The sequence below is a fragment of the Aureimonas altamirensis genome (assembly GCF_001463885.1).
Taxonomy (GTDB): Bacteria; Pseudomonadota; Alphaproteobacteria; order Rhizobiales; family Rhizobiaceae; genus Aureimonas; species Aureimonas altamirensis.
Genome location: NZ_BBWQ01000021.1, coordinates 1 through 98311 on the forward strand (window position 1 = coordinate 1; position 98311 = coordinate 98311).

100 protein-coding genes, 2 tRNA genes and 1 pseudogene are annotated in these 98311 nt (G+C 63.6%); 52 read left to right on the forward strand and 51 right to left on the reverse strand.

All coding sequences use genetic code 11. The annotated features are described in order from the left end of the window. Positions 1-1425, reverse strand: a 1425-nt coding sequence (locus tag AUL31_RS16040) for a DNA translocase FtsK 4TM domain-containing protein (protein WP_192842532.1), incomplete at its 3' end; no start/stop codon positions are given. Between the two features lie 247 nt (positions 1426-1672). On the opposite strand from AUL31_RS16040, the gene AUL31_RS16045 reads away from it, so the two are divergent. Next, a complete protein-coding gene (locus AUL31_RS16045) occupies positions 1673-1984 on the forward strand; it encodes a GNAT family N-acetyltransferase (RefSeq protein WP_060609057.1) in 312 nt (103 codons plus the stop codon). Between the two features lie 71 nt (positions 1985-2055). Here the strand turns inward: AUL31_RS16045 and AUL31_RS16050 are convergent, their stop codons facing one another. The 5 genes from AUL31_RS16050 to tesB all read right to left on the reverse strand — a co-directional run bounded on the left by AUL31_RS16050 (position 2056) and on the right by tesB (position 6773). Next, complete coding sequence (locus AUL31_RS16050) at positions 2056-3366, reverse strand: ammonium transporter (RefSeq protein ID WP_060609271.1); 1311 nt, start codon at positions 3364-3366, stop codon at positions 2056-2058. Between the two features lie 73 nt (positions 3367-3439). Next, positions 3440-3778: a P-II family nitrogen regulator gene (locus tag AUL31_RS16055; protein WP_060609061.1), complete on the reverse strand. Its 339-nt coding sequence runs from the start codon at positions 3776-3778 to the stop codon at positions 3440-3442. 162 nt (positions 3779-3940) lie between these two features. Continuing rightward, complete coding sequence (locus AUL31_RS16060) at positions 3941-5260, reverse strand: ammonium transporter family protein (protein WP_060609064.1); 1320 nt, start codon at positions 5258-5260, stop codon at positions 3941-3943. Between the two features lie 61 nt (positions 5261-5321). Beyond that, complete coding sequence (locus AUL31_RS16065; RefSeq protein ID WP_060609067.1) at positions 5322-5660, reverse strand: P-II family nitrogen regulator; 339 nt, start codon at positions 5658-5660, stop codon at positions 5322-5324. A gap of 243 nt (positions 5661-5903) precedes the next feature. Beyond that, complete coding sequence (gene tesB / locus AUL31_RS16070) at positions 5904-6773, reverse strand: acyl-CoA thioesterase II (protein WP_060609070.1); 870 nt, start codon at positions 6771-6773, stop codon at positions 5904-5906. A 61-nt stretch (positions 6774-6834) separates the two neighbouring features. Between tesB and AUL31_RS16075 the strand changes: the two genes are divergently transcribed. From AUL31_RS16075 to cysN, 7 genes are all read left to right on the forward strand, one after another. Then, positions 6835-8064: a ubiquinone biosynthesis hydroxylase gene (locus AUL31_RS16075; RefSeq protein WP_060609075.1), complete on the forward strand. Its 1230-nt coding sequence runs from the start codon at positions 6835-6837 to the stop codon at positions 8062-8064. A gap of 145 nt (positions 8065-8209) precedes the next feature. Continuing rightward, positions 8210-8563: a DUF2849 domain-containing protein gene (locus AUL31_RS16080; RefSeq protein WP_060609079.1), complete on the forward strand. Its 354-nt coding sequence runs from the start codon at positions 8210-8212 to the stop codon at positions 8561-8563. A gap of 6 nt (positions 8564-8569) precedes the next feature. Further along, complete coding sequence (locus AUL31_RS16085; RefSeq protein WP_060609083.1) at positions 8570-10258, forward strand: nitrite/sulfite reductase; 1689 nt, start codon at positions 8570-8572, stop codon at positions 10256-10258. Next, positions 10255-10767, forward strand: coding sequence for a DUF934 domain-containing protein (locus tag AUL31_RS16090; RefSeq protein ID WP_060609085.1), 513 nt, complete (start codon positions 10255-10257; stop codon positions 10765-10767). Before AUL31_RS16085 ends, AUL31_RS16090 begins: the two co-directional genes overlap by 4 nt. A gap of 3 nt (positions 10768-10770) precedes the next feature. Further along, a complete protein-coding gene (locus AUL31_RS16095; protein ID WP_409359977.1) occupies positions 10771-11544 on the forward strand; it encodes a phosphoadenylyl-sulfate reductase in 774 nt (257 codons plus the stop codon). 18 nt (positions 11545-11562) lie between these two features. Continuing rightward, on the forward strand, positions 11563-12468 hold the full coding sequence (gene cysD / locus AUL31_RS16100) for a sulfate adenylyltransferase subunit CysD (protein ID WP_060609088.1): 906 nt from the start codon (positions 11563-11565) through the stop codon (positions 12466-12468). Beyond that, complete coding sequence (cysN, locus tag AUL31_RS16105) at positions 12468-14063, forward strand: sulfate adenylyltransferase subunit CysN (protein ID WP_060609091.1); 1596 nt, start codon at positions 12468-12470, stop codon at positions 14061-14063. The genes cysD and cysN overlap by 1 nt, the downstream gene beginning before the upstream one ends. Positions 14064-14081: 18 nt before the next feature. On the opposite strand, the gene AUL31_RS16110 is transcribed toward cysN, so the two are convergent. From AUL31_RS16110 to AUL31_RS16125, 4 genes are all read right to left on the reverse strand, one after another. Further along, positions 14082-14273: a Trm112 family protein gene (locus AUL31_RS16110; protein WP_060609096.1), complete on the reverse strand. Its 192-nt coding sequence runs from the start codon at positions 14271-14273 to the stop codon at positions 14082-14084. Then, positions 14270-14908 carry an LON peptidase substrate-binding domain-containing protein gene (locus AUL31_RS16115; RefSeq protein ID WP_060609277.1) on the reverse strand — a complete coding sequence of 213 codons (639 nt, stop codon included), beginning with the start codon at positions 14906-14908 and terminating at the stop codon, positions 14270-14272. Before AUL31_RS16115 ends, AUL31_RS16110 begins: the two co-directional genes overlap by 4 nt. Before the next feature lie 107 nt (positions 14909-15015). Next, positions 15016-15990, reverse strand: a complete 975-nt coding sequence (trxA, locus tag AUL31_RS16120; protein WP_060609099.1) for a thioredoxin — start codon at positions 15988-15990, stop codon at positions 15016-15018. Then, positions 15987-16562, reverse strand: a complete 576-nt coding sequence (locus AUL31_RS16125; protein WP_073469390.1) for a prolyl-tRNA synthetase associated domain-containing protein — start codon at positions 16560-16562, stop codon at positions 15987-15989. Before AUL31_RS16125 ends, trxA begins: the two co-directional genes overlap by 4 nt. A 201-nt stretch (positions 16563-16763) precedes the next feature. On the opposite strand from AUL31_RS16125, the gene AUL31_RS16130 reads away from it, so the two are divergent. Further along, positions 16764-16838: transfer RNA gene (locus tag AUL31_RS16130), tRNA-Gly, on the forward strand. Positions 16839-17245: 407 nt separating this feature from the next. On the opposite strand, the gene AUL31_RS16135 is transcribed toward AUL31_RS16130, so the two are convergent. The 6 genes from AUL31_RS16135 to AUL31_RS20725 all read right to left on the reverse strand — a co-directional run bounded on the left by AUL31_RS16135 (position 17246) and on the right by AUL31_RS20725 (position 23398). Continuing rightward, positions 17246-17959, reverse strand: a complete 714-nt coding sequence (locus tag AUL31_RS16135; protein ID WP_244489438.1) for a hypothetical protein — start codon at positions 17957-17959, stop codon at positions 17246-17248. Between the two features lie 28 nt (positions 17960-17987). Further along, positions 17988-19616 (reverse strand): RNA-directed DNA polymerase, encoded by a 1629-nt coding sequence (locus AUL31_RS16140; protein WP_060609282.1) that lies wholly within the window; start codon positions 19614-19616, stop codon positions 17988-17990. A gap of 125 nt (positions 19617-19741) precedes the next feature. Next, on the reverse strand, positions 19742-21700 hold the full coding sequence (locus AUL31_RS16145) for a DUF3732 domain-containing protein (protein WP_060609104.1): 1959 nt from the start codon (positions 21698-21700) through the stop codon (positions 19742-19744). Next, positions 21697-22182, reverse strand: coding sequence for a three component ABC system middle component (locus AUL31_RS16150; protein WP_060609107.1), 486 nt, complete (start codon positions 22180-22182; stop codon positions 21697-21699). The genes AUL31_RS16145 and AUL31_RS16150 overlap by 4 nt, the downstream gene beginning before the upstream one ends. Then, positions 22179-23132, reverse strand: a complete 954-nt coding sequence (locus AUL31_RS16155) for an ABC-three component system protein (RefSeq protein ID WP_244489440.1) — start codon at positions 23130-23132, stop codon at positions 22179-22181. Before AUL31_RS16155 ends, AUL31_RS16150 begins: the two co-directional genes overlap by 4 nt. A gap of 83 nt (positions 23133-23215) precedes the next feature. After that, complete coding sequence (locus AUL31_RS20725) at positions 23216-23398, reverse strand: hypothetical protein (RefSeq protein WP_244489441.1); 183 nt, start codon at positions 23396-23398, stop codon at positions 23216-23218. Positions 23399-23872: 474 nt separating this feature from the next. Here AUL31_RS20725 and AUL31_RS20820 point away from each other — a divergent pair, with 474 nt between their 5' ends. Beyond that, positions 23873-24001 carry a hypothetical protein gene (locus tag AUL31_RS20820; RefSeq protein ID WP_280137917.1) on the forward strand — a complete coding sequence of 43 codons (129 nt, stop codon included), beginning with the start codon at positions 23873-23875 and terminating at the stop codon, positions 23999-24001. 322 nt (positions 24002-24323) lie between these two features. Next, positions 24324-25574 carry a hypothetical protein gene (locus AUL31_RS16160; RefSeq protein WP_060609110.1) on the forward strand — a complete coding sequence of 417 codons (1251 nt, stop codon included), beginning with the start codon at positions 24324-24326 and terminating at the stop codon, positions 25572-25574. A 10-nt stretch (positions 25575-25584) separates the two neighbouring features. On the opposite strand, the gene AUL31_RS16165 is transcribed toward AUL31_RS16160, so the two are convergent. From AUL31_RS16165 to AUL31_RS16175, 3 genes are all read right to left on the reverse strand, one after another. Further along, entirely contained in the window at positions 25585-26130 is a 546-nt protein-coding gene (locus tag AUL31_RS16165) for an ImmA/IrrE family metallo-endopeptidase (protein WP_060609113.1), read from the reverse strand. Beyond that, a complete protein-coding gene (locus AUL31_RS16170) occupies positions 26130-26483 on the reverse strand; it encodes a hypothetical protein (RefSeq protein WP_143190274.1) in 354 nt (117 codons plus the stop codon). Before AUL31_RS16170 ends, AUL31_RS16165 begins: the two co-directional genes overlap by 1 nt. 730 nt (positions 26484-27213) lie before the next feature. Further along, entirely contained in the window at positions 27214-28224 is a 1011-nt protein-coding gene (locus tag AUL31_RS16175) for a nucleotidyltransferase family protein (protein WP_200801689.1), read from the reverse strand. 167 nt (positions 28225-28391) lie between these two features. Here AUL31_RS16175 and AUL31_RS16180 point away from each other — a divergent pair, with 167 nt between their 5' ends. Further along, complete coding sequence (locus AUL31_RS16180) at positions 28392-29348, forward strand: alpha/beta hydrolase (RefSeq protein ID WP_244489442.1); 957 nt, start codon at positions 28392-28394, stop codon at positions 29346-29348. Between the two features lie 20 nt (positions 29349-29368). On the opposite strand, the gene AUL31_RS16185 is transcribed toward AUL31_RS16180, so the two are convergent. Beyond that, on the reverse strand, positions 29369-30283 hold the full coding sequence (locus AUL31_RS16185) for an NmrA/HSCARG family protein (protein WP_244489443.1): 915 nt from the start codon (positions 30281-30283) through the stop codon (positions 29369-29371). Positions 30284-30364: 81 nt separating this feature from the next. Here AUL31_RS16185 and AUL31_RS16190 point away from each other — a divergent pair, with 81 nt between their 5' ends. Beyond that, entirely contained in the window at positions 30365-30760 is a 396-nt protein-coding gene (locus tag AUL31_RS16190) for a winged helix-turn-helix transcriptional regulator (protein ID WP_060609123.1), read from the forward strand. Positions 30761-30764: 4 nt separating this feature from the next. Here AUL31_RS16190 and AUL31_RS16195 read toward each other — a convergent pair whose 3' ends face one another. Together AUL31_RS16195 and AUL31_RS16200 are read right to left on the reverse strand one after the other, a co-directional pair. Beyond that, the gene (locus tag AUL31_RS16195; RefSeq protein WP_060609126.1) at positions 30765-31547 is read right to left on the reverse strand and encodes an MBL fold metallo-hydrolase; all 783 of its coding nucleotides are present in this window, start codon (positions 31545-31547) and stop codon (positions 30765-30767) included. Positions 31548-31626: 79 nt separating this feature from the next. Beyond that, positions 31627-32562, reverse strand: coding sequence for an AraC family transcriptional regulator (locus tag AUL31_RS16200; RefSeq protein ID WP_060609129.1), 936 nt, complete (start codon positions 32560-32562; stop codon positions 31627-31629). A gap of 353 nt (positions 32563-32915) precedes the next feature. Here AUL31_RS16200 and AUL31_RS16205 point away from each other — a divergent pair, with 353 nt between their 5' ends. Then, positions 32916-33932, forward strand: a complete 1017-nt coding sequence (locus AUL31_RS16205) for an aldo/keto reductase (protein WP_060609132.1) — start codon at positions 32916-32918, stop codon at positions 33930-33932. A gap of 28 nt (positions 33933-33960) precedes the next feature. Here AUL31_RS16205 and AUL31_RS16210 read toward each other — a convergent pair whose 3' ends face one another. The 5 genes from AUL31_RS16210 to AUL31_RS16235 form a co-directional block, all read right to left on the reverse strand. Then, positions 33961-36162, reverse strand: a complete 2202-nt coding sequence (locus AUL31_RS16210; RefSeq protein ID WP_060609135.1) for a xanthine dehydrogenase family protein molybdopterin-binding subunit — start codon at positions 36160-36162, stop codon at positions 33961-33963. Beyond that, on the reverse strand, positions 36159-37178 hold the full coding sequence (locus tag AUL31_RS16215; RefSeq protein WP_060609138.1) for an FAD binding domain-containing protein: 1020 nt from the start codon (positions 37176-37178) through the stop codon (positions 36159-36161). Before AUL31_RS16215 ends, AUL31_RS16210 begins: the two co-directional genes overlap by 4 nt. Positions 37179-37180: 2 nt before the next feature. Further along, entirely contained in the window at positions 37181-37798 is a 618-nt protein-coding gene (locus AUL31_RS16220) for a (2Fe-2S)-binding protein (RefSeq protein WP_060609141.1), read from the reverse strand. Between the two features lie 359 nt (positions 37799-38157). Next, a complete protein-coding gene (locus AUL31_RS16230) occupies positions 38158-39261 on the reverse strand; it encodes a Gfo/Idh/MocA family protein (RefSeq protein ID WP_060609148.1) in 1104 nt (367 codons plus the stop codon). Positions 39262-39448: 187 nt separating this feature from the next. Then, the gene (locus AUL31_RS16235) at positions 39449-40351 is read right to left on the reverse strand and encodes a LysR family transcriptional regulator (protein WP_060609151.1); all 903 of its coding nucleotides are present in this window, start codon (positions 40349-40351) and stop codon (positions 39449-39451) included. A 347-nt stretch (positions 40352-40698) separates the two neighbouring features. On the opposite strand from AUL31_RS16235, the gene AUL31_RS16240 reads away from it, so the two are divergent. Continuing rightward, positions 40699-41325: a L,D-transpeptidase gene (locus tag AUL31_RS16240; RefSeq protein WP_409359980.1), complete on the forward strand. Its 627-nt coding sequence runs from the start codon at positions 40699-40701 to the stop codon at positions 41323-41325. Positions 41326-41418: 93 nt separating this feature from the next. Here the strand turns inward: AUL31_RS16240 and AUL31_RS16245 are convergent, their stop codons facing one another. Beyond that, positions 41419-42480, reverse strand: a complete 1062-nt coding sequence (locus AUL31_RS16245) for an AbrB family transcriptional regulator (RefSeq protein WP_060609155.1) — start codon at positions 42478-42480, stop codon at positions 41419-41421. A gap of 154 nt (positions 42481-42634) precedes the next feature. Here AUL31_RS16245 and AUL31_RS16250 point away from each other — a divergent pair, with 154 nt between their 5' ends. Next, complete coding sequence (locus AUL31_RS16250; RefSeq protein WP_060609158.1) at positions 42635-43555, forward strand: LysR family transcriptional regulator; 921 nt, start codon at positions 42635-42637, stop codon at positions 43553-43555. A 10-nt stretch (positions 43556-43565) separates the two neighbouring features. On the opposite strand, the gene AUL31_RS16255 is transcribed toward AUL31_RS16250, so the two are convergent. After that, complete coding sequence (locus tag AUL31_RS16255) at positions 43566-44396, reverse strand: aldo/keto reductase (protein WP_060609160.1); 831 nt, start codon at positions 44394-44396, stop codon at positions 43566-43568. Between the two features lie 147 nt (positions 44397-44543). Here AUL31_RS16255 and ku (AUL31_RS16260) point away from each other — a divergent pair, with 147 nt between their 5' ends. Continuing rightward, positions 44544-45365, forward strand: coding sequence for a non-homologous end joining protein Ku (gene ku / locus AUL31_RS16260; protein WP_060609162.1), 822 nt, complete (start codon positions 44544-44546; stop codon positions 45363-45365). A 4-nt stretch (positions 45366-45369) separates the two neighbouring features. Here the strand turns inward: ku (AUL31_RS16260) and ku (AUL31_RS16265) are convergent, their stop codons facing one another. Then, positions 45370-46182, reverse strand: a complete 813-nt coding sequence (gene ku / locus AUL31_RS16265) for a non-homologous end joining protein Ku (RefSeq protein ID WP_060609165.1) — start codon at positions 46180-46182, stop codon at positions 45370-45372. Between the two features lie 67 nt (positions 46183-46249). Then, positions 46250-46681, reverse strand: coding sequence for a YqaA family protein (locus tag AUL31_RS16270; protein ID WP_244489444.1), 432 nt, complete (start codon positions 46679-46681; stop codon positions 46250-46252). Between the two features lie 206 nt (positions 46682-46887). Between AUL31_RS16270 and AUL31_RS16275 the strand changes: the two genes are divergently transcribed. Next, positions 46888-47160, forward strand: coding sequence for a hypothetical protein (locus AUL31_RS16275; RefSeq protein ID WP_060609171.1), 273 nt, complete (start codon positions 46888-46890; stop codon positions 47158-47160). Positions 47161-47206: 46 nt separating this feature from the next. On the opposite strand, the gene AUL31_RS16280 is transcribed toward AUL31_RS16275, so the two are convergent. From AUL31_RS16280 to AUL31_RS16295, 4 genes are read right to left on the reverse strand one after another with little or no spacing between them, the layout of a single operon-like run. Next, complete coding sequence (locus tag AUL31_RS16280) at positions 47207-48022, reverse strand: beta-keto acid cleavage family enzyme (RefSeq protein ID WP_143190278.1); 816 nt, start codon at positions 48020-48022, stop codon at positions 47207-47209. Continuing rightward, positions 48019-48969, reverse strand: a complete 951-nt coding sequence (locus AUL31_RS16285) for a 3-hydroxyacyl-CoA dehydrogenase NAD-binding domain-containing protein (protein ID WP_060609176.1) — start codon at positions 48967-48969, stop codon at positions 48019-48021. The genes AUL31_RS16280 and AUL31_RS16285 overlap by 4 nt, the downstream gene beginning before the upstream one ends. A 6-nt stretch (positions 48970-48975) precedes the next feature. Next, positions 48976-49938 (reverse strand): Bug family tripartite tricarboxylate transporter substrate binding protein, encoded by a 963-nt coding sequence (locus AUL31_RS16290; protein WP_060609179.1) that lies wholly within the window; start codon positions 49936-49938, stop codon positions 48976-48978. Between the two features lie 49 nt (positions 49939-49987). Next, positions 49988-51712, reverse strand: coding sequence for a dihydroxy-acid dehydratase (locus tag AUL31_RS16295; RefSeq protein WP_060609182.1), 1725 nt, complete (start codon positions 51710-51712; stop codon positions 49988-49990). 88 nt (positions 51713-51800) lie between these two features. Here AUL31_RS16295 and AUL31_RS16300 point away from each other — a divergent pair, with 88 nt between their 5' ends. The 12 genes from AUL31_RS16300 to AUL31_RS16355 all read left to right on the forward strand — a co-directional run bounded on the left by AUL31_RS16300 (position 51801) and on the right by AUL31_RS16355 (position 63577). Then, the gene (locus AUL31_RS16300; RefSeq protein ID WP_060609185.1) at positions 51801-52724 is read left to right on the forward strand and encodes a LysR family transcriptional regulator; all 924 of its coding nucleotides are present in this window, start codon (positions 51801-51803) and stop codon (positions 52722-52724) included. 76 nt (positions 52725-52800) lie between these two features. Beyond that, positions 52801-53550, forward strand: a complete 750-nt coding sequence (locus AUL31_RS16305) for an IclR family transcriptional regulator (protein WP_060609190.1) — start codon at positions 52801-52803, stop codon at positions 53548-53550. A gap of 2 nt (positions 53551-53552) precedes the next feature. After that, a complete protein-coding gene (locus tag AUL31_RS16310; RefSeq protein ID WP_060609195.1) occupies positions 53553-54653 on the forward strand; it encodes an ABC transporter substrate-binding protein in 1101 nt (366 codons plus the stop codon). A gap of 79 nt (positions 54654-54732) precedes the next feature. Continuing rightward, entirely contained in the window at positions 54733-56451 is a 1719-nt protein-coding gene (locus AUL31_RS16315) for an ABC transporter permease (RefSeq protein WP_060609198.1), read from the forward strand. Further along, positions 56444-57520: an ABC transporter ATP-binding protein gene (locus AUL31_RS16320; RefSeq protein WP_060609201.1), complete on the forward strand. Its 1077-nt coding sequence runs from the start codon at positions 56444-56446 to the stop codon at positions 57518-57520. The genes AUL31_RS16315 and AUL31_RS16320 overlap by 8 nt, the downstream gene beginning before the upstream one ends. Before the next feature lies 1 nt (position 57521). After that, complete coding sequence (locus tag AUL31_RS16325; RefSeq protein ID WP_060609204.1) at positions 57522-58748, forward strand: CaiB/BaiF CoA transferase family protein; 1227 nt, start codon at positions 57522-57524, stop codon at positions 58746-58748. Further along, a complete protein-coding gene (locus tag AUL31_RS16330) occupies positions 58745-59605 on the forward strand; it encodes an HpcH/HpaI aldolase/citrate lyase family protein (RefSeq protein WP_060609207.1) in 861 nt (286 codons plus the stop codon). The genes AUL31_RS16325 and AUL31_RS16330 overlap by 4 nt, the downstream gene beginning before the upstream one ends. Next, positions 59602-60597, forward strand: coding sequence for a hydroxyacid dehydrogenase (locus tag AUL31_RS16335; protein ID WP_060609211.1), 996 nt, complete (start codon positions 59602-59604; stop codon positions 60595-60597). Before AUL31_RS16330 ends, AUL31_RS16335 begins: the two co-directional genes overlap by 4 nt. 27 nt (positions 60598-60624) lie before the next feature. Beyond that, positions 60625-61302, forward strand: coding sequence for an RraA family protein (locus AUL31_RS16340; protein WP_060609214.1), 678 nt, complete (start codon positions 60625-60627; stop codon positions 61300-61302). Between the two features lie 72 nt (positions 61303-61374). Then, entirely contained in the window at positions 61375-62322 is a 948-nt protein-coding gene (locus tag AUL31_RS16345) for a dihydrodipicolinate synthase family protein (RefSeq protein ID WP_060609293.1), read from the forward strand. Positions 62323-62396: 74 nt separating this feature from the next. Further along, positions 62397-62732, forward strand: coding sequence for a hypothetical protein (locus AUL31_RS16350; RefSeq protein WP_060609217.1), 336 nt, complete (start codon positions 62397-62399; stop codon positions 62730-62732). Positions 62733-62797: 65 nt separating this feature from the next. After that, complete coding sequence (locus AUL31_RS16355) at positions 62798-63577, forward strand: L,D-transpeptidase (protein ID WP_060609222.1); 780 nt, start codon at positions 62798-62800, stop codon at positions 63575-63577. Between the two features lie 8 nt (positions 63578-63585). Here AUL31_RS16355 and AUL31_RS16360 read toward each other — a convergent pair whose 3' ends face one another. The 3 genes from AUL31_RS16360 to AUL31_RS16370 all read right to left on the reverse strand — a co-directional run bounded on the left by AUL31_RS16360 (position 63586) and on the right by AUL31_RS16370 (position 65713). Further along, positions 63586-64077, reverse strand: a complete 492-nt coding sequence (locus AUL31_RS16360; protein ID WP_060609225.1) for an invasion associated locus B family protein — start codon at positions 64075-64077, stop codon at positions 63586-63588. Positions 64078-64198: 121 nt separating this feature from the next. Continuing rightward, positions 64199-64981, reverse strand: coding sequence for a SapC family protein (locus tag AUL31_RS16365; protein ID WP_060609228.1), 783 nt, complete (start codon positions 64979-64981; stop codon positions 64199-64201). A gap of 360 nt (positions 64982-65341) precedes the next feature. Next, the gene (locus AUL31_RS16370) at positions 65342-65713 is read right to left on the reverse strand and encodes a winged helix-turn-helix transcriptional regulator (protein ID WP_060609231.1); all 372 of its coding nucleotides are present in this window, start codon (positions 65711-65713) and stop codon (positions 65342-65344) included. 113 nt (positions 65714-65826) lie between these two features. On the opposite strand from AUL31_RS16370, the gene AUL31_RS16375 reads away from it, so the two are divergent. The 9 genes from AUL31_RS16375 (at position 65827) to AUL31_RS16410 (ending at position 75111) form a co-directional block, all read left to right on the forward strand. Next, the gene (locus AUL31_RS16375) at positions 65827-66849 is read left to right on the forward strand and encodes a zinc-binding alcohol dehydrogenase family protein (RefSeq protein WP_060609234.1); all 1023 of its coding nucleotides are present in this window, start codon (positions 65827-65829) and stop codon (positions 66847-66849) included. A 27-nt stretch (positions 66850-66876) separates the two neighbouring features. Then, entirely contained in the window at positions 66877-67113 is a 237-nt protein-coding gene (locus AUL31_RS20880) for an AAA family ATPase (RefSeq protein ID WP_082646991.1), read from the forward strand. 352 nt (positions 67114-67465) lie between these two features. Further along, positions 67466-67930, forward strand: coding sequence for a tripartite tricarboxylate transporter TctB family protein (locus tag AUL31_RS16380; protein WP_060609238.1), 465 nt, complete (start codon positions 67466-67468; stop codon positions 67928-67930). Positions 67931-67939: 9 nt separating this feature from the next. Then, positions 67940-69472 carry a tripartite tricarboxylate transporter permease gene (locus tag AUL31_RS16385; RefSeq protein ID WP_060609241.1) on the forward strand — a complete coding sequence of 511 codons (1533 nt, stop codon included), beginning with the start codon at positions 67940-67942 and terminating at the stop codon, positions 69470-69472. Positions 69473-69495: 23 nt separating this feature from the next. After that, positions 69496-70503: a tripartite tricarboxylate transporter substrate binding protein gene (locus AUL31_RS16390; protein ID WP_082646992.1), complete on the forward strand. Its 1008-nt coding sequence runs from the start codon at positions 69496-69498 to the stop codon at positions 70501-70503. A gap of 32 nt (positions 70504-70535) precedes the next feature. After that, the gene (locus AUL31_RS16395) at positions 70536-71537 is read left to right on the forward strand and encodes a Bug family tripartite tricarboxylate transporter substrate binding protein (protein ID WP_060609248.1); all 1002 of its coding nucleotides are present in this window, start codon (positions 70536-70538) and stop codon (positions 71535-71537) included. Between the two features lie 88 nt (positions 71538-71625). Next, positions 71626-72957 carry an MmgE/PrpD family protein gene (locus AUL31_RS16400; RefSeq protein ID WP_060609251.1) on the forward strand — a complete coding sequence of 444 codons (1332 nt, stop codon included), beginning with the start codon at positions 71626-71628 and terminating at the stop codon, positions 72955-72957. 8 nt (positions 72958-72965) lie between these two features. Continuing rightward, positions 72966-73721, forward strand: a complete 756-nt coding sequence (locus tag AUL31_RS16405) for a sulfite exporter TauE/SafE family protein (RefSeq protein ID WP_060609254.1) — start codon at positions 72966-72968, stop codon at positions 73719-73721. Positions 73722-73755: 34 nt separating this feature from the next. Continuing rightward, entirely contained in the window at positions 73756-75111 is a 1356-nt protein-coding gene (locus tag AUL31_RS16410) for an MmgE/PrpD family protein (protein ID WP_060609257.1), read from the forward strand. Between the two features lie 740 nt (positions 75112-75851). Here AUL31_RS16410 and AUL31_RS16415 read toward each other — a convergent pair. Then, a complete protein-coding gene (locus AUL31_RS16415; protein ID WP_052194948.1) occupies positions 75852-76172 on the reverse strand; it encodes an AzlC family ABC transporter permease in 321 nt (106 codons plus the stop codon). A 109-nt stretch (positions 76173-76281) separates the two neighbouring features. Here AUL31_RS16415 and AUL31_RS16420 point away from each other — a divergent pair, with 109 nt between their 5' ends. Next, complete coding sequence (locus AUL31_RS16420; protein ID WP_060609261.1) at positions 76282-76911, forward strand: CGNR zinc finger domain-containing protein; 630 nt, start codon at positions 76282-76284, stop codon at positions 76909-76911. A 61-nt stretch (positions 76912-76972) separates the two neighbouring features. On the opposite strand, the gene AUL31_RS20885 is transcribed toward AUL31_RS16420, so the two are convergent. Next, positions 76973-77215 carry a DUF6958 family protein gene (locus AUL31_RS20885; protein WP_409359978.1) on the reverse strand — a complete coding sequence of 81 codons (243 nt, stop codon included), beginning with the start codon at positions 77213-77215 and terminating at the stop codon, positions 76973-76975. Positions 77216-77529: 314 nt separating this feature from the next. On the opposite strand from AUL31_RS20885, the gene AUL31_RS16430 reads away from it, so the two are divergent. Further along, positions 77530-78168 (forward strand): LysE family translocator, encoded by a 639-nt coding sequence (locus AUL31_RS16430; RefSeq protein WP_039194794.1) that lies wholly within the window; start codon positions 77530-77532, stop codon positions 78166-78168. On the opposite strand, the gene AUL31_RS20890 is transcribed toward AUL31_RS16430, so the two are convergent. Next, the gene (locus AUL31_RS20890) at positions 78095-78271 is read right to left on the reverse strand and encodes a MerR family DNA-binding transcriptional regulator (protein ID WP_082016224.1); all 177 of its coding nucleotides are present in this window, start codon (positions 78269-78271) and stop codon (positions 78095-78097) included. The genes AUL31_RS16430 and AUL31_RS20890 overlap by 74 nt on opposite strands. Positions 78272-78394: 123 nt before the next feature. Beyond that, the gene (locus AUL31_RS16435; RefSeq protein ID WP_039194793.1) at positions 78395-79294 is read right to left on the reverse strand and encodes a LysR family transcriptional regulator; all 900 of its coding nucleotides are present in this window, start codon (positions 79292-79294) and stop codon (positions 78395-78397) included. Between the two features lie 111 nt (positions 79295-79405). Between AUL31_RS16435 and AUL31_RS16440 the strand changes: the two genes are divergently transcribed. Continuing rightward, positions 79406-80044, forward strand: a complete 639-nt coding sequence (locus AUL31_RS16440; RefSeq protein ID WP_052194947.1) for a short chain dehydrogenase — start codon at positions 79406-79408, stop codon at positions 80042-80044. Here AUL31_RS16440 and AUL31_RS20735 read toward each other — a convergent pair. The 5 genes and pseudogenes from AUL31_RS20735 to AUL31_RS16465 all read right to left on the reverse strand — a co-directional run. Further along, a pseudogene (locus AUL31_RS20735) lies at positions 80041-80433 on the reverse strand (DDE-type integrase/transposase/recombinase); the annotation flags it as partial. The gene AUL31_RS16440 and the pseudogene AUL31_RS20735 sit on opposite strands and share 4 nt — an antisense overlap. 580 nt (positions 80434-81013) lie before the next feature. Next, entirely contained in the window at positions 81014-82984 is a 1971-nt protein-coding gene (locus tag AUL31_RS16450) for an oleate hydratase (protein ID WP_039194791.1), read from the reverse strand. A 313-nt stretch (positions 82985-83297) separates the two neighbouring features. Next, the gene (locus AUL31_RS16455; RefSeq protein WP_039194790.1) at positions 83298-84161 is read right to left on the reverse strand and encodes a 3-hydroxyacyl-CoA dehydrogenase; all 864 of its coding nucleotides are present in this window, start codon (positions 84159-84161) and stop codon (positions 83298-83300) included. Continuing rightward, complete coding sequence (locus tag AUL31_RS16460; protein ID WP_197057542.1) at positions 84161-84928, reverse strand: TetR/AcrR family transcriptional regulator; 768 nt, start codon at positions 84926-84928, stop codon at positions 84161-84163. Before AUL31_RS16460 ends, AUL31_RS16455 begins: the two co-directional genes overlap by 1 nt. A 122-nt stretch (positions 84929-85050) precedes the next feature. After that, positions 85051-85659, reverse strand: coding sequence for a TetR/AcrR family transcriptional regulator (locus AUL31_RS16465; protein WP_039194913.1), 609 nt, complete (start codon positions 85657-85659; stop codon positions 85051-85053). Between the two features lie 232 nt (positions 85660-85891). On the opposite strand from AUL31_RS16465, the gene AUL31_RS16470 reads away from it, so the two are divergent. The 3 genes from AUL31_RS16470 to AUL31_RS16480 are packed head-to-tail and all read left to right on the forward strand — an operon-like array spanning position 85892 to position 89076. Next, the gene (locus tag AUL31_RS16470; protein ID WP_192388684.1) at positions 85892-86968 is read left to right on the forward strand and encodes a catalase family protein; all 1077 of its coding nucleotides are present in this window, start codon (positions 85892-85894) and stop codon (positions 86966-86968) included. A gap of 33 nt (positions 86969-87001) precedes the next feature. Next, positions 87002-87700: a hypothetical protein gene (locus AUL31_RS16475; RefSeq protein ID WP_039194789.1), complete on the forward strand. Its 699-nt coding sequence runs from the start codon at positions 87002-87004 to the stop codon at positions 87698-87700. After that, positions 87700-89076 carry a Dyp-type peroxidase gene (locus tag AUL31_RS16480; protein WP_039194788.1) on the forward strand — a complete coding sequence of 459 codons (1377 nt, stop codon included), beginning with the start codon at positions 87700-87702 and terminating at the stop codon, positions 89074-89076. The genes AUL31_RS16475 and AUL31_RS16480 overlap by 1 nt, the downstream gene beginning before the upstream one ends. Before the next feature lie 10 nt (positions 89077-89086). Here the strand turns inward: AUL31_RS16480 and AUL31_RS16485 are convergent, their stop codons facing one another. From AUL31_RS16485 to AUL31_RS16495, 3 genes are read right to left on the reverse strand one after another with little or no spacing between them, the layout of a single operon-like run. Continuing rightward, positions 89087-90247, reverse strand: coding sequence for an ABC transporter permease (locus AUL31_RS16485; RefSeq protein WP_060609265.1), 1161 nt, complete (start codon positions 90245-90247; stop codon positions 89087-89089). Continuing rightward, positions 90244-91446, reverse strand: coding sequence for an ABC transporter permease (locus AUL31_RS16490; RefSeq protein ID WP_039194787.1), 1203 nt, complete (start codon positions 91444-91446; stop codon positions 90244-90246). The genes AUL31_RS16485 and AUL31_RS16490 overlap by 4 nt, the downstream gene beginning before the upstream one ends. After that, complete coding sequence (locus AUL31_RS16495; RefSeq protein WP_039194785.1) at positions 91433-92422, reverse strand: HlyD family secretion protein; 990 nt, start codon at positions 92420-92422, stop codon at positions 91433-91435. Before AUL31_RS16495 ends, AUL31_RS16490 begins: the two co-directional genes overlap by 14 nt. 96 nt (positions 92423-92518) lie before the next feature. Between AUL31_RS16495 and AUL31_RS16500 the strand changes: the two genes are divergently transcribed. The 5 genes from AUL31_RS16500 to AUL31_RS16515 all read left to right on the forward strand — a co-directional run bounded on the left by AUL31_RS16500 (position 92519) and on the right by AUL31_RS16515 (position 96054). Then, positions 92519-93094, forward strand: coding sequence for a TetR/AcrR family transcriptional regulator (locus AUL31_RS16500; protein WP_039194784.1), 576 nt, complete (start codon positions 92519-92521; stop codon positions 93092-93094). 83 nt (positions 93095-93177) lie between these two features. Continuing rightward, on the forward strand, positions 93178-93330 hold the full coding sequence (locus AUL31_RS20385; protein ID WP_156122388.1) for a hypothetical protein: 153 nt from the start codon (positions 93178-93180) through the stop codon (positions 93328-93330). An 85-nt stretch (positions 93331-93415) separates the two neighbouring features. Next, positions 93416-93506 (forward strand) — tRNA-OTHER (locus tag AUL31_RS20390). 545 nt (positions 93507-94051) lie between these two features. After that, positions 94052-94714 (forward strand): response regulator, encoded by a 663-nt coding sequence (locus tag AUL31_RS16510; RefSeq protein WP_012092695.1) that lies wholly within the window; start codon positions 94052-94054, stop codon positions 94712-94714. Beyond that, positions 94714-96054 (forward strand): ATP-binding protein, encoded by a 1341-nt coding sequence (locus AUL31_RS16515; RefSeq protein ID WP_012092694.1) that lies wholly within the window; start codon positions 94714-94716, stop codon positions 96052-96054. The genes AUL31_RS16510 and AUL31_RS16515 overlap by 1 nt, the downstream gene beginning before the upstream one ends. Positions 96055-96161: 107 nt before the next feature. On the opposite strand, the gene AUL31_RS16520 is transcribed toward AUL31_RS16515, so the two are convergent. Continuing rightward, a complete protein-coding gene (locus AUL31_RS16520) occupies positions 96162-96818 on the reverse strand; it encodes a L,D-transpeptidase (RefSeq protein WP_109707754.1) in 657 nt (218 codons plus the stop codon). A 335-nt stretch (positions 96819-97153) separates the two neighbouring features. Between AUL31_RS16520 and AUL31_RS16525 the strand changes: the two genes are divergently transcribed. Continuing rightward, positions 97154-97693 carry a thioredoxin family protein gene (locus AUL31_RS16525; protein WP_012092692.1) on the forward strand — a complete coding sequence of 180 codons (540 nt, stop codon included), beginning with the start codon at positions 97154-97156 and terminating at the stop codon, positions 97691-97693. 201 nt (positions 97694-97894) lie between these two features. Further along, positions 97895-98311 (forward strand): thioredoxin domain-containing protein (locus AUL31_RS16530; RefSeq protein WP_244489445.1); only part of this gene is annotated, 417 nt, incomplete at its 3' end.

Sequence of the window (98311 nt, forward strand, 5' to 3'; positions counted from 1 at the left end):
GGGGATGAAGTCGCGCCAGCCGCCACTCTTTTCGCGCTGGGGGCGCTCGTCGGCGCGCAGGGGCTGGGTCTCGTCGTCCATATCGAAAGGTGGCGCATCGCCGTAATTGGCCGGCGCGTCGGACATCAGTTCCTCGACCGTCGGCTCGTCGGGTGCGAGGTCCTCGTAACCGTCGAACGCGTCCTCTGCCCGGTCGTCGTGCCCGTCCGCCGCCGCGTAGCCGAGTTCGCCCGTTTCGGGATCGAACGGTTCGTCGTCGCGCTCCCAGCGCTTCTTGCCGAGGCGCGAAGCGGCATAGGAGCCGTTCCAGTCGCTGCGGCCATGGCGCACCGTGGCGCGGCTGGTATCCACGGGCCGCCGCGCGGCTGCGTCCTGATCGGTGGCCGGCTCGGCGAAGACGTCGACATCGTAGGCCTCGTCGAAGGGGGCGGCCTGGGGCGGCTGGGGCCGCTCGGCCGGGTGTGCCCGTGGCTGCGGCGCGGCTGCGACCGTCTGATAGCCATAATCGTCGAAACCATCCATATCGACGGCATCGAACTGCGGCTGCTGCGGCCGCGTGTCCACCACCCGGATCTCGCGCTGGGGGCGGCCCGAAACGGCAGCGGCCGATACCGCCGCCTGCGTCGCTGCCGCCATGGACGGCTCTTCACGCCAGGCCGGGCCGGAACCTGGCTCGCGGCGCTGGATGGGGCGTTGATCGGCCTTCGGCCGGCGGATGCCGGACCATACCGAATAGGCCAGATGGGCGGTTGCGCCCGCCAGAAGCTGCCAGCGGCTTTCGCCGGTATCCTCGTCTTCGATCTCGTCGGCCGTCCTGGGCGCGCGCGGCGCGGCGGCGGCAACAGCCGCCTTGGGGACTGCGCGGCGCGTACGCCCGATGAATCCCAGGCCGGTCAGGTACAGCCAGGCCGCCGGCACCGCCAGGACGATGCCGAGGATGCTTCCGGCAAGGCCCGAAGGGTAGGCCCCGGTCACGAGAGCCGGAAACTTCAGGACGATGTCGCCGGCAATGCCGCCAAGGCCGATCGGCAGCGGCCAGCCGGCGGGTGCGCCGATGCAGCCCAGCGCCGTCGCGGCAAGCAGGGTGCCACCGAGGGCAAACCAGCCGCGCCGTCCGGCACCGTCGATCCTGCGTCCGCCGAGCAGCTTGAGCCCCCAGACGAAGGGCAGGACGATCGTCAGCACAGAGGCAAGGCCGAAGACCTGCATCGCAAGGTCGGCGATGATGGCCCCGGAAGCGCCGGCAAGGTTGCCCACCGGGTTCGAATTGGACTGGCTCAGCGACGGATCGCCCACGTTCCAGGTGGCGAGCGCGGCAGCAAGATAGATCGAAAGGCCGATGAGGGCGACGCCGCCCACGATCAGCAATCCGCTCCGCTGCCTGCCTTCGAATTCGTCTTCTGCGTCGATCGTAGCCATGGTCATTCGCGCTTTGTCCTGTTGCCCGCCGACGACCAGCCGGCATGCGTTCAACGAGACCCGAGCCGCTTGTGGGCAGGTCGGTGTGGTGGGCACGGCCGCGAAACGGCAGCCGGAGGCCCGTCATACCCGACTTTAGGCAAACGAGGTTAAAGGCCCTTTAACCCTGTTCGTAAAGTCGTGATCAGGTTCTGCGGAACGGCGATCCGGCCGTAAATGTTGGACAGGATTATCGCAACCGGGAAGAACGGGCATGGATATCAGGCATGAGGACATGGGCCGAGGCGGCCTTTTCGTAACGGGAGACGGCGAGGACAGGGCCGAGTTGACCTATTCGCCCGCGGGCATCCAGGACGCCTGGGTGTTTGACCACACCTACGTTCCCGAAAAGCTGCGCGGACAGGGCATCGCCGCGAAACTTCTGGATTTCGCCGTCGGCTTCGCGCGGGACAAGGGCATGAAGGTGGTTCCCGCCTGCTCCTATGTGCGTGCCGAGTTCGAGCGGCATCCCGAGCGTTACGCCGATCTTGCGACCGAAGAGAAAAAGCCTTTCGGCCGCGTTTGAAAACATCGACAAAAAAGGGGCGGGCGCCCGGCGCCCGCCCCTTTTCTCATGCGTGTGACAGCGGCGTGCGCCTAGCTGTGGTAGGCGGACTCGCCGTGCGAGGTGAGGTCCAGCCCTTCGCGCTCGGATTCCAGCGTCGGGCGAAGGCCGATCACCAGATCGACGATCTTGTACAGGATCGCCGAGACGATGCCGCAATAGACGATGGTGATGACCACGGCGACGATCTGCGAATAGACCTGGCCGCCCATGCTGACGCCGTCGGCATAGCCGATGCCGCCCAGCGACGACGAGACGAAGATGCCGGTGCCGATGGCGCCGACGATGCCGCCGATGCCGTGGATGCCGAAGACGTCCAGGCTGTCGTCATAGCCGGCAGCCGGCTTCACCACCGCCACGAAGAAGTAGCAGGCGGCGGAAGCGATCGCACCCAGCACGATGGCGCCGATGGGGCCGATCAGGCCGGCGGCGGGCGTGACGGCGACGAGGCCGGCGATGATGCCGGAGACGGCACCCAGCATGGATGCCTTGCCGCGCGCGAGGGCCTCGATCAGTATCCACGCCACGGTGGCGCCGGCCGTGGCCGTGAAGGTGTTGATCATGGCGAGGGCCGCGCCGCTGGTGGCCTCGAGGTTGGAGCCGGCGTTGAAGCCGAACCAGCCCACCCACAGGATGGAGGCGCCAACCATGGTGAGCGTCATCGAGTGCGGAGCCATCATGTCCTTGCCGAGGCCGGTGCGCTTGCCAACCAGCAAGGCGCCGACGAGGCCCGCGATACCGGCGTTGATGTGCACCACCGTGCCGCCCGCGAAGTCGAGCGCCGCGACGCCGCCTGCATGCAGGCCGTTGAAGATGAGGCCGTTGGCGTCCCAGACCATATGGGCGATCGGGAAGTAGACGAGCGTCACCCACAGGATGGTGAACAGAACCACCGCACCGAACTTGATGCGTTCGGCGAAGGCGCCGACGATCAGTGCCGGCGTTATGCAGGCGAACGTCATCTGGAAGGCGATGAACACGTATTCCGGCAGTTCCACGCCATCGGTGAAGGTGGCGACGGTGCTGTCGACGGTCACGCCGGCCAGGAACAGCTTGCCGAAGCCGCCCCAGTACGGGCTGGTCGACCCGCCGAAGGCGAGCGAGTATCCGTAGACGACATAGATGATCATCACGACGGCGCAGATCGTCACGCACTGCATGAGGACCGACAGCATGTTCTTGGCGCGCACCAGGCCGCCATAGAACAGGCTGAGGCCGGGCAGCACCATGAACAGCACCAGCACGGTCGATATGAGCATCCAGGCGACGTCGCCCTTGTCGATGACGGCCACCGCCGTCTCCACAGGGGCCGGCCCGACGCCGGTATCCTGCGCGAGCGCCATGCCGGCGGTGGCGAGAACGCCCCCGAGCCCGCCGGCGACAACTGACTTCAAGTATCTCATTTGAACTGTCCCCTTACAGCGCGTTGGCGTCAGTTTCGCCCGTGCGGATCCGCAGGGCGCTATCGATGCCATAGACAAAAATCTTCCCGTCACCGATCTGGCCGGTCTTGGCTGATGCCGCTATGGCATCGACGGCCGCTGCCACCGCGTCGGACGGCAGGACCACCTCGATCTTCAGTTTCGGCAGGAAGCTCACGGCATACTCGTTGCCGCGATAGATTTCGGTATGGCCTTTCTGCCGGCCATAGCCTTTCACCTCGGTGACGGTGAGCCCTTCGATGCCGAGGGCGATGAGCGACTCCCGCACCTCGTCGAGCTTGAATGGTTTGATGATCGCCACGACGATCTTCATCTGTCTTGACCTTGAGCGGGGAAACGCGGCTCCCCGAAACGCCGACGCCGCTGCAGCGGACCTTTAGCCTGGTTTCGGGGCAGGCCGCGCCGGTAGCCGGCACGGCCTGCCCCTCGTTTCATGGCCGGAGCGCCGACGCGCCCCGACAGCCCCGGACGCGCGTCAGACGCGCGCGGCCGAGAATTCCGGATAGGCCTCCACGCCGACTTCGGCGCGGTCCAGACCCAGGGCCTCTTCCTCTTCGCTCGGGCGCACGCCGATGGTGGCCTTGATGGCGAACCAGACGATGCCGGTGGCGACGAGGGTGAAGGCGCCAACGGCCAGAATGCCGATGATCTGCGCCGAAAAGCTCGTGTCCGGGTTGGTGAAGGGGACGGCAAGCGTGCCCCAGATGCCGGCCACGAGATGCACCGGGATGGCGCCGACGACGTCATCGATCTTCAGTTTGTCGAGCAGCGGCACGGTGACGACCACGAGCGCCGCGCCGATGCCGCCGATGATGGCAGCCGACAGGAACGTCGGGGTCAGCGGCTCGGCCGTGATGGCCACAAGCCCGCCCAGCGCGCCGTTGAGCGCCATGGTGACATCGACCTTCTTGTACAGGATCTGCATGATGACCATCGACACGATCACGCCGGCCGCGGCCGCCGTATTGGTGTTGACGACAACCCGGCCCACCGAGGCGGCATCCTCGAGCGTGCCCAGCGCAAGCTGCGAGGCACCATTGAAGCCGAACCAGCCGAACCACAGGATGAAGGCGCCCAGCGTCGCCAGCGGGATTGACGATCCCGGCATGGCCACGACCCGGCCGTCGGCACCGTAGCGGCCCTTGCGCGCACCGATGATGAGCGCACCGGTCAATGCGGCCCAGCCGCCGACCGAATGGACCAGGGTGGAACCGGCGAAGTCCGAGAAACCGATCTCCGACAGCCAGCCGCCACCCCACTGCCAGGCGCCCGTAACCGGGTAGATCGCGCCGCAGAGGATGACGACGAACAGCAGGAAGGGCCACAGGCGGATGCGCTCCGCTACCGTGCCCGAGACGATCGAGGCGGCGGTGGCGCAGAACATCGACTGATAGAAGAAATCCGTGGCCAGCGAATAGTCGCCCGTATCGGCGGACGGGGCGGGGAAGGTCATCGGTGCGATCTGGCCGAACCAGCCGCCATCGACGCCGGAGTACATGAGATTGTAGCCGACCAGCCAGTAGACGAGCACGCCCGTCGAGTAGAGCGAGATATTCTTGAGGCACTGCATGGACACGTTCTTCGACCGGACTAGGCCGGCCTCGAGCATGCAGAAACCCGCTGCCATCCACATGACGAGGATGCCGCCGAGAAAGAACAGAAGCGTGTTGAAGACGTAGAAATAGGGGTCTGCCGCGGCGGCCGCGGCGTCGGGTGCGGCATCCTGCGCATAGGCTGCACCGGTGGACAGGGCGCCGATGACGGCGGCGGACATGGCTATCTTTGGTATCTGCATCGTTTGGACGTTCCTTGAAGCGTTCCGAAGATCAGGCGCCGACCGGCGGCGCCCGCCGGCTTTAAAGGGCGTTGACGTCGGTTTCGCCCGTGCGGATGCGCACGGCCTGCTCGATGCCGAAGACGAAGATCTTTCCATCGCCGATCTGGCCGGTCTTGGCGGCGGCGGCGATGGCATCGACCGCAGCCGGCACCATGTCGCTTGCCACGGCGATCTCGACCTTCAATTTCGGCAGGAAGCTGACGGCATATTCGGTGCCGCGATAGATTTCCGTATGGCCCTTCTGGCGCCCGTAGCCCTTGACCTCGGTTACGGTCAGGCCCTGGATGCCCACCGCGGTCAAAGCTTCGCGGACTTCGTCCAGCTTGAATGGCTTGATGATCGCCATCACGATTTTCATGTTCACCTCGACGTATCTGGCGAAAGCCCCGCATTAAGGCGACGCCCGCGCTTTGCGTTCAGTCCCCCGACACTCGCCGGTTCATGACGCTAAGAGGTGAAACAAGACTCGTGCCAACTGCCTTAGGCTTGTGCGAAACAGCGCTTTTACCGCGATTTCGCCTTATTCAGGCCACTTGAAGCCTGATTTGGCGGCAGCAAGGCACTGGTGGCCTGCCGCCGACTTGGCCAGATTGTGCAAAGATTATGCAGGTTGCTGCTTTCTTGGCCGGATAAGGCCTTCCTGCGCCACGGATGCCACCAGCACCCCATCCGGCGTGAACAGCGAGCCGCGCGTCAGGCCGCGCCCGCCGGACGACGACGGGGAATCCTGTGTGTACAGCATCCACTCCGACACACGGACCGGCCGGTGAAACCACATGGCATGGTCCAGGCTGGCAGCCTGTATGCGCCGGTCGAACACGGAAAGCCCATGGGCGAACAGCGAGGTATCGAGAAGGGTCATGTCCGACAGGTAGGCCAGGACGGCAGCGTTGAGATGAGGGTCGTCGCCGATGTCGTCCACCAGCCGCACCCAGATATTCTGGTGCGGCGGCAGCTTGTTGTCGGTCAGATAGTGATCGAGCGAGACGGGCCGGAATTCCACCGGGCGCGGGCGCTGCCAGTACCGCTTCACCGATTCCGGCGCATCCGAGAGGATAAGCCGGTTCAGTTCCTTGTAAGGCACGTCTTCCGGCCCCGGCACGGCCGGCATCGGAACCTGGTGCGACAGCCCCTCCTCTGCCCGCTGGAAGGACGCCGACAGGGTAAAGATCGCTTCGCCATGCTGGACGGCGGTCACCACGCGGGTCGAGAAGGAGCCGCCATCCCGCAGCCGCGACACCTCGTAGACGATGGGGCGCTTCGGATCGCCCGGGCGGATGAAGTACCCATGCAGCGAGTGGACCGGACGCCCGGCTTCGACGCTGCGCTGTGCCGCCACCAGCGCCTGCGCAACGACCTGGCCGCCGAATACCCTCTGCCAGCCGATATCGGGACTGCGGCCCCTGAACAGGTTTTCCTCGAGCGGCTCGAGGTCGAGCGTCGAAAGCAGGGTCGCTACCGAATCGTGCATCATTCCATCCCGTACCGCGATGCTCTACATGGACTTGTCCGGAAGGTAAGGTGAATCGCCCATGCAGGATACGCAAGCTTTCGACATCGTCGTGGCCGGAGGCAACTATGTCGGCCTCACCACCGCGCTCGCCATCCGCACCTATGCGCCCGGTCTGTCGATCCTTCTGGTGGATGCCGCGCCGGAGTCCGCTGGCCTTGGCAACGGGCGTGCCTCGGCCGTGGCGGCCTCTGCCTCACGGATGCTGGAGCGCCTGGGTGTATGGCAGGAAATGGCGCCGGCAGCGCAGCCGATCAACGACATGATCGTCACCGATTCCCGCCTGTCCGATCCCGTGCGACCTGTATTCCTGACATTCGACGGGGCTATCGGCGATGGCGAGCCCTTCGCCCATATGGTGCCCAATCCGGCCATGACCGGGCCGCTACGCGCCCGGGCGGCGGCACTGGGCGTGGACCTTCGCTACGGTGTCGGCGTTACCGGCATCGGCGAGGCCGCCGGGTTGCGCCGCGTCGAGTTGTCGGACGGCGCGCTCGTCACGGCGCGGCTTGTCATCGCCGCCGACGGCGTCAATTCGCGGCTGCGCGACATGGCCGGCATCCGCACGATCTTCCACGATTATCGCCAGACCGGCATCGTCGCGACCATCCACCACGAAAGGCCCCACAACGGCCGCGCGGAAGAGCATTTCCTGCCGTCCGGGCCGTTTGCCATCCTGCCTTTGCCGGACAACCGGTCGTCGCTGGTATGGACCGAACCCACGCGTGAGGCGGAGCGCCTCCTTGCCGCCAACCCGCTCGTCTTCGAAGCGGAACTGGAGCGCCGCTTCGGCCTGAAGCTGGGCGCGCTGACGGTCGAGGGAAAGCCCCGCGCCTTCCCGCTGGGCCTGCGCCTGGCGCGCGATTACGTCAGGCCGCGCTTCGCCCTTGTCGGCGACTCGGCCCATGGCCTGCACCCCATTGCGGGCCAGGGCCTCAATTACGGCTACAAGGATGCCGCCGCCCTGGCCGAGACGGTGGTGGACGCATCGCGCCTCGGCCTCGACATCGGCAGCCTGGACGTGCTCGAGCGCTATCAGGTCTGGCGGCGCTTCGACACGCTGCGGATGGGTGTGACCACCGACATCCTCAACCGCCTGTTCTCGAACGACAATAAGCTGCTGCGCCCGATCCGCGATTTGGGGCTATCGCTTGTCGACCGGGCCCCGGCATTGAAGCGCTATTTCATCGGGCAGGCCGCCGGCATCGGCGAGCCGGAGGGCCCGAAGCTTCTGCGCGGTGAGGCGTTGTAAGCGGGCTTATCCGAACCAGATTGCGGGGCAGCGCCGATCGGCGACAAATTCATTCTCCACGGCGGTGGTGATTGGAACACCCATCGGCGAAGCCTTGCGCCGCATGGCTTAATTAGAACGGAACCAGAAGACGAGGTTCCGCACAATGGCCGACAAGAAGACAGACGAAAAGTTCAACGGCGTGAAGCTGCCGGTCGTCCTGTCCGCCAACGATCTGCTCGATGGCGAAGTCGTCTTCCTGACGGACACGGGATGGACCTTCGATCCGGCAAAGGCGCTGGTGGCCGACGAAGCGCAGGCCGCCGAGGCCCTTGTGCTGCGCGGCGCCGAGGCGGCCAAGGCCAATCTGGTTGTCGATCCCTATCTCGTCGCCATCCAGCGCGACGCGGACGGGTTTCCTGCCGCCAGCCACTTCCGCGAGGCGATCCGCCAGAAGGGGCCGTCCATCCACCCTGAAATCGGCAAGCAGGCCGATTTTCCTTCAGCGCAGCAGAGGTAGGACACGATGTACCGCTACGACGAATTCGATGCCGAGTTTGTACGCCAGCGCGTTGCGGAGTTTTCCGAACAGGTCGGTCGTCGCCTCGACGGCTCGCTGACGGAAGACGAGTTCAAGCCGCTGCGCCTGAAGAACGGCCTTTATCTGCAGTTGCATGCCTACATGCTGCGCGTCGCGGTGCCCTACGGCACGCTGAACGGAAGGCAGCTCCGGCAGCTTGCCCTGATCGCGGAGCGGTTCGACAAGGGCTATGCGCATTTCACCACGCGGCAGAACCTTCAGTTCAACTGGCCCAAGCTGAAGGATGTGCCCGAGATACTCGGCCTCCTGGCCGATGTGGAGATGCATTGCATCCAGACCAGCGGCAACTGCATCCGCAACGTCACCTCCGACCAGTTCGCCGGCGTCGCCGCCGACGAGGTGGAAGACCCCCGCATTACCGCCGAGCTGATCCGCCAATGGTCGAGCCTGCACCCGGAGTTCTCCTGGCTGCCGCGCAAGTTCAAGGTGGCCGTCACCGGGGCCGAGCATGACCGCGCCGCCATCAAGGTGCACGATCTCGGCATCCGCATCCTGCGCCATCCGCAGACGGGCGAGACGGGCTACGAGATCGTCGTGGGCGGCGGGCTTGGCCGCACGCCGATGATCGGCAAGGTGATCCGCGAGTTTCTGCCCAAGGACGAGCTGCTGGCCTATCTGGAAGCGGTCATGCGCGTCTACAATGCCGAAGGCCGGCGCGACAACAAGTACAAGGCGCGCGTCAAGATCCTGGTGCACGAGATCGGCACGGACGAGTTCCGCGCCCGCGTCGAGGCCGAGTACGCCGAACTCGACGGCCCCACGGTGAACGCCCCGCGGGAAGAGCTGGAGCGGATTGGCGCCTATTTCGCGCCCCCCGCCTATGAGGTGCTACCCGAACGCTCCGAGCGGCTCGAGGCGGCGCGCCGCACGGATGCGGGGCTGGACCTTTTCGTGCGGCAGAACAGCTTTCCGCATCGCCAGCCGGGCTACATCGTCCTGACCGTATCGCTGAAGCCCATCGCCGGCGTGCCGGGCGACATGAGCGACGCGCAGATGCGGACCTTCGCCGACATCGCCGAGCGCTACTCCTTCGATGAACTGCGCGTCAGCCATGCGCAGAACCTCGTGCTGCCGCATGTGCGCCAGGACGATGTGCCGGAAGTGTATGCCGCATTGGAAAAGGCCGGCCTTGCCACGGCCAATGCCGGGCTGGTGACCGACATCATCGCCTGCCCCGGCCTCGATTACTGCGCGCTGGCAACGGCGCGCTCCATTCCCATTGCCCAGGAAATCTCGAAGACGTTTGCCGCACCCGAGCGCCAGCAGGCGATCGGCCCGCTGCAGATCAAGATTTCGGGCTGCATCAATGCCTGCGGCCACCACCATGTCGGCCATATCGGCATTCTCGGTCTGGAGAAGTCGGGCAAGGAAAACTACCAGATCACGCTGGGTGGCGACGCCACGGAGAACGCCGCGCTGGGCGAGCGGCTCGGCCCCGGCATCGACGCCGACCAGGTGCCGGGCGCCATCGAGGCCATCGTGGACGCCTATTTCAATGAGCGCCACGAGGGCGAGGAATTCATCGCCACCGTGAAGCGGACGGGGCTGGACCCGTTCAAGCGCCGCTTCCAGGCCTATGTGGCCGGCGAAGCGGGCGTGGGAGAAGCGGCATGAGCGTCCTGATCGATGCGGATGGGCGGCGCGACGATCGTTTCGCCCCTGTCGAGACCGTCGAGGCGCTGTCGCTGGCCGACGGTCCCGTTCTCGTGCCCCTGACGGTGATCGACGCGGCGCTGGCCGATGGCCGCAATGCCGAAATCGGCCTTCTGGTGGAAAACCACATCGGCATCCAGGCGATCCGTCCGTATCTGGACCGTGTCGCGCTGGTTGCCGTTGCCTTCCCGAGCTTCTCCGACGGGCGCGGCCTGTCCATTGCCATGCGCCTGCGCCGGGCCGGTTTCACCGGCACGTTGCGGGCCCGTGGCCCGGTGATCGCCGACCAGTTCCGGGACGTTCTCGCCTGCGGGTTCGACGAGGTGGAGCTGCCGGATGAGCTGGCCGCGCGCCAGCCGCTGGAGCAGTGGCAGGAGGCGCGCGACATCGTGACCCTGCATTACCAGCAGAGCTATGGCCACGACACCAGCATCCTGCAAAGGCGGCTTGCCGCGAAGGCGCGGGGTTGAGTTATGGCCATGGCAGCCAATCAGCTGGCGGCGGACCTCGACACCGGCTTTGCCGGGAAGACGCCGCTCGAGCGCCTTGCGCTTCTGGCCGGGTCGGTCGACGGTCGACGTGTGTTCACAACCAGCCTCGGCCTGGAAGACCAGATGCTGACGCATCTGATTTTCGAGAACGCCCTCCCCTTCGAGGTGGTGACGCTGGATACGGGGCGGCTGTTTCCTGAAACCTATGCGCTCTGGCAGAAGACGGAAGAGCGGTATGGTCGCCGCATCAAGGCGAAATATCCGCAGGCCGACGCGCTGGAGGCGCTGGTCGACGACCAGGGGATCGACGGGTTCTATTTCGGCACCGACATGCGCAAGGCGTGCTGCGGCGTCCGCAAGGTAGAGCCCTTGGGCCGCGCGCTGAACGGGGCGAGCGCCTGGGTCACGGGCCTGAGGCGCGACCAGTCTCCTAACAGGGAGCGGCTGGACTTCGTGTCCTTCGACGCGGCACGCGGGCTCGTCAAGGCCAATCCGCTCTTCGACTGGACGCGCGAGGATATCCGCCTGTTCACCGAGCAGCACGATGTGCCCGTCAATGCGCTGCACGCGCAGGGTTTCCTGTCCATCGGCTGCGCGCCCTGCACCCGCGCATTGCGGCCGGGCGAGCCGGAGCGTGCCGGCCGTTGGTGGTGGGAAGACGAGACCCGCAAGGAATGCGGCCTGCATGTCGACGATGCCGGCACCCCGCAGCGGCGGCCCGGCACCGTGGGCGACGCGGCCTTCGAACGCGCCTGAGAAGGGCAAGAGATACAGATGACGGCACCCCTGACCCATTTGCAGAAGCTGGAAGCGGAATCGATCTTCATCATCCGCGAGACGGTCGCCACGACCGAGAATCCGGTGATGCTCTATTCCATCGGCAAGGATTCGGCGGTGATGCTGCATCTTGCGCTGAAGGCTTTCGCCCCCGGCAAGCTGCCCTTCCCGCTGCTGCATGTCGACACCACCTGGAAGTTCCGGGAGATGATCGAGTTCCGCGACCGGCGTGCGGCGGAACTGGGCGTGGACCTGATCGTCCACATCAACCAGGACGGCGTGGCGGCGGGCGTCAATCCGTTCGACAGCGGCTCGCGCGTGCATACCGACGTGATGAAGACGGAGGGCCTCAAGCAGGCCCTGGCGAAGCACCGTTTCGACGCGGCCTTCGGCGGCGCACGCCGCGACGAAGAGAAGAGCCGCGCCAAGGAACGCGTCTTCTCGCTGCGCTCCGCCGAGCATCGCTGGGACGCCAAGAACCAGCGCCCGGAGCCCTGGCGGCTCTACAACACCCGCAAGAGGCAGGGCGAAAGCTTCCGCGTCTTCCCGCTGTCCAACTGGACCGAGAGCGACGTGTGGGACTACATCGCGCTCGAGAACATTCCCGTGGTTCCGCTCTATTTCGCGGCGAAGCGGCCCATCGTGCGGCGCGACGGCGCGCTCATCATGCGTGACGACGACCGCATGGCCCTGCAGCCCGGCGAAAGCGTCGAAGAACTGTCCGTCCGCTTCCGCACGCTCGGCTGCTACCCGCTGACCGGGGCGGTGGAATCGGAGGCCGGGTCGCTGGACGCCATCATCGCCGAGATGCGCGGCTCCCGCGCATCGGAGCGGCAGGGCCGCATCATCGATCGCGATGGCGGAGCCTCGATGGAGGAAAAGAAGCAGGAAGGTTATTTTTGATGAGTGCCGTGCGTAGCCTTCCCCTGGCCGACATCGATACCGACGACTCCGCATCCGCCCCGACGCCGGCGGTCGCGCCGGCCGCCTCGCTGCTGCGCTTCATCACCTGCGGCTCGGTCGACGATGGCAAGTCGACGCTGATCGGCCGCCTGCTCTACGACACCAAATCGGTCTTCGACGACCAGTTGGAGGCGCTGGAGCGCGATTCGCGCAAATTCGGCACGACCGGCGAGACGCTGGATTTCGCGCTTCTCGTGGACGGCCTTTCCGCCGAGCGCGAGCAGGGCATAACCATCGACGTGGCCTACCGCTACTTCTCGACCGCCCGGCGCGCCTTCATCATCGCCGATACGCCGGGCCACGAGCAGTACACCCGCAACATGGCGACGGGCGCCAGCCAGGCCGACCTTGCCGTGATCCTGGTGGACGCGCGCAAGGGCATCCTGCCGCAGACGCGGCGGCATTCCTTCATCACCTCCATGGTGGGCATCCGATCCGTCATCGTCGCCGTCAACAAGATGGATCTCGTCGATTTCGACGAGGCGACGTTCCGGCGTATCGAGGCGGATTACCGGGCGCTGCTGCCGGCGTTCGATTTCGTCGATATCAGCTTCATCCCCCTGTCGGCCAAGAACGGCGACAACATTATCGCGCCGTCGGCCAACACGCCCTGGTATCAGGGCCCGACGCTTCTGGAACGTCTTGAAACGGTCGAGGCCGAGCGGTTGGCCGAGGGCGATGCGTTTCGCCTGCCCGTCCAGTACGTCAACCGCCCCAACCTCGACTTTCGCGGCTTCTGCGGCCAGATCACCAGCGGCGGCGTGCGGCCCGGTGAGCGTGTCCTGGCCCTTCCCAGCGGGCGCGAGGCAACTGTCGACACGGTCTACGGCGCAAACGGACCTGTCGAGCGCGCCTCGGCCGGCGAGGCTGTAACGCTGACGCTGGATCGCGAGATCGACATATCGCGTGGCGACGTCCTCGTACGACCCGGCGACAGGATCGCCGCCCGCAGCGAATTCTCGGCGCAGATCCTGTCCCTGACCGACAGGCCCCTGGTCAGCGGCACCCGGCTGGTGGCGCGGCTCGGCACCGCGCAGTCGCCGGCGGCCATACGCCGCCTGGAAGCGGCCGTCGACATCCACACCTTCCAGACACGGCCGGCCAATGCCCTGTCGATGAACGAAATCGGCAAGGTGGTCATCGGGCTGGACAAGGCGTTGGTGGCGACGCTGTACAGTGAAAGCCGCGATCTCGGCTCCTTCATCCTGATCGATCCCTTGACCAACGAGACGGTGGCGCTGGGCATCGTCACCGCCCTGCCGACCGAGCATGCTGCGATGGCCTCGCCCGGCACGACTGGATCGCAGGCCGCGCGTACCTCCTGGTGGAGCGACAAGGTCACGATCTATCGCGCGGTTGCGGCGGTGCTGATCGGCATCGCGGCCCTTCTTCTCGGTCTGCCGCTCTGGGCGGCGATCGTGCTGGGTGTGGTGGACTTCCTGATCCGTCCGCTGCTGCGGCATGTGATGGCGCCGGAAATCCGGCCCGAAAAGCCGGTAGACCCATCGGATGTCGGTGACGGCGCCGGCATCTAGCCGGCGCGCCATGATGCATCAGCGATCCAGGATGCGGGCTTCGGACGGCAGCATGATGGGGATGCCGTCCCGAATGGGATAGGCGAGCCCAGCTTTGCGGGAGACAAGCTCGTTGCGCTCGCCGTCGTAGATCAACTGCCCCTTCGTCAATGGACAGACGAGCAGCTCCAGAAGCTTGGGATCGGGGCGCATCGCGGCGTCGTCGTTCATTGGAGGATGCCCCCGCCATCTTCGCCGCCGCCACGCGCCAGTGCGATTTCCGTGATGGCGATCAGCGTCTCAGCGCGCGTCCGAAGATCGGGCGCCTCCAGCAGCGCCTGTTTTTCGGCGGGTCCGTAGGGCGACATCATGGACAGCGCGTTGACGAGGGTTTCGTTGGAGGCCCGAGTGACGCTTTCCCAATCCGCCTCGAGCTGGTTGGCTTCCAGATAATCGCGGAACGATTTCAGCAGCCCGTCGCGGTTCACCTCGTCGGCCCCGGCGCTGAGATCGAGATCGGCCACGAAAATCGACACATCGCAGACGCGGTAGGGCTTGGGGGTCCGCTTCTCATGCACGATCCTGAAGCGGCAGATGCCCTGCAGGGTGATGAGATAGCGCCCGTCGCCCGTCTCCGTCAAAGAAGTGAGGCGCCCGAGACATCCGATGGCCGACAGCTCCGAATCGCCATTCGGGTTGCGGCTGCCGTCGAGCCGGGGCTGGATCATGCCGATCACGCGGTCGGCGGCCATCACGTCGTCGATCATGGCAAGGTAACGCGGCTCGAAAATGTTCAGCGGCATCTGGCCGCCGGGAAGCAGCAATGCTCCTTCCAGCGGAAACACGGGGACCGTTTCCGGCACCATGTCGCCGTTCGTGTAGTTCACGTTGCCTGCCTGTCCCAAGCCCTTGCCTTTCGCTTTCCCTGCAGTGAGGCCGCCGGACCACGGATATGGCGCGGGCGGCCCGCCGCTCAAGAGAACAGGAGCGACGATAGCCGGCGGCGCGCATCGCGTGTCGCCGGATCCTTGCCGCCCCATACATCGAAGAATTCGAGCAGCTTGCGACGCGCGCCATCATCGTCGAAGGCGCGGTCGCGCTTGATGATATCCAGCAGCAGCGTTGCCGCGGTCTGACGGTCGCCCTTGGCATTGGCGATCAGCGCGAGGTCGAAACGCGCCTGATGATCGTTCGGATCGGCGTCCAGCCGCGCCTGCAGCGCCGCATCATCGCCGAGCTGCGCGATCTCGTCGGCCAGTTTCAGCCGCGTCCGCACCGTTGCGAAGGCAGGATCGTCCAGCGCCTCCGGGGGAAGCTGGTCGAGGATGGCGCGGGCATGCTCGATATCGTCCGCGGCAAGGTAGCATTCGGCCAGGCCGGCAGCCGCCTTGAGGTTATCGGGGTCGTGCTGCAGCACCGCACCGAAAAGCTGGGCGGCGGCCGAAGCATCGCCGGAGGCCAGAAGCTCGCCGGCTTTGGCGAGCGCATCGGCAACGGGGTCCTGCGGCTCGCCGCCGAGCTTGTCGATGAAGGCTTTGATCTCCCCTTCCGGCAGGGCGCCCATGAAGCCGTCGACCGGCTGCCCGTTGACGAAGGCGAAGACGGCGGGAATCGACTGGATGCCGAGCTGGCCGGCAATGGAGGGATGCTCGTCGATATTCATCTTCACCAGCTTGACCCGCCCGCCGGCGGCTTTGACCGCGCGCTCCAGGATCGGCGTCAGCTGCTTGCAGGGCCCGCACCAGGGCGCCCAGAAATCCACCAGGACGGGCTGGTTGCGCGATTCGCGCACGACATCGGCCGCGAAGGACGCCGTGGTCGTGTCCTTGATCAGGTCGCCGCCTGTGGCGCCTGCCGCGGAGCTGCCGGCCGAAAGCGAGGGCGATGCTGCCGGCGTCGTCGTCTGCGCGCCATAGCCGAAGGACGTCTCGTACGGATTGTTGCTCATGGGTTGGACCCTTCCTCGCTGTCGCCTGTATCGTCCGCGGTGAGATCGACGATCAGGGGATCGTGGCCCGTCGCGGCAAAGAAGCGCATCAAATCGCCTCGGGAAATGCTGGTCGTTCCGGTATTCGTCAAGGGATGTGCGTTGATGATTTCATGATCTTGCAGGGCGGCATCGACCACCAGCCGCACTTCGCCGCCGGTGTCGTTCATCACGCCGAAAGCGGTGACTGCGCCCGGATAGACGCCGAGCAACCGTTCCATCCGCGCCGCATCGGCAAAGGACAGACGGCCCTGCCCGCCGATTCGCTGATGCAGGCTTTTCAGTGCAACCTCGGTTTCCTGCAGCGCGACGACCAGGAAGATGCGCCCCTTCTTGTCCTTCAGGAAGAGGTTCTTGGTGTGCGCTCCGGGGATGGAGCCGGTGACGCCGCTGCTGGCCTCGACGGTGAAGACTGCCGGATGCCAGGTCGTGCGCGTTTGGATGCCCAGCGAATCGAGGTAGCTGAACAGCGCAGCGGCACGGTTCCGCTCAGCCGCTTCATCCGAGGGATTCGGGGTGTGCGCGTCGTCCACCTTGGCTTCCTTTCGCGGCAGGACCAGTCGTCGCCATGACTTAGAACCTTTGCCACCGCTCCGAAAGGGCCGCAGCGGCCGGGGATGCGGAAAGCCTTCCGGCCTTTCGCGCAACGCCCGAAATTTCCCTGTTGCAATCGCATGAAGCTTCGGCCATATAGCGCCCATCCGAGGCGCCGCTGGCGCCGCACGGAGGAGCGGGCGGGTGTAGCTCAGGGGTAGAGCACAACCTTGCCAAGGTTGGGGTCGAGGGTTCGAATCCCTTCGCCCGCTCCAGTTTTTCCCTATGTGACCGATGATCAGAAACCTGACGGCGAAAGGGTTTTCGGGCTATATGCGCGGTGAAGTCGCGCAAATTCTCGAATATTATTCTGCCGCTCAGACGCACGCGGTTGCCGCGCGGTCACACGCGTGGTGGCGGTAGGCGTTTTGAAGTCGCGGCGTCGAAGGAGTGTGAGCCGTAGCTGCAACGATGCCTTGAAGGTCGCTATCGGGCCGAAAGCCGTCTGACCGCTCCCAATCGCCAAAAGGTATAAAGCAGTCGAAACGCGGAAGACCCACATCCAGCCAACTGAGATGGAACGAGCGCTCCCGGAAACCGGCCGATCGTTCCGGCGCGACTATCAGGCTCGTATAGGCCGCGAGCCCTCCATAGTCGATTATAGGTTTGAGCTTGCAACGCTTTATCGCCGATCGAGATCTTGGCCGACTGCAGATCGCAACAGTTCTACGAGTTCAACGCGGTTTGAAGACGCGGACGCTGACCGAAGCAGATTGTTGTAATTTACCAAAAGCGCCGCATTGCGGCGTGGGTTCAGCAGGAGCACGTCTGACCAGACCTGACCGTTATCCTCCATGGTCCGGGCGTACTGCAGCAGCCAATACATGAGCACCTGCCGAAAATCTGCCGCGCCAAAGTTTCGCCCGGTATGTTTAACCTCAATGAGGGTAGAACCGAGAGAGAAGTCACCATTGCCGGAAGCTACCCATCCGAGACCAGGTATCAGGGGCGCGCGTTCAAGAATCGCTGAAGGCCTCTGAGCCCGCACGCTGTCCAGCATTGCAACCAAATTTCGTGCGGCATGGTCGGCGAGCGAGATGTCTGTTAGCTCAAGCTTCTCCGGAATCCGAGCGTCGAAATGGCGACACTGTCGTAGTGACGCAACCTTTAGGCATTCGTCCCACGACGCCGCGAAGCCGCCGCGCAGTTCGCTCTCTGCTCGGGCCATCGAGATTTCGAAAAGCATCGCCTTCTGCAGGCTACTCGCTTGAATCGCTTCGACCGGAATTGCTTGGATGTTGGGGAAGGCGAACATATCGCTATTCAAGGCATTGACGAGTCCGCCGGTTAGGCGTGGAAATAGGATGTCGAGAACACCAGGAATGTCACGCGCCACTGTCCTCGGGTCGCGCGCCGGGAGGCGACTAGTCGGCATTGTGCACCCAATCCTCGTAGAATGATGCGAACTCGCCCTTGGTGATGGTCTCGATCCCAAGTCGCCAGACCTGTGATAGGGTGCCGCGCAACTGCTTTCGCGATTTCTCGCCTTCGTCTCCGAATGCGCCTGCCGCTAGCCAAAGCATACGCTGCTCGTCGGCGCCGAGATTCTGCCACTGGTTGCGAAGTCGCGTAAAGCTGGGCCGGTCGCGCCAATGCCGCCAGCAGTCGATGCAGGCCCGACGGACCGATGTGGATTTCGTTGCATCATAGGTCCGACGGACAAAAGCGCCGCGGTTATTAGTGCGAACGAACCGGATCGCTCGGAGATAATGAAGCAAGTTGGCTTCAGGAACGAGAAGATGAGGAGTAGCACCAGGAATATGATCGAGTAAGTTATCGATAGCGTCAAAGATCGACGCGAACTCGCCGTTAGCTCGAACTGAATAGACGCCACGCATGATCTTCGACCATGATGCACGAAAGGAATCAAGATTGGTCGGGTCAAGGAGAGTAGCGCAGAGCTGGACCGCCACTCCGGGTTCTTGGAATTTGAGGGCGCGTCCAATCTGGGCGAGCACGAAGGCGTCCGGCTGTGATTTCTCCTGCTCGAGGTCGAGAAGAAAAGATATGTCGATCTTCTTAAAGGATTGTTTAAGTTTCTCGTACTCCGCTGTAGCGCTGTCTGAGTAGGGGTCGAAATGGAGGTCCAGTTCCCTCAGTGCGAGACTTGCATCCTCGCCATCCCCCAATTGTGCCAAGATGAAGTCGCGATAATGTTTCGCGCTTAGAATTGTTGTTTTACTTCGGTTGAGAGAAAGACCATAATCGGCGAGCGTATGCGACAAATTCGAGAGCGCTTTGTAGGCCTCCTGGCGGGAAGGACATATCAAAGTATAGTCATCGACATAGCGATGCCAGACGAGGCCGCCATCGGTTAGCGATTGATCGATCGGTGTCATCATCACCTCGGCCAATATCCGCGCGCACTGACCGCCGACCGGCAGACCGAAGGAACGGCCGGCTGCGAGTTGACTCAGGATGCGATCAATTTGCGTTGCCACAGTCGACGCCGGCGCCAGATCTTTGACGACGTTTTCCAATCGATGGTGATAAATGTGCTCGTAGAAGCTCGAAATATCGGTCTGGATGACGACGGAGCCCTCTTGATCCAAACCGAGCTCGTCTAGAGTTGCAAGCTTGTAGGTACGCCATGAGCTGCTGCGATCGAAAAAGCCCGGACCTTCGGACGCAAGCCGATAGGAGTGAGCCCGACAGCTTCGTTGGCTTTCATTCGCTTCGGCAATCGCCAGACCAAGTCCGTTGAGATAGAGATTCCAAAACGGATGAATTTTCGTCGTGATGCGGAAACCGTGTGGCCCAGAGGGCACTAGCAGGCGTTCCGATGCTATCGCTAGCCCGTTCATAAAGTTAACGGCCTTCCCGACCTTGCCAGTCTCGATGCTCTGGAACAGGTCGAAGCAAAGCGTCGCGAGATTTTCGGCCTTCTCCTTCACAAACCCGGCATCCAGATCGTAGGGCAGAGTGTCGTTATCACCGCTGTGACCGATTTCGAGCGCAGCCCGCACGAAATGATTTATGTCGATCTTGATCATTTCGGAATTACTTTTCGCATGGCCCCTCGAAAGGACAACTTCCTTATGCTCCATCCTGCAGAGTGCGAATCACGTATCCAGGCTGAAGTGATTGGGAGAGGAAACTCTTTTCAGAGTGACAGTACTCATTGGTCGTCCCGTGTCGGCCAATCTAGTGGTATCAGCGCGCGTCCGGACGCTCGGGTCCAACGCTCCCGCGTCGCCGCCACGTAGCGCAGGTCGTCCGCGAAATAGGAATGCTCAATCAGGACCACCTGTAGGCCTTTGCGGCGCGCAGTCTCGGCGAAAAGGAAGTCGATATGCCGACGCATCGCCTGCACGTCTTCGTCCTCCGCACCGCCGGAAATTTCCGCCTCATCCTCATCCTCGCCACTCTGCGGGAAGTAGGGTCGGCTGATCTGGTCGAGGACGAGCAGACCCGGCACTGGCGCGGCCACGGCTTCGAAATAATGTTGGAGAGCGAACGACAGAGCTATGTGGATCGCCAGGTAGTTCTGGTCGGAGCCGACGTCAGGTAAGCGCAGTACAGCGCCGCTGTCCGCCTCAATCACCGTGACCTCTGGCTGTCGGGATGAGAAGTCGAGCTCCGACCCTATGCAGGGCGCTACCGTCGGCAAAGCGTCGAAAGCCTCTGAAGCGAACTGTGAGATCTTGGCCTCAGCTCGACGCAGCTTGACCTCCTTAGCCTCTCGATCGACGCGCGCCTCGAGCTCGGCGATTTCGGAGTTTAGCACGCCAAGGTCCCGCATCGTTTGGCGGGGCTCATCGACGCTGGCCTCTAGGAAAAAGGAGATTCTACCAAGGAGATGCGCCCGGAGCTGCCCAAGGTCGGCGAGCCTGCGAGTCTCGTCGCTCTGACGTAGCCAGGTTTGGATCTGGTCATCGATGCGGCGAAGCTCCGCGTTCAAGCCGCCGATCTGCCCCTCAAGGACTCGATCGTGCTCAACCAAGCGGGGCTTAACCCGCTCGACGGCTACGCTCTCGGCTCTCACCTTGGTGAGGATTTCTAAAAGGTCGGCCACCATCTCGCGGCCGCGTTCGGAGGGCGCCTCGCACACAGGACAAATTGCGGAGCCCTCCTCTAGGTTCAGGTGCTCCGTGAGCGCTAGTTTGTCTCGCTGTCGCCCGACCGCACTCTGAAAGCCGGTCGCTTCGCTAAGCGCGGTCCGGGTCGCTTGTGACTGACGGCGTCGCGCGCCGAGTTCGGTTAGGATCTCCCTTCGCCGCCGATTGAGCGCTCCGAGCTCGCCCTCGTTCGGGTAGGCGCTGGCCTGCAGCCCCGTCTCGGAGACGGCCTTCAGGTCGACTAGCAACGCGGCCTCTGTCGATCCGGTGGAGGGAGGCGCCGCCAGACCAAGACGGCGCGCCTCTTCCAGGAGGCTCGCCGCCCGCTCCTTGAGCTGGGTCTCGGCGGCGGCTCGGGAACGCGCTTTCGCTTCCTCTTTCTCAAGCACGCGCTGCAGCTGTCGCAGCTTACGTTCATCGCTTGCGCTAGCCTCGTCTGTAGCGCGCAGAAAGTACGGCATGGCGGCGACGATGTCCCTCGCCTTGTCCACCTTCTCCAAACCGTGAAGGAGCGTCGACTCGCTGTAAATTACTTCCTTGGTGACGAACATATAAGGCGTGACTTGCCGCACGGTGGCCCGTCCCCGCGCGACGGCCGCGCCCGGTTCGCCGCCGAGATCTCCAATTCCGAACGCTCGCTCAATGAACGCCTTGGCCGCGTCCAGGGTCGTTGTGCCGTCGAAGGCGTCGACGGTCGCGGGCAGCACGAGATTCCGACCGGATGTCGCGAACATGTGCGTGCTAGTCGCCTGTCCGACCGGCGGGATGATCCGCCCGACGATCATCTCGGTGTCGCCGGACACCCATTTCACACCGACCGCGACGCTGCGACGGCGTACATGGGCCGGGAGCTCGCATTTGCTGGACCCTAGGCAGTAGTCAATTGCCTTGATGAGCGTTGACTTGCCTGTGCCAGACGCCCCCGTAATGATATTGAGGGCATCCGGCTTGAACTCGATGTCGCGCCGCTGACCGGACACGCTCATGAAGAAGATCGTCTCGATGTTCCAGCGCGTCATACGGTCAGTCCCATGGTGTCGAACACCGACCGGGTCGAGCCCGCAGCGGCGAACCAGTGCCCAAGCCGCCCGGCTCGCTTGATTGCTTGTCCCGGTTCTTCTCCGATCGCGCTAATCGCACTCGGTTTGAGTTTTTGATCGCCCAATTTCAAGCGAGCGCCATCCCCGATCGCGATCAAGCGCGTGAAGCAGCCGAAGCGGATCGCGTCACTCACGATGTCGAGCGAGGCGTTGACGCGCTCGGAGAGCCCGAGCTGCACCTGCGGACTGCGCTCTAGCCACTCCAGCAGGCCGGTCTTCTTGTTGGACTTCTCGAAAGCGGTAGCGAGCTCGCCCGAAAGCGCCACGGGGAGGGCGAGATACGCGAGCGGCGTCACCGGCCCATCCGGACGCTCCGACATGTAGGCCTTCGTGAACGCCACAAGCGCCGCAGCGCAAAAGGCCGGGTTGGTCTCAGCGTAGAGGTCATGAGCATCCCTCACTCGCCCGCCCCGAGCATCGTCCGGTAATTTGGGTGCCAGCCGACCTTAAGGTTAATCGCGAGGACCTGGTAGCTTCCGCGAACGTAGTAGGGCGCGCCCCACCCCACCGCGATCGGCTGCACGGTCTTCGGCGCCTCGTTATGCGTCCAGCGCAGCAGGTCGAGCCCAAATGCGCGTTTTCCATCAGTGTCGAGTTCAACACACGCCTCGACCATCTCATCGTGGCGGTCCAACCAGTGCTCGTGGAGCACATGGTCGTAGGCGGTGATCTTCGCTTTCATCGCTGGGTTGCCCGCGGTCCAGCGCCCCCGCTGCTCGCGCGCCTTCCACTCCTCCCGGATCGCGCGCTTCAGGTCGAATGATTTGCCCTTCACTAGCTCAATCTGGCGGGCAAGCATTCCATCAGGCTGGTAGTCGTCGGGCGGACCGAGCGTCTCGAACTCGGGCACGAGCTTGTCCTGCTCCAAATCGGCGACGATCGCCATGATCTGGCTCTGCAGTTCGGTCCGCGTGATAACCCGGTCGCGCTCGTCGCAAAGCGAGTAGACGACCTGCCGGTCCCACCATTCAACCAGCCGCTTCGCCACCACTGCTCGGTACTCAGGAAGGACGATTTGGAAGTGCCCGGCGATCTCCGCCTCGATCTCGGCGACGGTCGGACTGTCCGGCTGAATCACCGTGCGGCGAAGGAGGTTGAGACGATCTGTCTCGGGCAGCGCCAGAAAAGCCCCGCACCCGTCGACCCGGTCCCCGTAGGGCAGCGGCTTTTTTCCCGCCTTCGCCGCAGCGCGGCGCTCTTCAAGCACGCGTTCCGCCTCGTCGGTCATCGCGGCGACCAAGTCGGCGCGATCGGCCTCGTCGTCGGTCAGCGCCATAAGCGGGCTGTCGGCGGGGATGGGACCGACCACAACGAGGTGCAGCTTCGTCTCCGCCAAGGTCAGCGCCGGCAAGGCGTCAATCCAAACCTTCATCGTGCGCCACAAGGGCCGCGACTTGAGCGTAATTGCGGGCGGCTTCGCGCTAATCGAATGCTTCAACTGAAAGAGCAAGGTTTGCCCATCGGCCTTAGTTCAATGTCGTCTAGCCGCTCGACACCTACCGCTGCATCGTCCGTGGTAAGCAGGACGAGCGTCCGCAGCGCGTAGAAGGACTGATACAGGAAGCCAAGCGCCGATCCTTCAGCGGTGTGCGTTCTGTTTGGCAGGTTCTCGTTCATGTTGTTATAACACCGGTCCTAGGGCGACCGAACCCTGGTGGGCATGCCCTTAGGTTGCCAGCAAACACCCGTGGCAGATTTAGGCAAGACTAGATAACGTGATTTCCCGTCCTTTTCCCAGAGAATAAGTCCTTGCGTTGCTAAAGTGACGTTAGGCCGACTCGATTCGGCTCAATTGAAACGTTGAAGTTTGCCTTAAGCTGATTTCCTGAACTACCATTCGGTCGTCACTGCACCGCGTTCGAGCCGACGATTCCGATCTGTGAACTAGGTTTCGCAACTGGCGCAATTACGACCGCCAGCGTAACCGCTTGGAAGGTCTGCCTCCCAAGGAGCTCTGAAGCAATCTCCATGATCGACTGGGCAGTTAGTTGCCCTCGACCTCGTTAACGAGCTTAACGGGGTCGATCGGGATCACGCGGCAAATGCGGTTTGGGCCTTCGCTGCTTTATCACCGCGGCAGGAGGCGAGGCAGTGACCGTGGCAGCCACCAACACCGAATCGAAGACGTCGATCGTCGCAACTTCCGTGCTCCGTTCGACCACGCCAGCCGTGCGCTTCTTTCTAGGCGCGATCAAAATAGTCGCCTCGTCGAAGTTCTGAGAGGCAGGGAGAGGCTTGAGGGCGACAGTCCGAGAGACTTGCGCGTCCAGCACCCGGAACCTGGGTAGGGAATATCCGCTTCCGACAAATGGTGGCGAGGTCGGTACCTGAAATGTCAAATCGCGGCGCGATCTTGCTCAGCGGTTCGGCGCAAACGAGCACGTAGAGCTCTTCACGCGTGATTTGCATGTCGGTTTTGGTTCCTCCTTACGTTTACGAGCCACTTGCGTCGCCTGCCGACGATCGCCCAGACTGAGCTTAAGCCCTGATTCCCGTCTCACGGAAAGCGGAGGTTGTGTCGTTCAATTGGGTATGCCTAAAGATGCCGCTTCTATCGTTCTGGGGCTCGAATCCAGAGGCCGTCGGCCAATTGAGCGTCGAGCAGATCGTGTCCAGTGCTGGAGACGGCGTTCTAAAAGACGGCTCGGCCTGTTCCTTGGAGTTGCGGGAGTACCTTGGACAAATTCCGACAGCCAAAATCGCCACCTATATCGAGCACTGCCTGGAGACGTCCTTCGCTAAGAGTGGTCTGGTGCTTCAGGATCTTATCAACGAACTCGGTCGACGGTTGGAATACCGGGTCGAGAATGGGCGATATCAGGGCGCCGTAAACTCGGTTGGCTACGATGGCCTTTGGTCGTCTCCCGAACGGCATACGCTCATCACCGAGGTGAAAACGACCGACGCTTTTCGATTGTCGCTCGGTACGTTGGCTGGGTACCGCACAAAGCTCCTGGCAAGCGGTCAGATCGACGAGAGTTCGTCAATCCTCATCGTTGTCGGGAGACAGGACACCGGCGAACTCGAAGCGCAGATTAGAGGGTCGCGGCATGCATGGGATGTTCGCCTTATCAGCGCCGAAGCCCTCATCAAGCTCGTGCTGCTCAAAGAGGAATCCGAAGCCTACGAGACGGGCTTGAAAATACGCAGCTTGTTCATGCCTGTCGAGTACACCCGCCTCGATCGCATGGTGGACGTGATGTTCACCACGGTACGGGACGTCGAGGAACCGACTACTGAGATCGCCCCGGAGACCGAGAACTATATTCCGGAAGCCGGCACAAATCCCGAGCGCTCGGAGAGCAAGGACAATTGGGAATTCACGGATCGAGAGCTCCTCCAAGCCAAGCGAGATACCGTCATCACAGCGCTCGGCCAGCGCGAAGGCGCTTCGCTGGTGCGCAAAAGTCGCGCTTTATATTGGAACGCAGCACACAGTATTCGCGCCGCCTGCGCCATGTCCAAGCGTTACACCGGGCGCAATCAGGCTCCGTACTGGTACGCCTTCCATCCGCAGTGGGACGAATTTCTCGAAAAGGTCGAACGTGCCTACTTCGTCTTGGGGTGCATGGACTTGGATTGTGCTTTTGCGATTCCGCATGCGGAACTGAAGACGCTGCTTCCCTCTCTCCATACAACGAAGCGCGAGAACGGTACGCATTACTGGCATATTCATTTGATAGGAGAGGGTGATGACCTCACTATGGTGGTGCCGAAGCGGGAGGGCAACCTCGACCTCTCGCCGTTTCGCGTATCTCTCAACCGTCTCGTTCGAAGCAGCGAACGGACTTAGCAATTGCTGATCACGCAACGCGTCGATGGGCGCCGAGAACGTTTAAACGCATCCGAACGACATCAAGGCTCGCTCCATAAATTTCCGAAGCTTGCTCGTTGGTCATCGTTGCGGCGATATGGAGCGCGGCTTCCTCAGAGATCAGTAAGGCAGGACCCAGCCAACCCGCCTCTTCCTCCAGCATTCTGTCGTAAATCCTCTGACCATGCGCGTTCAGCATTGCGTGGGCAGGGTGCTGTAAGAGCGCGTGGGCGATCTCATGTGCGAGGTTTGATGCCTGCCTTTTCCGATTGTGCGTGTCGTTGTGGATAATGAAGCGGTGACCGCAGTCCACGCCTGTAACGGCCGAAAACTCCTTCCGGCCTTTAGGCGTGCCAAGATACGCCACGGCTTCCGACGCATGCTGGCCGAATTCGCTTAAAGCTTGAACCGGAATGCCTAGATGTTCGCAGAGAGCCCATGGACATATGGGGTCAATAGGCTGCAGCTCCAGTTCTCGGCGCATTTCCCGGGACCACCAGTTCGCTTCGCTCTTGAACCCTCTACGCAACGCCATCAATCGACTTGCAGTTTCCTCAACTGCGCGTAAGCAGTCTTCATGATGGCTTCCAAAGCTGTCGCTCCTTCTCGGCTCAAATTCGGATCAGCCCGGAAAAGCGCTGTCATCTCTGCCAGAGGCTCAGTTCGCTCCTTCCGGTCGGCCATAAAGTTGTCCGCCTTCAAGCCTGACCAGGTGCACAAGGCTGAAAAGCTGTCCACATCCGGCTTTCGACCTTGCGACATACGGGTCAAAGTGGAGGCAGGCACGCCGGCCTGCTCGGCCACCTTCTTCCACGTCAGATTTCGGGCCGAACGGACACTGTCGAGAGATGCGAAGAACCGCTCTCCGTCAAATTTGACGATACCCATCAGTTGCGCTCTTGCAATCGAATTGCTCCCCGGCAATATGAAGCTGTGATTGCGATATAGCAATCGATTCGCGCCAACGCAATCGGCGCTCAACATAGGAGTCTAGAATATGGCCAAGGGTAAAGGTGGAGGCGGCAGTTATCGCAGTGCCATCAGTGGGCGATACGTGACCAGTGCGCACGGCCAGCGTAGCCCCAACACGACGGTACGCGAAGCGCCCGGAAAATCTGGATCAACCGGCGGGAGTTACCGTAGCGCGATCAGCGGGCGCTTCGTGACCACGGCTCATGGGCAGCGCAGTCCGCATACCACCGTTCGTGAGAAGTGAGGGGGACGTTCCAGCGTCCGCTCATTTCCTCGTCTCTCGCGGCGGTCTGGTATAGGTCGGACCGCCGCCCCCTTTTTTCAGGGTGGGCGGTTGATACGGCCATTGGGTTACGGCGGTTACCTCACGGTTGCACTCACACACCTCAATATGAGTTCGCACCACTTGATCGGCGTTCGCTACAGTTCAAACGACCCTATGTCATAAAGTCCGTAGCGACGGGCACTGAAGCTCATTTAGATGAACCTCGCTGAATTACCGTAACGCGGCAATTTTTGCTTGCCAAGGTTGGGGTCGAGGGTTCGAATCCTCTCGCTCCGACCATCCAAGCACTGTACAGCCCGAAGACATCGATACGACCGTGCATCAGCTTGATCGTGCTGATCAACGCCACGACGTTCGCCACTAGATACCGTCGAGGATTTTTCTCGTTTCATGCATACGACTCAGTGACTTCGTTATGTGTTCGCGCCAGCGAGGGCCGACGTCCATTGCGGTGACATAGGCTCGGCGCAGGTCGTCGGGCCGGTCTTGCGCCAATGCCTCGATCAGGAACGCGGCCTGCTCGCGGTCCTTCGACGCTTTCAGGCTACCCGCACCATCGCGCCGGCGATCAGCGATAATCAGCTTGTGGATCGCGTATCTCTCGGGGCGTGGCACCTGCACCAGAACGCCGGATCTATAGATGGATGCTGCGTGGATCGGTTCGGCAATCAGGAAGTTGAGGTAGTTCAGTGCCTGCGCACTGACACCCAAGGCAGGCAGATCGCGTATCGTTTCCTCGCCGAATGCCGGCGTCAGGAACTCCACTAGTTGGCCGCTGCCGCCCTGTGTCCAGCGCCACGTGCGACTTCGATCAACCCCCGGAAGGGGGTCGAATTTCAGCGCGGAGAACGTTGCTGCCAGGGTCGGGTCGACCTGATCCTCCAGAGCGACGCTGAGTTTTTCAAATTGGGCGATGTCGATGTCGCCGGTGTTTGCCATCCCGCCCAGGGGCAGGCGCATGCCAAGCTCACCTTCGTACAAGCGGAATGCATTCGTGCCGACAATGGTGCCGCCCAGCCGAAACGTCCCCGCATCCGCCATGGCCGACAGGATGGAACCCGTCGCCCGGTCGGTCGGTGTCATGCCCTCCGCCCGCAGCAGGCGCACCAGCCGCGATCGCTCGGATTGCCGCTCTCTCGCTGTCGCACGCAGCGCCTCGATCCGGTCGACCCGCGCACGGGTTTCGTCGCCATCTTCACCGATGTAGAAGAAGCGCATCGCCGATCCGACGCGGCGCGCAGCATACCAATAAGCCTTTTCGCCGCGCTGCTTCAGGCTTGGCTTTCCCTCGACGCCCGACACCGCATCGTCCTTTAGAAGCCGCACCAGATCGGTATAGGCGCTCATCGCGATGCTGCTGAGTGGGATCATGACTATCATTTCCAGATTTTGCTAGGCACAGTATGCCTATCAAAAATCTAAATTGCTAGGCAGGGCTCGTCCTGAACGGCAGTAATGGTCGCAATAATGATCTTATTTCGATGCATGCAGGTGCTTCCGCACACCGTAAGCCAAATAGCAGGAAGGTCGGGGCATCCATGCTTCTCTATGCTTCAATGCTGGCGCTGGCAGCAGCCTCGATGCCGTCGGAGGACATCTCCATCAACGGGCCCGAGGGCGATCTTCGAGGAACATGGATCAAGGCCGCCGACGCGAGCGCGCCGGTCGTCCTGATCATCCCCGGCTCTGGCCCTACGGATCGGGATGGCAACAGCCCACTCGGAATTAATGCGGGCACCTACCGTCTTCTGACCGAGGGTTTGGGGCAGAGGGGCATCTCGACCGTCCGCGTCGACAAGCGCGGCATCGGGGCAAGCGCCGGTGCCGTCAGCGACGCCAATGCCGTCACGATCGACGACTATGTCAGCGACACCCGGGCCTGGGTGGACGACATCCGACGCAGGAGCGAAACGAAATGCGTCTGGCTGCTCGGACATAGCGAAGGAGGGCTCGTCGCCCTTGCGACCGCGCAGGAAAGCCCGGATATCTGCGGGCTTATCCTCGTTGCGACGGCAGGCCGCCCCATGGGTGACGTGGTGAAGGCGCAGCTTCGCGCCCAGCCTGCCAATGCGCCGCTTTTGCCTGAGGCCGATGCCGCAATCGATGCACTGGCTGCGGGCAAGCGCGTCGATGCAGACGCCGTGCCGCCCGCGCTGGCGCCGCTGTTTGCGCCAGCCATCCAGGGCTTCCTTATCAGCGCGTTTGCGCTGGACCCCGCAGACCTTGCGGGACGGGTGGAGAAGCCGATCCTGATCGTGCAGGGCGACAGGGACATCCAGGTCGGCGTTCCGGATGCGGAGGCCCTGAAGGCGGCGGCGCCAGCGGCCGAACTCGCCGTGATCCCCGATGTCAATCACGTGCTGAAGGCAGTCTCGTCCGATGACACTGCCGCAAACATCGCCACCTATGCCGATCCGGCGCTGCCCCTTGCACCGCGCGTCATCGAGACGATCGAGGATTTCCTCAAGCGGCAGCCCGCCGCCGATCCGCTCTGATCTCGGGCGTCGCCTCGCAATCAGCGCAGAGCGACGTCGGCGCCCTCCTTTTCCAGCGCCACTGTCAGCAACCCCGCCCCCGGACCTGCAAGCCAGGTGTCGAATGTTTGTAGACCGGGCATAAGCTCTTGAAGTGCGGCAATGTCGGCGTGCGACGCCATGCGTCCGGAGTCGAACAGCCTTGCCAGGCCGGCAAGAAACGCATTGCCGGCAAGCACCTCGTCAGGGAACCGCTGGTATTCGATCGCCCGCCCCGTCGCCTTGCTCAGCTTTGCGGCGAGCTCCGGCCCGGTGACCGTGTCGCCGGCGATCTCGAAAGCCTGCCCGGCGAAGCGACCGGGCTGGGCGAACACCGCCGCGACAGTACGGCCGATATCGCCGACGGCGATGAACTGCGTTGGCTGGTCCTCACGCGTGAAGAAGGTCAGCTGCCCCCGATCCAGCCCGAGTCCCGGCAGCATCACCAACTCCATGAAGGTGCTCGGCCGCACGATCGTAGTTGGCATATCCAGCTTTGCCACATGCGTCTCGATCGCGAGCTTGCTGTCGAAATGCCCCATGCCTGTCTGATCGCTCCCGGCCACGGCAACCGAACTGTAGACGAAATGCTGCACGCCTGCGCGCACGGCGAGGTCCGCGATCCGTGTGCCGAACGCGACCTCGTCGGCGTCGCTCACGCCATAGACGCCCTGCCCGGAACTCGGCTGCACGCTGAACACGCCGTAGACACCCGCCAATGCCGTCTCGATCGACGCCGGATCGCCCATGTCGCCTTGGACAAGCGTGCAACCCTCGGCCTCCAGACCCTGCGCGGCTGCGCTTTCGGGGTTGCGAACGAAGGCTCTGACCGTCCAGCCTTCCTTCCGCAGCGACCGCGCCACGGCGCCGCCCTGCTGCCCTGTAGCGCCGAAAACCAGCACGGTGCGATCTGACATCATAATCCATATCTCCTTCTTGCCCGGTACTGGTATGCAATCTATACCGTTCGTCAATCAGGCAATCGGATGCGACCAGGTATGGCCGAACAGACCACGGACAGAGCCGTTACCAGCCGCGTAGTGCTGGATCAGATCGCCGACAAATGGTCGATCCTCGTGCTGGGCGCTCTTTGCCCTGCACCGTTGCGCTTCAACGCGCTGAAGCGCTCGCTGGATGGCATCACGCAGGCTGCGCTGACGCAAACCCTCCGCCGGCTCGAACGCAACGGGATCGTGGAACGCACCGTCGTCAGCGCCTCTCCCATTGCGGTCCAGTATGCCATCAGCCCGCTGGGACGGAGCCTGGAGCCGCTGTTTCAGGCGATCGACGACTGGACGAGAAAGAGCCTTTGGCAGGTCGAGGCGGCACGCCGGCGCTTCGATGGTCTTGCCCCGGTGGGTGCCGACGACGGTGATCGTTCACGCGGCGAATAAGGCGTCAGCGGCCGATCTCCGGTGCGACGACGACCGTCCGGGACCGGCCGTCCCCGGCCAGCCTGACGAAACCATCGCGCGAGCGTCTGCTGTCGTACTGATAGATGTAGGCATAGTCCGGCTCGAAGGCGGCGACGGCTTGCGCGGCGGACTCGGGGCTTAGCGCATAGGGAGGATAGAGCGGCAGGAACGCCAGATAGATATCCTGGAGCGCGAGCATCTCGGGAACCGCTTCCGTCGATCCGGCGACGTAGAGCCGGCGACCGTCGAGGGTGACGACATATCCGTTGCCCCGCCCGGGTGGATGCCAGAGCATGGCCTGGCCGCCAAGACCATGCGACGCAATCGCCTCGACCTCGATCGATCCAAGAACCGCTTTCTGCCCGTTCGCCAGCGAGACGGCACGTGCCTTCAGCGGTTCAGGCAGGCGGTCCATCACGAAGGGCGGAACGACGATGCGCGTGTCCGGCCCCATAAGCGCATCCAGCGTATCAGCATCGTAGTGTTCCCGATGCTCGTGGGAGATCAGCACGATATGGGGCGCCGGATGAGCGGCATATCGCGCGGCACCTCCTGTCGGATCGGTGTAGAGGACCCCGCTCGGAGCCTCGACGACGACACTCATCTGCTGCACTGGCGTGACCGCCATCCGGCCTGCATGGGTATCGAACTCCGTTGTGGCAGGGGCCGCTGTCTGCGCGCCGGTTTCGGCATTGCCTGCAAAAGCGGCTCCCAGCAGCACCAGGCCGAAGGCGGCAAGGGCGGAACGTGACTTGAATTTGGCCATGGTGCTCCTGCTCCGGACCGCGCGGGATTGCGCCGCTGACGGCGCGCGCTCCGGCCGATCTTCAGAGGTCGAATGCCGCTTATGAGAAGAGGCGCGGGTTGTTGCAGGCGACAGGCGTAGCGGGCGCAAGCGCTCGATTGCTGCCATGACGCAGCATTGCGGCATCGTCGCTGGGTGTGAGATCGAACAGCCGGCGGTAGTCGCGGTTGAATTGCGACAGGCTTTCATAGCCGACATCGTAAGCGACCGACGAAATGGTGTCGGCGCTGGACAGACCGCGCCGCGCCTCCTGCAGGCGGACGCGCTTCTGGAACTGAACCGGAGACAAGGACGTCACAGCCTTGAAATGACGGTGAAAGCTCGGAACGCTCATATTCGCCTTTGCCGCCAGATCCGGGATGCTCATGGGCTCGGCATAATGCTCGCGGATCCAGGCGGTGGTCCGGCCGATCCGCGCAGCGTGGCCGTTGGCGAAGGCGAGCTGGCTGAGCAGGGGCCCGTGTTCGGTATGCAGCAGGCGCCAGACGATCTCGCGACGGATCAGCGGCGCCATGATTGGAATGTCGCGTGGCCGCTCGAGAAGCGAAAGCAGCCGGATTATCGGGTCGAAGAGCTCCGGGTCGAGCCTGTACTTGCCGGCGATCAGAGTGTCGTCGGCTCTCGGACGCGGGCCCGACTGCTCGCGCAGGAGTTCGGCGACCACCGTCGGATCGATCTCCAGATGGATGGCAAGGTATGGCGCCGCCGCGCTTGCCTCGGTGACCTGCGACGTCACGGGAACATCGGCGGCACAGACCAGGGATTCACCCGCCGCATAGCGAAAGGCCGTTTCTCCGACCATCAACTCCTTCACGCCCCTGGCGACCAGTCCGAAGGAAGGCTGGTAGATCGAATGGCCCACTTCGGACGGCATATCCGTTCGGCCGACCTTCAACCCCTCGATCGGCGTCAGATAGTCGTAGCGCGCATGCCGCTCGATGGCGTCGCGGAGATCCGAAAACGATGGGAGAGCCATAGGGCTTGCCTCTTCGAAGTTGTGCCCGGTCTCCAAAGGCCAGGAAGCGATCGGGACAGTAGCCCGCCGGTGAGACCGTATATCTCCAATTCAGCCCAATCCTCGATCCAGGCACTATGCACATCCTATCAGTACCGCGCCTGATTGCGTCAAACCGCATTCCCGCAAGACCATGCATCGGCCTCTGATCGGCGGGTGCCGATCCCTGATCGGATCCGCATAGCTTGCGCCTTCAAGATTAAGCTAGCTCGGGGAAACCGGAGCCTGGCCAATGGGAGCGATCCAGTCGCGCCGAATGCCAAGCCTTGCCCGGACGGTCTCGGGATCCTGCCTCATCTTCGAAAGGAATAGCCATGCGCATGCGAAAGCTCGGCAACAGCGGATTGTTCGTCTCGGAACTGAGTTTCGGCGCCATGACCTTCGGTGGCACCGATGGGCTCTGGGGCCAGGTCGGCCGACTGGGTCAGGAGGACGCCGATCTTCTGGTGAAGGCCGCATTCGATGCGGGCATCAACCTCTTCGACACCGCGAATGTCTATGCCAATGGACGGAGCGAGGAGATCCTTGGCCGAAGCCTCAGGAATCTCGGTATCCCTCGCGACGACATAGTGGTTGCGACGAAGGTCGCATCGGCGATGGGCGAAGGGCCCAACCGGCGCGGCGCATCCCGTGGCCATATCCTGGCGGAGGCCCGCGCCAGCCTTGGACGTCTCGGCCTCGACCACATCGACCTGTATCAGATCCACGCCTTCGACCCTGCGACACCGATCGAGGAGACGTTGGAGGCGCTCGACGTGCTCGTGCGCGCCGGTGACGTCCGCTATGTCGGCCTGTCGAACTGGGCGGCATGGCAGATCATGAAGGCGATCGGCATCGCGCGCGCCCGAAATCTTGCGCCGATCACCTCATTGCAGGCCTACTACACGCTGGTTGGCCGCGATCTGGAACGTGAGATCGCGCCGCTTCTCGTTTCGGAAGGCGTCGGCCTGATGGTCTGGAGCCCCCTGGCCGGCGGCTACCTCACCGGAAAATACGCCAAAGGCAATGCAGGCGACGGTGCACGTCAGACGGAACTCGACTTTCCGCCGATCGATCGGACCCGTGGCGAACCGCTGATCGAGGTGTTGAACACGGTTGCGGCCAGGCATGGCCGTTCCGCGGCGCAGGTCGCGATCGCGTGGCTGCTTCGGCAGCCGGTCGTCTCCACGGTGATCATCGGCGCCAAGCGTCTGGATCAACTGCGCAACAACGTGCAGGCCGTCGATGTCCACCTTGACGACGACGACATGGCCCGTCTTGACGCGGTGAGCCGCCTGCCGATCGAGTATCCCGGATGGTTGCTGAACGCGTCCGATAAAGCCGGGCGGTAATGCCGGCGGTCGTCGACAAGATATGCAGCTACTGCAGATGCTCGATCCGGATCGGCAGATCGCGCAGGCGCCGGCCCGTGGCATGGAAGATCGCGTTCGATATGGCGGCGGCCATTCCCACCACGCCGACTTCGCCCACCCCCTTGACGCCTGCGCGGTTCACCAACTCGTCTTCTTCCGGAACCAGGATGGCCTGAACGTCGACGATGTCGGCGTTCACCGGCACGAGATAATCCGCAAGGTTGGCGTTGATGTAGCTCGCGTTTCGCGGGTCGATCTCGCTGTGCTCATGCAGGGCCGAGCCGATGCCCCAGATCATCCCGCCGACAAGCTGACCATGGGCCGTCCGGGGGTTGATGATGCGCCCGGCGGCAAAGGCGCCGACTGCCCGCGCAACGCGGATTTCGCTGGTCAGCGCATGGACGCGCACTTCGACAAACTGCGCGCCGAAGGCAAACTGGACGCGGTCGGCAAGATGCGCGCCGCCGCTCGGAAGTGCCCTGCCCCGATAGAGGCCGTGCATGCTTTCCGGCGGGTTTCCATGCGCCAGCGTCTCTGCGAACTCTTCGATCACGCCAATGCCGGACGCCTCCATGGCCGGCATGACGCCGGAGCGCGGGGCGTTCTCGACACCAAGTCGCCGGCGGATGGCGTCGCAGGCTGCCATGATCGCGGGTGCGACGCTGGCGGTGGAAGCCGACCCGCCGGCCACCACCGCCGGGGGCAGGTCCGTATCGCCGAGCGAAACGGTCACATGAGCGACCGGAACACCCAGTTCTTCCGCGGCAACCTGTGCCATCATCGTGTACATGCCCTGGCCGAGCTCGTGTCCCGCGCTCGACACGTGCACCCGGCCGTCCGCAGACAACCGGACGCGGGCCGACGAGTTGCCGGCATGAGCCGGATAGAAAGCGCTGGCGCACCCCCATCCGACGCGCCAGTCGCCGTCGCGCATCGAACCCGGCTGCGATGTCCGGTCAGACCAGCCGAACCTTGCGGCCGCCTCGTCGAAGCATCGCATCAGCGAGCGGCTGGTATAGGGCAGGCCGGCGATCGGCTCGACGCGGGTATCGTTCAAGCGGCGCAGTTCCACCGGGTTCAGCCCAAGCTCGTGCGCCAGCTCGTCCAGCGCCGATTCCAGCGCGAAGGCGTAGGGCATCTCGCCGGGCGCGCGCATGAAGCCCGGCGTCGAGCGGTCTGCCGCCACGGCGTTGACGCGGCCGACGATGTTCGGGCAGGCATAAAGCCGGGCCGTCATCGATACCGCGCCCATCGCGACCTGATCGGCGCGCGACGTCAGTTCCCATCCTTCGTGTCGCATCGCCGTCAGGCGGCCGTCCCGCTCGGCCCCCAGCTGGATATGATGGCGGGTCTCGGCCCTGTAACCCGAGACGGTGAAACCCTGTGCGCGCGTTGCGACAAGCTTGACCGGGCGCCCGAGACGGCGGGCAGCAACGGCGACAAGGGCCGTGCGCTGCGTGAGAAACCCTTTGGCGCCGAAGGCTCCGCCGACATAGGTGCTGATGACGCGGATGCGTTCGGCGTCGATGCCGAGTTGCTCGGCGAGGCCGAACTTGACGTTGTTCACGTACTGGCTCGGCTCGTAGACCGTCAGCCTGTCACCCTCCCAGATGCACTGCGTGGCGAACAGCTCCATCGGATTCTGGTGCTGGGCCGGCGTCGAGTAACGCGCATCCACGGTAACGGCGGCCGAAGCATAGGCCGCTTCGAAATCGCCGACACCGAACGCCATCGGCTCCAGCGCCTGCACCACCGACCGCTCGGCATCGATGTCGGCTGCGGCCGGAACGGCATGCCCGGCATAGTCGATCACGATCCGTTGCGAGGCTTCGCGCGCCGCCTCATAGGTTTCGGCCAGAACGACCGCGACGGGCTGCCCCCAATAGGCGATTTCCGGTGAGCCGAGGGGACGAACCGAGTCGGAGGCATAGCCGCCGCCGAAGATCGCCGGCACCTGCCGGATCGAGTCCCCGACCGTCTCATGCGTCAGGATGTCGATGACGCCCGCAACCCCGCGCGCGGATGCAAGGTCGAAGGCCCTGATGGTCCCCCGTGCGACGCGGCTCGTATGGATATAGGCATGTACGGTCCGCGCCAACCGGACGTCGCTCGGATAGTCCGCACCACCCGTCACCTTGGCACGCGCTTCGTAACGCTGTACCGGCTGCCCCATATTGGCGCGCGGCCGGGGAAACGATGTCTCGGTCATGGGCGGACCTCCATGGAAGCGGCTTCAAGCAATGCCCGTTGGAGCGCGGACCGGCCGAGCGTGATCTTGAAGGCGTTGTGGGACTGCGGAACGGCGTCGGCAAAGGCGGCGGTCGCAGCGGCCAGCGCGGTGCCCGGCGTAATCGTTCGGCCTTCCAGCGCTGCCTCTGCCTCGCGCGCACGCCAGGGGACGCTGGCAAGCCCACCGAGCGCGATGCGGGCCTCGCGGACGACCTCGCCGTCGAGATCCAGCGCAACGGCGACGGACGCGACCGCAAACTCGTAGGACTGCCGGTCGCGGATCTTCAGATACAGAGACCGTCGCGTCCAGGCGGCAGCCGGCACGATGAACTCTGCGATGATGTCGCCCGGCGCAAGGTTCGTTTCCCGATGCGGGGTGGTAGCGGGCAGTCGATGCAGCTCCGCAAACGGGATCACGCGGCTGCCCGAGGGACCGATGATTGTAACGGAGGCATCCAGCGCCAGCAGGGCCTGCGCAAAGTCGCCGGGATAGGTCGCGATGCAGTGCCGGCTCGTGCCGAGCAGCGCATGCATCCGGTTCGCCCCGCCCACTGCCGCGCACCCGCTGCCGGGCGCGCGCTTGTTGCAGGCGCTCCAGGACGGATCGCGGAAATAGGCGCAACGCGTCCGCTGCAGGACATTACCGCCGAGGCTGGCCATGTTGCGCAGTTGCGCGCTGGCGGCAAGCGCGAGGCTCTGCGCGATCACCGGATAATTCTCGGCCACGGCCGGGTCGGCGGCCGCGCGTGCCATCTTCGCGAATGCGCCGAGGCGCAGTGCGGAACCGTCCTGCCGGATGGCGCCGAACTCGTCGGCCAGGGCGCCAAGGTCGATGACCGTCTCGGGCCGCAGGACATCGAGCTTCATGAGGTCGATAAGCGTCGTGCCGCCGACAAGGAAGGCGGCGGAGGGGGAAGGTTCGGCAGCCACGGAGCGTCTCGCCTCCAGCAGCGCTTCGGCCATGGACGACGGACGGGAATAGGCAAAGGGCCGCATCGTCAGCCCCCCATCGCATCGCGCGCCTGCGCGACGGCGGCGACGATGTTGGGATAGGCGGCGCAGCGGCAGATATTGCCACTCATATATTCGCGGATTTCGGCGGCCGAACCGGCATGGCCTTCCTTGACGCAACCGATCGCCGACAGAATCTGGCCGGGTGTGCAATAACCGCACTGGAAGGCGTCGTTGTCGACGAAGGCCTGCTGCATGGGATGCAGTTCGCCGTTTGGCCCGGCCAGTCCCTCGATCGTTGTAATCTCGCGGGCTCCCGCGGATACTGCGAGCGTCAGGCAGGCAAGCTCGCGTCGCCCGTCGATCAGCACCGTGCAGGCTCCGCATTGCCCATGGTCGCAGCCCTTCTTGGCTCCGGTCAGCGCGATATGCTCGCGCAGCGTATCGAGGAGGCTGGTGCGCACGTCGATGGAGACGCGATGGGTCTGTCCATTGACCTGCAACTCGACCGGGATGGGCGCGTGGACATCGGCGGGGACGGCGTCCGTTGCCTGCGCGGCCGCCGCGCGCGGCAGAAGGGGCGCCGCGCCCGTCAGGGCCGACCCGAGCAGGAACCCGCGCCGGCTCGTTGCGGACCCCACTGCATCACCGGATTTGTCACTCATGATGGATCTGGTCCCCGTTGCGTTGGACGCGCGACCAAGAGCTGGCTCGGGCGGCTCGATCACCGCGGCGTACGGCACCGTCTCAACGAAGCATGCGCCGCTCCAACGGCACTATGCAGATCCAATCAGAATCCGGCCCCATTCTCTCGCCGTAGCGCCAGAGCGGTGCCAGCCGACCGTCCGGCGTCCCGTCGAGCGGTCCAGACCAGGGTTCCTGCTTCGTCCAGGACGATCTGTTGATCACCGGGCAGCACCCCGCTTCGTCGGCTGCCACTGCGCACAGGCTCATCGAGATGCTGAAGGGCGCGGCAAAGGCGGCATCGCCGTCTTCGTGCATGACTTCTGGCGCGGCCCTTTTGTCAGTCGGCGACGACCTGGCGTTGGCCGGTCTGCGCCGCACGCTCGACGGTGGCAACCAGACGGCTGTTGTGGAGCGCATGGGCAAATCCGGGGGTGTCGTATGTCCCCGCCGTCAGGTCGCGTCCGAGCGAGGCATAGACTTCGCCCACATTGATCGCCGCGCCGGCCCAGAAGGCCGCTGCCGTCGGGCCGACACCTGTCGCAAGCGGAGCATCCGGAGCATCGAAGGGTACGCTGGCCGTCAACGACAGATCTCCGACCTGAACGCCGGCAAGGTGATTGCCGGTGAGCCTGAGCCATCCCTCCGAACCACGGATCTCGAACGAGAATGCGGCGTCCTGCGGCGGGATGCCCGCCAGAACCTGGACGGATACGGGAGCGCCGCTTTGGGTCTTGGCAATCAGGTCGATATGGTCGGGCGTATCCCGCACCGAAATCCTGCCGGTATCGACGATCTCGATCTCGGGCCATAGCAGTTCGGTGCGCGCGTCGACTTCCATGACAGGACCAAGGATCGCCTCGATCACATCCAGCACGTGGCCGACGGTGATGGTCAGGAAGGTCGCTCCGAAGGCGGACTTGTTGAAGTAGTCGTAGACCTCCGGAGTTTGGGGCCCGTAACCGAAGGTCGTGGCGCCGACCCGCGCCGACATAAGGCGGCCGAGCTTGCCGGACGCCACCAGCTCCGCAGCGCGCCGAACCGAGGGATTATGCCGTCCCTGCAGGCCAATGGCCGTATGCGCACCCCTTGCGGCAGTGGCCATCTCTTCGGTTTCGGCAAGCGTCGCGCCAAGAGGCGCCTCGCTGTAGACGGCCTTCCCCTGCCTCAACGCGGCCATCACCAGGTCCCGGTGAGCGGGTACCTTGACGGCCACCGTAACGACGTCGATGTCCCTGTCCTCGATCATTGCATAGGGGTCCGCAAACCAGCGCCCCGCGCCGAAGGCGTCGGCAGCGGCGCGCGCGCTTTCCTCGCGCCGCGTCGCGACTGCCGCCAGTACCAGGGACGGCTGCGCCTGCAACGCCGGGACATGCGAAGCGCCCGCCCAACTGGCCTGCGTATCGGCACCGATGATACCGACGCGAAATTTCTGTATCGACATATGACAATGCTCCGACCTGTTCAGGGACCGGGATACCGGGTCCACGATCGGAGCATACGGACGGCCTGGGCGACGCTGCTGCGCAGATCGTATCAGGAATTTGTCCGTCAGTGCTTAGCTCGATAGAGCCTGGACCGGGCTGAACGCAGTTGGCTAGGTCACGATTGTCAATTCGGCCGTGGGCTCGTCAGTCGAGCCCCTCGATCCGCCGCATATGTTGCGTCAGGAAGTCGGCGAAGGCGCGAACGGCCGGGCGCATGAACTTTGTGGAGGGGTAGGCGAGAAACAACTCGCTCGGCCGCACCTCCCATTCCGGAAGAATGCGAACCAGCCGCCCTGCCTCCAGGTCGTCGGCAACCAGCAGATGCTGGACCGGCCCGGCGGCATGGCCGTCGAGCAGCGTCCTGCCGACGACATGGGCGTCGTTGGTCTGCAGGATGGGTCGCACGTCCACCTCCTGGGGCGCGCCGTCCGCAACGAGGGCCAGACGATTGCGCGACGTCATGGAGCGTGACGTCGTGACCACCGGGATGCGACCGAGGTCATCGAGCGTCTCGACCGGGCCGTGCTTCTGCAGGAAGGCCGGGCTTGCCACGAGGATGCGCCGCGCAAGCCCCAGCCGGCGGATGATCATGTCCTGGCCGCTCGGGCGCCCGTTCATCAACGCTATGTCGATATTCTCGAAGACAAGATCGACAGTCCGGTTTTCCAGCATGAGTTCGAAGGTGACGCCGGGATGGTCCTGCTGAAACATCATCAGCAATGGATGGATGTGTCGGCCCCCGATGCACGAGGGCGCATGAAGCCGCACCGTTCCTTCGATGGCTCCCGCCATGGCGTATAGGCCCTCGACCGCCGCATCGATCGAGGCGAGCGCCGACCGGCTCGCGTCGTAGAGCGCCTGCCCTTCGGGCGTCGCACGCACGGTGCGCGCGGACCGTTCCAGAAGGCGGGCGCGGACGTGTCTTTCGAGGTTTGCGATGTGCTTGGAGATCGCCGGTTGCGACAAGGATAGGTCGCGGGCAGCCGCGGTCAGCGACCCGCGCTCGACGGTCCGTGTGAAGGCTCGCAAAGCCGCCGCCAGATCCATGCCATCTCCCGAACTGAACTCCGCCTCAGGGGGTCTGACATCTGACACCGCAGGGTCGGTCCATTATTCCTATCAGCTATGGTTACGATAAACCATAACCATCTGTTGGGCATGCCGCTCCTGTTTTAGGTTCATCCGGAACAAGCCCCTCCCAAGAACAGAGAATGCGGGATGGAGCGATCCCGGAGACTTCAGACCCAAAATCCCTCATGCCGATGCGAGAGTGCCGATTGAAAGCCCTGCCTCTGTCCCGCCGCGCCTTCGTCCTTGGAGCCGTGGCAACAAATCTTCTGTCCGTGGGATGCGTTGCCCCACGCGGCACCCAGTCCGCGGCGACCGGCCTTGGGCTGGAACCGCTGACGACCTCCGCGCCTTTGGAGCCAGCCGGTTACGATGCGGTCCGCACGCCTGAACTTGATGCCCGCTATGCCGCGGTCTTCGACGGCGGCCACGAAATCCCGGCGGTGCCGTATTGGAAGATCGATCCGAAGCTTTATCGACAGCAGGTTGCCGATCCGACAGGAGAAGCGCCGGGCACGGTCGTCGTCGATACCCCGAACCGCTTCCTCTATCTGGTGGAGGAAGGGGGTACGGCCATGCGCTACGGCGTCGGCATCGGACGTATCGGCTTTACCTGGGAGGGGCGTGGCGTTGTGCACTGGCGGCAGCATTGGCCGCGCTGGAAGCCGCCTGCCGATATGATCGCCCGCAAGCCGGAACTGGAAATCTACTCGGTGGCCAACGGCGGCATGGATCCCGGGCTGGACAATCCGCTGGGAGCGCGCGCGCTCTACATCCACCGGAACGGCGAAGACACCCTTTACCGCCTCCATGGTTCGCCCGAGTGGTGGACCATGGGAACGGCGGCATCCTCGGGCTGCGTCCGGCTGACGAACCAGGATGTGATCGATCTTTATGAGCGGGTTCCCTACCATGCGCCCATCATCGTTCATCAGTCGCCCCTTACAACGTAAGGCGGCCAAGCCTTCTCAAAGCTGCATCGGCAACGTCCGGTCTAAGATCGGTCTGTTGCTGGATAAACATGGCTTTGATGGCGATATCGAAGGCTAGCGCGTATCGCGCCAGCCGCGTCCAAGCACGAAGCGCGCCATGACGGGCACCAGCACGAGCATCAGCATGAAGCGGCCGAGTTGGTGGACCGCCACATAGGCGGGGTCGAGATCCAACATGAAGGCCAGCATGACCATCGCCTCGATGCCGCCGGGCGCGAAGGCGATGATCGTCTGTCCGAGCGGAATGGACAGGAGATGCGAGGCCAGGAGGGCCGTCGCCGCCGCCACGGCCAGCGCAACGACGAAGGCGCCCAGCGACGCTTTCAGGTTACGGGCAACCTCGCGCGGGTGAATGCCCTGGAAACGCAGAGCGATATAGGTGCCGAGAATGATGAAGCCGGCTTCCATCATCCAGCGGGGTGGGCGTCCGTGCACGATATCCGCGCCGTGCAGCGCCGCACTGGCTAGAAAGGCGCCCACCAGCGCGCCGGCCGGCAGCTTGAGCCTGACGCCGATAAAGGCGCCGGCCATGCCAGCCAGGAACATGAGGGTCAGCTCGCCCGTCGGGGGTCCCTGCACCGGCGGCACCGCCGCATGGCCATGCCCGATCAGCACGACGATGCTGGGAAGAATGGCGATCAGCAGGAAGACGCGCAGGCTTTGCGACTGCGCTACCCGGGCGACATCGCCACGCGCATCCTGCATGATCGCCAGAACATAGGACAATGCGCCGGGTATGGCCGAAAAATACGCCGCTTTGCGCTCCCATTTCATGGCATGGACAAGGTAGGCATAGACGGCCAGCGTCACGGCCACGGTGCCTAGCGCCATCAAGGCCAGGCTCAAGGGCCAGGTATGCGCCTTGGCAAGCGCGTCGGGCGTGACGCCGGCGCCCATGGACACGCCGAGAAAGGTAAACAGCAGAGTGACGGCGGGCGTCGGGATGCGGGCTGCGAACCCTCCGAAGAGGATCAGCAGGCCGGCGCCGACCATTGCGCCGGACAGCGATGCCGCCGGCACGCCGATCAGATGCGCGACGCCGGCTCCGGACAGGGCCGCCAGGGCGATCAGCATGGCCGCCTGCCAGCCGTCGCGCGGCAGTGCCGCCTTTTCCAATCTGCTCTCCTTGATGGACAAAACCTGTCTCGATTCTCGTCTGCCTCCGCCCCACGAGGCGGGATTGTTGCCTGCTGAACAGGCTATATAACTGTTCCAGTTCCACGGGACTTCTCGTCTGGAGAAGGCCCCATCGCAAGGAAACAGGCGACTTATGAACCAGGGCTTCGATGCGGTGACGGCGCAACTGGTGCTGGCACTGGCGCGCGACGGCTCCATCGGGCGCACCGCCGCCCGCGAGAACATCGCGCCCTCTGCCGTCAGCCGGCGCATTTCGGAGCTGGAGGCGCGATTGGGCATCGCCCTGTTCGAACGGCTGCCGCAGGGCATGGTGCCGACCGCCGCCGGGCGCATCTACGCCGCCGGCTGTCGCCGCATCATGCGCAGGATTTTGGATCTCGACGCCGAGATGCAGGCCATATCGCAAGGACGCTCCGGGATCTTGCGCATCGCCGCGACCACCTCCGCGCTATCCGGCCGCGCGCCCGAAGTGCTGGCCGAGTTTGCCCGGTTGCACCCGGACATAAGGCTGGAACTGGAAGAGATGCCCGCCGTCACCAACCTTGCCGCGCTGGAGGACGCCCGCGTCGATATCGCCATATTGCCCGATAACCACGACATGTCGGCCTTCGATACCGAGCCCTTCGACGACGACAGGGTCTATGTCATCGCGCCGTCGGACCATGCCCTTGCCCCGGCGCTTGTTGCCAGCCGGCCGGTGGCCTTCTGCGATATGCCTTTGGAAGAGATGGTCGGCTTCCACGAGCACGGAGCCCTCGACAGGCTTTTGACGGAGGCCGCGCGAAAACTCGGCCGACAACTTGGAACGCGCATTCGCGCCGAAAGCTTTTCGGCCCTCGTACGGCTGGTCGAGGCCGGGTTCGGCATCGGCTTCGTCCGGGCGACGGCGTTGCATCTTCTGGCAGGCACGGATGTCGCCGCCGCGCCGCTGTCCGATGCGTGGGCACGCCGCTTCCAGTTGATCGCCTGCCGCCGTGCCAGCCAGCCCAACCCATCCGTAGAGGCCTTCCGGGAACTGGCGCGGCACGGCGCGCCGGTTCCCGTCACGACTTGAGGGTTGAGCCCTAGAACTCCGCCGTCATCGGATCCGGCCCGATGCGCCCGCCGCGATCGTCCAGCCCGGCGATCAACGCCATGTCCTCTTGCGACAACTCGAAGGAGAACAGATCGAAATTCTCGGCAATGCGGCTTGCAGTCACCGATTTCGGTATGACGACGAAGCCGTTCTGCACATGCCAGCGCAGGATCACCTGTGCCGGCGTGCGGCCGAGGCGGCTTGCGATCTGCCCTATGGTCGCGTCATCCAGCATGGCCCCACGTCCGAGAGGGCTCCAGCTTTCGGTCAGGACGCCGCGCTCCGCATTGGCCTTGGCCAGAGCGTGCTGCTGGAAGCGCGGATGCAGCTCGATCTGGTTCAGCACGGGCGCCACGCCGGTTTCGGCAATGATCCTGTCCAGATGCTCCGCCGTGAAGTTGGAGACGCCGATGGACTTTACCTTGCCCTCCTCGCGCAGGCGGATCAAAGCGCGCCACGTATCGACATAGAGGTCGCGGCTGGGCGCGGGCCAATGGATCAGATACAGGTCCACATAGTCGAGCTGCAGGCGCGAAAGGCTTTCCTCGGCCGCCTTCAACGTAGCGTCGAAACCCTGCGCCTCGTTCCACACCTTGGTGGTGATGAAAATCTCTTCGCGGGCGATGCCGCTGTCGCGCAAGCCCTTGCCGACCCCGGTCTCGTTTCCATAGATCGCTGCGGTATCGACATGGCGATAGCCGGTCTCGATGGCGGTGCGAACGGCAGTGGCGGCGGCATCGTCTTCCGCCTTGAACACGCCGAGGCCAACCTGCGGAATGCGCCGGCCATCGTTGAGTTCGAGATAGGTCTGGGTGGTCATGCGAATATCCGTTTCATGTCCCGGCCGGACAGGATGCCCCGGCCCCTGCCCCTTAGTTGGTTGCCACGACGGCGATTCCAACCGCTTCGGGAACGCCCCGGCCACGATCCCCGTTTCCCTGCAAGTCTGAACATCCGGGGAAACGCCGTGTCGCCGCGTGCCAATTGGAAGGGATATCTCAAGATCGACGAGGTGGCCTGCCCGGTCGCCCTGTACACGGCGGCCTCCACATCCGACCGCATCGCCTTTCACACGATCAACCGGTCCACCGGCAATCGCGTCCGTCGCATCTTCGTGGACAGCGAGACCGAGAAGCCGGTCGAGCGCGACGAGCAGGTGAAGGGCTACGAAACGGGGCCGGACGACTACATCGTCCTGACGCCGGAGGAAGTGGCGTCCGCCGTACCCGAAAGCGACAAGACGCTTGCCATCTCGGCCTTCGTGCCATGTGGCAGCATCGACGATGTTTACCTGGACAAGCCCTATTACATCGCGCCGTCCGAGCCGCATGCCGCGGAAAGCTTCGTGCTGATCCGCGACGCGCTGGCGAAGCGCAAGGTGGCGGCGCTGGCGGAGGCCGTCCTGTTCCGCCGCGTCCGAACGCTACTCATCCGCCCGCATGGCGATGGCCTGATCGCCTCGACGCTGAACTTCGACTACGAGGTGCGCTCGGCCGCCGACGCGTTCGACAAGATTCCGTCGATGAAGATCAAGGGCGAGATGCTGGATCTTGCCCGCCATATCATCGACTCTAAGGCCGGGCGTTTCGAGCCCGATACATTCGAGGATCGATATGAGCAGGCCCTGGCGGAGCTGGTGAAAGCCAAGGCGGAAGGGCGCAAGCCCAAAGCCGTCAAACCCCGCAAGAGCGCGAAGGTTGTCGATCTCATGGATGCGTTGCGCCAGAGCGCGGGCGCAGGAGCCGGAAAGACGAAAGAAAAGCCGGCTAAGGTTAAAAAGGCCAGCTAGGCGCCTAGCGCTTTTTCCCCTTGTCATCGAGGCTCTTGCGGAGGGCATCCATGATGCTGATCACGTTGCCGGCAGCCTCCGGCGCGGGGCTGGCCTTCTGTTTGCGGCTACCGGGTTTGGACTTGCGCTTCTTGCGGCGGGATTCGATCAGGTCCTTCAGCTTGTCCTGGACCGGATCTTCCACCATGGCCGGGTCCCAGTCCGTTGTACGGGCGTCCACGAGCTTCAGCATCATCTTCGACAGCGCTGCATCCGCTTTCGGCTTCCCGATACCGGTGAAATAGTCCTTGTCTTCGCGGACCTCGTCACCATAGCGCAGGGTCCAGAGCACGATCCCCTTGTCGCGCGGCTCCAGCAGGACGGGGCGTTCGCGCCTGTACATCACAACACGGGACAGGCCGGCCGTCCCGGTTGCCGCCATGGCCTCGCGAATGACGACGAACGCCTCTTCCCCGACGGGATCGCTCGGCATCACGTAATGCGGCCTGTCGAACCAGACCCATCCGACCGTATCGCGTTTGACGAACCGCTCTATGTCGATGGTGCGGGTGCTTTCCAGCCCAACGGCGTCGATTTCCTCGTCTTCCACCACGACGAAATCATCTTCACCACGTTGCCAGGCGCGCGCTTCGTCCTCTTCCTTCACTACCTTGCCCGTCTCCGAGTCGACATAGCGGCTGACGACCCGGTTGCCGGTTTGCGCGTTGAGTGTGTGGAAGCGCACCTTTTCCTGGTCGGTAAGCGCCGGCATCATGGTGACGGGGCACGTCACCAGCGACAGTTTCAGATAGCCTTTCCAGAACGTACGCGGCGCCATGATCGACCTTTCGAGAGAAGGCGAAACGGCTGATGCCGGGCCCCGGTTCCGGGTGTGTTCCCCGAACCTACCCCAAATACAGGCCGGTTGCCGCCACGACGGCAATGTACCGCGCGGCCTTGGCGATGGTGACAAGCAGGAGGAAACTCCAGAGCGGTTCGCGCATGATGCCGGCGGCCAGCGTCAGCGGATCGCCGATCACCGGCACCCAGCTTGCCAGCAACGACCAGCGTCCATAGCGCGCATACCAGCCTTTTGCCCGTTCCATTTGCCTTGGCGACGCGGGAAACCAGCGGCGCCCTGCAAAACGCTCCATCTGCCGGCCGATCGCCCAGTTGACCAGCGATCCCAGCACGTTGCCAAAAGTGGCGACGCTGACCAAAAGCCAGACAGGATGCCCGCCCGACGCAACCAGCGTAGCCAGCACCGCCTCGGATTGCGCCGGCAGGAGCGTCGCCGCCACGAAGGCCGCAAGAAACAACCCTGCCAAACCTGCCAAAGAGCCACCCCGCGCGGCAAGCCCGCGCATTGCCAAATGTTACACGATAAATTACAGATAAATCGGCCCGATGGGGAGTAGGCGCTCCCGCACCGGGCCTAACCGTAACGCTCATTTAACCGGAGGGTTCAGAGCATCATGGCTAATCCAGCCTCTAACATATTTCCTCCACCGTCTGCATCATTCCTTCCGCCCTTGGAAGATTGATGCACGTCCGGTTCAAGACCGGCGAATGGAGGCTTATCCCCGGACGTCTCATCGAGACGGAAGACGGCTATCTCCTGCCGGTGGATGCATTCACGGGCATTGCCCATAGAATCGTTCCCGAAGACCTGCTTTTCGTCGCACGCAAGCTGGTGAAGACCGCAGATCAGCGGCGTTGGCAGCTCCGCCAGTCGCAACTCAACCGGATGCGGCTTGAGCTCGCAAGGGAGTGCATCCAGCACGCCCTCGCGGATTGGGAAGTGAACTACTATTAGAGGTTGGCGGTGGGGCGGTTTCGTCCGCGCTTCCGCCCCCTCGCCCTCAAATATACTGGCCGCGGATTTCGTCCGCCGTGGCGGGCCTTCTGCCAAGGGCCGCGAGTGCCCCGACAAGGCCTGCAACGAGTGCCCTGTTGTCGGGCGCCAGGGCGCCGTCCGGCATGAACATATTGTTTTCGAAGCCGACGCGGGCATCGCCGCCCAGAAGGGCCGAGGTCAGCACGCAATCCTGCTCGGCTGCGCCGAAGGCGCACAGGCCGAAGGGTTGGTCGATGGGCTCGCCCATGAAGGGCAGGATATCGCGCGGGCTCGAACGCTGGCCGGGCGTATAGCGGCCAAGCACGAACAGCAGCGTCTGCCGGCGCGCACCGAACGCCCCGCGCTGCCTGAGTGTGCGATAGCGGGCAAGGTCGTCCGCGTCATACAGGATCACCTGCACCATCGTTTCCCGAGCCTCCAGCCGGTCGATGAAGGAGGCTGCCGCCGCTACCCCGTCCTCGTCCGGCACGATCTCCCGCAGCGCAAGCGACACTGCCTCCGGTTGCGTGCCCTCCACCACATGCATCTGCGCCTGCGGGCCGTAGCGCCCGGCCGCCTCGGAAGTCGGCTGGATGACGAGCCGGGGCCCGACCGCCCCGCGTATGGCCGCGCTGGCCGCGCGGTAGGCTTCCGCATCGAGAAGGTGGCCGCCCGAGGCATCCCGCACATGCAGGTGGAACATGCCGGCGCCCGCTTCATGGCAGGCGACCGCGCACTCCACCAGCTCGGGCAGCGTCAGCGGTACGGAAGGGTGGTCGGCCTTCGTCTTGTAGGAGCCGTTCGGCGCAACGGTGACGGCAACGGGGCGCACCATGCTCATGCCGTGCCCTCGCGCCGGCGGATGGGCGGCAGGTCTGCCTTGATGATGCCGAGCGCCTCCGACAACGCCGCGTGATATCGGGCCCGCTCGCTTGCAGCCTCGCCATCCGGCCATTCGTAGAAGCCCGCTCCGGCCTTCATGCCAAGGCGGCCTTCGGCGACACGGTCGGCAAGGGCGTGGGCGGGTTGGTGCGCGGCCGACAGGGATGGGTACATGGTGGCGGCGGCAGCGCAGTGAACGTCGAGCCCGGCATGGTCGCGCTGCAGGGCCGGGCCGGCCGCGACATACCGGAAGCCGAAGCCGAAGCGCACAGCGGCATCGACATCCTCGGGCGTGGCGATGCCCTCATCGATCAGGGCGAACGCCTCCCGCGCCAGCGCATGCTGCATGCGGTTGGCCAGGAAGCCCGGCAGGTCGCGCCGCACTTGCACGGGCATGCGGCCGAGATCGCGCATGGTCCGCATCAGTGTTTCCGCCGTTTCCGGCGCGGTCTCGGCGGACGACACCACTTCCACCAGCGGCACGCGATGCGCCGGCATGAAGAAGTGCAGGTTGGCCATGCGATGTCGCGTGGCAAGCCCCGCCCCGATGGACGAAATCGGGAAGCTGGACGAGTTCGACGACAGGATCGCCGCGTCCGGCGCGCGGTCCACCAGCGCCGCGAACAGCGCACGCTTGATGTCCAACTGCTCCGGGGCGCAATCCACCACCATGGCGACGGCGGGCCAGTCGACATCGTCGAGGCCTTCCACGCAGCCGATTGCGGCAGCGTCGGCCGCATGGCCGGTCTGTGCAAGCTCGGCCTGCCAATAGGCCGGCAGGCTTGCGCGCCGCGCCGCGCCCGGCTCCACCACCGTGACCGGCCAGCCACCGCGTGCGAAGACGATGGCGACATCCGCCCCCATCGTGCCGCCGCCGATGACCACCATCCTGTGCGCTTGCGTCATTTCCGCTTACTCCATCGGGCCGGCCGCCGCGATGACGCCGCGCCATTTTTCGATTTCCGCCTGCATGCGCCCGGCCTGGTCCGCCCGCGAGCCCGGCGCGGGCACCACGCCCTGCCGGTTCAGCGCCGCCAGCACCTCGTCATCCGTCAGGACGGCATTGATTGCGGTGTTGAGGCGGTCGGCCACCGCGTCGGGCGTACCCTTCGGCAGCAGGACGCCGAACCAGGACACCACCTCGAACCCCTCGACGCCGCCCGACGCGATGGTGGGCACGCCTTCCAGGAATGGGGACGGTTCCAGCGTCGCGACGCCGAGCACGCGGAGGCCGCCCCCGGAGACCGATGGCAGGATGGACGGCACCGTGTCGATCATCACGTCGACATGTCCGCCCATCAGGTCGGTGACGGCGGGCGACGAGCCTTGGTAGGGCACGTGGACGATGTCGAGCCCGGCCATGTCCTTCAGCATCTCCATGCCCAGATGCTGCGGCGAGCCCGCGCCGGACGAGGCATAGGTCAACTCGCCGGGGGAAGCCTTCGCCATCTCGATGAGGCCCGCGACATCGTCTGCCTCGAAACCGGGACGCGTGACCAGCGCAAGCGGCACGAAGCCGGCAAGCCCCGCCGTTTCGAAGTCGGTGGTCAGGTCGAAGCCCGGCGGCGGGGTCAGGTTCATGTTGATGGAATGGCTGGTCAGCGCGCCCATCAGGATGGTGTAGCCGTCCGGCTGCGTGCGGGACGCCTGCAGGGCGCCGACGCTGCCGCCCGCCCCGGCGACGTTTTCCACGATGACCGATTGGCCGAGCTGGCCGCGCAGCCCCTCGGCGATGACGCGGCCGATGATGTCCGTCGCCCCGCCCGGCGTATAGGGCACGATCATGGTGATCGGCCGCGACGGGTAGTCCTGCGCGATGGCCGGCCCGGTCATTACGGCGCATGCAAGGGCCGCGGCCCCGAACACGTATTTCATGCGGTATCCTCCCGATTGTCGTGTCATGCCCTGCGGCATCCGGCCTTCTTCAGCGGGCCTTCGGATGCTGCAGGAAATCGAAGTCGCAGCCCGAAGGGGCCTGCGTGACATGCCGGTCGTAGAGGGCGGCGTAGCCGCGCTCGGCCGGTGGCAATGGCGGCGGCAGGTCTGCCCTGCGGCGCGCCAGCTCGGCGTCGTCCACCAGCAGGTCTATCCGGTTGCCGGAGGCCGACAGGCGGATGCGGTCGCCGTTGCGCACCAGCGCCAGCGGACCGCCCGATGCGGCATCGGGCGAGACATGCAGCACGATGGCGCCGAAGGCGGTTCCGCTCATACGCGCGTCGGAGATGCGGATCATGTCCTTTACGCCGGCCGCCGCCAGCTTGCGCGGGATCGGCAGGTAGCCGGCTTCCGGCATGGCTGCAGGGCTTGTGGGCCCGGCATTCTGCAGCACGAGGGCATCGTCGGCGCGCACGTCCAGCGCCGGATCGTCCACCCGGGCGGCCAGATCCTCGAGCGACGAGAAGACCACCACGCGTGCTTCCTTCTCCAGAAGCTCCGGCGTTGCGGCTGCGCGCTTCAGGATGGCGCCATCCGGGGCGAGATTGCCGAACAGGGCGATCAAGCCGCCCTTCGGCTCGATCGGCTCGTCGAAACGGCGGATGACCGAATGGTCGATCATGCCGGGGTCGAAGCCGGAAAGCCTGTCGCCCAGCGTCTCGCCGGTCACGGTCGGGCAGTCGAGGTTCAGCAGATGTCGCAGCTCCCACATCAGGGCGGGCATGCCGCCCGCTGCATGCAGATCCTCCATGTAGTTCGAGCCGACCGGCTTGAGGTTGACCAGAACGGGCGTCGTCTCGGCCAGTTCGTTGAGCCGCCGCAAGGACAGGCGAATGCCGGCGCGGCCGGCGATGGCCGCCAGATGCACGAGCGCATTGGTGGAGCCGGAAAGCGCCAGCAAAATCCGCATCGCATTGTCGAGCGATCGCTCGGTGACAAGGTCGGTCGGCCGGACCGCTTTCGGATCCGTCGCAAGGCGGGCCGCGATGTGGCCGGTTTCCTCGGCGATGCGCAGGCGATCGGCATGGACGGCAGGCGCCGTAGCCGAGCCGGCAAGCCCGAAGCCGAGCACTTCCGCAAGGCAGGCCATGGTGCTGGCCGTGCCCATGACGGCGCAGGTGCCGGCGGTGGTGGCAAGGTTGGACTCCACCTTGGCGATCTCACCGGCATCCACCTCCCCGGCGCGGAAGCGCGCCCAGTAACGGCGGCAATCGGTGCACGCGCCGAGCCGCTCGCCCTTGTAGCGGCCCGTCATCATGGGCCCCGTCACCAGCATCACGGCGGGCCGGTCGGTGGACAGCGCGCCCATGATCTGGGCCGGCACCGTCTTGTCGCACCCGCCGATGAGCACGACGCTGTCCATCGGCTGGGCGCGGACCATTTCTTCCACATCCATCGACATCAGGTTGCGGAATTTCAGGCTGGTGGGCGTCAGGTAGGGCTCGCCTAGCGATATGGTGGGAAACTCCACCGGCAGCGCTCCGGCCAGCATCGCGCCCCGGCGTACCGCCTCTACCAGCTCCGGCATGGTGCGGTGACAGTTGTTGAAGCCGCTCGGCGTCGAGTTGATGCCAACCACCGGCCTGTCCAGCGCCTCGCGCGAGTAGCCCATCGACAGCGCAAAGGAACGCCGGAGATAGCGTGCGAAATCCCTGTCGCCGTAATTGGTCAGCCCGCGCGCCATGCCGCGCGCGGTCTCTTCGCCGTCGCTCATACCGTTCCTCCCTCAAGAAGGCGCAGCATACGACGCTTGAGTTTCATATGTTAAATTCATGATTTGCATAAATTGAAACGGATTTGGCATGAATCTCTCGCCCCGGCAGCTCCGCATTCTCGTGTCCCTTTCGGAAACGCTCAGCTTCAGCCGCACGGCCGACCGCTTCCACATGACGCAACCCGCCCTTAGCCGCATCGTGCGCAGCATGGAGGAAGCGCTCGGCACGCGCCTGTTCCACCGCACGACGCGCAGCGTCCGCATGACCGACGATGCCAGCGCCCTGGTGCGTATCGCCCAGCGGATGCTGGACGATTACGACACCGGGTTGGACGCCATGGGCGGCGTCATCGAGCGGCGGGGACGCCGCCTGTCGGTCGCCGCCCTGCCCTCGCTGGCAGCCATGCTGATGCCGCAGGTGGCGCTGTTGGTGCGCGCCACGGTACCCGATGCCCGCATCGAGGTGCGCGACGCATTGTCCGATGCCACGCTGGACCTTTTGCGCGGGCGTGCGGTGGATTTTGCGCTGACCTCGGCGGACCCCTCGCAGAGCGAGATCCGCTACGAGGAATTCCTGCGCGACCGCTATGTGCTCCTCAGCCGCCGCGACGATCCGCGGCTTGACGCCGGGCAGCCACGCGACCTCGCCTCCGCCATCGATCTCGGCCTCATCTCCATGCCGCGCGGCACGGCGGCACGCCTTTATGCCGACAGCGCCTATTTGCAGCTCGACATGCAGTTTCGCCCGGTCATGGAGTTCGAGCATCTGGCGACCATCGGCAAGTTCGTGGAGGCCGGCTTCGGAGTGGCGCTGTTGCCCTGTCTTGCCGCGATGATGATCCAGGACAGGGATCTTGTGATCCACGATCTCATGGGCGCGCCCGAGCGGTCTCTCGGCATCGTCTCGCTGCGCGGCGACGAGCCCGGCCACCTCGCCGGTCTGGCCGTGCAGGCCATCCGTGCCTGCGTACAGGAGCTGATCGCGCTGGAGCCGGAACGGCTCAAGGGTTGACGCCCCTGCCAAGCGCGCCTACGATACATCATAATAAACACGTTCAAAATATTGAACGGTCGGGAGGATGTCAAGGGTGAGCGGGCGCGGAGCCGAACGGATACTCGATCTGGTCGAGTGGATGGCCGGGCAGGTTGCGCCCTTCGGGCTGGCCGATGCCGCGCAGGCGATGGCGACGCCGAAAAGCTCGATGCTGCTGTTGCTGCGCACGCTGGTGGATCGCGGCTACGCCGAGCGGCTGCCCGATGGCCGCTACGCGTTGGCCCGGTTGCCGGGCGAGATGGGTTCGACGGGCCGGGCCTGGAACACGCTGCTGCGCGTGGCGGAGCCGGCGCTGCGCGCCGCCGTGGACGCCGTCCGCGAAACGGGGTTCGTCGCCGTGCTCGACGAGGGCAAGGTGCGCTACCTGAACAAGCTCCTGCCCGACCGCGAGATCCGCTACGACCGGGATATAACGGCGCCCCGCGCGCCGCATCAGGTGGCCAGCGGCATCGTGCTGATGGCATGGATGCCGGCGGACGAGCGCGCAGCCCTCGTCGCCGCGCTCGACACCGACCATGCGGCGCTGGAAGCCGACCTGACCGCCTGCCGGGCGAACGGCTTCTTCTACAATGGCAAGGGCGTCGTCGAAGGGGCGGCCGGCGTCGCCGCGCCTGTCTTCGGAGCGGATGGCCGGGCATTGGCCGCCATCAACATATCGGGCCCCCGCGACAGGGTGGCCGCCCAGATCGACAGCCTGTCGCAACAGACCGTGCAGACCGCGGCGCGCGTGACGGAGGAGTTGCAGCGCCGCGCCCATAACAAACGCATTCCGGGAGGAAACTGACAATGCGCATCTCCAGCATGATCGGCGGGCTCGCGCTCGTCGCGGCGCTCAACGGGGCGGCTCTCGCCCAGCCCGCGCTGCCCGATTATTACCCTGATACCTACGGCGAGATCGTCGAGGCATCGCGCGGCGAGCGCGGCCTCGTCATCTATTCCAACATGGCCGACAACAACTGGCAGCCGGTCATCGCCGGCTTCCGGGAAGCCTATCCGTGGATCAACGTGGAGACGCTGGACCTCGGCTCCGGCACCGTCCATTCGCGTTGGGAGGCCGAGGCCGGCAGCGGATCGCGCACGGCCGACATTCTTGTTTCGGGTGCCAACGACCGCTGGGCCAGCTACGGCAAGGATGGCCGCATGATGGCCTATGACAGCCCGGAATTCGCCCACCTGCCCGACTTCGCGAACCCCTATCCGGGAGTCGCCGTGCTTTCGGCCGACCCGCTCGTCATCACCTACAATGCGGCGCTCCTGCCGGAAGAGCAGCGTCCGACAGGCTTTGCCGCGCTGTCGGCCGCCGCCGTGGCCGATCCAGGCACGTTCGACGGGCGCATCACCACCTACGACGCCGCGCGCAACTCGTTCGGCCTTGCCGCCTGGTGGGCCTACATGAACGCCAAGGGCGACGAAGGCTGGCAGAACCTGCGCGCCATCGGCCCGATGATCCGGGGCGAGACATCCGGCGGGCCGATGAACGAGAAGATCGCCACCGGCGAGTACGTCATCGGCGTCGCCGTTTCGGGTATCACCATCTTCCCCCGGCTGGAGCAGCCGGGTGGCGAAATCCTGGGCTTCGCCTTCCCGGACGACGGCACCATCGTGATGCTGCGCGGGCTCGGCATCCCCAAGGAGGCCGCAAACCCCAACTCGGCCAAGCTGTTCGCCGATTATGCCCTCAGCAATGCCGGCCAGACGCTGCTCGGCAAGGGCGGGCTGGTGCCCTACCGCGACGATGTCGCCGAAGGCGACGTGCGCTACACCTACCAGGGCATCGCGGAACAGATCGGCGCCGACAATGTGATCGAGGCCGGCTTCGACCAGCGCCTGATTACCGAGGCGCCCGCCTTTGTCGAAAAATGGAACGCCGCCCTGCAAGGCCGCTAACCGCAAGCGCCGGCGCCGCCACACGGCGGCGCCCACGGCAGCCTGGGCGCAACACCGCCCGTAACCCGGTGGAAACACAATGTCCCACAGTGCGCCAGTGGGGGCGAAGGCCCCCGCGACAGACCGCTCGCGTCTGATTTTCTGGGGTGTATCCCTGCTGACGGCGGTGCTCGTCATCGGGCCGATCGCCCCGATCGCGGTGCAGGCTTTCCTTGCCGAGCCGCTCTACGCCGGCGACAACACCTTCACGCTGACAAACTTCGTCCGCCTGCTGGGAGAGGCCGGCATCGGACGGATCTTCCTGAATACGCTGTACTTCGCAATGCTCACCATGGGCGTCGCGCAGGTGTTCGGGGCCATTGCCGCCGTGGTGGTGGGCCGCACCAACCTGCCGGGCCGCATCTGGATGGGCGAGCTGATGGTCTGGCCGCTCTTCGTCAGCAATCTCGTCATCGCCTTCGGGTGGTTCACCATGTACGGGCCCTCCGGCTACTTCTCGCTTGCCATGCGAAGCTGGTTCGGCGGCGTACCGTGGAACCTCTATTCGCTGACCGGCATGGGCATCGTGGCCGGCCTCAGCCAGGCACCGTTGACCTACCTCATGTGCATCGGCGCCGTCACCAAGGCCGACCCGCAACTGGAATCGGCCGCGCGCTCTGCCGGCGCCGGGCCGTTCCGCGCCCTGTGGTCCGTTACCGTGCCGATGATGCGGCCGGCCATCATCTACTCCGCCGTGCTCAACTTCGTCATCGGTATCGAGATGCTCGCCATTCCGCTGCTGTTCGGCGGCCCCAGCGGCATCATGACCATCACCACCTTCCTGTACGACAAGGGCATCAACGCCGCCGTGCAGCCGGATTACGGCATCGTCGGCGCGGCTGCGCTGATCCTGCTGGCGGTCGTTGCCTTCCTGGTGTGGCTGCAGGGCCGGCTGATGAAGGATTCCGGCCGTTTCGTCACGTTGCGCGGCAAGGCCAGCCGACCCCAGATCCTGGATCTCGGGCTCTGGCGCTGGTTCGCCTTCGCTGTTGTCTTCGCCTATGTCTTCTTCACCATCATCGCGGTGTTCGGCGGCATCTTCATGCGCGCCAGCGTCACCTTCCTGACGCCGTTGATCCCGTTCTGGAAACTCATCACGACCGCCAATTTCGAGCTGATCCTGACGTCAAGCAATTATGTCCGCTCGATCGTCAACACGGTTCTGGTCTCTTTCTTCGGCGCCATCATCGGCACCTTCTTCATCGCCGTCGTCACGCTGATCGCCCGGCGTTCGGACTTCCGCTACGCAAGGCCGCTGGAGTATCTGGCGCTGTTTCCGCGCTCGCTGCCCGGCATCATCGCCGGCCTCGGCTTCTTCTACGCCCTGGTGTGGATACCCGGTCTCGACGTCATCCGCGGCACGATCTACGTGCTGATGATCGTCTTCATCCTGCGCTACATCCCGGTGGGGTTCGGGGCCATCGCGCCGGCTCTCTCACAGATCGGCGACGAGCTCGACAGGGGAGCGCGCATATCCGGCGCGGATTGGTGGACGACCGTCACCCGCATCATCCTGCCGATCCTGAAGCCGGCGCTCTTCTCGTGCTTCGCGCTGCTCTTCATCCATTTCTTCAAGGAATACGTCACGGCGGTCTTCCTGTACCAGCCGGGCTCCGAGATCATCGGCACGACCATGCTGCAGCTCGTGGCGCAGGGCGACAACGGACCCGTTTCCGCCCTCGCAACCATCCAAGTCGTCATCACCGCGGTCTTCGTGATCCTCGCGCGCCGCGTCCTGGGAGCCCGGATCTATGGCTGACCTCGTCCTCGACCACCTCACCATCCGCTATGGCGGCGTCACCGCCGTCAACGACGTCTCGATCACCGTCCCCTCGGGAGAGTTCCTGACGCTGCTTGGCCCTTCTGGCTGCGGAAAATCCACCACGCTGTTCTCCATCGCCGGGCTGAACAAGGCCACATCCGGCACGATCCGCATCGGCGACACGGTTCTGTTCGACGGCGAACGCGGCGTGGAGGTTGCACCGGAGCGGCGCAATATCGGCCTCGTCTTCCAGAGCTACGCCCTGTGGCCGCACAAGACCGTTGCTGAAAACCTGGCCTTTCCGCTGCAATTGCGGCGCATCGGGCGGGCAGAGCGCGACGAGAAGATCGCCGAAGCTCTAGGCCTCGTGGAGATGACCCCCTACGCGGATCGCTACCCGTTCGAGCTGTCGGGCGGCCAGCAGCAGCGCGTGGCGCTGGCACGCGCGCTCGTCTACCGCCCCGGCCTGCTGCTGCTGGACGAGCCCTTGTCCAACCTCGATGCCAAGCTGCGCGAGCGCGCCCGTGTCTGGCTGCGCGAACTGCAGGAGCGGCTGGGCGTCACCACAATCTACGTCACGCACGATCAGGCCGAGGCCCTGGCGGTCTCCGACCGGATCGCGGTGATGAGCATGGGCCGCATGCGGCAGCTCGGCACGCCGAATGAAATCTACGAGCGGCCGGCCGACGCCTTCGTCGCCGATTTCATCGGCTCTTCCAACTTTCTGTCGGGGCGCCTGCTGGGCAAGGATGCGGCCGGCGCCAGAGTGGCGCTGGCGGACGGCACGCAGATCAGCGCCGGGGCGGGCGATGCCCATAGCGACGGCTCGCTCGTGGTGGCCGTGCGGCCGGAAAACATCGAGATCGTGCCCGGCCTCAGCGAAAACGGTTTTGCGGCCGACGTGCGCTCCGGCACCTATCTCGGCTCGGTGTACCAGTACGAGCTTGCAGGCGCGGGAGAGATCTTCCGCATCCAGACGACGCGACCGGTGACACAGGACCGTGTCTTCGTGCGCATTCCACAAGCCGCCACCACCGTCTTCGCCGCCGGGCCGGAGGCTGCCTGACATGCTGGATGCCAAACCGCCCCTCCGCTTCGACCCGGCCCGCACCGGGCCCATGCAGGGGATCCGCGTCGTCGATCTGTCGCGCCTCGTCGCCGGCAACATGCTGTCGCTGCAGCTTGCCGATTTCGGCGCCGACGTCATCAAGGTGGAACCCCCTGCGGGCGACCCGTTGCGCGATTGGCGCGATGACGGGCAATCGCTGCACTGGAAGACCTATGGTCGCAACAAGCGTTCCATCATGCTCAACCTGCGCGACGATACGCACAGGCAGGCGCTGCTGGCCCTTCTGGATACGGCCGACGTCTTCATCGAAAACTTCCGCCCCGGCACGCTGGAACGCATGGGCCTTGCGCCGACGACGCTTCTGGAGCGCAACCCCGACCTGATCGTGGTGCGCATCTCCGGCTTCGGCCAGACAGGCCCTTACGCGCAGTATCCCGGCTTCGGCACGCTGGTGGAGGCCATGAGCGGCTTTGCCGCCCGCACCGGTTTTCCCGACCGGGAGCCGGTTCTGCCGCCGCTGGCGCTGGCCGACATGATCGCCGGGCTGCAGGGCGCCCAGGCGGTTTCCACCGCGCTCCTGGCACGGCAGCGCGGGCTTGCCCGTGGACAAGTGATCGATCTTTCTCTGCTGGAGCCGATCTTTTCGGTGCTTGGGCCGGAAGCCGCCATCCACCGGGTGACGGGCAAGGTGAAACAACGTTCGGGCAGCGCGTCCAACACCGTGTCGCCGCGCAATGTCTATCTGTGCGGCGACGGTAAATATGTCGCCCTGTCGGGCTCCACCCAGGTCGTCGCCTTCCGGATTTTCGAGATCATTGGCCGGCCGGACATGAAGACAGACCCGCGCTTTGCCACCAATGCCGACCGCGTGCGCCACCGCGACGAGATTGACACCGCCCTTGGCGCATGGTTCGCCACACGGGACAGGGGCGCGGCACTGACGGAGATGCGCGCCGCCGGCGCAACCGTCGGCCCGGTCTACGATATCGCCGATATTGCCGAAGACCCGCACTTCCACGCCCGCGAAATCGTCGTGGAAGTGGAAGACGCAGACAATGGCAGCCTGCCCATGCACAACATCGTGCCGCGCCTTTCCGAGACGCCCGGCGCATGGCGCCACCCGGCCCCGGCGCTCGGCGAGCATACGGAGGAGATCCTCGCCGAGCTGGGGCTGGAGCCGCTGCCGGCCGGGCGGGATGCGCGCGTGCGGGAGGACAGGGAATGATCCGCTCGCTTCTCTATGTGCCGGCATCGAGCGAGCGTTTCATCGCCGGCGCGCACCGGCGCGGCGCGGATGCAATTATCCTGGACCTCGAGGATGCCGTGGCCCCCAATGCCAAGGAAGCGGCGCGCGCCGGCCTTGCCGAGGCGGTACCGGAGGTGGCCAAGGGCGGCGCGACGGTTTTCGTGCGCATCAATGCGGAGCGGGAACTGATCTTTGCCGATGCGGAGGCGGCGTGCCGTGCCGGCGCCTATGCCCTCTATGTATCCAAGGTGGGGAGCGTCGACATTCTGGTCGAGCTGGCAGAAAGGCTGGCGCCGGTGGAAGCCGCGCTGGGCCGTGCGCCGATGCGCTTCGTGCCGCTGCTGGAAGACCCCGGCGCCGTGCTGGATGCACGCGCCATAGCCCGGGGACCGCGGGTTATGGCCCTGTCGACGGGCGGCGAGGATATCGCCACCGAAATGGGGGCCGAGCCCCTGCCGGAGGTGCTGCGCCTGCCCAAGCTTCTGGTGCACATGGCGGCCAAGGCGGAGCGGCTCCTGTCGTTCGGCCTGTTGCGCAGCGTCGCGGACTATGCCGACGAAGCGGCCATGCAGGCTGCGGCACAGGAAGCGCGGCGCTTCGGCTTCGACGGCGCAAGCTGCATCCACCCGGCCATCGTCTCCATTCTCAACGCGGCCTTCGCGCCCACGCAGGCCGACATCGCCTGGGCGCGCCGCGTCGTCGAAGCCAGCGAAGAGGCGGCCGGCCGCAATGTCGGGGCCTTCACGCTGGATGGGCGCTTCATCGACGCGCCCATCGTAACCCGAGCGCGCGCCGTCCTGGCGCGCATTCCGCAAGACAACGGAGCGCAAGCATGACGATGGGCAAACCGCGCACACGGCGCGTGCTGGTGACGCATAACAGCATCGCACCGAGTGCGGTGGCGCTGTTGAACGCGCACGACATCGATGTCTTCTTCTCGCCACCCTACGATGCGTCCGAGGTCGTCGCCGCGCGCATGGCCGAGCTTCAGCCGGACGCGCTGATGGTGCGGCAGGGGCGCATCGACGCCTCGGTCATCGGCGCCTCTTCCCGGTTGAAGGTCATCGTCAAGCACGGTGTGGGCGTCGACAATGTAGACCTGGAGGCCGCAGCAGCCCTCGATATTCCGGTGCTGCGCTCGCTCGGCTCCAACGCGCTGGCGGTGGCCGAACACGCCGTCTCCCTGATGCTCGCGCTGCTGAAGCAGTTTCCGGCGCTCGACACCGCCGTCAAGGGTGGGCAATGGCCCAAGCCGAGCTTCATCGGCCGGGATATCGCCGGCGCCCGCCTGGGACTGATCGGCTTCGGCGCAATCGGGCGCGAAACGGCCCGCCTTGCCGTGGCGCTGGGCATGGATGTCACTGTCTACGATCCGCACGCCGCCGGCGAGATCGCGGCTGCCGGGCTTGCCGTCGCCGATAATGTGGAGGCTCTGGTGTCCGACGTCGATATCGTCAGCCTGCATTGCCCGCTGACGCGCGAAACGCGCAACATCGTCGATGCCGGGCTGATCGAGCGGATGGGCCCGCAGACGCTGATCGTCAACACCGCCCGTGGCGGTCTTATCGACGAGGCGGCGCTGGCGGCGGCGCTGGCCGATGGTCGCATCGCCGGCGCCGGGCTCGACAGCTTCGCGGCAGAGCCGCCCTCCCCGGACGGACCGCTATGGGCCGCACCCAATCTGATCGTCACCCCGCATGTCGGCGGCGTGACGAAGGGATCCGCCATCACCATGGCCGAGACGGCCGCACGCCACATCATCAGCGTTCTTGACGGCAATCCGCCGGATGCGCGCAGCCTTGCGCTGCCCGCAACGCTTGCCGCCTGACCCACCCATCGCAAGGAAAGACACCCTATGCCCTATGGTTTCCGCATCAAGCAGAGCTGGACACGCATCGACGCCAGCTTGGTGGCCGCCTTCCGCGCGCTTCCGGCCGCCAATGTCAGCGATTCGATGCAGCGGCTGGCTGCGGCCGGCCCCACTTTGCAGCCGATGCACGGGGATGAGGTGCTGTGCGGACCGGCGCTCACCGTACGCTGCCGTCCCGGCGACAATCTGATGATCCACAAGGCCATCGACATGGCCGAGCCCGGCGACGTGATCGTCGTCGATGCCGGTGGCGACATGACCAATTCGCTGATGGGCGAGTTGATGCTGGTGCATGCCATCCAGCGCGGTATCGCCGGCTTCGTGCTGAACGGCGCCATCCGCGATTCCGCCGCGATCGCGGAGCGCGGACTGCCCGTCTTCGCCTGTGGCGTCACCCACCGTGGCCCCTATCGGACCGGCCCCGGAGAGATCGGCTTCCCCATCGCACTCGATGGCATGCCCATCGCCCCCGGAGATCTGATCCTTGGCGATGCCGATGGCGTGGTCTGCGTACCGCAGGCCGATGCCGCCACCGTGCTGGCTGCCGCCCAGAAGAAGCAGGCGGCGGAAGACCGCCAGATGCGCGACACGCTGGCCGGCACGCTGGACCGAAGCTGGGTCGACAAGGCCCTGGAAGCGGCCGGCTGCGAGATGATCGCCTGACCGCACGGTTGCATTCCGGCTTCTATCCGGTTGTGCTCGGCGTTCGATTCGACGCGGCATAGGGAGGTGCTCGTGCCATCAGATAACCAAGGGTCTCGATTGACGGCCGAAGCCAGCGGCGTGTTTCCGATTGCCGCGACCCCCTTCGACGATGCGGGTCGCCTCGACGAAGCCTCGCTGGACCGGCTCACCGACTTCTATGTCGAATCCGGAGCAACGGGGCTCACCATTCTCGGGATCATGGGCGAGGCGCAGAAGCTGGACGCGGAGGAAGCGCGTCTGGTCGTGCGCCGCATCGTGGCCCGGGCGCCCATTCCCGTGGTCGTCGGCGTTTCGGCCCCGGGCTTTGCGGCCATGAAGACGCTTGCCCGGGATTCGATGGATTTCGGCGCCGCCGGGGTGATGATCGCACCCACACCCAACCTTCGCACCGACGATCAGATCGTCGCCTATTTCACCGATGCGGTGGAGGCCATCGGCGACGATATCCCCTTCGTGCTGCAGGATTATCCGCTGACGCTGTCGGTTATCATGACGCCGGGCGTCATCCGCCGCATCGTCACGGCCCTGCCCTCCTGCGTGATGCTGAAGCACGAGGACTGGCCGGGCCTGGAGAAGATCTCCACCTTGCGGCGCTGGCAGGCCGAGGGCAGCCTGCGCCCCCTGTCCATCCTGTGCGGCAATGGCGGGCTGTTCCTGGATTTCGAGGGCGAACGCGGCGCCGACGGCGCGATGACCGGCTACGCCTTTCCCGACATGCTGGCCGAACTGGCATCCCTGCAGAAAGCCGGCCGCCGCGATGCGGCGCACGATCTGTTCGACGCGCACCTGCCGCTCATTCGCTACGAGCAGCAGCAGGGTGTCGGGCTTGCGGTCCGCAAATACATATTGAAGCGGCGGGGCGCCATCGCCTGCGACCGGCAGCGCAAACCGGGCGGGAGCCTTTCCGACACCGCCAGGCAGGAAGTGGACTATCTTCTCGCGCGCCTGGCCCGCACCGATCCGCGCGCGGCGCTGTAGGGCCGGTACGCCCAAGTCTCGACACCTTGCTTTTGTAACCAGCGCTGTCTTCATATGCTGAGGTGAAGCGACCTTTGGTTGCCTTGCGTGCTCTTCTGATTGCCGTCGTTACGGCGATGTCGCTTCTCGGCCCGGTCGCCGCGGCCGAGCGGGCGGCCGACCGTGCGGGCAGCCATCAGCACCACTCCGTTGCCGACGCGGCATCCGACTTCGGCGACACATGGTCGGACGAAGCGCGCCTGTTCTATTGCCAGGTCGCGTCCAGCATCCTGCCGGTTCATGTCCTGCCGCAGCGCGACGGCGGCAGCGCGCAGAGTTTCCTGCCCTTCACCGAAAGTGCCGTTTCCCGGCATGTACCGCCCGGCGACAGACCACCCAGAGGCTCGCTTCTTCAGGCCACCCTTTCCTGAATGAACTGTCGAAGCCCGTGGCGCCGCCCTTGCGACGCGACTTCGATGTTGAAGCGAGACCCATCATGACCGATTCATCGACCGACGCCCCGACCGGGCCCGGCAGGCTGACGCGCCGCGGCCTCCTGGCCGGCGGTAGCGCCTTTTTGCTCAGCGGATGCGTTACGGCCAACCCGGCACCGCCCGTGGCGCCGACACCGCCGGCACCACCGCCGCCGCCTGCAACGCCCCTGATGTACCAGGCGCTGCCCAACGAGCGCTTCCCGGTAGAGGCCGTCGACGTTTCCCGCATTCCGCAACATCTGTGGCGGCAGGACGTCGCCTTTCCCCATGCGGAAAGACCGGGCACCGTCGTCGTGGATACGCAGGCCAAGTATCTATACCACGTCGGACAGAACGGCATGGCCACGCGGTACGGTATCGGCGTCGGCCGCGACGGCTTCGCCTGGGATGGCCGCGCCGTCATTGCCTATAAGCGGGAATGGCCCCGCTGGACGCCGCCGGACTCCATGGTGGCGCGCCAGCCCGAACTGCAGCCCTACAGCATCGCCAATGGCGGAATGGACCCGGGCCCACGCAACCCGTTGGGCGCGCGGGCTCTGTACATCCACCAGAATGGCGCCGACACGCTGTATCGCCTGCATGGAACATTCCAGCCGTGGTCCATCGGCAAGGCTGTCTCATCCGGCTGCATCCGGCTTCTGAACCAGGATGTCATCCACCTGTACGACACGGTTCGCGATGGCAGCCCCATCGTGGTCTATCAGGGCGGCCTGCCGGGCGCACCCGTTGCAGAGAGTTGGTCAGAGGAGGGCTTGGCGCCGCCGCTACCCGGCAACGCCTGAGCGTATGCCTACATCAGCGACCGGAGGCGCTGGAGCGCGGCGGAAAATCCGTTGAGCGAGAGGGATAGCGTCACCGGCTGGTTGTTCTCGGCGGCAACGGCGCCAAGTTCCAGCGTCTCTCCGCCGGCAAGGCGCTCGACATCGCCCGCCGCCAGAGACAGCGGTACGATGCAGCCGGCCGGAAGGCAGGTGCGGAAGGCGCGCTGACCACCCAGCGCGCCTCCATCCACCTTCAGGCTGACGCCCTCGGCAAGGACAAGGCCGAACGGCATGGCGAGCGCGCCGCCGACGACGCCCTCGCCACCGGGCGCGAGCTCGATGGCAACGATACGCTGGCGTGACTGCGCGTCGGACTGGCTCTGCGACAGGCTGCACGTCTTGCGACCGCCCGGAAGCGCGCACAGAACCGTCCAGTCGCCAAAATTTTCCTGCAGCGACGATGCGCCGCCCGGCTGCGGCACCGCGCCGCCATTCTGGGCCAGGGCAGGAAATGCCGTCATCCAAAATGCGGCGGCGAGGCACAGATTGCGCGGGAGGCGGCTGGGCAAGGGCGAACTCCGGTCGATTGTCGAGGCCGGCCCCGATGTAGCATCGCGGCCGGCTGTTCGAAATGGCCGAAGCTTAGGAAAGCGCCTGCGGCGAAGCGGCGGCGATCACCGACTGCCAGCTAAGCTGCGAGGCCAGGTGCAGGACGATCAGATGGAACCAGCCCTTGGCATGGAACTCCAGCACCACTTCCTGCGGAAGCGCGCGCAGCGCGGCCTCGTCGACCACACGGAAGCTGCTGATCTCGGCGACGATGTCGTCGTCGTCGCGCCGGATCTGCGCGTTGCGCTCGACCAGCAGCTTGTGCTCCAGCAGCGCGGCGCCGAATTCCTTGATCTGCCTGTGCTCCACCGCGTAATTTTCGCACAGGTCGATGGCGCGCTGGCTGACATCCGTCGGGTTGCCCTCATCGTCGAACAGCGGAAGCGCATCGACATCGGCTGCGGCCGCGGTGATGCTGTCGCTCTGTTCGTCGAAGCCGAGCATGAGGCGCTCTTCACTCGACAGGGTGATGCCGATGAAGGGATAGCGCCGGATATAGGCGGGCACGTAGAAGCCCTGCTTCCAGCGGCCATCCGCGTCGACGAAGAGGCTTTTGCCGGCTTCGATGCCCGTCACGATGACGGGCATCGCCGAACCGTCATTGGTGAACACGATCGGATACTGGCGGCCGGCCGCGGCGAATTCGCTGGCGACGATGGGGATCGCAGTCGCACCGGCTGCGAAGGACGCGGTCGCGTCGCGCCGAAGGCCGAATCCCGCATGCGCATCCGAACGCAGAAGCGTAGGCTTGCGATAGAAAAGCGGCAGCATCGTTTCGACGGCTGGCGCTTCGGTTGATTCTACAGTCGTATTCATGGAAACTCCGCAATTATAGATTCAATCACTGATCGAAACATCTACTAAAAATTGTAGTTCAGGTGATCCTGAACCGAATTATCGGCGATGTCCGAACTGTATTTTCCTTTAAATGACATTTCAAGACGCATCCAGTCGTTGAAGGTCACCTTGTCCCGATGTCGATCGACGCGAAGCGCTGCCAATCGCTGCGCGAATCACGCAGTGGTTGGCAAACACAATTCTTATTCACGTTATCATCTGTATGTATAGGCCATTCCGGCAAATTTTAGACGCGTGTGGCCGGCCCACTAAAGGGCGCGGGACCTCGGCAAGAGGGCAATGGCGGTGGTCACTCGATGCTGCAGCAAGACGCTGCGGCTACTCGGCCGCGTCGCGGATTTCCGTATCGCCGGCGGCTTCGACGGCATTGGCCAGGCCCCAGGCATTGAGTGCGAGGATGACAGGCTCGAGACTCCGGCCCCGTTCCGACAGGCTGTACTCAACCTTGGGCGGAACTTGCGCGTAGACGGTGCGGATCACGAAGCCGTCCATCTCCAGTTCACGGAGCTGATTGGTCAGCATGCGTTGCGTCACGTTCGCCAGCCGGCGGCGGATCTCGTTGAAGCGGAGCGTGCCTTGCAGCAGATGCCACAGCACCACGCCCTTCCACTTGCCGCCGATCAGCGCAAGCGTCGCCTCCACCGGGCAACCGGGGCTGCAATCGTAACGCGCGTGGCGGGGGCGAGGCATGGGACGGTATCCTTTTCGACACTATGTGCAATTCATGTACATTCTTGCGAATGGTACGCCGAACCGTCACCTGTTGCCAGACACGAGGTTTTCGATCGAACAGGAGATTTGAGATGCGCGCCATCGGCTATCAGGCCCCCCTTCCCATCACCGATGAGCATTCGCTGGTCGATGTGGATCTGCCGCGGCCGACCCCATCGGGCCGCGACCTGCTGGTCGAGATCAAGGCCATCTCCGTCAATCCGGTCGATACCAAGATCCGCGCAAGCGGCCGGCCGGAAGCCGGTAGCTGGAAGGTGCTGGGTTGGGATGCGGCGGGCGTCGTTGTCGAGACGGGGCCCGAGGCCGGCATGTTCAAGCCTGGCGACGCGGTGTTCTATGCTGGCTCAATCACGCGGCCCGGCACCAATGCGCAGTTCCATCTTGTCGACGAACGCATTGTCGGTCGCAAGCCGGAATCGCTGGGCTGGGCCGAGGCGGCGGCGCTGCCGCTGACGGCGATCACCGCATGGGAAACCCTGTTCGACCGGCTCGACGTGAAGGGCCGCGCCGTTCCCGGTGCCGCGCAGGCGATCCTTATCATCGGCGGCGCCGGCGGCGTGGGCTCCATCGCCATCCAGCTCGCCCGCAAGCTGACCGGCCTGACCGTCATCGCCACCGCGTCACGGCCCGAAACGACGGCCTGGGCAACCGATCTCGGCGCACATCATGTCGTGGATCATTCCAGACCCTTGGCCAGCGCGGTCGAGGCTCTCGGCATTGGTGCGCCCGCCTTCGTCTTCTCGACCACCAACACCGGGCAGCATCTTGCCGAAATCGTGGAGTTGATCGCGCCGCAAGGCCGCTTCGCCCTCATCGATGACCCGGCCACGCTCGACATCAACCCGTTCAAGCGCAAGAGCGTGTCGGTACATTGGGAGTTGATGTTCACGCGGCCGATGTTCGGCACGGCGGATATCGCGGAACAGGGCGTGCTGCTGAACGAGGTCTCGCGCCTGGTCGATGACGGTACGCTGCGCACCACGCTGGCCGAAAACTTCGGGCCGATCAATGCGACGAACCTCAAGCGTGCGCACGCCTTGATCGAAAGCGGCAAGGCTCGGGGCAAGATCGTGCTGGAAGGGTTCGACGCCTGATCGGACGACGAGCGAACGCGCTGGAAGATCGGTGAAGTGCGGCGTCAGCGTGAATCATGGCAACGCGATGCCACACGGGATCTCGCAACAGGTAGAACGGAAGACGCTATCGACGCTTATGCGCGTCACGATAGCGTCCATTCCGCCGCAACACGCAACGACGCACGGCATGACGGCCGCTCCCGCCGCAGCAGAAATGCGAAATTCACCTTCAAGACGCCAAGTAACCGCGCTCACGAGTTTTTTATTCTGACAACGCCCTGAGAATAATCAATACATTCCAATATCGGACGACGATATGGGACAGACTGCCTGTTGCTCGGCATTTGTTTCTTTACCCTACAAGAACGATCATTCTTTTCTTTTGTAGGTTCTGCGTGAGATATCGAACCCCTCAGCGGGAACGTATTATTGCTTCGGTAGGCGATTTATTTTATCAAAGCAGCACGCACCAACTTGGCATCGTTCGGAAAAAGCTTAGAGCGCTGGTCGAAGGATTGAGCGGCGAGCAGGCATTTCTTGCGATCTTTGATAGCATTCAGGTGAAGACTGCCGTGTCCGCACGCAAGGCGGCGAAGCTGATTCTGCGCAGAGCTCACACCGGCGGAAGACGCCCATGACCAATGTTGCGCTCGGCCTGACCGCCTTTCTGATCGCCGGTCTTTACACGCTGGGAATTCTGAATATCCCGCTGCTCGGCTTCGGTGACCCGCTTGGGCCGCGCCTGCTGCCGTCATTTCTGGCAGGAGCAATGGCGTTGATCGGTGTCGCACTCATCGTCGAAGGACGCAGCCTGTCCGGCATTCGGGAAGATTGGGCGCGCTTTCGGTCCTACCTCTCCGGGCAGGATTTTCGCGTCGTCGCGGCGGCCACGGTCTGGGCCGGGCTTTACTTCGTGGCTTTCGGTCCGCTCGGCTATCTTCTTTCCACAGCGCTGTTTCTGCTGGGCATGATCGGGCTTTTCCATCGTGGCAGCAAAATTACCGGCGCGGTTGTCTCGGTTTTGTTTGCCGCCATCAGCTACGCCTTGTTCGCTGGCATCTTCGCCGTTCCGCTTCCGCGCGGCATCCTCCCGTTCTGAGTGCATCCGATGAGTAATTTCGAATATATGCTGAACGGCTTTGCGGTCGCGCTCGAGCCTCAGAACCTGCTGTTCATTCTCACCGGTACGGTTCTGGGTACCATTGTCGGCGTTCTTCCTGGCCTCGGGCCATCGGCTGGCATCGCCTTGTTGCTGCCACTCACTTTCGGGATGGATCCCACGGGTGCGCTTATCATGGTCGCCAGCATGTATTACGGCGCGATGTATGGCGGGTCGACCACGTCGATCTTGATCAATACACCGGGCGAGTCCTCGTCCGTGATGACCACTCTCGACGGCTACCAGATGGCCAGGAACGGTCGCGCAGGCGCAGCGCTCGCGGTTTCCGCCATCGGATCCTTCATCGCCGGCACTTTCTCGGTCATCGCCCTCAGCATCTTGGCGGTGCCTCTCGCGCGCTTTGGCCTGAAGTTTGGTCCGGTCGAATATTTCGCCCTCATGCTCTTTTCCATGGCGGCGGTGTCGAGTCTGACGGGCAAATCCGTGTCGCGCGGCCTGTTCTCGATGGTCATCGGCCTGATGATTGCGACCGTGGGCATCGATCTGCAGAGTGGATCGCCGCGCTTTACCGGCTCCGTGCCGCAATTGCAGGACGGTATCAGCTTCCTTGTCATCGCTGTCGGCATGTTCGCGGTTTCAGAAGTGCTCGTCACCTTCGAGGATCATGTGCGCGGTCAGGCCCCTGTGTTGCGCATCAAGGGACGGCTTTGGCTGACCCGCGAGGAATGGCGCCGCTCGATCATGCCGATCACGCGCGGCACGCTTATCGGCTTTGCCAAGGGCGTTCTTCCAGGCCCCGGCGCCACGATCTCGACCATCCTGTCCTATGGACTCGAACGCGCCCTCCACAAGGATAAGGAAAAGTTCGGGACCGGCATGATCGAGGGCGTCGCAGGCCCCGAAGCTGCCAACAATGCCGCGGCCGGTGGTGCGATGGTTCCCCTTCTCACGCTCGGCCTTCCCTCCGGCGGCACGACGGCTGTCCTTCTTGGCGCCTTCATCATGTACGGCCTGCAGCCGGGCCCCTTGATGATGACGCGCAACCCAGATGTCGTCTGGGGCCTGATCGACAGCATGTATCTTGGCAACATCATGCTGTTCATTCTCAATCTCCCGCTAATCTTCCTTTTCGTACGTTTGCTTTACATCCCCACCGGGATCTTGCTGCCGCTTATCCTGACGATTGCGACCATTGGCGTTTTTTCCATCGATGGCAGCACGCTCGACCTTGCTTTCGTGCTCGGCTTCGGCGTGGTCGGCTATATCTTCCGTAAGCTCGACGTGCCGCTTGCACCGATGGTTCTGGCCGTCGTGCTGGGCAAGAGCATCGAGCAATCTTTCCGACAGTCGATCACCATTTCGGGCGGCGACATGGGCATTTTCCTGTCCAGCGGCCTGTCCATCACCTTCCTCGTGCTGGCGGGGTTGATGTTCGTCCTTCCTCTCGCATGGAACCACCGTTCGCGCCTTCTCGCCGCTGTCGGGTTTAGACCTGGGCGGCCAAATAAAACCCTGTCTTGATCCTTCAACCGGAGTGGCCTCTGATGAAAACTGATCGCCTCGTGTTGACCCGCCGCGCGGCACTGCTGTCCGGCGCAGCCCTCCTCGCCACCCCTGCCCTGCCACCGCTCGCCTTTGCCCAAGATGCAGGCTGGAAACCTGAACGAACCGTCGAGGTTGTCGTGGGCGTCGGCCCAGGCGGCGCCAATGACCGAACCGCGCGTGACGTCGAGCGTTTCCTGAAGAATGGCGGCTTTACGCCGGCCGGGAGCATCGTTACCAACAGGCCCGGCGGCGGTCATTCGGTGGCGCTTGCCTATACGCTGACCAAGGACGGCGATCCGCATGTCCTGCAAGTGGTCGGCGGCGTCATGCTGTCAAACAACATTCTCGGCCGCAGCCCGATCTCCTACACGCAGTTCACACCGATCGTGACCTTGTTCGATGAACAGATGGTCTTTGCTGTCGGCGCGAATTCCTCGATCAAGTCTGCTGAGGACCTTGTTGCGAAACTCAAGCAGGATCCTTCGTCTATTTCCTTCTCCATCTCGACCGGCATCGGCACCACCAATCACATCAGCGTTCTGCTGCTCGCCAAGCAGCTTGGGCTCGATACCAAAGCCATCAAGGCCGTGAGCTTCAATTCGTCGACCGAGGGCGTGACCGCCACAATCGGCGGGCATATCGATGTCGTCGTCACGACACCTTTTGCGCTCAATCCCTTCGTGGAATCCGGGGACCTGCGCTACATCGCTGCAGCAAGCGAAGAGCGTTCGGGCGGACTGCTTGCCGAGGTGCCGACTTGGCGTGAACTCGGTCATGACATCGTTGTCGCCGCGTGGCGCCTCGTTGTCGCTCCGCCGAACCTGACTGAGGCCCAGATTGCCTACTGGGACAACGCTTTCACAAACGTAGCCGACACTGACGAGTGGAAAGCGATGCTGGAAAAAGAAGCGCTCGTTTCGCGCCGACTAAGCAGCGCCGAAACGCGCACTCATCTGGACAACGAGGACAAGCGCTATCGCGAGCTACTCGCCTCTGTCAGCCAATAGTCAGTCAAAATTCAAAAGTCGCAGGTCATATCATGAGCCTTATCTCCGTAAGCCGCCGCCAGATACTGGCAACATCGCTCGCCGCAGCGTGGACGGGCTTGTTCCCGCGCGCAGCCTTCGCCCAATCCAGCTGGACGCCTGAAAGGACCGTTGAAGTGGTGCTTGGCGTTGGTCCGGGCGGTGCGACGGATCGCACGGCGCGTGAAATCGCGGACTTCCTTCAGAAAGGCGGCTTCACGCCGAAGGGCAATGTCGTTTCAAACAAGCCCGGCGGCGGTCATGCGGTCGCCCTCGCCTATACGATCTCCAAAGCTGGCGATCCGCACATCATTCAGGTAACCGGCCATGTCATCATCGCCAACAATGTGCTCGGCCGCAGCCCGCTGTCCTATAAGGATGTGACGCCCATCGCGACTTTGTTCGATGAGCAAATGGTTTTCGCAACCGGCGCCAACTCCGGCATTGAATCGGCACAGGATCTGATCGACAAGCTGAAGGACGACCCCGCCTCTGTCTCCTTCTCGATATCAACCGGCGTCGGCACCACCAACCACATCAGCGTGCTGCTCCTTGCCGAGCAGATCGGCATCGATCCGGCGAAGGTGAAAGTCGTCAGCTTCAACTCCTCGACCGAAGGTGTTACGGCCACCATCGGCGGCCATATCGACGTCGCCGTCACGACGCCCTTCGCCCTCAATCCCTATGTCGAGTCCGGCGACCTGCGCTACATCGCAGCCGCGGCTGAAACCCGTGTTGGCGGCATCATGGCCGATGTCCCGACCTGGAAAGAACTGGGTTACGACATCGTCGTTTCTTCCAGCCCGAAGATCGTCGCTCCCCCCGACCTCACGCCGGAGCAAATTGCCTACTGGGAGAACGCATTCGCCACGATCACGAAGACACCTGAATGGAAGGCCATGATCGAAAAAAATCATCTGATCGATCGGGTATTGAACGCTGAAGAGAGTCGCGCGCAGTTCGACGCCGACGATGCACGTTATCGCAAGCTGCTCAGTCCCATCATCCCGAAGTGATCCTGAGCAATCTTGAGGGGCCGTACCAGATCGGGAAAACAGCCCTTCACTGTCAGTTATTCTGCCCTTGTTGAGTTGCGATTTATCCATGTCGAACACCGTCGCCAGCACCTTCGCGCGCAATCTTTTTGCCTTTTCCCGCCGCGAAATCCCGGAGGAAGCCTATGACCGCGCACGGACGGCGATCGTTGATACGCTTGGCGTCACACTGGCCGGCGCTGTCCATGACGGCAGCAAAATTCTTCGGGAAGTCATTGTTCCGACTGCAGCAAATGGCCCCTCGCGGGTATTTGGTACGGACCTGAAGCTCAACAGCCTCGACGCTGCACTGCTCAATGGCGCGGCCGCTCATATGTTGGACTTCGACGATTCCAACTCGCATCTGCACGGCCATGTTTCCGTCGCCGTCCTACCTGCTCTTCTGGCGGCGGCTGATGAAAAAAATATCAACGGACGCAAGGTGCTACACGCCTACATAGCGGGCTTTGAAACGGCGGCGCGCATGGGCAACACGGTGAGCCGCCGACAATACACGCTCGGTTGGCATCCAACCACAACAGTTGGAATTTTCGGCGCTGTCGGGGCGCTCGCCGTACTCCTCACCTTGAGTGAAGAAGAGACCGCGACGGCTTTCAGTCTCACCACCTCGCTTGCTTCGGGCATCAAGTCGAATTTCGGCACGATGACCAAGCCACTCATTGTCGGCCATGCCAACCGTAACGCCTTGATGGCCGTCAAGCTCGCCCAAAGCGGCTTCTCCGCTGGCGCCCGTGCCTTTGAGCATCACCAGGGTTTCTTTGCCGTCTTCAACGGCGATCCTTCCACCTACGACGCGTCCTTCCTCACCGAACCATGGAAGGACGAAATCCGGCTGCTTGACCGTAGCAAGGGTAACAAACAGAAGCGTTTCCCGTGCTGCTACGCGATCCAGCCACCGCTCGACGGCATCCTGGAACTACGTGAACAGCACAATCTGACCGTTGAAGATATCGCTAGGGTCGAGATCGGCGTGCATCCCATCCGCTACCCGCATATCAACGTCCCGGAGCCGGAAAACCCGTTGGCTGCGAAATTTGCGACCAACTATACGGTCGCGCGCGCGCTCGTTGCTGGCGAGGTCGTCATGGAGGATTACGAGGAGGATGCGCGCTTCAACGATCCGGCGACCCGCGCCTTGATGCCTTTGGTTTCGCTCTACAAATACGACAGTGACAACACCGGTGGGGCAGCTATCGCGATCGAAACAAAAGACGGTCGCCGCCTTGAAACCTTCGTAGCCGCCGCTCTTGGTTCAACCTACGACTATCCGCTTCCGCCGCAGGCCGTGCCGGAAAAGTTTATTGCCTGTGCAAGCCGCGCAATTGGTAAGGACGGCGCGCAGGCGCTTCTGGCCCGATTGGAAGCCGACGATTTTGCCTGACCGATTGCATGACCTTGCCTGATCTCATTCCGCCCGAAACGACACCCTTTTTTGCTGTTCTGTTAATCTCGGCGAGCTTTCTTACCTCCGCCCTTACGGCGGCTCTCGGACTTGGTGGCGGCACGGCAATGCTTGCGATTATGAGCACGGGCTTGCCAGTGAGCAGCCTGCTGCCCGTTCATGGGATCGTTCAGCTCGGATCCAATTTCGGGCGCACGGTTATTCAGCGGATGTTCATCAATTGGCATCTGGTTGCCTGGTTCACGATCGGCAGCGTCGTTGGCATCGCCATAGGCAGTCCGATTGCGGTGATCATCCCGGACACGGCCGCAAAGATCGTGCTGGCGCTGTTCATCTTATGGTCGGTGCATGGCAGCAAGCCAAAGCCGGATCGTGTGAGCCGCGCCTACTTCATCGGTGGAGGTATCATCACCTCGATCGGCACAATGGTTGTCGGCGCGACCGGTCCGCTGGTAGCAGCACTCCTTGCTGCCCGTGGGCTTATCAAACAGCCGCTGATTGCCACACATGCGACCTGCATGGTGGTTCAACATGGTCTGAAGATACTAGCTTTTGGTTTGCTGGGTTTTGCCTACGCGCAATGGGCGCCCATGCTGGCAGCCATGATAGCAAGCGGCGTTGCCGGCACCTGGGTCGGCACAAAGCTGCTCGACGACCTGCCCGAACGGCTTTTCCGTGCCGCTTTCAAAATCACAATGACCCTGCTGAGCTTCCAGATCATCTGGTCGGCGCTGCGGGCATGACGACACCCTGAGCTTGAAAATAAAGGACTAGACGATGACAGGCCTTCCACCGCGCGCATCCGCATTGGGCCAGTATATATCGGCGACCCACACACGTCGTTATGAGGATGCCGTCATTCACGAGGCGCGACGCGCGCTCGTGGACTATCTGGGCGTCACGGTGGTTGCAGCCTTTGACGAGACCGTCCAGCCTTTGCGCAAGACGGTGGAACGGTGGCGGGCACCAGGCAAGGCGCGCATCGTGTTGGGTGGGACAACAACCCCGGCGCTTGCTGCACTCATAAATGCTACGGCGACCCATGCGATGGACTATGATGACGTACACTATCTTGGCGCAGGCCATCCTGGCGGCCCCTGCTGGTCAACGGCACTCGCATTGGCACAGGATCGGGATTTCAGCGACGAAGCGGCATTGCACGCCTTCATTACCGGGTTTGAGGTCATGGCGCGTCTGGGCGGCGGCGGCGTTCCGGGTATCGGCCGTAAGCTGCAGCGCAAAGGCTTCCACCCGACCTCCGTCGTGGGTCGCATGGGGGCCGCATCCGTCGCTGCTGCCCTCTACCAACTGGATACCATGCAGGCGTACCATGCCCTTGCCAACGCAGCGACGACTGCCGGAGGCCTGATGGGATCCTTCGGTACGCATGGTAAACCATTCCATGCAGGCAAAGCCGCAATGGACGGCATTCTGGCGGCCGATGTTGCGGCAGACGGCTATATCGGCGGAGCAAATCTCTACGAACTGGAGAACGGCTGGCTCGACGCCTTCATTCAGGATCGCGACGTGAATGTGCCGCCGCTGGATTTCGATGGGCCGTCACAACTCCTTCTCAACGGCTACAAGCTTTACGCGAGTTGCCGCGCAACGCATGCCTCCTCCCAGACGGCTCAACAAATCGCGCCACAGCTTAAAGGTCGCCGCGTCGAACGCGTCGTTGCAAAGATCCATCCCGGCGGCCTGGTAACTGCTGGCAACCCGGATCCGAAAACCCCGCTGGAAGCAAAATTCAGCATCGCTTTTTGCATAGCCATGGCGTTGAACGGCTACAAGCTGGCATGGTCGGATTTTTCTGAAGCGATCTTTGACGATAAGGCAGTAACCGAGCTCCTTCCGAAGATCACGCTGGAGCCAGTCGACGGACAATCGCCAGCCTCGGCATTCTTGACAGTAACGCTGACTGACGGGGAAGAGCTCAATGCCGAAACCGCAGTTATTCTGGGTCACCCGGAAAATCCCGTAAGCGATGCTGGCCTCGCGGACAAATATCGTAGCCTTGTCGAGCCTGTCCTCGGCAAGAGCCGGTCAGACGACTTGCTGGCAACAGCTTGGCGGTTTGGTGAACCAGGGGCTGTCGCTACAATCGCACATCTACTTTCCGCCGACAGCTAGTTATTTTTCATCGCGAAACAGGCGGCCCACAGCGGCGGTCTGTTTCGAGATATATCGGCTGGATAGAGCGGCTTATTTTACAAAAGTTGTCTGATTCAAAAGCGAGAAGCGGTTAGAGTTTTGCTGCTGCAGGCTCTATTTATGTGTCATGACCGTGGAAGGCTCAGTCGAGCGGCGGCGTCAGGCTGCGTGGGCAAGGTCACATGCAAAAGCGCAGCGTGGACGGCAGGCTGCGATGCCTGTCGATAAGCTACACCAGGGGGACGGTCCGCAGTCTGCTTTAAAGGGTTGGGCTGATTTTGAGCGCGATGGCCCTTTAGGCTAGCCGGCCACAACTTTGCTCGCCGATGCTTCCGATATTATTCCGGAAGGGTTCGGAGCAAACAAAGACATCCTCCCGAAGGAGGCTTACATAACCGATTTCATTGCGGATTTTTGGTTGCGGGGGCAAGATCTAATCTTCACTTGCGCCCCGAGCAAGTAAAGATGGTTGCAGGTTCTGGCTATTCCGCCGGCGCCAGCATAACTCCATCATTCTTAGCTGAATTGGCGAAGCTAATCCATCCCGTGGTTGCCTCGCCCCAAGACGGCGCACTCTTTGCAGCAACGGCCTGACAGTCAGCTGCTAACTCACCCGTACAGTCTCATCAAAGGCCATGTCCCCTCTCCTATCAAGACGGCAGCTTCCGACAATCACTTTTTGAAAGCGGATGTTGAACGGCAACGGGCTGCTCGGTACCTCATTCCAAGGGCCGAACCTCCAGGCGCACCTCCGGGAAGTCCTCCATGGCTCCGTCAAGGAGCGGCGATGCGTTTCCCTTGAGATGGCGGTCGAGCGGCAGCAATTCCGCACCGCTGCGCATGACTTGCAGCGCCGTCATCTGGGCTGATCCGGAATAGACGAAGGCGCTCATCAACACGGCATTGAGTGCCGATAGCCGAGCCTCGGAGGCCAGGATGCCAAAGACAATCCCGTAAATCAGGACGCCCGGTAGCAGGCTGAATGCGCGAAAGAAACCATGCCGGAACCCGGCAGAGGTGAACGATGGCTGCGGTTCCATAGGCGGCTCCCTAACCCCTTAGCTGGTTAGTTGGACCCCACCTAACCGTTTTGACGGTTGCAATCCTCTCCAACACCACATAACTCGATGGAAGACGCCGAGAAGATCCATGCATACCGCTGCCCGATCCTATGCCAGTTCACCCCCAAAGCTGCTCGGCGGCGCGCTTTGCCTGGATTTCATCAACACGACCACGTGGCGCGGCAATCCGGAACGGATGGCGGAGCGTCTCCATCGCTATGGTGAACTGGTTCACTGGTCATTGGGCGCGCAAGCCCTGGATGGCGCTTGTGCGGAGCACCTGTTGCGCTCTGCTGCTGAACGGCCAGAGGCAGCAGAGGCATCCCTCTCAATCGGGCTCGCTCTACGCGCCGAACTCGAAGCGGCCTTCGATCCGGCGCGGAAAGAGCAGACCGCATTGCCCGTCACTCAATCGCTGGTGCAGGACCTGCTGACCATCGGGCGCCTCACGGGCGGCGGCCATGAGGCAAGCGTCTGGGGGCTGCCAGCATCAGATGCGGACTTGCGGTTTCCATTGCTGCCTATGGCAATCTCGGCACTGGACCTTGCCGTGTCGTCGCGCCGGCATCTGGTCTGCCGATGTGCCGATCCCGACTGCGGTTGGGTCTTCCTCGATGAGACCCGCAACCGATCGCGCCGGTGGTGCTCGATGAGCGATTGCGGCAACAGGGCCAAGGCGCGGGCTCACTACGCCAGGAGCCATGCAGCCCGCTCTTGAAACGTGCACGGCATGCTGCGGCATCATGGCAGGACGCGATCGAATCTCATCATTCTCGCTGCTATCCGGCGGTAGAAGTTTTGCGAAAGCGCAAGGGTTTCGTTTTCTCTCGAACGACAATGCCCTTCGCTTCCAGATCCAGGCGGACCGCTGCTAACCACCATCCGGCCTTTTCCCCTCGGGGGAACAGGTCTGCCGGGAGATTCGGCAAAAGTGCCGCCTTCGCCTCCGCCTCCGCCTCCGCCTCCGCCTCTGTCAGTCCGGGAGTTGAGTGAGGCAGAACGTCGAGAAAAGCCTGCCGCATCGCATGATATTTTCCCGATTCACCCGCACGAGGCGGCCAGGTGAACTGATGTTTTCAATCTCAATTTTGTCGTCAGGCATCGATCTTCTCCCCGACCTCAATCTTCGGATTCCCGAGATCGCTAATTCCGAGGGAGGTACAGTCAGTCGATCTGGGTAGGTCAACTGATCGTCGAGGTCCTGAGCGTAGGCCTGATACCAGCCATTGCCCTGCTCGGATCGCTGGCCGCCCTGATTTTCGACAGCCATTCATGAAGCCTCTTGCACCATTTTCACAGCTATGGATTGCTCGTACCTCCGTACAGGAGAAACGATATGACCTTTGAACTGTGGCTGGCCTTCGCGGCAGCATCTGCCGTGTTGCTGGCGATCCCCGGCCCGACGATATTGCTGGTAATTTCCTATGCGCTTGGGCACGGCAGGAAGGCAGCAGGCGCGACGGTTGGAGGCGTTGCACTTGGTGATTTCACCGCTATGACGGCCTCCATGCTTGGCCTTGGCGCGCTGCTTGCGACCTCTGCCACGCTGTTCACCGCGCTCAAATGGATTGGTGCCGCCTATCTGATCTATCTTGGGATCAAGCTCTGGCGGGCTCCCGTATCGATCGGCGAAGCCAGTCCGGATACCAAAGCCTTGCCGAGGGAACGCCCGCTCCGGATATTCCTTCATACCTACATAGTGACGGCCCTGAATCCGAAGAGCATCATCTTCTTCGTGGCCTTCCTGCCGCAATTCATGAACACCGCCCAGCCGATCCTTCCGCAGATGATCGTGTTCGAGGTGACATTCCTCGTACTGGCGACGCTGAATGCGGTCTTCTACGCATTTTTGGCCTCCATGGCGCGAAAATCAATCCGCAAGCCAAGTGTGCAGCGGGTCGTCAACCGCGTGGGCGGGTCGCTGATGATTGGCGCTGGCGTACTCGCTGCCAATTGGAAACGCTCCGCGGTTTGACGTAGTGTCGCTCGTTGAAAAGCCCGGAAAGTCCGATCCGCTCATAGTAGCGGATGGTGTGGGCCGACAGACCCGAACGCCTCGCCAGCTCGCCGATCTTCATGCGCGTCTTCTCTCGTTACGACGCGTGCAAGGCTACGGGTTAGAGCGCACTCCAAGTCAAGGAGAAAATGGTGCTTCTGTTGTTCCGACAAATGCGATGGTCGTATGGGCGTTGGAACGCTGCTCAGCCGGCCAACCGGCCGCTGAGGAAATCGATAAATGCCCTGAGCTGCTTCGGCATCTGTCTCGCACTGGGATGATACAAGTAGAAACCGCCGAACGGGGGTGTCCAGTCAGGGAGAAGCCGCAAGAGGCGACCGGCCTCGACGCGCGCACTTGCCTCCACGTCCAGCAAATAGGCAAGGCCCAGCCCTTGCTCGGCGGCATTCAGCATCACGGCGGTATCGTTGGCGATCAGCGGGCCTTCGACATCGACCTCAATGGCATCGCCCTCCTTCTCGAACTCCCAGCGATAGATTGCCCGTGCACCAGGCCAGCGGAAGCGGATGCAAGGAAATCGATACAAGTCAAGCGGACTTTCCGGCCTGCCTAGCCGCTCGATGAGCCCAGGGCTTGCGACCACCATGGACGCCCTTTGGCCGCCCATCCGAATCGCAACCATATCTCTTTCGAGGGTTTCTCCGAGTCGAATGCCTGCATCGAACCGCCCAGCGACAATGTCCGAGAAGGTGTCTTCTATCGTGATGTCGAGGGTCACGGCCGGATGGGCTTGGTGAAACGCTCCCAAATGCGGCGCCAGCAGATACATCGCAGCGACGCGCGAGAGATTGAGCCGCAGCGAGCCGACCGCCTCGGCACCTTCGGCGGTCAGTTCGGCCATGGCCTGGTCGAAGCCGGCGAAGAGGGGCACGATGTTGTTAAGCAGTGCTTGTCCTTGCTCGGTTAGGGCGACGCTCCGGGTCGTGCGATTGAGCAGCCGCACACCCAACCGGGCCTCAAACTCGCGCATACGCTGGCTCAATGCAGATGGCGAAATAGCCAGCGTCCTCGCAGCGGCGGAGAAGCTGCCGCGTTCCGCGATGGCGACGAACGCCTTGAGATCGGCAAACTCGCTCCCGCGCATTATGTATCATTCCCTTCAAGACTATATCATATAATAGAGCATTCTCTTCTCAAACGCAGCAAGCGATTTTCCTCACCAAGCCAACACCATGGACAACGGAGGAAGATTGCGATGCGAATTCTTGTCGTCGGGGCGTCCGGAACGATCGGACGTCCGCTTTGTGCGGAACTCGGGACGCGCCACGAGGTGATCGCCGCCGGCCGCTCGGGCCGCGACGTCTCGGTCGACATCACGTCGGCTGAAAGCATCGAGCAAATGTACGAGACAATTGGGCCTGTCGACGCCTGCATCTGCGTTGCCGCGTCTGGCGCACTGGACCGTTTTTCCAAACTGACCGACGCCGCCCTGCTCGAGAACATGCGCGGAAAACTCTTCGGCCAGATCAATCTCGTGCTGATCGGCCAGCGCCACCTTGCGGACAATGGCTCGTTCACCCTGACCAGCGGCATATTCGCCGACGAGGCGTGGCCGGGCGTCACCGGCGGCGCGGTCATCAGCGGCGGCCTGCACAGCTTTGTCCTGTCGGCCGCCATCGAACTGCCGCGCGGCCTGCACATCAATGCCGTGAGCCCGACGATGGTTGCCGACTCGACCGAAGATTTCGGCCACCTGTTTCCGGGCATGAAGCCGGTGTCGATGGATCGGCTGATCGGGGCCTATGTTGATTGTGTGGAAGGCGGCGGCACAGGTGGGATCGTCAAAGCATATGGAACGCTGATCCACCGGCGATCCGCGCGAGGCAGCGGCTAGCCATCCAGCTTTGCCGGCAAGCGATCGGTGAGAAAATCCACGACTGTCCGGACCGCGGGAAGCTGGCCGCGCCGGTGCGGGATGAGGATCGTCGTCGTTGCGCCTCCCGCGTACCAGTCGGGCAGAACCCGGCGGAGTTCTCCGCTTGCAATCGAAGGCGCGCAGAGCCCGTGCGGCAAGGAGGCGATGCCGAGCCCGGCTATCGCGGCCTGGCTGCCCTGATCGGTATTCATGACCCCGGGCGCGCCGAACCGGTGGATGGCCTCGTTCAGTGCCTCGACGCAGAAGTCCGCCTCAAGGGTGTTGGATATGCGCCAGGCCAGAACCTTGCGGGTGAACCAGTCCATGATGGCGACCAAATACAGGAACCCCCGCTGCATCGGGAGATATGCGAAGGCACGTCAAGCTTCATCAACTCGTTGACCAAACGTGGCGATACGCTGAAATGCCGTGCCGCCTCCCGGTGCCGATGGCCTTCATCCACAAGCGCCGCACCACGCTCTCGCAACGTCATCGGTACCGGCTTTCCCATCGCGGTTCTCTTTCAATCCGCAAGGAATTGAGCAAAATCCTCAACGGAAAGCCTTAATCTCGTCAGAGGCGACACGCTTTAGATCGGAAGACGGATCAACCGTCTCTGACGGCATTTACGAACGTTCAGTAGTTTACCAACCGATCGGATCACCTAAACGTCCCTATTGGTTGAGTCCTTCGACCTATTTGAGGGCGCCTCGGTGCTTTCATCTGGCCGTTGCCGTGCAGGACCTGAAAAAGATGGCCAAGTTCCACACCGCCAAGTAGCGGATCACGGCGATCCGAGGGCCAAGAACTCTATCGCGTCCTGAAGTCATGAGCGAAGCGGCTTCAACGCCCGTAGGCCGCGCTAACATAAACGCCCAGTATGATGGTGACTGGATATCAACATATAGGCGGGGAAGCGGCCCTGCCGCCTCCCCTCTATGGTTCATTCTACTTCGATTTGCGCCGCAACGTTTCGCTGAACTGCTCCATCCCGCTGAGGACCGCGCCTGCAAGGGCCTGTCCTCCCTTGTCCAGAAGTCCGTGAAGCTCGCTTATGGCGTGCGCGTGTGCGGCTTCGTCCTTCTCCGGCAGGGGCGGCAGGACATGGGCGTAGTATGTTTTGCCCAGAAGCCGGTGCAGCAGTCGCTCGCCGGGGAAGGGCTCGTTGTTGTTGAGCGCTCGCGCGCCTTTCAGGATGTTGCGGATGTCGTACTGGGTCGGGCTGATATCGGCCACCTGCTTTGGCAGGCCGAGCAGCGTGTAGACGCCGATCCGCGCGGTGCGAACCGAGCTTTCCATCGTGAAAATGACGTCGTTGCTGGTCTCCACGAACTGCCCGACCAGCGCGAGGTTCGCGCAGCCCTCAGGCACGACGCGCGGCCGGTCGCCGGCTGCGCGCGGCATGAACTGCGCCGTGATATAGGGCATCAGTGCGGTGCGCACCTTGGTGTTGGCCGCGATCTCGTCGAGCTGGTCCTCGATGCCCAGATGATAGCAGAGTTCGGCAAGGATTTCGCGCCCGGTGCAGGCGGGCATCGGCTTCTTGACGTGGTTGCCCTCCTTGTCCATCAGCAGTGCATAGACCCACAGCACCAGCACGTCGTCGGGCTGGTTCGGAAAATGCGGCTGACGGTTGCAGGTGAAGCTCAGCACCCAGTTCGAGTCGGTGAAGGTGATGACGCCCCCGGTGACGGTCTTGCCCGAATAGGGATCGTTGACCGAAACCTCCTTGAGCTTCTCGACAAGGGGCGAGGGCTTGCAGGTCAGGGTCGCCGATTCCCACATCGAACCGTCGATGTTACCGTAGAACTTCTCCGGCTTGCCGAACACAGGCGATTTCGCGGCGAGGTTCTTCCACAGGGCCCAGTCGCTGTCCTCGCCGGGCTCGGCCTTGCCGCGTTGCAGGACCGGAACGGTGTCCATGTCGCCGTAGGCCGTGCCCTCGGTCATCGAGCCGGTCAGCGCGACGACCACGTCGTCGGGGCCGAGCGCGATCGTTTCGTCCTTGCCGCCTACCTTGCAGCGGATTGCGGTGACGGTGCGCTTGTCCGCCTCCCCGATCATGTCGAGATCGTAGGCGCGGGTGTCGAACTGCACCTTCACTCCCTTTTCCTTCAACAGCCGGGTCAGCGGCACGACGAAACTGTCGTATTGATTGTATTTCGGGAAAACCAGCGCCGACATGTCCGTCAACCCGTCGATGGCGTCGAGAAAGCGGTGCATGTAGAGCTTCACTTCAAGCAGGCTCTGCCAGTTCTCGAAGGCGAACATCGACCGCCACAGATACCAGAAGTTGGTCTCAAGGAAGCTTTCGCTGAAATAGTCCTCAATGGCGATGTCGTCGAGTTCCTCCTTGCGCTTCAGGAGCAACTTCACGATCTCCCACTGGTGCGCCTTGCTAAGGCCGAGCGTCGAGAAATCGCGGATTTCGCCCTGCTTGTGCATCAGGCGCGCTTTCGACCAGTTCGGGTCGTTGTCGTTCACCAGCCGGTATTCGTCCAGCACGCTGTAGCCTTCCGGCAGTTCCAGCGCAGGGACGTCTTGGAACAGGTCCCAGAAGTTGTCGTAGTTCCAGTTCATCTCGCGACCGCCGCGGACGATGTAGCCCTCCTCGGCATTGCCGGCGCCGTCGAGCGAGCCACCGGCGATATCCATCGTGTCGAGGATGGTGATGTCCTCACCCTTCATCCGCCCGTCACGGATCATGTAGAAGGCTGCGGCGAGGCCGGCGATGCCGCTGCCGATGATCCAGGCCTTGCGTCCCTCGACCGGTGTCACAGGTAGCGGGCGGTTACGCATGTAAGGGCCCATGGTGTCGGGTGGCGGCAGCGTTTCCAAAGGTTCCTTCCGCCAGAAGGCCTGCCCGATATTGGCCTCTATCACAGGTGCGGATTTCGGGGCTTGCGGCAAGTCGGACATAATGTCTCCTTCCGTTGCTTGGGTTCTGGATGCCAGTCGAGCATCCGGAATTACAGATATCACATGTTATTCAGATAACATTTGATATGAGTCAATTCGTCGTTCGAAATCCCCGGCCGGTTGGTCCGCGACTCGAGGAAATTGCGTTTCCCAAGGGGACGGAACGGTGGGCGCGCAAAAGCTTGCGCCGGAGGGCAACCGGTGTGGTCGTTACCGTCAAACCCGAGGAAGCAGCGCACGGTGATGGCATGACGACAGGCGTGATGCCCGCCCCGCCCCGTAATGACGCGCGCGGCGTGGGGTTACCGCCCTATCAGTCGACCGTTTCGTAGGAATAGAAGCCTTCGCCGGATGCCCTACCCAGCTTGCCCTTGTCGATGTAGTTTTCCTTGAGCCAGGCAGCGATCTTGCGCGCGTTCTCGTCGCCGTTCGACAGGATGTTGTAGGGCGTGTTCAGGCCGACGATGTCGTAGATCTGGAACGGCCCCATCGGTGCGCCCGTCGCGATGCGCCAGACCTTGTCCACATCGTGAGGATCGGCATAACCACCCGCCGCAAGATTGGCGGCCGCATTGAGGAAGGGAACGAGAAGGGAATTGAGCACATAGCCGGCTTTCTCCTTGCGGATCGGAATCGGCACCATGCCGATATCGGCGGCAAAAGCGACGAGCGCGTCGAATATCGCCGGGGATGTGTCTTCGGTCCCCATGATCTCGGCGGTATTGAACTTCCAGATGCTGTTGGCGAAGTGCAACGCCAGAAAGCGGTCCGGCCTTCCGGTCGAATCCTTGATGTCGCTCGGCAGCAGGGTCGATGAGTTGGTGGCGAAGATCGTCTTCTCGGGAGCCAGCACGCCCAGCTTAGCATAGGTGTCCTGCTTGATCTTCAGAACCTCGGGGATCGCCTCGATCACCAGGTCCGCATCGGCCGCCGCTTGGGCGAGATCGGTGGTGAGGCGGATGCGTCCGGGGATGGCGGCGGCCTTGCCGCCCGCCGCATCCTTAACCTCGGCCTCGTAGGTTACGACAAGCCCCGCAAATCGCTGGCGCGCCTGATCGAGCGCTTCTTTTGAGATGTCGTAGGCCGTGACCTCGAAACCGCTCCAGGCGGTCTGAAACGCGATCTGGGCGCCGAGCACTCCCGTGCCGAGCACCGTCACCTTCCTGATATCCGTCATTACTGATCTCCCTTCGTTTCTTCATCGGAGCCGTCCCTGCGCCGGGGGTTGGATGTGGAGAGGGCGGCAAAATACCCATGGACGATCTGCCGGACCTGAGCGCGAAGATCCTCCATCGGATCGTGTTCCGGATGCGCGCCGGTGGAGGCTCGCGATATGACGAGATGCGTCACCGCGAATATGGAGCTACCGGCCAGACGCGCGGCGTCGGCGTCGGCTGGCAGGCCCTCGCGGATCGCCTGCCCGGTCAGTCGCGTGCAAATCGATTCCTGAAGGCCGGCGATCAGCGCCAGACCTTCCTGTCGATGGGGTTCGCCCGGCGCGCCGAACAACAGTTCGCGCTGATAGGCGCGACCGTTCTCCCTGCTGGTATCGGAGGCGAGCGCGACCATCGGCGAGATCAGCTTCATGATCGCGTCGACGAGATCGTCCGAATGGCGCGCGCGTTCGGCCCCGCGTTCGAGCGCGTGGCGCAACTTTTCATTGTAGATCAGCAGAAGAAGCTCGTTCTTCGTCGCTGCGTAACGAAACAGGGTGCCAACGGCGATGTCGGCCCGCTCCGATACCTCCTGCGTGGTCACGGCGTGGTATCCGCGTTCATCGAACAGCGCTGTCGCCGCATCGAAAATGCGCCGGCGCTTTTCCCACATGTTCCGGTCGCGACGCCCGGCGGGAGGCGATGAAAGTGCAGCGGCGGTCATAACGTTCCCGGCCTGTAAATGAGTGCATTCATTAATGAGTGTAGTCATTAATGAATGCAGGCGCAATATGCCCGCCCACAAGCTCCGAACGATGATTTCAAGAAATCTGCTCGCGGTTCGATCCCCTGCGATGTCGGCCTCGGGCCATGCGCGAGCGCGGAAATCCGACAGCGCGGTCGCAGATGCCGCTACCCTTTGCTCACCACCTTGAACACCAGAAGCAGATGCTCCTCGGCCGTCAACATCTCCTGCGGGTGTATCTGGAGCGTCGCACCCGACCACAGCGCCATCAGCATGGCGGCGAGCTGGTCGGCCGTGATCTTCGGGCTGAGCCCGTGGACCGCGATCAAGTTCTCGGTGACGCGGGTGAACTCGGCGCGATAGTAACGCTTCACTGGCTCGAAGCGGGCGGCGAATTCCGCATCGCGGCGCGCGTGCAGATGCAGTTCGACGATCATCAGCGACAGGGTCGGGTTGCGCGCCAGTTCGGCCATGCGAGACGCCATGCGTTGCAGGCTTGCGTCGAGTGAAAGACCTTTCGTTTCGTCGATGATGGACTGGAACTCCGCCGCCAGCGCCGCCGTGTGGTCCTCCACGAGCGCCAGCAGCAACTCCTCCTTGGTCGCGAAGTTCGAGTAGAACGCGCCCTGTGTGAAACCGGCGCGCTGGCAGATTCCGCGAATGGAAGCAGCGGCTATGCCGCCGGACGAGATGATGTGCAGGGCGGCCTTCTTGAGCTGCGCCTGCGTGGCCTGCTGCATTTGCCGGCGGGAGAGACGTTTTGGGGCGTCATCCATGAACCTCGTTCCGTTTTCCTGCGATTCCAATGCTTTCGCGGCGGATGAGTTCACATCGTGAATCGCCCGGAACCGTCAGTGCTACATTTTCGGACACGTTTCAGCAAAATTCCAGATATCGAATGAAACCTGAAATGTCCTCGCGCATTATCCTCCCATGCATCGAGGAAACGGTGCGCCGGGCGATCTGCCTTGCACGGCGCGCCTTCACCCAGACGAAGGGACCGCAGGTTTGTATATCCCCTATACGGCGGCGACCGAGAAGCTTCAGCCCGACGAGGACCGCATCGTCCGGGACATCGTGTCCCGTATGGCGGCGGCTCAGGCGCGGAACGCCGAGCATCACCGCCACGCCCACCGCGACGCGCACGCCAAGAGCCATGCGATCCTCAAGGGACGCATCAGCGTCCACGAAGGGCTCGCGCCCGAGCTTGCACAGGGGATATTCGTCGCCCCGCGCGAATACGAGGTCGTGGCCCGGCTTTCGTCGGCCCCCGGCGATATCCACAGCGACGACATTCCCGAACCGCGCGGCTTCGCGATCAAGATCATCGGCGTCGAGGGCGAGCGTCTCGTGCCCGGGCTTGGCGGCGCCAATCAGGACTTCCTGATGGTGAACTTTCCCGTCCTCGCCTTCGGGACAGTGCAGAAATACAAAAAGATGCTGACGCTTCTCGAACGCAGGGCAAGGTCGCCCGAAGCGGTCCAGAAGGCTTCGGCCGCCACCGCGCGCGGGGTGCAAAGGCTGGTGCGGGCCGTCGGCGCGACGCCGGACGCGACCTTGCAGGGACTGGCCCGCGACAGGGCGCATATGCTGGGCGAGACGTTTCATACACAGGCGGCGATCCGCTACGGCGATTTCGTCGCCAAGCTGTCGCTTGCGCCGCTGGACGAGGTCGCGGCGCTGGCAGGGCAGGAAATCGGCGACGGCTTTTCCGCCATGGGCGAGGCGGTCGCGGCGCATTTCGCGCGCGGCGGCGCAACCTACGAACTGCGCGCCCAGCTTCGCACCGATGCCGAAAACATGCCGGTCGAGGATGCCGCAATCCTGTGGGATCCCGAGGCCTCGCCGCATGTGCCGGTGGCGACGCTGCGGTTCAAGCCGCAGGACGTGCTGTCGCCGGCCCGGCGCGTACACGGCGACGACCATCTGGCCTTCAATCCCTGGAACGGCGTGGCTGCGCATCGTCCGCTGGGTTCGATCATGCGCGTGCGCAAGGCGGCCTATGAATCCTCTTCCGCGCAGCGTCACCGGCTGAATGCCGTGCCGCGCGCGGAGCCATCGGCGCTGGCCGATATTCCCGACTGACCGACACATTCGACCAAGCAGGAGACCCCACTCATGTCGAACGATACCAAAGACCCGCGTCTGGACGACGAGTCCCGGCTCGCCGAATTCCGCCGCATCGCCAGGGAGATCGCGGCGGACGCGCCGACGCTGGCCCAGATCAAGATCAACAGCCTGATCCGCGACCACAATCCGCTGTTCGAAGGCAGCTCGAAATCCGCAGGGCGCGCCGGGCGGCAGTCGGGCAATGTTTCGGAACTGACGGCGATCGCCGATCTCAAGCCCGGCGGAGCCGATCGCCTGCGCCGTCTCTTCAACCTGACGAACGGAAATTTCGATGGTGCACAAAGGGTCTCGACCCTGCACAACATGCGCTTCGTCTTTTTCGACAACGACACGCGTATCATCTTTGCCACCGCCTATGACGGCGACTGGGACACCTATATCAACGATTTCGCGACCAAGATCCCGGAACTGATGGACCTGCTCTTCGCCAATGTCGAGGGCTGGCCCGGCATCACCTCGCCCGAGGTGAAGGACTTCATCGCCGAACACCAGATCGACGCGGCAGGCTGGTTCGTGGCCAATCCGCAGGTCACGGTTGTCGACGTGCGCCGCTATCAGCGGATGGACAAGGCAGTCGCAGAATTCCTCGACGCCATGTCGGCCAATGCCGAAATGGACGCCACGACGCGCAAGGCACTTGCAAAGCTCTCCGAGGTCATCGCCGTTCCGCAGGGGGTCGATTACTGATGGGCATCCTTAAGCACCTGAAAGACCGTTTCCGTCGCGACCGGGTCACGCTCCAGCTTGACGATATCCAGGCTCTGATCCTGCGCTCGCGCCCCGAGCCCTATGTCGGCATTCATGCCATGCTGCATGTGGACGAGGCCGAGGGTGGGCGCGGCCTGATCGAACGGCTGGCTGAACACATCCCCTCGGCGCATGACTGGGCCGACGATCTCAGCGCCTGGACCGGCGTCGCGATCAGCCATGCGGGGCTGAAGGCCCTCGGTCTGCCCGAAGAGTCGCTTAACTCGTTCCCACTAGGCTTCCGGCAGGGCATGGCCGGGCGCGCGACCCAGCTTCATGATTTCGGCGAGAACGCGCCCGAAACATGGGAGCCCGCCTACAAGAACAACAACTGCCACATCGCGCTGACCATCTATGCCGCGGACAAACACGCGCTGGATGCCGCCGTGGAAAAGGCGATGGCCGAACTCGGCGCCTCGACCGGCGTCACGCTGGTGGGCACGCATGAGTTCGGCGCAGACGAGGATGCCGAAAACCCGTTCGGCTTCCGCGATTCCATCTCGCAGCCGACGGTCGCGGGCGCCGGGGTCGATCCGCAACCGGGGAAGGAGCGCGCAATCGCGGCGGGCGAGTTCGTCCTTGGCGAGAAGAGCGAGACCGGAGAGCCCGTCTCGATGCCTTCGCCCGATCCGCTCGGGCGCAACGGCTCCTTCGTCGTCCTGCGCAAATACGACAGCCGTGTCGGCGCCTTCAACGACTTCCTGCGCGCGCAGGCCGAAGATCCCGAAGCCCGGCACGCGCTGGCGGCGAAGATGTTCGGACGCTGGCGCTCCGGCGCGCCGTTGCCGCTCTCCCCGGACGGCGACGATGCGGATCTCGGCGCCGATCGCCTGCGTAACAACGATTTCGATTTCAACGACGACGTGAGGGGCTTCGTCTGCCCGCATTCCAGCCATATGCGCCGGATGAACCCGCGCGGCAGCGACCTGAGCATCCTGACGGACGAGAACATCCACCGCATCATCCGGCGATCGTCCACCTTCGGCCCGAAATGGACGCCAGATGTGATCGCGGCCGACGACCGGCCGGACGAGCGCGGCCTGTTCTTCATCTTCATCAGCGCGCGGGCCTATGACACGGTGGAGTTCCTGCAACAGGAGTGGATCAACCGCGGCAACTTCATCGACCTCGGTACCGAGCCAGATCCGATTGTCGGTCTGCATGAGGAGCCGGGCATGTTCACCATTCCGGCAGATCCGGTGCGCCGCCGCATCGACGGGGTGACGACCTTCAACCGTCTGCGTGGAGGCGAATACATGTTCATGCCTTCCCTCACCGCGTTGCGCTGGATCGGAAGCAGGGGCTGGGCGGCGTGACCAGCCGCCCTTAACCGTGGTTGTGGTCCGTGGCCTGATCCCGAAGCCCGCGCCTCTCGCAGGCGAGATGCAGCGCCGCAAGGGCGGCGGCGCCGTAGATGGCGGTCAGCGCCCAGAGCATCGCGACCTGGGTTAGCACGTCCTGCCAGGACGCCCCCATCTGGTTGACGCGGACCATGCCGGGAATGGCCGAGGTGCTGGGGACGGCAAGCGCGATCCGTTGCATCCAGTGCGGCAGCATCTCGACGGGCCAGGCCACGCCCGACAGGAAGAAGAGCGGGATGCCCATGGCCATCATGGCGAGGATCGCCCATTCGCGCACCGGCAGGACTGCGGCCAGCAGAAGCCCGAGGAACGCCGTCGACAGGATGAAGGGAATGCCGAGGATGACAAGATCGAGCAGGCCGCCGATCCGCGGCACGCCGAGAATGGCCGGCAGGAACACCAGATAGGCGAACATCCATATGCCGTAAAGCAGGCCGTAGGCCGCCGTTCTCGCGGTGACGGCGGTGAACGGCCGTTCGCTGTAGCGCGCGTTCGCCGCCCCGGTGTTGAGCAGCGCAACGCCCATCAGGAGGGTTTGCTGCAGGATGAGAACGACCGCGGCGGGGACGACATAGCTGGCATATCCGCCCTGGGGATTGAACAGGGGGACCGCCGTCACCGTCATGGGCTGGATGCCCGCCGAAGCCTGCGCCCCCCTGCCCTGCTGCACCATCCGCGCGGCGGCGATCTCCGCCCCCATCTGGCGGGTCACCGAAGTCACGACGGTCATCGCCGAATTGTAGAGCAGGAAATAGCTCGCATCGCCATAGGCGGCCACGGGCGCGCTGCGCCCGGCCAGAAGGTCGCGCTCGAAGAATTCGGGGATCACCAGAATCGCGAAGGCCCGCCTTTCCTGAAGCGCGCGGCGCGCGGCCACCATGTCGGGCACCGAACCGGCGATCTCCACCGTGTCATGGGCGTCGATCCGGCGCAGCAGCTCCCGCGAGGTGGCGGAATTGTCCTGATCGACCACCACGACGGGCGCCTCGCGCACCACCTCGCCCAGATAGGGCTGAGGATAGAGCAGGCCGTAGACGACGATGGCCAGCACCATGACCGAAAAGGCGGCCCGGTCCGTGAAGATGGCGGCGAACGCGTCCCGGAACTCCGCGAGCCAGGTTCTCATGCCGCGGCCTCCATCTTCGGGGAGGCGCCGCGGGGCCGCCGGACGGCCAGCAGCAGCGCGGCGAGGCCCGCATAGGCCAGCACCGCCCAGCCCAGGACCCCCAGCGATGCCAGCGAGAGATCCACCGGCACGCCGCGCAGCATCTGGTCCACGCGCAGGTCCATATACCAGGTCAGCGGCAGCAGCGCGCTCCAGAACGTCGCGAAGCCGTGCATGGCGAGGCGCGGGAAACTGACCCCGATGAAGCCGAAGGCCGGCGCGGTGAAGATACCCGCCATGCCGAGCGCCATCGGAACCGTAGGAGATGCCAGGCCGAAGGCCACGCCCATCATCTGATAGGCGAGGATGAAGAGCAGTCCGCCAGCCAGATGGATCGGCAGGCTGCCGTTGAACGGCATGTCGTAGACCCGCAGCAGCAGCGCGTCGCCCACGGCGAGAACGGTGGCGAAGATGACGGTATAGGGCAGGAGCTTGCCCAGCATCGCCGGAACTACCCCGCCGCCGATCCGCGCCATGATCCGCAACCCGCCCGGCCTCGACCGTTCGAGCGCGATGGCGTTGGCGGTCGCCGCGCAGATGAAGATCTGGAGCGCGGCGGGCATCAGGGCGGCCAGAAGGAAATGGACATAGTCCAGGGTGGGATTGAAAAGCGGGCTTTGCTGCACCGGAATGGGGTTGACCGCCGCAGCGGCCTGATGAGCGGCCTCGCCCCGCGCGACGCGCATCGAGACCGCGATGCCCGCGTTCACATTGGCGAGCGCGGTCTGCACGCCGCGCGCCACGGCGCTGCCCGGGGTCATGAACTGGTTGTTGTAGAACAGCACGACCTCGGGCTGGCGCCCGGCGCGCAGGTCGCGCTCGAACTCCGCCGGGACCAGCACGACGCCGTAAGCCCGCCCGCTCAGGACCAGATGCCTCGCCTCGGACAGATCGAGCGGACGCCAGGCGACCGCGACCTCGGGCGCCACATCCACCGCCTGCACGATCTGGCGCGAAAGGCTGCTGCGGTCGAGATCGAGCACGGCCACCGGCAGATCCGTCGGCACGCCCGCCCGGAAGATCGAGGCCAGCACGAGAAAGATCAGCAGCGGAAAGGCCAGCACGAAAAAGGACAGGGCGGGACGGCGGGCGATGCGGCGCAGCTCGCGCCGGGCGGCCAGCGCGACTCCCGGCCGCATCGGCTTTTCAGCGGCCGGCATGGCCGGTCCGCCAGTCGATGATGGCGCTCATGCCCGGGCGCAGGCCCAGGGCCGGTTCGACCGGGCGGGCGCGGATGCGGAAGGTGCGCAGGTCGAAATCCCCCGTCGCCCGCGTCGCCCGCCAGTTGGCATAGGCGCCGAGCGCGCTGATCGAGGTAACGCGCAGTTCGACATCGCGCCCGCCGATGGCGGGAACCCGGGCGTGCAGCCGGTCGCCGACCGTCAGGCCGTCCAGCAGATCCTCGCGCAGGTTGAAGGTGAACCAGACATTGTCGAGATCGACGATGGACAGCAGCGGCGCCCCGGCGGCGGCGAGCGCCCCGACCTCGGCGACCCGGCTGACGACCTCGCCGGAGATCGGCGCGGAGATGGACAATTCGCCGACATCGGTACGGGTCTGATTGAGGGAGGCTTCGGCTTGCTGGACTTGAGCATCGGCGACCGCCCGCTCCTCGGAGCTCGCTCCGTCGATGGCCAGCGTCAGGTTCGCCTCGGCGGCGGCTACGGCGGCCTGCGCTGCGGAGAGCGAATTCTCGGCGCTGTCGAGCTGTTGCTGCGAGGCAGCCGAGCGCTCGGTCAGAACCGAGACGCGGTCATAACTTTGCCTGGCCAGAACGAGATCCGCCTCAGCCTTTTCGAGTTCGGCCCGGCGTGCGGCGATGACCTCCGGACGGGTGCTGTTGATCCGCGCGCGATCGGCGCGCGCAACCCCGGCCGCAGCTTCCGCTGAAGCGAGGCCGGCCATGAGCTGCGGGCTTTCGAGCTCAACCAGAAGCGTGCCCGCCTCGACGCGCTCGCCTTCGTTGACATGCACCGCGGCGATCTCGCCGGAGACCTTCGGCGCGATGTCGACTCGCGTCGCCTCCACCTCCCCCTGAACGAGGACGGCGGCGGGAGCCAGCGAGGCCCAGATCGACAGGGCCGCAATGCCTGCAAGGGCGACGACGGCGATGATGAGGGCGATTCTCGATTTCATGACGGTGGCATCCTTGACCCGATGCAGATAGATATCAATTGATATTTAGATGTCAAGCGGCATATAATTACGAAGGCACCGATCGGGAAGACGACCATGAAGCACGCCGACAGAAGGCAGATTACACGCGAGGCGCTGATTGCCGCAGCGACCGCAGAGATTTTCGAGAACGGGATTTCCGGCGCTTCACTGCGCCACATCACCGAGCGAGCGGGCTACACGCAAGGCGCATTCTATTCCAATTTTTCGACGCGGAACGCTCTCTTGGAGGCGGTGCTTGAAAAACTCATGCGGGGCCGGCTAGACCGGATGGAGGCCATTCTGCTTGGGGAAGGACCACTCGAAACCACCATCGAGCGGCTGGGCGAATGGCTGAAATCCATGCAGGACGATACGGCCGGCACGCTGGTGATGCTCGAATTCCAGGTCCACGCGCTAAGAGACACCGGGTTCGCAACGAACTATAATCGATGGCGCGCTGCCCAGCATGCTCTCATTGCCCACGCAATAGAAACGATTCGAAAGCACCATGGCGTGGAGACAAAACTGCCACCGATGCTGATGTCGCTAGGATTCTCTGCCCTTTGGTCTGGCTTCGCGCTGCAGGGGCGGCTTCCCGAGGACATCGAGGTCGACGATTTGATTGGGTCGTTCATGCGGGCGTTGGTCTGAATGTAATATCGGTCGGAACAGGATGGACCGGCGAGGCTGATTAATTTCCTAGCGCATCAGCCATCTATGCGAAGAAGGTCGCGGTGCTCGCCGGCGCGCTGGATCGGCCCGACGAACGGCCGCAGGCGGCCGAAGCTTTGCGGATGCTGATCGAGAAGATCGTGCTGACGCCGGGGCCCGAACGCGGGGGGCTCTACGCCACTCTGCATGGTGATCTGGCGACGATCCTCGAATAGACGGAGCGGCAAGTCATTGGAAAGACGTCTAAAAACGAAAAAACCGCAGCGGATGCTACGCGAATGTCTGAATCGGTGGTTGCGGGAGGGCGCACCCATCATAACTTGCTGTTTCGGGCCGCCGCATAGCAACCTTGCCAAGGTTGGAGTCAAGGGTTCGAATCCCTTCGCTCTCTTCAGATTTCTAAAGGAAATCAAAGGATTGAGTAAGGGCCATCTTCGGGTGGCCCTTCCCTTTTTGGGCTTGGCCAACACCTGGTCAACACGAATGACGCCTGAGCAGGCAGGACGGGATGATCGCCTGAACACCAGCCGGACGATGCCTCGGCGAGCCGAACTGATTCGAGTCCGTCTCCAATGCGCATTGCCCAACTGGCTCGGGCAGACAAGTGGACCCGCGTATCGTTTCAGGCCGGGCGAGTTCCTTCACCGCGACCAGCAACAGCCCGATGGACAGGAGGGCCGGAATGACGGGTACACTGCCGCCATGCCAGCGTTTTGTTTCGGCGCTGGGCTGGAGATGCCCATAAGGATCAGGGCGAGAACGGCGTTTTTGCCGGCGCGATTCCAAGTCTCGAAGACGTCCGACTCTTGGCTCAGGTAAGATGAGGTACATCACAGGCGCCCAATCCCCGAACGATATCGAGCGCGCTCAAGTTCGATCCTTAAGGCTGCCTTAAGCCTCGTATAGAAATGCGACCTGGAACCTCGGGTGATAACCATGCGCGTGCTGATAGTCGAAGATGATGCCGTCCTCAGAGACGGATTGACGGTGGGCCTTTCGATTGGCGGCTTCACCGCCGATGCGGTCAAAACCTGCGAAGAAGCCGGCGCAGCTCTCACGAACCATGAGTTCGATGCGCTGGTGCTTGACCTGATGCTTCCCGACGGTTCCGGCCTCGACGTGCTGAAATCCCTGCGGGAACGGCAGGACGCCACGCCCGTCCTCCTCCTGACTGCGCGTGATCAGGTCGCCGACCGGATTCACGGACTGGATGCGGGGGCCGACGACTATCTCGGCAAGCCGTTCGACCTCGACGAGGTCGCGGCGCGGCTGCGCGCGCTCGTCCGCCGTGCCGCTGGCCGGCCGCAGGCGCTTATCGAATGGCGCGGCCTGCGGCTCGATCCTGCAAACCAGAATGTCGAACACCAAGGCGAACCCATCCGCCTGTCGCGGCGCGAATACTCGATTTTGCATGCCCTCATGATCCATCCCGGCCGGATCCTGTCGCGGAGCCAGATCGAGGAGAAGCTTTACGGCTGGCAGGAGGAGGTCGAGAGCAATGCTGTCGAGGTCCACATCCATCATCTTCGCGGCAAGCTGGGACCGGGCATGATCCAGACCGTCCGTGGGATCGGCTATCGCCTCGGAGACGAACCGTGATGCCGTCGATCTCCAAACGGCTGTTCCTGATCCTCGCCCTGACCACCGGTCTCGTCTGGCTGTCGGCGGTCGTCTGGATTTTCCTTTCCACGCGCGCGGAGGTGGAACGGGTTCTCGACGCGCGGCTGATGGAAGCCGGCCGGATGGTTTCCTCATTGATCGTCAGCCAGGAGATCGCCATCGATCCGACGCAAACGATCACGTCCGATCTGCCGGTGCGCGGCCACAGCGCCTATGACCGCCAGCTTTCGTGCCAGATCTGGTCGCTGCAGGGGACATTGATCGGGCGATCGGATGCGGCGCCCGATCAAGCAATGTCGGAGCACACCGACGGGATCTCCGAAACCGTGATAAATGGTGAGCGGTGGCGGGTTTATGCAATCACCAATACCGAGCGCGGTGTTCGCGTTCTGGTCGGCGACAATCTGAGTATCCGTAACGGGTTGGTGAACGACGTCATCCGCGGTCTTCTCCTGCCGGTCCTGCTGATGTTGCCGGTTCTTGCTGTCCTGATCTGGCTCAGCGTCAGGCGCGGCCTTGAGCCGCTAAGGAAGATCGCAGGCGACCTGGAAGCACGACCCGCCTCCGACCTCAGCCCGATCGAGGACGTGCAGACCGCGAAGGAGATTGCGCCGGTCTTGCAGTCGCTCAACGGATTGTTTGCACGCGTGGCCGGGCTTCGGGAACGCGAGCGCAACTTCACCGCCTTTGCCGCCCACGAACTGCGCACGCCGTTGGCCGGCCTCAAGACGCAGGCGCAGGTCGCGCTTGCAAGCGGCGATGGCACGATCCGCGAGCAGGCATTGCGTCAGATCATGGTTGGCGTAGACCGCACCGGCCGGCTCGTTCGGCAATTGCTGGATATGTCGGCGGTTGAGGCGCTCGACCAGGGCGAGCGTAGTGGGAAGGTATGGCCCGGGAGTATACTGAGAGCGCTCGCGGACGAATTAGCAGATCCGACCAGGGGCGTTGCGGTCGAGGTTTCCCCTGATCTTGACCGCATCGAGCTGGACATCGAGCCGGATCTGTTCGCTCTTGCTGCCCGGAATCTGATGGAGAACGCTGTGAACCATTCGCCGCCCGGAGGCGTCGTCAGGTGTCGTGTGGCCGGCCCCGCCGAAGAGGGCCAGATGATCATCGAGGATGATGGTCCCGGTATCCCCGAGGAGGAGTTGGCCCGCGTCACCGAACGCTTCTTTCGCGGCCGCAACAAAGTACCGGTCGGCAGCGGTCTCGGTCTCGCGATCGTCGAACTGGCGCTCGGGCGGAGTGGTTGGCACCTACGACTTCAGAATCGCGATTGCGGAGGGCTGCAAGCGGTGATGGCGAACGCCGCGTGACCCGTTGCACATACATGGTGCGGGGCGCAGCCAACTCATCTTCAAGAAGATGGAGTGCCAGCAGGATGCGCCAACGCAGGGAGTGATCTTCTCGCCGCGCGACGAAGCTATCCCACCAAAAGATGCCCCATAGCCGGATCTGCTATCACAACCAGCGGGCTCCCGTCGCGAACGTTGTCGGCGAGGTGGATGACATCCTGATTGATCATCCGGATGCATCCTGATGAAACGGCCTGGCCGATGGTCCAGAATTCCGGGTTTCCGTGGATGCGATAGATCGTGTCCCGGTTTCCTTCATGAATGTAGAGGGCGCGTGCTCCAAGTGGATTTTTCAGCCCCGGGTCCATGCCGCCATTGGCGATTGAGTAGGGCTCTAACTCGGGTTGGCGCGCAACCATTTCATCGGGAGGTGTCCAGCGCGGCCATTCCCGCTTGTATGCGATATGACGCCCTCGACCAGCCCACGAAAAACCGTCCCTGCCGACACCCACACCGTATCGGGTTGCGCGGCCGTGAGGCTGAACGTGGTAGAGGTAACGGTTTGGCGTATCGACGATGACGATTCCGGCTCGTTCATCGGTTGGATAGTCGACTTCCGTCCGCCACCATTTCGGATCGACCTTGGAAACGTCGACTTCCGGGATCGGGAAGCGCTCGTTCGGCAGTGCGTAGTACATCGGGGGCGTCGGCGGCGGAGGAGGCATCGAGACCGGCTGCGCGACTTGCGGTGTTTGCCTCGTGGAAACGCATCCGGCGAGAGTCATTGCGCTGGCGCCAATGAGGAAAGCGCGTCGCGCGATTGCGGGTGTCGGTAGCTTGCTCACGTTTCGTACGCTCTCTGCTTTGCGATCAATCAGGCCGCACAGCACGATGCCCATCTTAAGAGCAGCTTAAGGTAAGCGCGGCCGAAGATAGCGAAGCGGCGGGGACTTCAGGCGCCGGCCTGCGGCTCAAGTGATCCGGCCGAACAGGTTTTCGATTGGGTGGGGGCACTTTGTTGGAAACGCGGGCTTGCGTCGCAGGCGAGGAGCACTTTTCCGCCCTTAAGCGGGCCTTAAGGAACGCCCGCTTTGCCGCCGGTCCTGTGAAGGAGACGAGGATGCGGACGCGACTTTTAAGAAACAACGCCGTAGCGTCCGCGGAAGGTGTTGGATGCGGCATCGATGCTGATGCTCGACGCAAGAATGACCAATGGACCCGCCGCGAGCTTCTGCTCGGGGGCCTGGTGGTGCCGGTAGGATTGTTGGCGACTCCCAGCGGGATGGCCGCCGCCAATCCGGCTGCAATGGTCACGGACGTCGCTTCCTACCGGGAGAGACTGGAGCAGATCGCACGAACACATAGCTTCGCGCTCATCGACATCCGTGCGGATTGGTGCGCGGTGTGCCACCGCATTGAGCGGGAAATCCTCGCCCACCCTGCTGTGCTGCAACACCTTGAGGCTGTCCCTCTCGTCAAGGTGGACGTCACGGCGATGGACGAGGGAAACCGCCAGCTCCTCTCCCACCTTCGAGCGAGCGGCCCGCCGACATTCTTCGTCGTGGATGCAGCCACCGGACAGGAATACAACGGCACCCGTTCGGTCGGACCGTTCAGCAGGCGCGATCTCATGCGGCGGTTGCGGCCGTTCACCCGATAGTCCGGAGTCAGGATAAACTGCCGTCGCATCTTCGGCTCAATGCGGTCCTTAAGACTGTCTTAAGCTCGGGAGAGTGCGCTCGGTTCAATATCCATGATCTGGAGCTTTGAGACCATGCACGATCGGCGCCTCTGCACACGTAGACCTCATCCTTTCGCTATGGGTAGGCCGCCGTTCCGCGGTGCATTGAGTCGGCGGACCTTGCTCTCGGGCCTGGCGGCGCTCGCTGCCGCCGGCTTTGCCATGCCCGTGCGTGCCGACGACATGTCAGCCGAGATGATCCTGAACGACCCGGAGGCGCCGGTCGGCGGCAACCCGAACGGCGACCTGACGATCGTCTCGTTCTTTGACTATAACTGTCCTTTCTGCAAGCGCACCGTCGAGCCGCTGAATACGGTGCTGGAATCGGACGGCAATGTGCGTCACGTCTACAAGGACTGGCCGATCCTCGCGCAGTCTTCGGTCTATGGCGCAAAGCTGGCGTTGGCGGCCGGGTATCAGAACCGCTACGAGGAAGCCTATCTGGCGTTGATGGGTATCGAAGGGTCGCGGGTGCCAGAAGAGCAGATGCGACAGGCATTGGAAGGTGCCGGCTTCGACACGGCGGGTCTCGAGACC

Bases quoted from the DNA above. Each gene is read 5' to 3' on its own strand.
- AUL31_RS16250 (WP_060609158.1), top strand. From the start codon at position 42,635: ATGAACCAGGGCTTCGATGCGGTGACGGCGCAACTGGTGCTGGCACTG.
- AUL31_RS16280 (WP_143190278.1), bottom strand. From the start codon at position 48,022: ATGAGCATGGTGCGCCCCGTTGCCGTCACCGTTGCGCCGAACGGCTCC.
- AUL31_RS16195 (WP_060609126.1), bottom strand. From the start codon at position 31,547: ATGGCCAAATTCAAGTCACGTTCCGCCCTTGCCGCCTTCGGCCTGGTG.
- cysD (WP_060609088.1), top strand. From the start codon at position 11,563: ATGACGGCACCCCTGACCCATTTGCAGAAGCTGGAAGCGGAATCGATC.
- AUL31_RS16175 (WP_200801689.1), bottom strand. From the start codon at position 28,224: ATGATCCCACTCAGCAGCATCGCGATGAGCGCCTATACCGATCTGGTG.
- AUL31_RS16355 (WP_060609222.1), top strand. From the start codon at position 62,798: ATGACCGATTCATCGACCGACGCCCCGACCGGGCCCGGCAGGCTGACG.
- AUL31_RS16395 (WP_060609248.1), top strand. From the start codon at position 70,536: ATGAGCCTTATCTCCGTAAGCCGCCGCCAGATACTGGCAACATCGCTC.
- AUL31_RS16490 (WP_039194787.1), bottom strand. From the start codon at position 91,446: ATGCCGGCCGCTGAAAAGCCGATGCGGCCGGGAGTCGCGCTGGCCGCC.
- AUL31_RS16295 (WP_060609182.1), bottom strand. From the start codon at position 51,712: ATGAGCGACGGCGAAGAGACCGCGCGCGGCATGGCGCGCGGGCTGACC.
- AUL31_RS16085 (WP_060609083.1), top strand. From the start codon at position 8,570: ATGTACCGCTACGACGAATTCGATGCCGAGTTTGTACGCCAGCGCGTT.
- AUL31_RS16055 (WP_060609061.1), bottom strand. From the start codon at position 3,778: ATGAAGATCGTCGTGGCGATCATCAAACCATTCAAGCTCGACGAGGTG.
- AUL31_RS16080 (WP_060609079.1), top strand. From the start codon at position 8,210: ATGGCCGACAAGAAGACAGACGAAAAGTTCAACGGCGTGAAGCTGCCG.
- AUL31_RS16500 (WP_039194784.1), top strand. From the start codon at position 92,519: ATGAAGCACGCCGACAGAAGGCAGATTACACGCGAGGCGCTGATTGCC.
- AUL31_RS16095 (WP_409359977.1), top strand. From the start codon at position 10,771: ATGGCCATGGCAGCCAATCAGCTGGCGGCGGACCTCGACACCGGCTTT.
- AUL31_RS16165 (WP_060609113.1), bottom strand. From the start codon at position 26,130: ATGGCGTTGCGTAGAGGGTTCAAGAGCGAAGCGAACTGGTGGTCCCGG.
- AUL31_RS20890 (WP_082016224.1), bottom strand. From the start codon at position 78,271: ATGAAGATCGGCGAGCTGGCGAGGCGTTCGGGTCTGTCGGCCCACACC.
- AUL31_RS16420 (WP_060609261.1), top strand. From the start codon at position 76,282: ATGCATACCGCTGCCCGATCCTATGCCAGTTCACCCCCAAAGCTGCTC.
- AUL31_RS16410 (WP_060609257.1), top strand. From the start codon at position 73,756: ATGACAGGCCTTCCACCGCGCGCATCCGCATTGGGCCAGTATATATCG.
- AUL31_RS16455 (WP_039194790.1), bottom strand. From the start codon at position 84,161: ATGACGGATATCAGGAAGGTGACGGTGCTCGGCACGGGAGTGCTCGGC.
- AUL31_RS16375 (WP_060609234.1), top strand. From the start codon at position 65,827: ATGCGCGCCATCGGCTATCAGGCCCCCCTTCCCATCACCGATGAGCAT.
- cysN (WP_060609091.1), top strand. From the start codon at position 12,468: ATGAGTGCCGTGCGTAGCCTTCCCCTGGCCGACATCGATACCGACGAC.
- AUL31_RS16200 (WP_060609129.1), bottom strand. From the start codon at position 32,562: ATGGCTCTCCCATCGTTTTCGGATCTCCGCGACGCCATCGAGCGGCAT.
- AUL31_RS16220 (WP_060609141.1), bottom strand. From the start codon at position 37,798: ATGAGTGACAAATCCGGTGATGCAGTGGGGTCCGCAACGAGCCGGCGC.
- AUL31_RS16315 (WP_060609198.1), top strand. From the start codon at position 54,733: ATGTCCCACAGTGCGCCAGTGGGGGCGAAGGCCCCCGCGACAGACCGC.
- AUL31_RS16185 (WP_244489443.1), bottom strand. From the start codon at position 30,283: ATGTCAGATCGCACCGTGCTGGTTTTCGGCGCTACAGGGCAGCAGGGC.
- AUL31_RS16450 (WP_039194791.1), bottom strand. From the start codon at position 82,984: ATGTCCGACTTGCCGCAAGCCCCGAAATCCGCACCTGTGATAGAGGCC.
- AUL31_RS16380 (WP_060609238.1), top strand. From the start codon at position 67,466: ATGACCAATGTTGCGCTCGGCCTGACCGCCTTTCTGATCGCCGGTCTT.
- AUL31_RS16140 (WP_060609282.1), bottom strand. From the start codon at position 19,616: ATGATCAAGATCGACATAAATCATTTCGTGCGGGCTGCGCTCGAAATC.
- AUL31_RS16215 (WP_060609138.1), bottom strand. From the start codon at position 37,178: ATGCGGCCCTTTGCCTATTCCCGTCCGTCGTCCATGGCCGAAGCGCTG.
- AUL31_RS16060 (WP_060609064.1), bottom strand. From the start codon at position 5,260: ATGCAGATACCAAAGATAGCCATGTCCGCCGCCGTCATCGGCGCCCTG.
- AUL31_RS16370 (WP_060609231.1), bottom strand. From the start codon at position 65,713: ATGCCTCGCCCCCGCCACGCGCGTTACGATTGCAGCCCCGGTTGCCCG.
- AUL31_RS16230 (WP_060609148.1), bottom strand. From the start codon at position 39,261: ATGTCGATACAGAAATTTCGCGTCGGTATCATCGGTGCCGATACGCAG.
- AUL31_RS20885 (WP_409359978.1), bottom strand. From the start codon at position 77,215: ATGCGGCAGGCTTTTCTCGACGTTCTGCCTCACTCAACTCCCGGACTG.
- trxA (WP_060609099.1), bottom strand. From the start codon at position 15,990: ATGAGCAACAATCCGTACGAGACGTCCTTCGGCTATGGCGCGCAGACG.
- AUL31_RS16495 (WP_039194785.1), bottom strand. From the start codon at position 92,422: ATGAAATCGAGAATCGCCCTCATCATCGCCGTCGTCGCCCTTGCAGGC.
- AUL31_RS20725 (WP_244489441.1), bottom strand. From the start codon at position 23,398: ATGAACGAGAACCTGCCAAACAGAACGCACACCGCTGAAGGATCGGCG.
- AUL31_RS16390 (WP_082646992.1), top strand. From the start codon at position 69,496: ATGAAAACTGATCGCCTCGTGTTGACCCGCCGCGCGGCACTGCTGTCC.
- AUL31_RS16205 (WP_060609132.1), top strand. From the start codon at position 32,916: ATGCGCATGCGAAAGCTCGGCAACAGCGGATTGTTCGTCTCGGAACTG.
- AUL31_RS16255 (WP_060609160.1), bottom strand. From the start codon at position 44,396: ATGACCACCCAGACCTATCTCGAACTCAACGATGGCCGGCGCATTCCG.
- AUL31_RS16045 (WP_060609057.1), top strand. From the start codon at position 1,673: ATGGATATCAGGCATGAGGACATGGGCCGAGGCGGCCTTTTCGTAACG.
- AUL31_RS16520 (WP_109707754.1), bottom strand. From the start codon at position 96,818: ATGACTCTCGCCGGATGCGTTTCCACGAGGCAAACACCGCAAGTCGCG.
- AUL31_RS16090 (WP_060609085.1), top strand. From the start codon at position 10,255: ATGAGCGTCCTGATCGATGCGGATGGGCGGCGCGACGATCGTTTCGCC.
- AUL31_RS16075 (WP_060609075.1), top strand. From the start codon at position 6,835: ATGCAGGATACGCAAGCTTTCGACATCGTCGTGGCCGGAGGCAACTAT.
- AUL31_RS16385 (WP_060609241.1), top strand. From the start codon at position 67,940: ATGAGTAATTTCGAATATATGCTGAACGGCTTTGCGGTCGCGCTCGAG.
- AUL31_RS16145 (WP_060609104.1), bottom strand. From the start codon at position 21,700: ATGACGCGCTGGAACATCGAGACGATCTTCTTCATGAGCGTGTCCGGT.
- tesB (WP_060609070.1), bottom strand. From the start codon at position 6,773: ATGCACGATTCGGTAGCGACCCTGCTTTCGACGCTCGACCTCGAGCCG.
- AUL31_RS16115 (WP_060609277.1), bottom strand. From the start codon at position 14,908: ATGGTGCCGGAAACGGTCCCCGTGTTTCCGCTGGAAGGAGCATTGCTG.
- AUL31_RS16335 (WP_060609211.1), top strand. From the start codon at position 59,602: ATGACGATGGGCAAACCGCGCACACGGCGCGTGCTGGTGACGCATAAC.
- AUL31_RS16465 (WP_039194913.1), bottom strand. From the start codon at position 85,659: ATGGATGACGCCCCAAAACGTCTCTCCCGCCGGCAAATGCAGCAGGCC.
- AUL31_RS16110 (WP_060609096.1), bottom strand. From the start codon at position 14,273: ATGAACGACGACGCCGCGATGCGCCCCGATCCCAAGCTTCTGGAGCTG.
- AUL31_RS16515 (WP_012092694.1), top strand. From the start codon at position 94,714: ATGCCGTCGATCTCCAAACGGCTGTTCCTGATCCTCGCCCTGACCACC.
- AUL31_RS16415 (WP_052194948.1), bottom strand. From the start codon at position 76,172: ATGGAACCGCAGCCATCGTTCACCTCTGCCGGGTTCCGGCATGGTTTC.
- AUL31_RS16400 (WP_060609251.1), top strand. From the start codon at position 71,626: ATGTCGAACACCGTCGCCAGCACCTTCGCGCGCAATCTTTTTGCCTTT.
- ku (WP_060609165.1), bottom strand. From the start codon at position 46,182: ATGGCGCCGCGTACGTTCTGGAAAGGCTATCTGAAACTGTCGCTGGTG.
- AUL31_RS16290 (WP_060609179.1), bottom strand. From the start codon at position 49,938: ATGAAATACGTGTTCGGGGCCGCGGCCCTTGCATGCGCCGTAATGACC.
- AUL31_RS16050 (WP_060609271.1), bottom strand. From the start codon at position 3,366: ATGGCGCTCGCGCAGGATACCGGCGTCGGGCCGGCCCCTGTGGAGACG.
- AUL31_RS16510 (WP_012092695.1), top strand. From the start codon at position 94,052: ATGCGCGTGCTGATAGTCGAAGATGATGCCGTCCTCAGAGACGGATTG.
- AUL31_RS16190 (WP_060609123.1), top strand. From the start codon at position 30,365: ATGGCCGAACAGACCACGGACAGAGCCGTTACCAGCCGCGTAGTGCTG.
- AUL31_RS16275 (WP_060609171.1), top strand. From the start codon at position 46,888: ATGCACGTCCGGTTCAAGACCGGCGAATGGAGGCTTATCCCCGGACGT.
- AUL31_RS16365 (WP_060609228.1), bottom strand. From the start codon at position 64,981: ATGAATACGACTGTAGAATCAACCGAAGCGCCAGCCGTCGAAACGATG.
- AUL31_RS16475 (WP_039194789.1), top strand. From the start codon at position 87,002: ATGTCGAACGATACCAAAGACCCGCGTCTGGACGACGAGTCCCGGCTC.
- AUL31_RS16435 (WP_039194793.1), bottom strand. From the start codon at position 79,294: ATGCGCGGGAGCGAGTTTGCCGATCTCAAGGCGTTCGTCGCCATCGCG.
- AUL31_RS16065 (WP_060609067.1), bottom strand. From the start codon at position 5,660: ATGAAAATCGTGATGGCGATCATCAAGCCATTCAAGCTGGACGAAGTC.
- AUL31_RS16440 (WP_052194947.1), top strand. From the start codon at position 79,406: ATGCGAATTCTTGTCGTCGGGGCGTCCGGAACGATCGGACGTCCGCTT.
- AUL31_RS16170 (WP_143190274.1), bottom strand. From the start codon at position 26,483: ATGGGTATCGTCAAATTTGACGGAGAGCGGTTCTTCGCATCTCTCGAC.
- AUL31_RS16210 (WP_060609135.1), bottom strand. From the start codon at position 36,162: ATGACCGAGACATCGTTTCCCCGGCCGCGCGCCAATATGGGGCAGCCG.
- AUL31_RS16405 (WP_060609254.1), top strand. From the start codon at position 72,966: ATGACCTTGCCTGATCTCATTCCGCCCGAAACGACACCCTTTTTTGCT.
- AUL31_RS16285 (WP_060609176.1), bottom strand. From the start codon at position 48,969: ATGACGCAAGCGCACAGGATGGTGGTCATCGGCGGCGGCACGATGGGG.
- AUL31_RS16480 (WP_039194788.1), top strand. From the start codon at position 87,700: ATGGGCATCCTTAAGCACCTGAAAGACCGTTTCCGTCGCGACCGGGTC.
- AUL31_RS16180 (WP_244489442.1), top strand. From the start codon at position 28,392: ATGCTTCTCTATGCTTCAATGCTGGCGCTGGCAGCAGCCTCGATGCCG.
- AUL31_RS16300 (WP_060609185.1), top strand. From the start codon at position 51,801: ATGAATCTCTCGCCCCGGCAGCTCCGCATTCTCGTGTCCCTTTCGGAA.
- AUL31_RS16330 (WP_060609207.1), top strand. From the start codon at position 58,745: ATGATCCGCTCGCTTCTCTATGTGCCGGCATCGAGCGAGCGTTTCATC.
- AUL31_RS16320 (WP_060609201.1), top strand. From the start codon at position 56,444: ATGGCTGACCTCGTCCTCGACCACCTCACCATCCGCTATGGCGGCGTC.
- AUL31_RS16160 (WP_060609110.1), top strand. From the start codon at position 24,324: ATGCCGCTTCTATCGTTCTGGGGCTCGAATCCAGAGGCCGTCGGCCAA.
- AUL31_RS16525 (WP_012092692.1), top strand. From the start codon at position 97,154: ATGCGGACGCGACTTTTAAGAAACAACGCCGTAGCGTCCGCGGAAGGT.
- AUL31_RS16340 (WP_060609214.1), top strand. From the start codon at position 60,625: ATGCCCTATGGTTTCCGCATCAAGCAGAGCTGGACACGCATCGACGCC.
- AUL31_RS16325 (WP_060609204.1), top strand. From the start codon at position 57,522: ATGCTGGATGCCAAACCGCCCCTCCGCTTCGACCCGGCCCGCACCGGG.
- AUL31_RS16430 (WP_039194794.1), top strand. From the start codon at position 77,530: ATGACCTTTGAACTGTGGCTGGCCTTCGCGGCAGCATCTGCCGTGTTG.
- AUL31_RS16310 (WP_060609195.1), top strand. From the start codon at position 53,553: ATGCGCATCTCCAGCATGATCGGCGGGCTCGCGCTCGTCGCGGCGCTC.
- AUL31_RS16485 (WP_060609265.1), bottom strand. From the start codon at position 90,247: ATGAGAACCTGGCTCGCGGAGTTCCGGGACGCGTTCGCCGCCATCTTC.
- AUL31_RS16360 (WP_060609225.1), bottom strand. From the start codon at position 64,077: ATGACGGCATTTCCTGCCCTGGCCCAGAATGGCGGCGCGGTGCCGCAG.
- AUL31_RS16235 (WP_060609151.1), bottom strand. From the start codon at position 40,351: ATGGATCTGGCGGCGGCTTTGCGAGCCTTCACACGGACCGTCGAGCGC.